The 115,343-nt window shown below is 52.3% G+C and carries 106 protein-coding genes, 1 tRNA gene, 2 pseudogenes and 1 CRISPR repeat array (1 of these 110 running past the window's edge); of the genes and pseudogenes, 60 read left to right on the top strand and 49 right to left on the bottom strand.

Annotated features, from left to right (window positions below):
* The 3 genes from ACIPUG_RS15415 to ACIPUG_RS15405 all read left to right on the top strand — a co-directional run.
* A protein-coding gene (locus ACIPUG_RS15415; RefSeq protein WP_039504954.1) for a hypothetical protein crosses the window boundary here: on the top strand, positions 1 to 146 show its end. It extends 541 nt beyond the left edge of the window; the window shows 146 of its 687 coding nt (coding positions 542–687); its start codon lies beyond the left edge, outside the window; its stop codon occupies positions 144 to 146.
* On the top strand, positions 124 to 555 hold the full coding sequence (locus ACIPUG_RS15410) for a hypothetical protein (protein ID WP_400339092.1): 432 nt from the start codon (positions 124 to 126) through the stop codon (positions 553 to 555). The genes ACIPUG_RS15415 and ACIPUG_RS15410 overlap by 23 nt, the downstream gene beginning before the upstream one ends.
* Before the next feature lie 157 nt (positions 556 to 712).
* Entirely contained in the window at positions 713 to 1,009 is a 297-nt protein-coding gene (locus ACIPUG_RS15405; protein WP_400339090.1) for a DUF2645 family protein, read from the top strand.
* 31 nt (positions 1,010 to 1,040) lie between these two features.
* Here the strand turns inward: ACIPUG_RS15405 and ACIPUG_RS15400 are convergent, their stop codons facing one another.
* Positions 1,041 to 2,078: an NADP-dependent oxidoreductase gene (locus tag ACIPUG_RS15400; protein WP_400339087.1), complete on the bottom strand. Its 1,038-nt coding sequence runs from the start codon at positions 2,076 to 2,078 to the stop codon at positions 1,041 to 1,043.
* 94 nt (positions 2,079 to 2,172) lie between these two features.
* Positions 2,173 to 2,679: a TIGR00645 family protein gene (locus ACIPUG_RS15395; protein ID WP_010285299.1), complete on the bottom strand. Its 507-nt coding sequence runs from the start codon at positions 2,677 to 2,679 to the stop codon at positions 2,173 to 2,175.
* A gap of 325 nt (positions 2,680 to 3,004) precedes the next feature.
* On the opposite strand from ACIPUG_RS15395, the gene rhaT reads away from it, so the two are divergent.
* The 4 genes from rhaT (at position 3,005) to ACIPUG_RS15375 (ending at position 5,200) form a co-directional block, all read left to right on the top strand.
* Complete coding sequence (rhaT, locus tag ACIPUG_RS15390; RefSeq protein WP_039279392.1) at positions 3,005 to 4,039, top strand: L-rhamnose/proton symporter RhaT; 1,035 nt, start codon at positions 3,005 to 3,007, stop codon at positions 4,037 to 4,039.
* A gap of 334 nt (positions 4,040 to 4,373) precedes the next feature.
* Positions 4,374 to 4,577, top strand: a complete 204-nt coding sequence (locus tag ACIPUG_RS15385) for a DUF4265 domain-containing protein (RefSeq protein ID WP_400339084.1) — start codon at positions 4,374 to 4,376, stop codon at positions 4,575 to 4,577.
* Positions 4,574 to 4,771: a hypothetical protein gene (locus tag ACIPUG_RS15380; protein WP_400339081.1), complete on the top strand. Its 198-nt coding sequence runs from the start codon at positions 4,574 to 4,576 to the stop codon at positions 4,769 to 4,771. The genes ACIPUG_RS15385 and ACIPUG_RS15380 overlap by 4 nt, the downstream gene beginning before the upstream one ends.
* Before the next feature lie 81 nt (positions 4,772 to 4,852).
* The gene (locus tag ACIPUG_RS15375; RefSeq protein ID WP_180773901.1) at positions 4,853 to 5,200 is read left to right on the top strand and encodes a hypothetical protein; all 348 of its coding nucleotides are present in this window, start codon (positions 4,853 to 4,855) and stop codon (positions 5,198 to 5,200) included.
* A 210-nt stretch (positions 5,201 to 5,410) separates the two neighbouring features.
* Here the strand turns inward: ACIPUG_RS15375 and ACIPUG_RS15370 are convergent, their stop codons facing one another.
* Positions 5,411 to 6,025 carry a YagU family protein gene (locus ACIPUG_RS15370; RefSeq protein ID WP_010285296.1) on the bottom strand — a complete coding sequence of 205 codons (615 nt, stop codon included), beginning with the start codon at positions 6,023 to 6,025 and terminating at the stop codon, positions 5,411 to 5,413.
* A gap of 652 nt (positions 6,026 to 6,677) precedes the next feature.
* Between ACIPUG_RS15370 and ACIPUG_RS15365 the strand changes: the two genes are divergently transcribed.
* The 4 genes from ACIPUG_RS15365 to ACIPUG_RS15350 are packed head-to-tail and all read left to right on the top strand — an operon-like array spanning position 6,678 to position 11,793.
* Positions 6,678 to 8,291 (top strand): ABC transporter substrate-binding protein, encoded by a 1,614-nt coding sequence (locus tag ACIPUG_RS15365; RefSeq protein WP_400339076.1) that lies wholly within the window; start codon positions 6,678 to 6,680, stop codon positions 8,289 to 8,291.
* Positions 8,269 to 9,228: an ABC transporter permease gene (locus ACIPUG_RS15360; protein ID WP_400339073.1), complete on the top strand. Its 960-nt coding sequence runs from the start codon at positions 8,269 to 8,271 to the stop codon at positions 9,226 to 9,228. The genes ACIPUG_RS15365 and ACIPUG_RS15360 overlap by 23 nt, the downstream gene beginning before the upstream one ends.
* Positions 9,221 to 10,087, top strand: coding sequence for an ABC transporter permease (locus ACIPUG_RS15355; RefSeq protein WP_180789597.1), 867 nt, complete (start codon positions 9,221 to 9,223; stop codon positions 10,085 to 10,087). Before ACIPUG_RS15360 ends, ACIPUG_RS15355 begins: the two co-directional genes overlap by 8 nt.
* Positions 10,084 to 11,793 carry an ABC transporter ATP-binding protein gene (locus ACIPUG_RS15350; protein ID WP_039499280.1) on the top strand — a complete coding sequence of 570 codons (1,710 nt, stop codon included), beginning with the start codon at positions 10,084 to 10,086 and terminating at the stop codon, positions 11,791 to 11,793. The genes ACIPUG_RS15355 and ACIPUG_RS15350 overlap by 4 nt, the downstream gene beginning before the upstream one ends.
* 59 nt (positions 11,794 to 11,852) lie before the next feature.
* Here ACIPUG_RS15350 and ACIPUG_RS15345 read toward each other — a convergent pair whose 3' ends face one another.
* The 4 genes from ACIPUG_RS15345 to rhaS form a co-directional block, all read right to left on the bottom strand.
* Positions 11,853 to 12,158 carry a type II toxin-antitoxin system RelE/ParE family toxin gene (locus ACIPUG_RS15345; RefSeq protein ID WP_039499278.1) on the bottom strand — a complete coding sequence of 102 codons (306 nt, stop codon included), beginning with the start codon at positions 12,156 to 12,158 and terminating at the stop codon, positions 11,853 to 11,855.
* Positions 12,146 to 12,436: a CopG family ribbon-helix-helix protein gene (locus tag ACIPUG_RS15340; protein WP_039499276.1), complete on the bottom strand. Its 291-nt coding sequence runs from the start codon at positions 12,434 to 12,436 to the stop codon at positions 12,146 to 12,148. Before ACIPUG_RS15340 ends, ACIPUG_RS15345 begins: the two co-directional genes overlap by 13 nt.
* Before the next feature lie 61 nt (positions 12,437 to 12,497).
* Complete coding sequence (locus ACIPUG_RS15335) at positions 12,498 to 13,352, bottom strand: helix-turn-helix domain-containing protein (RefSeq protein WP_039279287.1); 855 nt, start codon at positions 13,350 to 13,352, stop codon at positions 12,498 to 12,500.
* A gap of 24 nt (positions 13,353 to 13,376) precedes the next feature.
* Positions 13,377 to 14,216 (bottom strand): HTH-type transcriptional activator RhaS, encoded by an 840-nt coding sequence (rhaS, locus tag ACIPUG_RS15330; protein ID WP_014913998.1) that lies wholly within the window; start codon positions 14,214 to 14,216, stop codon positions 13,377 to 13,379.
* Positions 14,217 to 14,552: 336 nt separating this feature from the next.
* Between rhaS and rhaB the strand changes: the two genes are divergently transcribed.
* The 9 genes from rhaB (at position 14,553) to ACIPUG_RS15285 (ending at position 28,948) form a co-directional block, all read left to right on the top strand.
* Entirely contained in the window at positions 14,553 to 16,043 is a 1,491-nt protein-coding gene (gene rhaB / locus ACIPUG_RS15325; RefSeq protein ID WP_400339070.1) for a rhamnulokinase, read from the top strand.
* On the top strand, positions 16,040 to 17,302 hold the full coding sequence (locus tag ACIPUG_RS15320) for an L-rhamnose isomerase (protein ID WP_014913996.1): 1,263 nt from the start codon (positions 16,040 to 16,042) through the stop codon (positions 17,300 to 17,302). The genes rhaB and ACIPUG_RS15320 overlap by 4 nt, the downstream gene beginning before the upstream one ends.
* A 4-nt stretch (positions 17,303 to 17,306) precedes the next feature.
* A complete protein-coding gene (rhaD, locus tag ACIPUG_RS15315) occupies positions 17,307 to 18,131 on the top strand; it encodes a rhamnulose-1-phosphate aldolase (protein ID WP_010285281.1) in 825 nt (274 codons plus the stop codon).
* 105 nt (positions 18,132 to 18,236) lie between these two features.
* Complete coding sequence (rhaM, locus tag ACIPUG_RS15310; protein ID WP_010285280.1) at positions 18,237 to 18,551, top strand: L-rhamnose mutarotase; 315 nt, start codon at positions 18,237 to 18,239, stop codon at positions 18,549 to 18,551.
* Between the two features lie 555 nt (positions 18,552 to 19,106).
* The gene (locus ACIPUG_RS15305; protein WP_014913995.1) at positions 19,107 to 20,684 is read left to right on the top strand and encodes a methyl-accepting chemotaxis protein; all 1,578 of its coding nucleotides are present in this window, start codon (positions 19,107 to 19,109) and stop codon (positions 20,682 to 20,684) included.
* A 468-nt stretch (positions 20,685 to 21,152) separates the two neighbouring features.
* Positions 21,153 to 23,864, top strand: a complete 2,712-nt coding sequence (mgtA, locus tag ACIPUG_RS15300) for a magnesium-translocating P-type ATPase (protein WP_400339067.1) — start codon at positions 21,153 to 21,155, stop codon at positions 23,862 to 23,864.
* A 437-nt stretch (positions 23,865 to 24,301) separates the two neighbouring features.
* On the top strand, positions 24,302 to 26,251 hold the full coding sequence (locus tag ACIPUG_RS15295) for a nitrate- and nitrite sensing domain-containing protein (protein WP_400339065.1): 1,950 nt from the start codon (positions 24,302 to 24,304) through the stop codon (positions 26,249 to 26,251).
* A 595-nt stretch (positions 26,252 to 26,846) separates the two neighbouring features.
* The gene (locus ACIPUG_RS15290; protein ID WP_039482049.1) at positions 26,847 to 27,482 is read left to right on the top strand and encodes a carbonic anhydrase; all 636 of its coding nucleotides are present in this window, start codon (positions 26,847 to 26,849) and stop codon (positions 27,480 to 27,482) included.
* On the top strand, positions 27,479 to 28,948 hold the full coding sequence (locus tag ACIPUG_RS15285) for a SulP family inorganic anion transporter (protein WP_400339062.1): 1,470 nt from the start codon (positions 27,479 to 27,481) through the stop codon (positions 28,946 to 28,948). Before ACIPUG_RS15290 ends, ACIPUG_RS15285 begins: the two co-directional genes overlap by 4 nt.
* Positions 28,949 to 28,996: 48 nt before the next feature.
* Here ACIPUG_RS15285 and ACIPUG_RS15280 read toward each other — a convergent pair whose 3' ends face one another.
* Positions 28,997 to 30,094: a DUF1615 domain-containing protein gene (locus tag ACIPUG_RS15280; protein WP_039504931.1), complete on the bottom strand. Its 1,098-nt coding sequence runs from the start codon at positions 30,092 to 30,094 to the stop codon at positions 28,997 to 28,999.
* A 152-nt stretch (positions 30,095 to 30,246) separates the two neighbouring features.
* Here ACIPUG_RS15280 and ACIPUG_RS15275 point away from each other — a divergent pair, with 152 nt between their 5' ends.
* Positions 30,247 to 31,038, top strand: a complete 792-nt coding sequence (locus ACIPUG_RS15275) for an HNH endonuclease (RefSeq protein ID WP_400339059.1) — start codon at positions 30,247 to 30,249, stop codon at positions 31,036 to 31,038.
* 5 nt (positions 31,039 to 31,043) lie between these two features.
* On the opposite strand, the gene ACIPUG_RS15270 is transcribed toward ACIPUG_RS15275, so the two are convergent.
* The 4 genes from ACIPUG_RS15270 to ACIPUG_RS15255 form a co-directional block, all read right to left on the bottom strand.
* A complete protein-coding gene (locus tag ACIPUG_RS15270; protein WP_039282619.1) occupies positions 31,044 to 31,349 on the bottom strand; it encodes a type II toxin-antitoxin system RelE/ParE family toxin in 306 nt (101 codons plus the stop codon).
* Positions 31,346 to 31,630: a damage-inducible protein J gene (locus ACIPUG_RS15265; protein ID WP_039522416.1), complete on the bottom strand. Its 285-nt coding sequence runs from the start codon at positions 31,628 to 31,630 to the stop codon at positions 31,346 to 31,348. Before ACIPUG_RS15265 ends, ACIPUG_RS15270 begins: the two co-directional genes overlap by 4 nt.
* A gap of 79 nt (positions 31,631 to 31,709) precedes the next feature.
* Complete coding sequence (locus ACIPUG_RS15260; RefSeq protein ID WP_400339057.1) at positions 31,710 to 33,053, bottom strand: HEAT repeat domain-containing protein; 1,344 nt, start codon at positions 33,051 to 33,053, stop codon at positions 31,710 to 31,712.
* 16 nt (positions 33,054 to 33,069) lie between these two features.
* The gene (locus ACIPUG_RS15255; RefSeq protein ID WP_164671828.1) at positions 33,070 to 34,305 is read right to left on the bottom strand and encodes an RtcB family protein; all 1,236 of its coding nucleotides are present in this window, start codon (positions 34,303 to 34,305) and stop codon (positions 33,070 to 33,072) included.
* A gap of 190 nt (positions 34,306 to 34,495) precedes the next feature.
* On the opposite strand from ACIPUG_RS15255, the gene rtcR reads away from it, so the two are divergent.
* The 10 genes from rtcR (at position 34,496) to ACIPUG_RS15205 (ending at position 46,288) form a co-directional block, all read left to right on the top strand.
* Entirely contained in the window at positions 34,496 to 36,082 is a 1,587-nt protein-coding gene (rtcR, locus tag ACIPUG_RS15250; RefSeq protein WP_400339053.1) for an RNA repair transcriptional activator RtcR, read from the top strand.
* A gap of 162 nt (positions 36,083 to 36,244) precedes the next feature.
* The gene (locus ACIPUG_RS15245) at positions 36,245 to 36,514 is read left to right on the top strand and encodes a hypothetical protein (protein WP_039462890.1); all 270 of its coding nucleotides are present in this window, start codon (positions 36,245 to 36,247) and stop codon (positions 36,512 to 36,514) included.
* A gap of 13 nt (positions 36,515 to 36,527) precedes the next feature.
* Positions 36,528 to 36,872 carry a hypothetical protein gene (locus tag ACIPUG_RS15240; RefSeq protein WP_039462886.1) on the top strand — a complete coding sequence of 115 codons (345 nt, stop codon included), beginning with the start codon at positions 36,528 to 36,530 and terminating at the stop codon, positions 36,870 to 36,872.
* A gap of 483 nt (positions 36,873 to 37,355) precedes the next feature.
* Positions 37,356 to 37,691: a hypothetical protein gene (locus ACIPUG_RS15235; RefSeq protein ID WP_400339050.1), complete on the top strand. Its 336-nt coding sequence runs from the start codon at positions 37,356 to 37,358 to the stop codon at positions 37,689 to 37,691.
* Positions 37,692 to 38,353: 662 nt separating this feature from the next.
* A complete protein-coding gene (locus ACIPUG_RS15230) occupies positions 38,354 to 39,349 on the top strand; it encodes a LysR family transcriptional regulator (protein WP_014913980.1) in 996 nt (331 codons plus the stop codon).
* 373 nt (positions 39,350 to 39,722) lie between these two features.
* Positions 39,723 to 41,162 carry an aspartate ammonia-lyase gene (aspA, locus tag ACIPUG_RS15225; protein ID WP_014913979.1) on the top strand — a complete coding sequence of 480 codons (1,440 nt, stop codon included), beginning with the start codon at positions 39,723 to 39,725 and terminating at the stop codon, positions 41,160 to 41,162.
* Positions 41,163 to 41,569: 407 nt separating this feature from the next.
* Positions 41,570 to 42,991: a TolC family protein gene (locus tag ACIPUG_RS15220; RefSeq protein ID WP_400339049.1), complete on the top strand. Its 1,422-nt coding sequence runs from the start codon at positions 41,570 to 41,572 to the stop codon at positions 42,989 to 42,991.
* Positions 42,988 to 43,986 (top strand): HlyD family secretion protein, encoded by a 999-nt coding sequence (locus ACIPUG_RS15215; RefSeq protein ID WP_039517517.1) that lies wholly within the window; start codon positions 42,988 to 42,990, stop codon positions 43,984 to 43,986. The genes ACIPUG_RS15220 and ACIPUG_RS15215 overlap by 4 nt, the downstream gene beginning before the upstream one ends.
* Positions 43,986 to 45,101: an ABC transporter permease gene (locus ACIPUG_RS15210; RefSeq protein WP_400339046.1), complete on the top strand. Its 1,116-nt coding sequence runs from the start codon at positions 43,986 to 43,988 to the stop codon at positions 45,099 to 45,101. The genes ACIPUG_RS15215 and ACIPUG_RS15210 overlap by 1 nt, the downstream gene beginning before the upstream one ends.
* Entirely contained in the window at positions 45,095 to 46,288 is a 1,194-nt protein-coding gene (locus ACIPUG_RS15205; RefSeq protein ID WP_400339043.1) for an ABC transporter permease, read from the top strand. Before ACIPUG_RS15210 ends, ACIPUG_RS15205 begins: the two co-directional genes overlap by 7 nt.
* A 76-nt stretch (positions 46,289 to 46,364) precedes the next feature.
* Here ACIPUG_RS15205 and ACIPUG_RS15200 read toward each other — a convergent pair whose 3' ends face one another.
* Entirely contained in the window at positions 46,365 to 47,525 is a 1,161-nt protein-coding gene (locus ACIPUG_RS15200) for a lipase family protein (RefSeq protein WP_400339041.1), read from the bottom strand.
* Positions 47,526 to 47,701: 176 nt separating this feature from the next.
* Positions 47,702 to 48,823, bottom strand: coding sequence for a JmjC domain-containing protein (locus ACIPUG_RS15195; protein WP_400339038.1), 1,122 nt, complete (start codon positions 48,821 to 48,823; stop codon positions 47,702 to 47,704).
* 228 nt (positions 48,824 to 49,051) lie between these two features.
* Between ACIPUG_RS15195 and ACIPUG_RS15190 the strand changes: the two genes are divergently transcribed.
* From ACIPUG_RS15190 to ACIPUG_RS15140, 11 genes are all read left to right on the top strand, one after another.
* Positions 49,052 to 50,524: a VWA domain-containing protein gene (locus tag ACIPUG_RS15190; RefSeq protein ID WP_235208417.1), complete on the top strand. Its 1,473-nt coding sequence runs from the start codon at positions 49,052 to 49,054 to the stop codon at positions 50,522 to 50,524.
* A gap of 250 nt (positions 50,525 to 50,774) precedes the next feature.
* A complete protein-coding gene (locus tag ACIPUG_RS15185) occupies positions 50,775 to 52,169 on the top strand; it encodes an SrfA family protein (protein ID WP_400339134.1) in 1,395 nt (464 codons plus the stop codon).
* Positions 52,170 to 55,172 carry a virulence factor SrfB gene (locus tag ACIPUG_RS15180; protein WP_400339037.1) on the top strand — a complete coding sequence of 1,001 codons (3,003 nt, stop codon included), beginning with the start codon at positions 52,170 to 52,172 and terminating at the stop codon, positions 55,170 to 55,172.
* Positions 55,172 to 57,838 (top strand): putative virulence factor, encoded by a 2,667-nt coding sequence (locus ACIPUG_RS15175; protein WP_400339036.1) that lies wholly within the window; start codon positions 55,172 to 55,174, stop codon positions 57,836 to 57,838. Before ACIPUG_RS15180 ends, ACIPUG_RS15175 begins: the two co-directional genes overlap by 1 nt.
* Positions 57,839 to 57,844: 6 nt before the next feature.
* Complete coding sequence (locus ACIPUG_RS15170; protein ID WP_400339034.1) at positions 57,845 to 58,825, top strand: hypothetical protein; 981 nt, start codon at positions 57,845 to 57,847, stop codon at positions 58,823 to 58,825.
* A 9-nt stretch (positions 58,826 to 58,834) separates the two neighbouring features.
* Positions 58,835 to 60,814, top strand: coding sequence for a vWA domain-containing protein (locus tag ACIPUG_RS15165; protein WP_248721240.1), 1,980 nt, complete (start codon positions 58,835 to 58,837; stop codon positions 60,812 to 60,814).
* 17 nt (positions 60,815 to 60,831) lie between these two features.
* The gene (locus ACIPUG_RS15160) at positions 60,832 to 61,500 is read left to right on the top strand and encodes an ABC transporter ATP-binding protein (RefSeq protein ID WP_400339031.1); all 669 of its coding nucleotides are present in this window, start codon (positions 60,832 to 60,834) and stop codon (positions 61,498 to 61,500) included.
* Complete coding sequence (locus tag ACIPUG_RS15155; protein WP_400339029.1) at positions 61,481 to 62,713, top strand: ABC transporter permease; 1,233 nt, start codon at positions 61,481 to 61,483, stop codon at positions 62,711 to 62,713. The genes ACIPUG_RS15160 and ACIPUG_RS15155 overlap by 20 nt, the downstream gene beginning before the upstream one ends.
* Entirely contained in the window at positions 62,703 to 64,238 is a 1,536-nt protein-coding gene (locus ACIPUG_RS15150; protein ID WP_400339026.1) for an SUMF1/EgtB/PvdO family nonheme iron enzyme, read from the top strand. Before ACIPUG_RS15155 ends, ACIPUG_RS15150 begins: the two co-directional genes overlap by 11 nt.
* Before the next feature lie 22 nt (positions 64,239 to 64,260).
* Entirely contained in the window at positions 64,261 to 64,965 is a 705-nt protein-coding gene (locus tag ACIPUG_RS15145) for a hypothetical protein (protein ID WP_014913963.1), read from the top strand.
* 10 nt (positions 64,966 to 64,975) lie between these two features.
* Positions 64,976 to 65,458, top strand: a complete 483-nt coding sequence (locus tag ACIPUG_RS15140) for a hypothetical protein (RefSeq protein WP_014913962.1) — start codon at positions 64,976 to 64,978, stop codon at positions 65,456 to 65,458.
* A gap of 317 nt (positions 65,459 to 65,775) precedes the next feature.
* Here ACIPUG_RS15140 and ACIPUG_RS15135 read toward each other — a convergent pair whose 3' ends face one another.
* The 6 genes and pseudogenes from ACIPUG_RS15135 to ACIPUG_RS15110 all read right to left on the bottom strand — a co-directional run bounded on the left by ACIPUG_RS15135 (position 65,776) and on the right by ACIPUG_RS15110 (position 68,161).
* Positions 65,776 to 66,288 (bottom strand): AAA family ATPase, encoded by a 513-nt coding sequence (locus ACIPUG_RS15135; RefSeq protein ID WP_400339024.1) that lies wholly within the window; start codon positions 66,286 to 66,288, stop codon positions 65,776 to 65,778.
* 47 nt (positions 66,289 to 66,335) lie between these two features.
* Positions 66,336 to 66,611: a type II toxin-antitoxin system RelE/ParE family toxin gene (locus ACIPUG_RS15130; RefSeq protein ID WP_014913960.1), complete on the bottom strand. Its 276-nt coding sequence runs from the start codon at positions 66,609 to 66,611 to the stop codon at positions 66,336 to 66,338.
* Between the two features lie 3 nt (positions 66,612 to 66,614).
* Complete coding sequence (locus tag ACIPUG_RS15125; protein ID WP_400339021.1) at positions 66,615 to 66,863, bottom strand: CopG family ribbon-helix-helix protein; 249 nt, start codon at positions 66,861 to 66,863, stop codon at positions 66,615 to 66,617.
* A 207-nt stretch (positions 66,864 to 67,070) separates the two neighbouring features.
* Positions 67,071 to 67,133: pseudogene (locus ACIPUG_RS15120) on the bottom strand (hypothetical protein); the annotation flags it as partial.
* A gap of 505 nt (positions 67,134 to 67,638) precedes the next feature.
* Positions 67,639 to 67,860 carry a type II toxin-antitoxin system RelE/ParE family toxin gene (locus ACIPUG_RS15115; protein ID WP_205530567.1) on the bottom strand — a complete coding sequence of 74 codons (222 nt, stop codon included), beginning with the start codon at positions 67,858 to 67,860 and terminating at the stop codon, positions 67,639 to 67,641.
* Between the two features lie 49 nt (positions 67,861 to 67,909).
* A complete protein-coding gene (locus ACIPUG_RS15110; RefSeq protein ID WP_400339018.1) occupies positions 67,910 to 68,161 on the bottom strand; it encodes a type II toxin-antitoxin system Phd/YefM family antitoxin in 252 nt (83 codons plus the stop codon).
* Between the two features lie 129 nt (positions 68,162 to 68,290).
* Between ACIPUG_RS15110 and ACIPUG_RS15105 the strand changes: the two genes are divergently transcribed.
* On the top strand, positions 68,291 to 68,761 hold the full coding sequence (locus tag ACIPUG_RS15105) for an STM2901 family protein (protein ID WP_039282012.1): 471 nt from the start codon (positions 68,291 to 68,293) through the stop codon (positions 68,759 to 68,761).
* Positions 68,746 to 69,090 (top strand): DUF1493 family protein, encoded by a 345-nt coding sequence (locus tag ACIPUG_RS15100; RefSeq protein WP_205530568.1) that lies wholly within the window; start codon positions 68,746 to 68,748, stop codon positions 69,088 to 69,090. The genes ACIPUG_RS15105 and ACIPUG_RS15100 overlap by 16 nt, the downstream gene beginning before the upstream one ends.
* Positions 69,091 to 69,158: 68 nt before the next feature.
* Here the strand turns inward: ACIPUG_RS15100 and ACIPUG_RS15095 are convergent, their stop codons facing one another.
* The 8 genes and pseudogenes from ACIPUG_RS15095 to ACIPUG_RS15060 form a co-directional block, all read right to left on the bottom strand.
* Positions 69,159 to 71,486: a phage/plasmid primase, P4 family gene (locus ACIPUG_RS15095; RefSeq protein WP_400339016.1), complete on the bottom strand. Its 2,328-nt coding sequence runs from the start codon at positions 71,484 to 71,486 to the stop codon at positions 69,159 to 69,161.
* A 10-nt stretch (positions 71,487 to 71,496) separates the two neighbouring features.
* A complete protein-coding gene (locus ACIPUG_RS15090) occupies positions 71,497 to 71,838 on the bottom strand; it encodes a DUF5375 family protein (protein WP_400339013.1) in 342 nt (113 codons plus the stop codon).
* The gene (locus ACIPUG_RS15085) at positions 71,835 to 72,101 is read right to left on the bottom strand and encodes a hypothetical protein (protein WP_012773411.1); all 267 of its coding nucleotides are present in this window, start codon (positions 72,099 to 72,101) and stop codon (positions 71,835 to 71,837) included. Before ACIPUG_RS15085 ends, ACIPUG_RS15090 begins: the two co-directional genes overlap by 4 nt.
* Positions 72,098 to 72,292, bottom strand: a complete 195-nt coding sequence (locus ACIPUG_RS15080) for a hypothetical protein (RefSeq protein ID WP_400339131.1) — start codon at positions 72,290 to 72,292, stop codon at positions 72,098 to 72,100. Before ACIPUG_RS15080 ends, ACIPUG_RS15085 begins: the two co-directional genes overlap by 4 nt.
* The gene (locus ACIPUG_RS15075; protein WP_400339128.1) at positions 72,285 to 72,482 is read right to left on the bottom strand and encodes a host cell division inhibitor Icd-like protein; all 198 of its coding nucleotides are present in this window, start codon (positions 72,480 to 72,482) and stop codon (positions 72,285 to 72,287) included. Before ACIPUG_RS15075 ends, ACIPUG_RS15080 begins: the two co-directional genes overlap by 8 nt.
* 29 nt (positions 72,483 to 72,511) lie before the next feature.
* Positions 72,512 to 72,721 (bottom strand): annotated as a pseudogene (locus ACIPUG_RS15070) (ash family protein); the annotation flags it as partial.
* A 119-nt stretch (positions 72,722 to 72,840) separates the two neighbouring features.
* A complete protein-coding gene (locus ACIPUG_RS15065; RefSeq protein ID WP_039281995.1) occupies positions 72,841 to 73,065 on the bottom strand; it encodes a hypothetical protein in 225 nt (74 codons plus the stop codon).
* Positions 73,062 to 73,322 carry a helix-turn-helix transcriptional regulator gene (locus tag ACIPUG_RS15060; RefSeq protein ID WP_400339010.1) on the bottom strand — a complete coding sequence of 87 codons (261 nt, stop codon included), beginning with the start codon at positions 73,320 to 73,322 and terminating at the stop codon, positions 73,062 to 73,064. The genes ACIPUG_RS15065 and ACIPUG_RS15060 overlap by 4 nt, the downstream gene beginning before the upstream one ends.
* 546 nt (positions 73,323 to 73,868) lie before the next feature.
* On the opposite strand from ACIPUG_RS15060, the gene ACIPUG_RS15055 reads away from it, so the two are divergent.
* From ACIPUG_RS15055 to ACIPUG_RS15045, 3 genes are all read left to right on the top strand, one after another.
* Entirely contained in the window at positions 73,869 to 74,630 is a 762-nt protein-coding gene (locus ACIPUG_RS15055; RefSeq protein ID WP_320697495.1) for a capsid size determination protein, read from the top strand.
* Positions 74,627 to 74,875, top strand: a complete 249-nt coding sequence (locus ACIPUG_RS15050; protein ID WP_072037053.1) for an ogr/Delta-like zinc finger family protein — start codon at positions 74,627 to 74,629, stop codon at positions 74,873 to 74,875. Before ACIPUG_RS15055 ends, ACIPUG_RS15050 begins: the two co-directional genes overlap by 4 nt.
* Before the next feature lie 403 nt (positions 74,876 to 75,278).
* A complete protein-coding gene (locus ACIPUG_RS15045) occupies positions 75,279 to 77,753 on the top strand; it encodes a TIR domain-containing protein (RefSeq protein WP_400339006.1) in 2,475 nt (824 codons plus the stop codon).
* Positions 77,754 to 78,247: 494 nt separating this feature from the next.
* Here ACIPUG_RS15045 and ACIPUG_RS15040 read toward each other — a convergent pair whose 3' ends face one another.
* The 4 genes from ACIPUG_RS15040 to lptF all read right to left on the bottom strand — a co-directional run bounded on the left by ACIPUG_RS15040 (position 78,248) and on the right by lptF (position 82,182).
* Complete coding sequence (locus ACIPUG_RS15040) at positions 78,248 to 79,513, bottom strand: tyrosine-type recombinase/integrase (RefSeq protein WP_400339004.1); 1,266 nt, start codon at positions 79,511 to 79,513, stop codon at positions 78,248 to 78,250.
* 163 nt (positions 79,514 to 79,676) lie between these two features.
* Positions 79,677 to 79,761 (bottom strand) — tRNA-Leu (locus ACIPUG_RS15035).
* Positions 79,762 to 79,990: 229 nt separating this feature from the next.
* Positions 79,991 to 81,067, bottom strand: coding sequence for an LPS export ABC transporter permease LptG (gene lptG / locus ACIPUG_RS15030; RefSeq protein WP_010284634.1), 1,077 nt, complete (start codon positions 81,065 to 81,067; stop codon positions 79,991 to 79,993).
* Positions 81,067 to 82,182, bottom strand: coding sequence for an LPS export ABC transporter permease LptF (lptF, locus tag ACIPUG_RS15025; protein WP_039510108.1), 1,116 nt, complete (start codon positions 82,180 to 82,182; stop codon positions 81,067 to 81,069). The genes lptG and lptF overlap by 1 nt, the downstream gene beginning before the upstream one ends.
* Before the next feature lie 282 nt (positions 82,183 to 82,464).
* Here lptF and pepA point away from each other — a divergent pair, with 282 nt between their 5' ends.
* The 4 genes from pepA to ACIPUG_RS15005 all read left to right on the top strand — a co-directional run bounded on the left by pepA (position 82,465) and on the right by ACIPUG_RS15005 (position 88,096).
* Positions 82,465 to 83,976 (top strand): leucyl aminopeptidase, encoded by a 1,512-nt coding sequence (pepA, locus tag ACIPUG_RS15020; protein WP_320696319.1) that lies wholly within the window; start codon positions 82,465 to 82,467, stop codon positions 83,974 to 83,976.
* Positions 83,977 to 84,080: 104 nt separating this feature from the next.
* The gene (locus ACIPUG_RS15015; RefSeq protein ID WP_005973664.1) at positions 84,081 to 84,530 is read left to right on the top strand and encodes a DNA polymerase III subunit chi; all 450 of its coding nucleotides are present in this window, start codon (positions 84,081 to 84,083) and stop codon (positions 84,528 to 84,530) included.
* Positions 84,531 to 84,542: 12 nt separating this feature from the next.
* Entirely contained in the window at positions 84,543 to 87,398 is a 2,856-nt protein-coding gene (locus ACIPUG_RS15010; protein ID WP_400339001.1) for a valine--tRNA ligase, read from the top strand.
* 137 nt (positions 87,399 to 87,535) lie between these two features.
* Positions 87,536 to 88,096 carry an RNA 2'-phosphotransferase gene (locus ACIPUG_RS15005; RefSeq protein ID WP_400338998.1) on the top strand — a complete coding sequence of 187 codons (561 nt, stop codon included), beginning with the start codon at positions 87,536 to 87,538 and terminating at the stop codon, positions 88,094 to 88,096.
* Positions 88,097 to 88,172: 76 nt separating this feature from the next.
* Here ACIPUG_RS15005 and ACIPUG_RS15000 read toward each other — a convergent pair whose 3' ends face one another.
* The 4 genes from ACIPUG_RS15000 to ACIPUG_RS14985 form a co-directional block, all read right to left on the bottom strand.
* On the bottom strand, positions 88,173 to 89,792 hold the full coding sequence (locus ACIPUG_RS15000; protein WP_039282680.1) for a methyl-accepting chemotaxis protein: 1,620 nt from the start codon (positions 89,790 to 89,792) through the stop codon (positions 88,173 to 88,175).
* Between the two features lie 210 nt (positions 89,793 to 90,002).
* Entirely contained in the window at positions 90,003 to 91,082 is a 1,080-nt protein-coding gene (locus ACIPUG_RS14995) for an alpha/beta fold hydrolase (RefSeq protein ID WP_014913947.1), read from the bottom strand.
* Between the two features lie 544 nt (positions 91,083 to 91,626).
* Positions 91,627 to 92,664 carry a M48 family metallopeptidase gene (locus tag ACIPUG_RS14990; RefSeq protein ID WP_039524300.1) on the bottom strand — a complete coding sequence of 346 codons (1,038 nt, stop codon included), beginning with the start codon at positions 92,662 to 92,664 and terminating at the stop codon, positions 91,627 to 91,629.
* Between the two features lie 9 nt (positions 92,665 to 92,673).
* Positions 92,674 to 93,852, bottom strand: a complete 1,179-nt coding sequence (locus ACIPUG_RS14985; RefSeq protein WP_400338995.1) for a YjgN family protein — start codon at positions 93,850 to 93,852, stop codon at positions 92,674 to 92,676.
* A 423-nt stretch (positions 93,853 to 94,275) separates the two neighbouring features.
* Here ACIPUG_RS14985 and ACIPUG_RS14980 point away from each other — a divergent pair, with 423 nt between their 5' ends.
* Complete coding sequence (locus ACIPUG_RS14980; protein ID WP_039282688.1) at positions 94,276 to 94,779, top strand: GNAT family N-acetyltransferase; 504 nt, start codon at positions 94,276 to 94,278, stop codon at positions 94,777 to 94,779.
* A gap of 109 nt (positions 94,780 to 94,888) precedes the next feature.
* Here the strand turns inward: ACIPUG_RS14980 and rraB are convergent, their stop codons facing one another.
* A complete protein-coding gene (gene rraB, locus ACIPUG_RS14975) occupies positions 94,889 to 95,314 on the bottom strand; it encodes a ribonuclease E inhibitor RraB (protein ID WP_010284584.1) in 426 nt (141 codons plus the stop codon).
* Positions 95,315 to 95,475: 161 nt separating this feature from the next.
* On the opposite strand from rraB, the gene argF reads away from it, so the two are divergent.
* Positions 95,476 to 96,483, top strand: coding sequence for an ornithine carbamoyltransferase (argF, locus tag ACIPUG_RS14970; RefSeq protein WP_014913943.1), 1,008 nt, complete (start codon positions 95,476 to 95,478; stop codon positions 96,481 to 96,483).
* Positions 96,484 to 96,530: 47 nt separating this feature from the next.
* Here argF and ACIPUG_RS14965 read toward each other — a convergent pair whose 3' ends face one another.
* Complete coding sequence (locus tag ACIPUG_RS14965) at positions 96,531 to 96,998, bottom strand: YhcH/YjgK/YiaL family protein (protein WP_010298260.1); 468 nt, start codon at positions 96,996 to 96,998, stop codon at positions 96,531 to 96,533.
* A gap of 449 nt (positions 96,999 to 97,447) precedes the next feature.
* Between ACIPUG_RS14965 and pyrB the strand changes: the two genes are divergently transcribed.
* The 5 genes from pyrB (at position 97,448) to nrdG (ending at position 102,433) form a co-directional block, all read left to right on the top strand.
* On the top strand, positions 97,448 to 98,383 hold the full coding sequence (gene pyrB, locus ACIPUG_RS14960; RefSeq protein ID WP_039282696.1) for an aspartate carbamoyltransferase: 936 nt from the start codon (positions 97,448 to 97,450) through the stop codon (positions 98,381 to 98,383).
* 15 nt (positions 98,384 to 98,398) lie between these two features.
* On the top strand, positions 98,399 to 98,863 hold the full coding sequence (pyrI, locus tag ACIPUG_RS14955) for an aspartate carbamoyltransferase regulatory subunit (RefSeq protein WP_010284552.1): 465 nt from the start codon (positions 98,399 to 98,401) through the stop codon (positions 98,861 to 98,863).
* Between the two features lie 98 nt (positions 98,864 to 98,961).
* Positions 98,962 to 99,348: a 2-iminobutanoate/2-iminopropanoate deaminase gene (ridA, locus tag ACIPUG_RS14950; RefSeq protein WP_014913940.1), complete on the top strand. Its 387-nt coding sequence runs from the start codon at positions 98,962 to 98,964 to the stop codon at positions 99,346 to 99,348.
* Between the two features lie 400 nt (positions 99,349 to 99,748).
* Positions 99,749 to 101,887 (top strand): anaerobic ribonucleoside-triphosphate reductase, encoded by a 2,139-nt coding sequence (gene nrdD, locus ACIPUG_RS14945; RefSeq protein ID WP_400338992.1) that lies wholly within the window; start codon positions 99,749 to 99,751, stop codon positions 101,885 to 101,887.
* Positions 101,888 to 101,968: 81 nt separating this feature from the next.
* Positions 101,969 to 102,433 carry an anaerobic ribonucleoside-triphosphate reductase-activating protein gene (nrdG, locus tag ACIPUG_RS14940; protein WP_039462768.1) on the top strand — a complete coding sequence of 155 codons (465 nt, stop codon included), beginning with the start codon at positions 101,969 to 101,971 and terminating at the stop codon, positions 102,431 to 102,433.
* A gap of 11 nt (positions 102,434 to 102,444) precedes the next feature.
* Here the strand turns inward: nrdG and ACIPUG_RS14935 are convergent, their stop codons facing one another.
* The 3 genes from ACIPUG_RS14935 to ACIPUG_RS14925 form a co-directional block, all read right to left on the bottom strand.
* The gene (locus tag ACIPUG_RS14935) at positions 102,445 to 103,098 is read right to left on the bottom strand and encodes a hypothetical protein (RefSeq protein WP_014913937.1); all 654 of its coding nucleotides are present in this window, start codon (positions 103,096 to 103,098) and stop codon (positions 102,445 to 102,447) included.
* A gap of 105 nt (positions 103,099 to 103,203) precedes the next feature.
* Positions 103,204 to 103,650 carry a YhbP family protein gene (locus ACIPUG_RS14930; RefSeq protein ID WP_400338989.1) on the bottom strand — a complete coding sequence of 149 codons (447 nt, stop codon included), beginning with the start codon at positions 103,648 to 103,650 and terminating at the stop codon, positions 103,204 to 103,206.
* 9 nt (positions 103,651 to 103,659) lie between these two features.
* The gene (locus tag ACIPUG_RS14925) at positions 103,660 to 104,106 is read right to left on the bottom strand and encodes a helix-turn-helix domain-containing protein (RefSeq protein ID WP_014913935.1); all 447 of its coding nucleotides are present in this window, start codon (positions 104,104 to 104,106) and stop codon (positions 103,660 to 103,662) included.
* Positions 104,107 to 104,256: 150 nt separating this feature from the next.
* Between ACIPUG_RS14925 and ACIPUG_RS14920 the strand changes: the two genes are divergently transcribed.
* On the top strand, positions 104,257 to 105,513 hold the full coding sequence (locus ACIPUG_RS14920) for an MFS transporter (protein ID WP_400338987.1): 1,257 nt from the start codon (positions 104,257 to 104,259) through the stop codon (positions 105,511 to 105,513).
* Positions 105,514 to 105,566: 53 nt separating this feature from the next.
* Entirely contained in the window at positions 105,567 to 106,919 is a 1,353-nt protein-coding gene (locus ACIPUG_RS14915) for a pyridoxal phosphate-dependent decarboxylase family protein (protein ID WP_400338985.1), read from the top strand.
* Between the two features lie 94 nt (positions 106,920 to 107,013).
* Here ACIPUG_RS14915 and ACIPUG_RS14910 read toward each other — a convergent pair whose 3' ends face one another.
* The 8 genes from ACIPUG_RS14910 to casA form a co-directional block, all read right to left on the bottom strand.
* Entirely contained in the window at positions 107,014 to 107,472 is a 459-nt protein-coding gene (locus ACIPUG_RS14910; protein ID WP_400338982.1) for a hypothetical protein, read from the bottom strand.
* A 182-nt stretch (positions 107,473 to 107,654) separates the two neighbouring features.
* Positions 107,655 to 109,273: direct repeats of the CRISPR family, unit length 29 nt; unit sequence CGGTTTATCCCCGCTGGCGCGGGGAACAC.
* Between the two features lie 84 nt (positions 109,274 to 109,357).
* Positions 109,358 to 109,651: a type I-E CRISPR-associated endoribonuclease Cas2e gene (cas2e, locus tag ACIPUG_RS14905; protein ID WP_400338979.1), complete on the bottom strand. Its 294-nt coding sequence runs from the start codon at positions 109,649 to 109,651 to the stop codon at positions 109,358 to 109,360.
* The gene (gene cas1e / locus ACIPUG_RS14900) at positions 109,652 to 110,569 is read right to left on the bottom strand and encodes a type I-E CRISPR-associated endonuclease Cas1e (protein WP_400338977.1); all 918 of its coding nucleotides are present in this window, start codon (positions 110,567 to 110,569) and stop codon (positions 109,652 to 109,654) included. It lies immediately after the preceding gene.
* 27 nt (positions 110,570 to 110,596) lie between these two features.
* On the bottom strand, positions 110,597 to 111,244 hold the full coding sequence (gene cas6e, locus ACIPUG_RS14895; protein WP_400339125.1) for a type I-E CRISPR-associated protein Cas6/Cse3/CasE: 648 nt from the start codon (positions 111,242 to 111,244) through the stop codon (positions 110,597 to 110,599).
* Positions 111,244 to 111,978: a type I-E CRISPR-associated protein Cas5/CasD gene (cas5e, locus tag ACIPUG_RS14890; protein WP_400338975.1), complete on the bottom strand. Its 735-nt coding sequence runs from the start codon at positions 111,976 to 111,978 to the stop codon at positions 111,244 to 111,246. Before cas5e ends, cas6e begins: the two co-directional genes overlap by 1 nt.
* Before the next feature lie 9 nt (positions 111,979 to 111,987).
* Entirely contained in the window at positions 111,988 to 113,055 is a 1,068-nt protein-coding gene (gene cas7e / locus ACIPUG_RS14885) for a type I-E CRISPR-associated protein Cas7/Cse4/CasC (RefSeq protein ID WP_400338973.1), read from the bottom strand.
* A 3-nt stretch (positions 113,056 to 113,058) separates the two neighbouring features.
* Positions 113,059 to 113,706: a type I-E CRISPR-associated protein Cse2/CasB gene (casB, locus tag ACIPUG_RS14880; RefSeq protein WP_400338970.1), complete on the bottom strand. Its 648-nt coding sequence runs from the start codon at positions 113,704 to 113,706 to the stop codon at positions 113,059 to 113,061.
* Complete coding sequence (casA, locus tag ACIPUG_RS14875) at positions 113,690 to 115,258, bottom strand: type I-E CRISPR-associated protein Cse1/CasA (RefSeq protein ID WP_400338968.1); 1,569 nt, start codon at positions 115,256 to 115,258, stop codon at positions 113,690 to 113,692. The genes casB and casA overlap by 17 nt, the downstream gene beginning before the upstream one ends.
* Positions 115,259 to 115,343 lie beyond the last annotated feature (85 nt).

Genomic DNA, 115,343 nt, shown 5'->3' with positions numbered 1-115,343 from the left:
GACCTTATTACTCTGTTCTTCCTGAATTTATGAAATCTGTATCACCTATAAATAATATTGAAAAGAGTGATATGTTAACACATCTTAACGATAAGACCGGATATAATATCGGAGTAGAAAGCCGTGTCACTATTCAAATCGAGTAACATTATTAAAATTATTGCTTTCTTTATTACATGCATGGGGTTGATTTTAGTATTAGCGTATCTTTTCGTTAATACCAGCTACTCTTATACGAAAGATAACTATATAAAGTATCACTTACTCACTTTGAAAGAAATAAAAGGAATGCCATTTATCTCAACAAACTACTCTATTGAATATGATTCCCCTGACGGAACATCTGGATTAATTAATAGCGTATTATTTTCAAATGTTGATCTTAAAAAAAAATCAGAACTAGTCAATTATCTTAATAAATTGGGATTCAAAAAGCATGAGGATATCTTTTGGATTAAAGGAGGGGAAATTTGGAAAAAAGGAGATGATAGAGTTAGATTAATACAAGATAATGAAAGAAAATTAATTATTATTTCATTTGAGAAAAACGATTAGTTTTTACTTATCGCCACTACCAAGAAAAATAAAAATCAGGCACTGGATAAAATGTTAATAAAAAAATTACTACATTTATGACGTCAATTTTCATTTCTATTCTGTCTTATGTCTTTTCTATACACGGGCTAACCTCTGTCCGTACAGATAATGCACTATGAAAAACATAAATACATTACTCTTTGCTCTCTGTTTTTATCTCTATTCAATTCTCTGTGCCATGATCATCTTGGTCACATCAATAAGAGACTATGAAGGGATGGTTGATGGGGTAGAAATAAGAGATCTCTGTGAGATACCTGAAGGCGACTCCGATGGTTTCTTTGCGTTTATTATTATTCCCTTATCCATTCCTTTCTTTTTTGTAAAAAAGAGCATCGCCAGAATAGTCACTTATCTTATTGTTTTAATTTATTATTTATGGAGTTTTTATCTCCGTTTTACTCTATGTTAAAACTCGCCGCCGCAGCGGCGAGTCCGGTGTATTAGGCGTCGGGTCCGACTCTGACCACTAATTTACCGAAGTTGCGGCCGTGTAGCAGGCCGATAAAGGCTTCGGGGGCGTTTTCCAACCCGTCGACGATCTCTTCGCGGTATTTGATCTTACCTTCTTCCACCCACGGCGACACATCCTTCCAGAACTCACCAAAACGATGACCATAATCATCAAAGATAATGAATCCCTGCATCCGAATACGTTTCTTCAGGATCGTCCCCATCAGCAGCGGTAAACGATCCGGTCCATCCGGCAGCCCTGTGGCATTGTAGCCAGAGACTAATCCGCACACCGGAATACGTGCCGAGGTATTCAGCAGCGGCAGCACGGCATCAAAGACTTTCCCGCCGACGTTTTCAAAGTAGATATCGATTCCCTTCGGGCAGGCTTGTTTCAGCTGTTCGGCAAAATCATCCGCCCGGTGGTCGAGGCAAGCATCAAATCCCAGTACTTCAACCGCATAGCGACATTTTTCCGCGCCCCCCGCCACGCCAACGACCCGACAGCCTTTCAATTTTCCGAGTTGCCCAACCGTCGCACCAACTGGGCCGGTCGCGGCGGCCACCACCAGCGTTTCACCTGATTTGGGCTGGCCGATATCCGTTAACCCCATATACGCAGTGAAGCCCGGCATACCCAGCACACCCAACGCATAGGAAGGATTTGTCGGTGACTGACCCAGATTGGTTAATCCTTTGCCGTCGGAAATCGCATAATCCTGCCAGCCGCTGAAGGACAGCACCCAATCGCCAGTCTGATAATCCGGGTGTTTTGATTCCACCACGCGGCTGATTGTCCCGCCGACCATCACGTCATTCAGTTCGACGGGTTTAGCATAAGAAGGGGCGTCGCTCATGCGACCACGCATATAAGGGTCAAGGGAGAGAAACACCGTACGCAGCAGGATATGTCCTGAATCGACCTGTGGGACAGGCTGCTGTTCCAGACGGAAAGTCTCTGGTGTTGGCGCGCCGTGCGGGCGCAGAGCCAGAACCACACGGCGGTTAATTTGATCGGTTTGCGGCATAATATCCTCCGTTAAACAAAGTGTGTTGATAAAATCACTTCGTTAACAATAGGATCTGTTCTTTCATCTGGCTACGCAAACCGTGCGGCGTTTATTATGCCGTTTTGCTTTTTTCGTAACGCGACATGCGATCCAGATACCCCATGACCAGTGCAGACAGCACAAACGTCAAATGGATAATCACGTACCACATCAGCTTGTTATCCGGGATATTACGGGCATCCATGAACACGCGCAGCAGATGGATCGACGAGATAGCGACAATCGAGGCGGCAACTTTATTTTTCAGCGAGCCGGAGTCCATCTTACCGAGCCAGTTCAGCTTTTCTCTGCCTTTGGAGATATCCAGCGCCGAGACAAAGTTCTCGTAACCGGACAGCATCACCATCACCAGCAATCCGCCGACCAGCGTCATATCGATGAGTGACAGCAGCACCAGCACCAAATCTGCTTCAGCGATATCCAAGATATTAGGCAGGACGTGGAACACCTCCTGGAAAAACTTGATCGCCAACGCCAGCAACCCCAGCGATAGCCCGAGATAAACAGGGGCAAGCAGCCAGCGCGATGAGTACATCAGATTCTCAATAAAACGTTCCATAACTCACTATATGCAGGTGGAAAAGAGGGAAATAATAGCGAAAAGTCCTGCGGTGGTGTTAATCAATTCTTGAGCAGAATGCACCATTTACAGAATGCTCTGCCCTGTCTTGCCCTCAGCGATGATTTCCGCGTTTTGTGATCGGACCAGCCCCCACCTTCAAACCGATGCCGTCCTCCTGCCGCTCGTGGCACGCATCTGAAGGTTCACCCTTTTTCACCTTCCTACACTGTCTAGCGCCAGCAGGTCTGGCAGCAATCATACACTGCACTCTACATTCAGAGCCGAATACAGGCTTACCACAAAATAAAACAAGGGGTTACGCATGAGCGATCCTATTTTCCTTGGTATTTTCTGGCACTTCATCGGAGCGGCCAGCGCGGCCTGCTTCTATGCACCGTTTAAGCAGGTCAAAAACTGGTCGTGGGAAACCATGTGGTCGCTGGGCGGATTTTTCTCGTGGATTATCCTGCCCTGGTGCATCAGTTGGTGGTTACTGCCTGATTTTTGGCGTTATTACGGTTCGTTCGATATGGCGACGCTACTCCCCGTCTTTCTCTTCGGCGCGATGTGGGGGATCGGCAATATCAACTACGGCCTGACGATGCGCTACCTTGGCATGTCGATGGGCATCGGTATCGCTATCGGCGTGACGCTGATTATCGGCACGCTGATGACGCCCGTCCTGCAAGGCAAGTTCTCCATTTTGTTTGGCTCAGCAGGCGGACGCATGACGCTACTGGGCGTGCTGGTCGCGGTCATTGGCGTCGCGATTGTCAGCTATGCCGGTTTACTGAAAGAGCGTGCGCTCGGTATTCGTGCCGAGGAATTCAACCTGAAAAAAGGGCTGATTCTGGCCGTGATGTGCGGCATCTTCTCCGCAGGTATGTCCTTTGCGATGGATGCCGCGAAACCCATGCACACCGCAGCACAAGAGCTGGGGATCAATGCACTGTATGTCGCACTTCCCAGCTACGTGGTGATTATGGGCGGCGGTGCCATCGTCAACCTAGGCTTCTGCTTCATCCGTTTGGCGACCTGCAAGGGCATTTCATTAAAAGCCGATCTGGCACAGGCCAAACCGTTGCTGATTGCCAATGCGCTCTTTGCCATTCTGGGCGGCGTCATGTGGTATTTGCAGTTCTTCTTTTATGCCTGGGGGCACGCCAATATCCCAGCCGATTACACCTACATCAGTTGGATGCTGCACATGAGTTTCTACGTATTGTGCGGCGGCATCGTCGGGTTACTGTTTAAGGAGTGGAAGGCCGTGGGTCAAAAACCAGTGCGTATGCTGGTTCTCGGCTGCGTGGTCATTATTCTGGCAGCGAATATCGTCGGGTTAGGCATGGCCGCGTAAGCGCCCTATCATCGCGTTCGGTATCATCAAAGCGAGTACCGAACGCGATGACAATAGCGTCAATCAACTGGCGGAAAAATACGTTGAGCCGTTGATGTGTATTCCTCTCTATATCCTGCCCTTGTAAAAACGCCATTTCTGCTGCTGTATTTGCCCTCGTAGAGTGAAATACCGGTGAGGAATGAGAATAACGCGCTTCTTAAACGTACGGAAAATAAGATACGACAGCGTATTGTGGGCTAACATCAGGACATCGTTTACTTCACTGACTCAAGTATTGGTAATCACTGAACCTATGTTAGTTAATGTCTATGTCACACATGACGATAAGCCCGTGTTTGAAGAGTTACCTGTCCGGGAAATCGAGAAAGACACTTACGAACTGCTGTCTTCTCCCGGCCTTGCATTAAACCTGGCGCGTGGAGATATTTTCCGAATTAAAGACAAACATGCGCACCCGGAAGTCTTAAAAAGAGGCGGCAATTTTTGCATTCATATTTATGCCGATGAGCTTCCCTCTGAAGACATCGCCAGTTGAATGGAACATTAGACGGCGTATTTCAGGGAAATCTGACATTGGCCGTTCCGGCAAGAAATGGGATGGATAAGATTGCCGACGTTTTCGACGCCTTTCGCGAAAAAACAGGCATCGAATGGTACTTTGCGAATATTTATAAGAACATTGACGACGATGAAGACGAAACGCTTTTAAATTGGTGGCTGGATAGCTAGGTGCCCACGGCTAGCCCCTCAGGTGAAATAACGTATTTTCGAACATCCCGGCATGCACGAAAAGCGACAGCGGACTTAACCATGCACAATGCAGATCGAACCCTACCCAATGCGCGACAGAAACAGACCTGCGATAAGTACCAATTACCGCAGCATCCTCCCGAAGACATGGTCGCGATTGCTTTAGATACCTTACAACGCTCGCCCATTTACGGAACCCGGATCGCATTGCCAGAAAACGGAACGATAAGCTGGTTTATCCACTGTGGCGAGCATTCATCCGAGAACGGTTTTTATCAGGTTCTTCACACCTGTCATTTAGCGGACACGCTGCCTGAAGTCGTACCGTATCTCTTTTTACCCGAAGGGACGAAATTCATTATCGATCGAGCAGGATATGAAGACGTTTGGACGGACGAAACAGAATAGATGACGTTTTCTACCCCTGTCTAAATCCATCGTTTCCCCCTCGAATGCCTTTCTCGTCGTCATACAGTGCGAGAGGCTATTTTTCGTGGAGAGAATTGCTCTTGGTGAGAATTGTTCGTGGGTAAGATCGAAGCCGTTGATTTATTAATAGTGCGATACTTAAATAATAAGCATCGCACTATTTCACATTATCTAAAATAAAATCACAGCCTATCGTGAAGCACTCAAAGGAATCTCAGGATCAGGTTCGTGAGTCATTCGATTACGTAAATCACGGCGAATAATCTCAATAGACCAGAACCAAATGAGATGGCCTACGATTTCTGATACATGCTCATACCAAGGGAGAACAAACAGAGATGGCGTAAGCCCCATCAATGGGAAAGAAATCATATGGACAAATAATTGAGCCAGCGCACCAGCCAACAGACCTTGCCATAATTTTATTTTAGGAAATACTTCTGCAACAACGCAGTAACCTACAGCGAAAACAATAGAGAAAATAATATGCGTCACACCCACCCAATTGAATACGTGGCCGGCAAAGGTATAAACCGCCGCATTAGGGTCAACAACCCCAAGCCAATCGCGTAAAAAGATGTAGGGAGGGTTAAGAAAATTACGAGAGCAATCAATTTGCTCGGCCGCTCTAATCAGTGATTCTGGTGCACAAGCACCGGTAAACATATCAGTAGGACTACGTGGAGGAAGCGGGTTTTCTGCGCCCCACTTAACGAAAGATGAAACAATACCTGCAATCAAACCAATAAAAGCAGCTAATCCATAGCGTCTCCGAGAGGGAGATGTTTGTTCAAAGAAGTTCATTTTTTTACCAATCTAACCATTAAAGGTTATAGTCTTACATAGACATCATGTACTTATAAAGAGGTTAATTGATATATCGAACAATCTCTCTAGGTTATTTTGTTATTAGGAACGCAGTTTTAAATTTTATAAAAATAAAAAGAAGAAATCACACGTTTATTTTTTGTGAAACTTTTATTCAATCATTGAAAAACCAGATTCTCTAACATGTCTAAAATGTATATCCCAAATGATGCGAAAGAATAATAATTCACCAATAATATTATCAATAAGAAATAACCTGGTTATTTTTTTGTGAAAGAATAACAGTTCAGTCACTCATCCTCTCGCTCTGCATCCCTCTCACTCAGAATATTTCCTCACCTCAAAAAAAGCTGATATTCATTTTCGGCAGTTCGAGGGGATGAAAAATCCAGCACGCTTCATTCTCGCTTATTTCTTAATCAACGCCGAACCAATCCGGGCGCTGATGTTCCTCACGCCCGTGTAGCGATAGGCAATCCCCTGTCGCAGAGGCGTAACAACCTTTCGCATATATATTTTTATGGAATTGAAAATCAATTTTTATTCTTTTACATGCATAAGGCCACCCTTTAGAGTAGCGAAAAGACCGCCGTGTATGGCCTCATGTCATTGGTAAGGGACACAGGGAATGGAAAAAAATCATCCGCAAGTTACGACTCTCGCCGCAGGGTTACTCTCGTTACTGTTTGCATTCAACCCCGGCGCGTACGCGGCGGAAACCGGTGAAAAACCGGTGTCTGGCGGTATTCTGAATGTTGGATTGGGCAGCGATACGCCGATTATCGACCCACACATTACGGCCTACGGCGTTACCGCGCTGATTGCGCGTAACGTGGTGGATTCACTGGTAGGACAGGCGGAAGATAACCGCTTTACGCCCTGGCTGGCGGAAAGCTGGAAAATTAACGACAACAACACCGAGTACACCTTCCACCTGCGCAAGGACGTGACGTTCAGCGACGGCACCAAGCTGGATGCGGAAGCGGTGAAATACAACATCGAACGTATTCTCGATCCGAAAACCACCTCCAGCTACGCGAAATCGCTGTTAGGTCCTATCGATAAGATCTCAACGCCGGATGATTATACGATTGTGCTCCACTACAGCTCACCGTTTGCGGCGCTGTTACAAGGCCTGAGCCTGCCGTATCTGGGCATTCAATCACCGACGTATCTGAAGAAAACACCAAACACTAGCACCACCGTGGTGGGTTCCGGTCCGTTTATTCTCGATTCCTTTGTGAAAGGCAGCGGCAGCAAGCTGACGAAGCGTCCTGATTACAACTGGGGACCGGGTTATGCCAAGCACACTGGTCCAGCCTATCTGGACGGTCTGGTGTTCAAATATCTGCCGGAAGCATCGGTTCGCCTCGGCGCACTGAGCAGCGGTCAGATTCAGGCGATTGATGCCGTACCACCAGCTAATTTCCCGACGGTGAAACGCAATCCGAAGCTGGAAGTGATCACCTATGAGAACCCGGGCGTTAACCGTGTACTCTATCTCAACACCACCAAAGGCCCTTTCCAGGATGTCGCGGTGCGTAAGGCATTCCAGAGTGCGGTGGATACCAACGCGGCGGTGAAAGTCGCCTTCTTCGGTACGCTGAAAGCCGCCGATAACGTGCTCGGCCCGGCCACGCTGTACTACGATCCGAGCGTTGCATCCCGCTGGGGCTTTGATGTGAAAAAAGCCAACGAACTGCTGGATAACGCAGGCTGGAAACAGAAAGACGGCGAAGGCTTCCGAACCAAAGATGGCCAACGCCTGAGTGTCAGCTTCGTTTACGCCTCAACCAACGTTGAAGCTGCGGATGTCGCGCTGTTCCAGGCGGTACAATATCAGGTGAAGCAGGCAGGCTTCGAAGTCAAACTGACGCCGGTTGATGCGGGTGAATTCACCACGCGCACCAATGCCAACGAGTACGATATCGCTTCTAACTTCTTCGTACGTGCAGAGCCGGATATTCTGCGTACCGTCTTCGATTCAGCCTATACACCACCGAACGGCAACAACTTTACGCGTATCAGCGTGCTGAATGACAAGCTGAGAAAAGCCATCGGCGCGGGCGAAGCAGAACGTAAACAGCTCTATAGCGAAATACAGCGTGAGGTCATCGATCAGGCGTATGTTGTTCCGCTGTATATTCCTGCCTACCAACTCGGCCTGTCCAAACAGGTACAGGGCATAAGCTGGGCCACCAACGCAAAACCGAACTTCTATGATGTCTGGATTAAACATTAATCTATACGCGATAGGTAAACGTCTTTTCACCATTCTGGCTGTGCTCTGGGGCGCAGCCACATTGACGTTTATTGCTGTCAAACTGATCCCCGGCGATCCGGTCGCCATTCTTAGCGGCGGCGATAACGTGGTAGACGAAGCCTATCGCGCCGTACTCATCAAGCAATTTGGGCTCGACCAGCCGCTGTGGGTGCAATATCTGCGCTACTGCGGACAGGCGCTACAGGGCGATTTTGGCGTCAGCTATCTTTACCGCCTGCCAGTCGGTAGCGTGATTAGCGATGCGATGCATGAAACGCTACCGCTGGCGCTTGGCGGCCTGATTCTGGCGCTGCTCCTTGCCATCACCAGCGCACTGCTGACCGCAGGCCGCTATGGTGTAATGCGGACCACCGTGTCCTGGCTGGAACTCACGCTACTTAGCACGCCGGTCTACTGGATTGGTATCGTTCTGCTAAGCCTGTTCAGCTTTCGTCTGCAATGGTTTCCGGTTACTGGCAACGATGGCGTCATGTCGCTAGTACTGCCAGTCATCACGCTGAGCCTACCGATTGCCGCTATTTTGAGTCAGGTACTGCGCGACGGTCTGGAAGATGCGCTCTCCCAGCCGTTCTCGCTCACCGTGCGCACGCGCGGCGTCAGTGAAATCCGGCTACGCTTCCGCCACGGTTTACGCCACGCGGCGCTGGCCGCCTCAACGCTGACCGGCACGCTGCTGGCAAGCGTACTCGGTGGCTCCGTGCTGACCGAAACCGTCTTTGGCCGCGCGGGTATCGGGCAGGTCACGCTGAGCGCGATTGAAAACCGCGACATGCCGCTGGTGCTGGGCGTCGTCATGCTGTCCGCATTCCTGTTTGTCGTTATCAACCTGCTGGTGGATGCGCTGTACCTCATTATCGATCCCCGCTTACGCAAGAAGGCGAGCGCCCATGAGTAGTGAACCGATGCCCTTCACGCAGACATCCTCAAGAAAAACCTATCGCAGCCCGTGGCTGAGCACGGCGACGCTGCTGCCTGCCGCTATCGTTTTCCTGCTGGCGCTGGCGGTCTTTTTCCCCTCGCTATTTACCAGCCGCACCGCCGACGAAATGGATATGGGCGCGGTATTTCAGTCGCCGAATAGCACTTACTGGTTCGGCACCGATCAGCTAGGACGTGACATTTTTTCCCGCATCGTTCACGGCACTTCGCTGTCGCTGGGGATTGGCGTCGGCGCGATGCTGATCGCCTGCTTCGGCGGCGTGCTGTTTGGCACGCTATCGGTGCTCGCGCCGCTGCGCATCCGTCAGGTTCTGGTGCGCCTGCTGGACATCATGCTGGCATTTCCCGATCTGCTACTGGCATTGCTGGTGATCGCCGTCCTGGGACGCGGACCGGAAAACACCATGCTGGCCGTCGGTCTGGCGGGAATTGCTGGCTATGCGCGTTTGATTCGTTCTCAGGTGCTGCAAGTCAGGCTATCCGGCTATGTCGAGCACGCGATTGCGCTGGGTGAACACCCGCTGTATATCGTTTTCCGCCACATCATTCCCAATACGCTGCGCCCGTTGCTGATTGTCGCCACCATTGGCGTCGGCCACGCGGTACTGTCCGCCTCGGCGCTGAGCTTTTTGGGATTGGGCGTCGTCCCTCCGACCGCCGAATGGGGCGCGCTGCTGGCTGACGGACGTAACTTCCTTGATATCGCCCCCTGGGTCAGCCTGCTGCCCGCCAGCGTCGTTGCGCTGTCGGTGATTTCCATCACGCTGCTGGGACGTCGTTTACAGGCCATTTTGGCAAAAGGAGAGGCACGATGAGCCTGAACACACATTCTCACCCCTCTCATTCATCTTCAGAAACGTCCGCAAAAACGCCGCTGCTGCGCGTAGACGGCCTGAGCGTGACCTTTCCCAGCCCTTTCGGCCCCGTTCGTTCGGTTAAAAACCTTTCATTTCAGGTGAATGCTGGAGAAATCCTGGCGCTGGTCGGCGAATCGGGATCAGGGAAATCCGTCACAGCCCGCACGCTGGTGGGTCTGGCCGGTGAAAACGTTGACGTACAGGCAAACGCGATTGAGCTCACGCGCCATGACGGCAGCCTGTGTGATTTACGCTATCTGACCGACCGCGACTGGCGGGCGATTCGCGGCCGTGAAATCGGTTTTGTTTTGCAGGATGCGCTGGTGTCTCTCGACCCGCTGCGCAAGATCGGGCAGGAAGTCGCCGAACCCATTCTGACTCATCGCCTGTTGCCTCGCCAGCAGGTTCCCGCACGCGTCGCTGAACTCCTGACGAAGGCGGGCATTCCCGATCCAGAAAATCGCGCGGCGCAGTATCCGCATGAACTGTCCGGCGGGCTGCGTCAGCGTGCGCTTATCGCTTCCGCGTTGGCAGCGGGCCCACAGCTGCTGATTGCCGATGAACCCACCACCGCGCTGGACGCCACGGTGCAAAAGCAGGTGCTGAAAGTCTTCACCGCATTGGCTCAGGCAGGGCACGGCGTTTTACTGATCACCCACGATCTTGCCGTCGTCGCAGAGGTGGCAGATCGCGTCATCGTGATGCAGCAAGGATCGCTGGTAGAAGGCGGTGAGGCGAAGCAGATCCTGTCCGCGCCGACGCATCCCTACACCCGCAAGCTGCTGGCGGCGATCCCGACCGCGTCTACCCGTGGAAAGTGGCTGGCTGGTGCGGACCCGTTACAGAGCGGCATTGCACCGTCACCCGCTTCTTTGGCGGCCAATCACACTAACACCGACGACGCCATTGCACTCACGGCGGATCGGATTGCGGTGTCGTTCAAGCGCCCTGACGGTAGCCGGATGCAGGCCGTCAATCAGGTTTCTCTCCAGATCAAACGCGGCGAAACGCTGGGCATCGTTGGGGAATCCGGTTCCGGTAAAACCACGCTGGGCAAAGTCATTCTGGCGCTGCAAAAGCCGGACAGCGGTGAAGTCCGACTCGCGGACAATGCCTGGAGCACGTTAACGGAACGCGAGCGCCGGCCGCTGCGCGCACGCATTCAGACGATCACACAGGATCCGCTCAGTTCGTTCGATCCACAATTTACCGTCGCCCAGATCCTGAACCAGCCGCTGCGCTTGCGCCGCGATTTGAGCGATGATGAGAAACAGCGGCGCATTCTGACGCTACTCGAGTATGTCGGCTTGACGCCCGACCTGCTGAGCCGTCGTCCCAGAGCGCTGTCCGGCGGGCAACGCCAGCGCGTTTCCATCGCGCAGGCGCTGGCTTCGGAACCTGAGATTCTGATCTGCGACGAACCGGTCTCGGCGCTGGACGTCACCACACAGGCGCAGGTGCTGGATTTGCTAGTGGCGTTGCAACGCCAACTGGGGCTGACGATGCTGTTCATCTCCCACGATCTGGGCGTGGTGCAGCACATGAGCCACCGCATCGCGGTCATGAAAGATGGGGATATCGTAGAAACGGGGCCAGTCGAGCAGATCTTCAATCAGCCGCAGCACCCTTACACGCGCCTGCTGCTTTCAACGGTGGCGGAGTAGCGCTGTTGGCGTGTAGTGGCACGCTGAATTTGGCGAATGGGTAATCTCAGAGGACAGGATTAAGGGTTTTGGTAACCGGCTTCTTTTTGATGCTTGACGGTCAGTATCACCACTCTGTCAGTCAGTTCATCATGACGGTAAAGCATCACGTACCCGCTGCTGCCGAATTCGATCACCAGCTCCTGATATTCAAGGGGGAGGTGTTCAACGGGTCGCCCGATATTCGGCAGCGCTGCTAACTGACGAATGCCGCGAATCAAAACTTCAGCGGCCTTTTTCGCAGCCAGCGCATTTTTGTTTTTTAGAAAATCCTGCAGACGCTGCAAATCACGTCTTGCGCGTTCTGAAACAATCACTTGTGGCATGCAGGCGCATCCTGTTCATGCCCAGAACCCCAGGATTCTAACCAGGTGACCATCTCATCGGCGGTGATGTGTTCGCCGGTGCTCTGGTATTCCTCCCACGCGGCCAGCGCCTCTTTACGGTGCTGACTGCGTTTTTCTTCACGCTCCACGTATTCGGCGATGGCTTCCAGCATTAGCGCATGGGCTGAGCTATGGCGGTCATCGGCCAACGTTTTCAGTCGTTCTTTAATGTCCTGATCGATGCGCAGCGTCGTGGTTTGGCGTGGCGTGTCAGCCATGATGTGCTCCGATTAATATCACTGGTGTCACCAATGATATTAACCCTGAATGATGCGGGTGTCACTCCACATTCAGGAAGCGCTGGCGGTAGGCGCTGGGTGAAACACCGAACGCCTGATGGAACACTACGGAGAAGTAGTTGCTGTCTTCAAAGCCACACAGCGCGGCAACGTCGCCGATGGTTTGCAGGTCATAACGCAGCAGTTCCATCGCCTTGCATAGCCGTAGCTGACGCAGGTAGTGTGGCACGCTCATGCCGGTTTGTTCTTTAAAGCGCGAACGCAAACTGCGGGCGCTAAAGTGGTGCTGTTCACAGAAAGCTTCAAAGCGGAACGGTGCTGCGATACTGGCACGCAGCGCATTCATCAACATATCCAACTGATGCGCATCGGCCAGTTGCGGACTATCCGGCGTGTGGCGATAGCGCGCCGCCAGCAGCGCAATCTGCAGCAGCAGCGCTTCACTCAGTTGCAGCGACAGCGCATCCGACTTCATACACTCCTGCCTCAACGCATCCACCTTCTCGCGGAGGGTATCCATACCTTCCGAGCCTAGGCACCAGTGGCGCTGGCTTTGTGGCAGCTCCCCGCCCGGCAGTAACGCTTGCCAGTCGGCAGATAGCGTCAGGCGATTGCGGATATAGAGAATGTTGTCCAGTTCGAGCCCGTGGACGGATTCATAGCTGTGGCGATCGTTCGCGGAGACATAGAACATATCGCCGCGAGTGATGCGGTAAGGCACATCATTCCAGAGGTGCAGGCCATTGCCACGCCAGACAATCACCAGTTCGTCGAAATCATGATGATGTAGCGGAAACACGGGCTGTGGATGCCGTTCGGCAACCATCACGGCATTCTTGTCGGTGAGGAAATAGTCTTCAGTCTGTAATTTCAAACCCCGTATTACTGTCGTCATTCCCTCACCCGCAGTTGCCGTTACCTACTCTTCACGAGAAAACGCCTGATGGCGCAGTGACTTAGGTGCCTGCGAGAATGCCTTGCGGAATTGCGTCGAGAAGTGATTGCTGTCGCTAAATCCACAGGCGTGCGCAATAGTGGTAATGGAATCATCACTCTGCTGCAACCGCCGACGAGCCTCCAGTAATCTTAACCGATTCAGATAGCGTTGTGGCGTCATACCGGTGTGTTGTTTGAGCTGACGGTGCAGCGTACGCAGCGGCAATGAGAACTGATCGGCCAGACTGCCCCAGTTCACCTCTTCGCTGTAGTTATTTTGCAGCCAGCCCAGCAGCGCTTGTACCCCCTGACGCTCGGAGCCGTTGGCCTGCGTCTGGAAACAGTGTTGACGCAGTTGCACCAGAATGTGCAGAAACAGGCTCTCGCTGGCAGCAATCGCTTCCGGTGCATCACTCTGCGCCAGCTCCGCCAGACTGTTCATCGACTGTTTCAACTGCTGCATCCCCGCCGCATTCACCTGCCATTGCCCTTGCCACTCGCCGTTCGGGCCATACGGTAAAAAGGCAGCGATATCGGAAAGGAAGCGGAATCCGCGCGGCGAGCGGTACAGCATGTTGGTCAGGCACAATCCTTCCACGTCTTCAAACAGATGCCGATCGTTATCGCGAACGAAGAATACCGAACCGCTGCACAGAGCGTAGGGCTGATCGTTAAACACATGGACGCCAGCACCCTGCTCCACCAGCACGATTTCCCAGAAATCATGATAATGCTCAGGAAACGCCGCTTGTGGGGTACGCGGCTCCACCGCAACCGTTACGGCACGCGAAGTAAAAAAATCATCACCACGAAGTAACGTCATTTCAGTTCTCCATTCAGCCTCTGGCAAAAGTGCAGCCTTTGAAAAAGGGTAGTCAGAAGCCACAAAACCGGCCTTCAAATACCGTCGCCCACACGCCATCTGACTGCTCTTTTTTTAAGATCGCACCGCCTAATTGATTGAAGTGTGGCAAGGATCACACCGCTTTTTCCCTGATTTTTTCATGGTTATTCCCTGAATAATTTCCCAGATTGTGAGCCCTTTCACGGTCAGCTTTGTCATTTTGCCAGCCGCCTGTTGTAGATGGCACTCATAGGAAGGTGGCTTCTGTTACCGCTCCTTACACTGCAACACATCCAACAAGTAAGGAGTGCGGCTATGGCGGTGAAGAATATCGTGGCGGTGGATTTAGGTGCATCCAGTGGTCGGGTCATGCTGGCAACCTTGCACACCGCAACGCAGCATCTGACGCTGAAAGAAATTCACCGTTTCAGCAATACGCTGGTGTTTCAGGACAACCATCACCAGTGGGATCTGGCCGCGCTGGAAGGCGACATCCTCACCGGATTACACCAAATCGATGCCATGGGTATCACCCCCGATAGCATCGGGATAGACAGCTGGGGCGTGGACTATGTGCTGCTGGATAAGGACGGGCAGCGTGTTGGCCTACCCTATTCCTATCGCGACCACCACACCGACGGCGTGATGGCTACCGTCACCGCCGAGCTGGGGCGTGAGGCGATCTATCAGCGCACCGGTATTCAATTTCTGCCGTTTAATACGCTGTACCAGCTTAAAGCGCTGTGTAACACATCATCTGACGATCTGAATCAGGTGGCACACCTACTGATGATTCCCGACTATTTTCACTATCGCCTCACCGGAAGTCTGGTCTGCGAATACACCAATGCCAGCACGACCCAACTGCTTAATCTGGAAAAGAAAACCTGGGACAGCGAACTGCTGGACTATCTGGGCATCCCGCGCCGCTGGTTGAGCGATCCGGTGCAGCCGGGGCACGCTGTAGGGAACTGGACAGCGCCAAGCGGACAGCAGATTCCCGTCACCGCTGTCGCCACGCACGACACCGCCAGCGCGGTGGTCGGCGCACCGTTGCTGAGCCGCGACAGCGCCTACCTCAGTTCCGGCACCTGGTCACTAATGGGCATCGAGAGCGACACGCCGTTTAACAGCCCGCAGGCGCTGGCCGCCAATATCACCAATGAAGGTGGCGTGGATGGCACCTATCGGGTCCTGAAAAACATCATGGGGCTGTGGCTGCTACAGCGCGTTTGTCAGGAGCGTGACATCAAGGATTTAGGCGCGCTGATTCAGTCCGCCGCCGCTCTGCCCGCTTTTGTCAGTCTGATTAACCCGAATGACGATCGCTTTATCAATCCGCCGTCTATGCATCAGGCGATCCGCGACTATTGCCGTGAGCACGGCCAGCCCGTGCCCCAAAGCGATGCCGAACTGGCACGCTGCATCTTCGACAGCCTCGCGCTGCTCTACCGACAGGTGGTACTGGAACTGGGCGAACTGCGCCACGCGCCAATCCGCCAGCTGCATATTGTCGGCGGCGGTAGCCAGAACGCCTTCCTGAACCAGCTGTGCGCCGATGTGTGCCAGATTCCGGTTCTGGCCGGGCCGGTCGAGGCCTCGACGCTTGGCAATATCGGCTGCCAGCTGATGGCGCTGGACGCCGTCGCCGACCTTGCCGCATTCCGGCACATGCTGACTCATAACTTCCCTCTGCATCGCTATACCCCGCATGCGGAGAGTGATTTTGCCGGGCACTGGCGTCGTTTTCAGGCGCTCAGCCAGCCAGAAACCGCCCCACAGGGCAAAAAGGAGACTACGCAATGAGCACACCAATTGAAACCGCCTGGCAACTGGCAAAAGCACGTTACGCCAGCATGAATATTGACGTAGAGGCCGTGCTGGAACAGCTCGACCAGATTCCGGTGTCAATGCACTGCTGGCAGGGCGACGATGTGGCCGGATTCGAGAACACCGGTGGGCCACTCACCGGCGGCATTCAGGCCACCGGCAACTACCCCGGCAAAGCGAGCACGCCGGATGAACTGCGTGCCGATCTGGAACAGGCCTTTGCGCTGATCCCCGGCCCCAAACGGCTGAACCTGCACGCCATTTATCTGGAATCTGCCCAGCCCGTCGCCCGCAACGAGATTGCCCCCGAGCATTTCAGCACCTGGGTTGAATGGGCCAAGCGCCACCAGCTCGGACTGGATTTTAACCCGACCTGCTTTTCTCATCCGTTGAGCGCAGACGGATTTACCCTGTCGCACCCGGACGAAAAAGTACGTCGTTTCTGGATTGAACACTGTCAGGCCAGCCGCCGGATTTCCGCCTACTTCGGCCGCGAACTCGGCACGCCGTCTGTAATGAACATCTGGGTGCCGGACGGTATGAAAGATTTGACCATCGATCGTCTGGCGTTCCGCCAGCGGCTGCTCAGCGCGCTGGATGAAGTCATCGCCGAGCCGCTCGATCAGGCACACCATATCGACGCGGTGGAAAGTAAGCTGTTCGGGATCGGCGCGGAAAGTTTCACCGTCGGCTCCAGTGAATTCTGCCTCGGCTACGCGGCCAGCCGCGGCACCGCGCTCTGTCTGGATGCCGGACACTTCCACCCAACCGAAGTGATTTCCGACAAGATCTCCAGTGCGATTCTGTACGTTCCGCGCCTGCTGCTGCACGTCAGCCGCCCAGTACGCTGGGACAGCGACCATGTAGTGCTGCTGGATGACGAAACGCAGGCCATCGCACACGAAATCGTGCGCCATAAACTGCTTAACCGCGTGCATATCGGGCTCGATTTCTTTGATGCCTCGATCAACCGCATCGCCGCCTGGGTCATCGGTACCCGCAATATGAAGAAAGCCCTGTTGCGCGCGCTGCTGGAACCCACGGAAACGCTGCGCACACTGGAACAAAACGGCGATTACACCGCGCGTCTGGCCCTGCTGGAAGAGCAAAAATCGCTGCCGTGGCAGGCCGTGTGGGAACACTACTGCCAGCGTCATGACGTCATCCCGGGCAGCGAATGGCTGCAACAGGTGCGTCAGTATGAAGAAACCATCCTCACTCAACGTCAAGGGTAAGATTATGCAAGCAATTCTCTCTTCCTGGTTTGTACAGGGAATGATTAAAGCCACCAGCGACATGTGGCTCAAAGGCTGGGACGAACGTAACGGCGGTAACGTCAGCCTGCGCCTGACGGCTGAGGATGTGACGCCTTATGAAAGCGATTTCTACCCGCAGCCGCGTCATGAAGCCCTTTCACAGCCGATGCCTGCGCTGGCTGACTGCTGGTTTATCGTCACCGGCTCCGGCAAATTTTTCCGCAACGTGCAGTTGGATCCGGCCGATTCACTGGTGGTGTTGCAGGTCGATAGCGACGGTAAAGGCTACCGCATTTTCTGGGGGCTCACCAACGGCGGCCTGCCGACTTCTGAACTGGCTTCGCATTTCCAGTCGCACATTGTCCGTATGGGCGTCACTCACGGACGCGACCGCGTCATCATGCACTGCCACGCGACCAATCTAATTGCCTTGAGCTATGTGCTAGAGCTGGATACCGCTAAGTTCACCCGTGAACTGTGGGAAGGCAGTACGGAGTGTCTGGTCGTCTTCCCGGACGGCGTGGGGATTGTGCCGTGGATGGTGCCGGGCACCGATGCCATTGGCGATGCCACCTCCGAACAAATGAAGCGTCATTCGCTGGTGCTGTGGCCTTTCCACGGTATCTTCGGCACTGGCCCGACGCTGGATGAAGCCTTCGGCCTGATCGATACCGCAGAGAAATCCGCCGAAGTGATGGTGAAAGTGATATCGATGGGCGGTAAGAAACAGACGATCTCGACCGAAGAGCTGATCGCGTTGGGTAAACGTTTCGGCGTCACGCCAATGGAAGCCGCGCTGCGCGTGTAGCAGATTTTAAGCATAAACTACTTTCAGCATAACATTACCTTCAGCCTCAACTCGCCACGGCCTCACCGCCGTGGCGTTCTGCCAACGACTACGGGGGATTCATCCATGTTGCGTAAGGCTTTTGTGATGTCAGTTTTTCCTGACAGCCACGATGAATATCAGCGTCGCCACAATCCTATCTGGCCGGAACTGGCCGAGGTGCTCAAGAATCACGGTGCACACCACTACAGCATTTTTCTGGATAAGCAGCGCAATCTGCTGTTCGGCTATGTCGAGGTCGAATCCGAAGCACGCTGGGAAGCGATTGCACAAACGGACGTCTGCCAGCGCTGGTGGAAACACATGAGCGACGTCATGCCCGCCAACCCTGATAACAGCCCGGTTAGCGATGCGCTGGAACCGGTGTTCTATCTGGACTAACGCATTCTCTGAACCACGCATCATCGTGTAGCGGTAATAACATTACCGCTGTGTCATTATTGTTGAAGCTATAAAAAAGAAATAATGTGTCATTTAATTAATGAATCCCGTTACCTATTATTTTTAAGTTACATACCCTAAATAATTCAAGTTTCAGGAAGGCGGCAAGCGAAGGAATCCCGATGAGCTTACTTGAGTAAGTGATTCGGGTGACTGAACGCAGCCAACGCACATGCAACTTGAAGTATGACGGGTATAAATAATTATCGATTATTGATGGCAGTCACATTTTATTTTTCCTATTTGTGAAATATCCATCTTTCACATTAAAAATAAAAACATTTATTAAAACAATCCTTAACAACCACCCTTCATTTAAAAATAATCCATTGCCAGTTTAAAAATAAACAGAATTTAGTGTCGCCATAATGAATATGATTATTATTAAGCTCCGTTTATTCACCAACCTCTCTTTATCGAATTACGTATTATAAAGATCTTATTTTCTTTGCCGTTATCACTACTACCTTCTCTCTATAATCAATAAGAATAACGATGAAATTTTCCCAACTCACAGTGTTCTCTAAGTTATTACTCGGTTTTTCCGTCCTGATAGCCATGATGTTGTTATTAGGTGTGGTTTCACTACTTCAGCTTAGCGTTAATAATAATCGTATTGATGAATTAAGCAGCAGCAGCCTGCCCGGCGTACGATATAGCCTGGAAATGCGCGGCGCGTTGTCTGAAACACGTTTGCAGCAAATACAATATATCGACTCCAAAACGCCTGAAGAGCGCGAAGGTCATCGCAAAGAATTACTGCAAAATGCCGATGCCTTTCTTGCTGCATTTAAGAACTACCAAACCGTAGCTAACAGCGAGGATAAAAAAGCGCTGATTAAGGTCATTGGCGAAAATTTCTCCGGCTTTAACGCGGTCAACGCCACGCTGGTTGATACCGTCAATCGGGGCGATCTGGCTGAAGCGAGTAAAATCAGCGGGGCAAGCTCTTCCAAGTACCGTAGTCAGCTAATGAAAGATCTGGCTCGACTGGTGGATATGGAAGTGGCGACGGCAAAAGATATCGTTGCCAGTGCCGATTCGACTTATCGGACGTCACAGTACTATGTCTGGGGATTGCTGCTGCTCGCCCTGTTGACGACGGCCATTATCGCGACCGTTATCTCACGTAATATTTCGCGCCAGCTCGGCGGAGACCCGCATTACGCTCAGGAAATCATGACGGAGATTGCCTCCGGTAATTTGACGGCGCAAATCCAGCTGCGCCAAGGGGACAACAGCAGCCTGCTGGCCTCCATCAACTACATGAACCAGCAGTTGATGAGCATCGTGCATACCATCATGAGCGGCAGTGAATCCATCTCGCTGGCGTCCAATGAGATTGCTCAGGGCAACAGCGACCTGTCGCAGCGTACCGAAGAGCAGGCAGCTTCGCTGATTCAGGCATCGGCTAATATGCAGCAGCTGACGCACACCGTACGCCAGAATGCGGATAACGCCAAAGAAGCCAGCCAACTGGCACAACAAACCTCCGAAACGGCTTCTCAGGGCGGGCTTATCGTGGATGACATGCTCAAGCGTATGCATGAGATCTCCGACAGTTCACAGAAGATTGTCGATATTATCGCCGTGATCGAAGGGATTGCCTTCCAGACCAATATCCTTGCACTGAACGCCGCAGTAGAAGCGGCAAGAGCGGGTAGCGAAGGGAAAGGCTTTGCCGTCGTAGCAGGCGAAGTCCGGACGCTGGCACAGAAGAGCGCCAACGCTGCCAAAGAGATCAAAACGCTGATCGAAGGCACCGTTGAGAAGATTACCGACGGCTCCGCGCGGGCAGACAAAGCCAGCCAGGCGATGTCGGAGATTGTGCTGTCGGTGAAAAAGGTCACAGATATCGTGGCGGAGATTTCTCAGGCTTCCAACGAGCAGCATATCGGCATCAAAGAAATTAGCGTGGCGGTAGAACAAATGGATCGGGTCACTCAGCAGAACGCCGCGCTGGTTGAACAATCCGCCACGGCAGCACATGCCATGACGGAACAGGGTGCACAGCTGCGTGATGCGGTTCGTTTCTTCAAAGTTAATCAGGATCACATGCTGAGAATTCATTAATTCTCCTCTGCCCCGCCAGCAACCCGGCGGGGCAGCCACCTATTTCTGAGCGCTATTATTTCTAATAACGGCTAACTCACCCTGTTTGCTTCATGAACAAACGTTGACGTCTGGTTTAGGCAAACGGGGTTATAGTTACACCACTACACTACGTGCTGTGTTTTTACGTACCCGTTTTCTACGTATCAGGTTTCTGCGCAATCTATTTCTACGTACTCGGTTTCGTCAGCTGACGACTATTTTTACACCTCGCCGCACGGCGATAAGGAGACAACATGGACGAGCACCCTCGATGGCCCGGTAAACCGCACCCGTTAGAATAAGGACCGTCTTCTTCCCCGACCTCTCTGTTCTCTCCGTCTGCGCCGTTTACCTCCCTTAATACCTTCATTTTTTTCCGCTTTACGTCCCTTTATCCGGGATGCGCGCCCGTGCGCGGCGGACAGGCAACATTAAGAGAGCAGCATCATGACCGATATGATCACGCAAACGGGGTATCGCCGCGCCCGTAAGACCCCCACGGCCACCTTTGCGATTGCCCGCGAGGCGCAAAACAGCCTCGATCAAACACTGGCTAACCTGAATACTCATCTGCACGGCTTAAGCCATGATGACGTAATTGAGCGCCAGCAAACCTATGGCGAAAACCGCGTCGCCCATGAAAAAGCGCCGCACGCGCTGGTGCAATTGGCCGCCGCGTTTAATAACCCGTTTATTTACGTACTGATGGCGCTGGCCGCGATCAGCTTTTTCACCGATTACTGGCTACCGCTGCGCCATAATGAAGAGACGTCGCTCACTGGTGTGATCATCATTCTGGTGATGGTAAGCCTGAGCGGCCTGCTGCGCTTTTGGCAGGAGTTTCGGACCAATAAAGCCGCCGAAGCACTGAAATCGATGGTGCGGACAACGGCCACCGTGCTGCGCCGCCCTCACGCCAGCGCCACCGCCGTCATGCAGGAAATTCCGCTTCAGCAACTGGTGCCCGGCGATATTCTGACGCTTTCCGCCGGCGATATGGTGCCAGCGGATGTTCGGCTGGTGGAATCACGCGATCTGTTCGTCAGTCAGGCCGTCCTGACCGGTGAATCGCTGCCGATCGAAAAATACGACGTCTTCAGCGATATCAGCGCCAAAGGCTGTCAGCCCGCAGGCTGCGGCGGCGAAAGCGATCTGCTGGCGCTCTCCAACATTTGTCTGATGGGAACCAACATTTCCAGCGGCACGGCAACGGCCATCGTCGTGGCGACGGGTAGCCACACCTATTTTGGATCGCTGGCAAAATCGATTGTCGGCACCCGTTCCCAAACCGCCTTCGATCGCGGCGTTAACAGCGTAAGCTGGCTGCTGATCCGCTTTATGATCGTGATGGTGCCTGTCGTGCTGCTGATTAACGGCTTCACCAAAGGCGACTGGATGGAGGCGAGCCTATTTGCGCTGGCGGTCGCTGTCGGCCTGACGCCGGAAATGCTGCCGATGATTGTCTCTTCCAATCTGGCAAAAGGCGCGATCGCCATGGCGCGGCGTAAAGTGGTGGTCAAACGGCTGAACGCGATTCAGAACTTTGGCGCGATGGACGTCCTGTGCACCGACAAAACCGGCACGCTGACGCAGGATCGCATCATCCTTGAACATCATCTGAATACGCAGGGTCAGGTCGACGCGAGCGTACTCCAGCTCGCCTGGCTCAACAGCGCGCACCAGAGCGGCATGAAAAACCTGATGGATCAGGCCATCATGCATTTTGGTCGTCATAATCCGGCCATCGCCGCACTGGGTCGCTATCGCAAAATCGATGAGCTACCGTTTGATTTCATTCGCCGCCGCCTGTCCATCATCGTTGCCGATGAACACAACCAGCAACGCCTGATTTGCAAAGGCGCGGTAGAAGAAATGCTGGCAGTCGCCACGCACGTGAGTGAAAACGGGCAGCGGTATGAACTGGACGACGAGCGCCGCAGTACGCTGAAAACGCTGGCGGAGAACTACAACCAGCAAGGATTCCGCGTGCTGATGATCGGCACCCGTGAACTGAGTCCGGTGGGCAGCACGCTGCCGCTGAGCGCTGAGGATGAACGCGACCTGACAATTTGCGGCCTGCTGACGTTCCTCGATCCGCCGAAAGAAAGCGCCTCTGCCGCCATTCGCGCCCTGCATGAAAACGGTGTGACGGTTAAAGTTCTGACGGGCGATAACGCGATTATTACCAGCAAGATCTGCCGCGATGTCGGGCTGGAACCGGGCGAGGTGCTGGAAGGCAACGCTATCGATGCGCTCAGCGATGAACAGCTCGGCGTGCTGGTAGAACAGCGCACCATTTTTGCCCGACTGACGCCGCTACAAAAATCTCGCGTGCTGAAAGCGCTGCAAGGGAATAACCATACGGTCGGCTTTTTGGGCGACGGTATCAACGATGCCCCCGCCCTGCGCGATGCGGATATCGGGATTTCTGTCGATACGGGTACAGATATCGCCAAAGAATCGGCCGATATCATTCTGCTGGAAAAGAACCTGATGGTGCTGGAAGAAGGCGTCATCAAAGGGCGCGAGACGTTCGGGAATATCATCAAATACCTGAACATGACCGCCAGTTCCAACTTCGGCAACGTGTTTTCAGTGCTGGTCGCCAGCGCCTTTATTCCGTTCCTGCCGATGCTGGCGATCCATCTGCTGATTCAGAACCTGATGTACGACATCTCTCAGCTGTCGCTGCCGTGGGACAAAATGGATAAGGAATTCCTGCGTAAACCACGCAAATGGGATGCCAAAAATATCGGTCGCTTCATGCTGTGTATCGGGCCGACGTCATCGATTTTTGACATCACCACCTACGCGCTGATGTGGTTCGTATTTGCCGCCAACAGCGTAGAGCATCAGGCCCTATTTCAGTCAGGCTGGTTCGTTGAGGGGTTGCTGTCACAAACGCTGGTAGTGCACATGCTGCGTACCCAGAAGATCCCGTTCATTCAGAGTACGGCGGCGCTGCCGGTGATGCTGATGACCGGGCTGGTGATGGCGCTGGGTATCTATCTGCCGTTCTCCCCGCTGGGGCCGCTGGTCGGTTTACAGACGCTGCCGTGGGAATATTTCCCGTGGCTGGCCGCTACGCTGATTGGCTACTGCACCGTCGCTCAACTGGTCAAACGCGCTTATATTCGTCGCTTCGGCCAGTGGTTCTGATCCCTTCTTTACCTCTTCCGGCGGGTGCATTGTCGCCCGCCAAATCAGGAGCCGCTATGAAACCTTCTCGCCATGCATTCAGGATCGTTGTCTTCTTTCTTACCCTGATTTCACTGATTAACGTCACGATGCTGCTTACCGTCATCTAGACTGTAAAAATACCGATACAGTGGCAAAAATACATACCACCTTAGATGTATCATAAGTTAACGATCTTGTTGCAAAAAAACAGAGAAAAAAGATATAAGCAATTAAATAATAAGCAATATATTCTTGTTAATGGGGTGGTAAGCAAAATAGGCATGGTTTTTTTAAGGGAATCATGGGGTCAGCGCTAAACCATTCCCCTATTAGGCCGAAACTAAAATAAACCCCTGTCTACTTTTGCAAACTGCACATGTCAGGAACGGACGACTTGCAGGCTATGGAGCACACCTATGAAATCCCTTCATCACATCTCGATCCGTAGTAAGTTCATTCTTGCCCTTCTCCCCCCCATCCTTGCCCTCCTCTGGTTCAGTTTTTCGGGTGTGGTGGAACGCCGCAGTACAGAAAATGAAATGATCCGTATGGAGAAGCTCATCACGCTGGCGCGCGATGCAGGCGAGTACGCTCACCAGTTACAGCGTGAGCGCGGCTTGAGCGCAGGCTATTTTGGCAGTCAGGGGAAAAATTTTGGCCCGGAGCTTACCACGCAGCGGCAAGCCACCGATCGGGCACAGCAGGTGCTTGAGCAAACCGCCGCAAACCTGAGCCGCGCCGAGCTTGGGGATGCCGTCAGCGAAGAACTCGGGCGCGTCTCGCAGAAAATGCAACAGCTCGGAGAGCATCGCCGCAGTGTCGATAGCATATCGATACCCGTTGCCCAAGCCATCGGCTACTATTCTGATTCCGTCAGCTATCTGCTGAATATCGTCGGGGATATGACTCATCTGGTCAGCGATGGCGGTATCGCCCAGCGGCTGGCTGCCTACTACAACCTGCTGAACGTCAAAGAGCAGGCCGGGCTTGAACGCGCCGTGCTCTCCAACACATTCTCTGCCAATAGCTTTGCTGCCGGTATGTTCGAACGTCTGAACCAGATGGTTGGCCGAGGAGAGGCCTATACCACGGCCTATAATATGTTCGCCAATCCCGAGCTGCGTAAGGCTTTTGAGCAGGCCCTCAACAATCCTTCTGCACAAAGCGCACTTCAGATGCGTAATAAGGCCATCGCTTCTCCTGGCGGCAATTTTGGTATCGATGCCAGCCAGTGGTTTAACCAACAAACGGCAAAAATCGATGAGTTGAAAAAGATTGAACAACTCGCCACCAACGACCTGACAGCACAGGTGAATACCTTAGCCGCCAATGCCCGCCAGTCCTGGATTAGCTATCTGGTCGGTGCGCTGGTTTCTCTGCTCATGGCACTCGGTCTGGCTTCCATGGTCATGCGCAGCATCAACGAGCAGCTTCAACAAACGCTGACGACCATTCGCGAGATGGGCGGGGATCTTACGCGCCGCCTGCGCGTGCCGGGAACCGACGAACTGTCGCAGCTGAATCAGGCGTACAACGCCTCACTGGAAAACATCGCCGATATGGTGGTGAGTATTAAGCGCAGCTCGCAAACGATCGGACAAGCCAGCAGCGAGATCGCCAACGGCAATCAGGATCTGGCGCAGCGTACCGAAGAGCAATCCGCTTCGCTGGTGCAAACCGCCAGCAGCATGGAAGAGATTACCGTTACGGTAAAACAAACTGCCGACTTTGCCGGACAGGCGCGCCAGTTGACGACCGAGGTGGACGATCAGGCTCATCGTGTCGGCACCATTACCGAATCGGCCAGCGGTGCGATGGAAAGAATTCAGGACGCCAGCCAGCGTGTGAACGCGGTGGTTTCCGCCATTGATGCGATTGCCTTTCAGACCAACCTGCTGGCGCTGAACGCGGCGGTTGAGGCCGCACGAGCGGGGCAGCATGGCCGAGGGTTCTCTGTCGTCGCGGCGGAAGTACGTCAGCTATCGCAACGTAGTGCCGACGAAGCAGGCAAAATCCGCGCGCTCATCGCCGACAGCATTGCCAGCGTCAGCGAAGGAACAAAGCTGGTGAATCAATCGAACCGAGGGATTAACGATATTGTCGCAGGTACCCGTAAAGTGCGCGATCTGGTGAATGAAATCGCGGTCGCCGCCGATGAGCAATCGTTGGGCATCGCACAAATTAACGAAGCGCTCAGCCAGCTAGAGATGGTCACGCAGCAGAATGCGACGCTGGTTTCTCAGGCTTCCGTTGCCAGCCAGTTACTGGATGAACAGGCGATTAAAATGGAATCGCTGGTCAGCCGCTTCAAGGTTGACGACAACGCACCGCAGCAGCCTTTGCGGCAAGCGCTGTTAGCAAGGTAGCGCATAGACCGACAGTAATGCTTTCTGCCCTTTTAGCCGGGCGATGTAGCCCGGCTCCACTTCATTATTTAGACGATATATCCCTCATCATTTCCCCCTCTATCTCTCCTTTATATTTCCTCTCTATCTCTTCCATTTATTTCCACACTTTATATTGGGTTAATAGAGGTAAAATATATTTTATATTTCCAAACATAATTATAATTGGTACCCTCGTCACTTTAATTAACTAATTAAAGTGGATGTCGATAACGCATTACTTTATATAAAAAGGCCTGGCAATAAGGATGTAAATTGCAATATCAATGCAACATTGAATACCTAACCTCAAAGGAGGTTAAGTAAAATAGCTTTTTCTTATTATAAGGAAATAAATCACAAAATATTGTTTTTAAAGGAATTAAATAATCATTCATTTATATAAATAAAAAATGAAAATATAAGAAAATTCTCAATAAGCGTCACGATTTAGAAAACACCAGAACTAAATTTAATTATGCCCACCTTAATTAAGTGAAGGCTAATAATTAATGATTCCGTTTTCCTTCCCAACTGGGCGGGAATATTCCTGTGTTTTCTAAAGAGAGAGTTTACTTTGACGACATTAAAACCCCTATTAGCCAAAAACCGTAGTTGGGCTACGTTGCGTCGCCAACGCCATCCCCACTATTTCAGAAAGCACACGCAGGGCCAGACGCCCCACTCACTCTGGATCGGCTGTTCAGACAGTCGTGTTCCTGCCGAAGTGCTGACGGGTTCTGCCCCCGGCGAGCTTTTTGTTCACCGCAACATCGCGAATATGGTGGTGGCAGACGACGATAATTTCATGAGCGTGCTGCAATATGCCCTCGAATACCTGCATGTTTCCCGCATCGTGCTCTGTGGCCACTATGGCTGTGGCGGTGTTCAGGCGGCGGTGAACCTACCCGACATGGGGCTCGCTCAGGAGGATTCCGCCCTTTCCCGCCGCATCACGGATCTGCGTCAGGCACTTTCGCCGCATATTGCTGCCTCGCAAGATAGCGATGCCGATGAAAGCACGCGCCAGAATCAACTGGTGGAAGCCAACGTGTTGGCACAGTTCGCCCACCTGATCGCCTGTGAACCGGTGCAAAAAGCCTGGCGCAATGGCGTCGAGCTTGATGTTTTCGGCTGCGTCTACGACCTGCATAGCGGTCACCTAAAAGAACTCATCCACCGTCACGCCCAGAAACAGGAGGCATCCCCATGAATCTGAGCACACTCCGACATGATATCCCTGCGGGGCTCGTCGTCTTCCTTGTTGCCCTGCCGCTGAGCCTCGGTATCGCGCAGGCCAGTGGTCTTCCCCCTTTTGTCGGTCTGTTGACCGGCGTCGTCGGCGGTATCGTCGTCACCCTGTTCAGTCCATCTCGCTACGCCGTCAGCGGCCCTGCCGCCGGTCTGGTTACTATCGTCTCCGGCTCTATCGCCAGCCTGGGATCGTTTTCGGCATTGCTATTGGCGATCATGCTCGCAGGCGTGCTGCAATGCATTATGGGCCTGCTGCGCGCCGGGCGTTTCATTACGCTCATCCCCGGCACCGTGATTAAAGGCATGCTGTCTGCTATCGGCATCCTACTGATTATTCAGCAAATCCCGCTCGCCTTCGGTTCGGATGGAGAGGACAGCCTGAAATCGCTCTTCGACGCCTCCGAACCGGGATTCTCCGCCAGCGCGCTGACCGTCTGTCTGGTCGGGCTGGCAATTCTTTGGCTCTGGACCACCAAGCCCGTGCAGAAAATCAGCGCATTTAGCTGGCTTCCCGGCCCGCTGGTCGCCGTGCTCTTTGGCGGACTCTTTACCGTCTACGGTGAGCGCTTGTCCTCCGAAATGGTTGATAACCTGCCGCGTATTGTCCTGCCGGAATTTGGCAGTCTGGAACAGTTGATAGGGGAGATGACGCGTCCTGACTGGCAGGCATGGAAGAACCCAGCGGTTTATGTCGTAGCGGTAACGCTGGCGCTGGTGGCTAGCCTGGAAACCTTGTTAAGTCAGGAAGCGCTGAAGAAAATTCGTCCGCAGCACCCTGCGCCTTCGCCGGATAAAGAGATGCGTGCGCAAGGTATCGGGAACCTGCTCAGTGGTTTTCTGGGCGGATTGCCGATTACTGCCGTGATCGTACGCAGCTCCGTCAACGTCAATGCCGGCGCGCGTACCAAATTTTCCATCCTGCTACACGGTGTGCTGCTACTGCTTTGCGGCCTGTTTATGACCGACTTGCTCAACGTCATCCCGCTTGCCAGCCTGGCAGCCGTGCTGCTGTATACCGGCTATAAGCTAGCTTCTCCGCAACAGTTCCTGCTGCTGTGGCGTCAGGGTTTACAACAGTTCGTGCCTTTCGCCGCGACTGTTGTCGGGATCATTGTGTTTGGGATGCTGGCAGGCATCGGGATTGGTATCGTGACCCAGTTGGCTTTCAGCATTTACAAAAGCCACCGCAACGCAATGCAGCTCACACGTTACGGCGATCACTTTGTCCTGAGCTTTCAGCAGAACCTGACGTTTGTACACAACCCACGTCTGCAAGGCTTGCTCAACAAGATCCCCGCCAACAGCGTCGTGATTGTGGAACACGACAACGCCGACTACATCGACCCCGATGTCCGCACGATGCTGGAAGATTTCCGCGAGAATGCGCAAGAACGCGGCATCAAACTCAGCCAGTGGCCGGTTTGACGCACGACTCACCATAATAACGGCAACGCCCTCGGTGGGGGCGTTTGCCTATTTAGCTCTTACCAAACACCGCTGGCGACGATCATCGACCCGCTGGGCAAACCACGCTGTGGTGAGTTTGCGCGTGATTTTCGGGCTTTCCAGCGTGATTCCCGGCAGGATGGCGCGCGGCGCCTTCGTACCCGATTTATCCGCCAGCGCAAAGACGCGCTCATACAGGCTGGTGTCTTCAAAATCGAGGCTATTACCCTTCTCCAGCGCGCGACGAATGGCACTGTCACTCATGTCCAACCGCTTCCCCAACGCGCGAACCGCCAGCTCCGTAGCACTGGCTTTATCCGAACCGTAGTTGATTAAATCACCGTCCAGCGCCAGCTTGATCCCCGTCAGACGGCTAACAGCACGCTGGAACGCTGCATTTCGGCTGGCATACCATCCCGCGTTAAAATCCGCGAATCGGTATAGCGACTGCGGATAATTCGCCGGATAGCCCAGCAGGTGTTTGATGCCAAAGTACATCCCACCACGGCGGCTAAACACCTCCTGACGAATCGTGCCATCCACGGAATACGGATAGCCTTTCGCGTTAGCTTCCGCAAACGCGATGCTCACCTGCATCGGCCCACCGGTATGCACCGGATTCAGCCGACCGAACAACGTCTGCCCCATCGGCACCATGTCGATGAAATCATCAAAGATCGCGCTGAGCTCTTTTTCTGTACGCACTTTATCGAGCCGCTCGCTGTAGCTTTTTCCGTTCGGAGATTTGATGAGCAGTGCGGTACGCACCAGAAACGCCGGTACATGAACTTTCTCCGCACGGCGGTCAATCTCCTGCCAGGCTATTTTCGACAAATTCGGCACCTGCGGATCGGCATTAAACGTCGATTCCTGCTCGGTTACAGCCAGTACCGAACACAGATTTTCATTGCTGGGATCGAGTCCCTGCGTGGTGAACGCCGTGGCGATGTCGGTCGCCCAGCCCTGACGATCTTTCACGTTGTCCGGCAGCAGCTTGAGTAGCTGAGCACGGACATCCGCAGGCCGCGATTCCGGTGTCGTCGCAGTCTTGCTGGCACAGCCCGCGAGCACCAGCAGAGCCAACGCGCACAGGGGACGAAACAAGGGAATAGAAGAACGGGACATAGTCTCTCGCATCATGATGGGAAGGCTGTCAGAACGTTAGCGCAGCCCGCACCAATTATCCAGCCGAAGGCAAGCACATGCATTTTACGGGCTGACCTGGCATAGTTAGCGTTATCACTAACCGAATGCGCTAACGAACGGACGACACACGCATGGCTGCCACCAACCATTGGACGCGAGATCAGCTCCTGATCGCCTTCACCCTGTACAGTCAGATACCATTTAGCAAATTCGATAAGCAGAATAAAATCATCATTCGCTACGCCGAGTTGATTAATCGCACACCTTCCGCACTGGCAATGAAACTGTCTAATTTTGCCAGTCTCGATCCGGTTATTATCGATTCTGGCCGAAAAGGCCTGAGTGGAGCCTCCAACGCTGACCGCGCGCTATGGCAGGAGATGGACAGCAACCCCGAGCTATTTGAACAGCAGTGCCAACAGGCGATGGTATCGCTCGAAGCAGGAGCGGCGAAAGCGACAACAGCACCATCACCGTTCCATGCCAACGACAGCGAAATCCCGGATTACCACGGCGGAGAACGCCTTACACAGGTAAAAACGCGCATTGGCCAACAGCTATTCCGCAAACGCGTACTCAGTAACTACGGCGAACGCTGCTGCGTTACCGGATTGGAAGAGCCCGCGCTACTGGTCGCCAGCCATATTCAACCGTGGAAAACAGCGGCAGAATATCGCCTCGCTCCCAGCAACGGTCTCTGCCTGTCCAACCTGCACGACAAAGCCTTTGATATGGGACTCATCAGCTTCAATGATTCGCTGGAAATGCTGCTTTCTCCACGCATCAAAAAGCTGAAAAGCGCTATCAGCGACGTCAATTTCGCCCAGTACGAAGGCAAACAAATCCACGTGCCAGACACCTACCCGCCCAACCTGTCACAGATGGCATTCCATCGTGAGCATATTTTTTTGGCGCAGGGGTAAAGAGGTTATCGGTAAGATGCCGATAGCTTGCGGGAGGTATGTAATATACGCAGGATATGCACTTCGTTTATCTTTCGCTTGAGTGCATAAATAATAATGAAGGGGAATCGCGTCAGGACCAATTTCCGCCGTTCCCCCGACATTCCGATATCAAGACCGGCTTCTGGGGTGGCTTCGAGCAACGATACCGATGAGATAAACTTTTCATCCGCCGCATTCGCAACATCCAACCCCGCCTCTTTATACAGATAGCGGTATATTCCTTCGCGATCTGCCAGTGCCTGCTTCTCCCACCGGACCTTAAATATCACAGTTCACCCCGCGCCGCCCGCGCTTTCAATGCATCCATTCTCTGGCTAACATCTTCATTACTGACGAACTCACCTTCACCCGCATCATAACGAGAAAACGCATCCTGAATCTGCGCTTCCAGCCATTCATCACCCGCGTTGCGCTGATACTGACGCTCTTCTTCTGCCAATTCCTCTGCTCGTTGTCGCATCAACTCCGTCAGGCTCACTTGATGACGATCCGCAGCCTGCATCGCCAGTTGCTTGGTTTCTTCATCGATTCTGAAATGGATGGTACTCATTTCCGCCTCCGTGGTGTCAGTTGTGTTGTCACTCTACGCGATCCTCTCCACTTTTTCCTGTTCTTTTTTCATACGAAAATCAACTATACAAAAACAGGGCGATATAGGGGCTGTCGCGCGAAATGACGTGCGGGTTTTCATCAAGCAGCGTCCGCAGACGCGCCTGCTGTCGGGTATTTGGTAACATGCCCGAATGGTTGAACCGCTGTACCCAGTACGCCACGCCAGTCTGCGTGAGTGCCGTATTCTCTGACTTAGCGTTATCCAGCAGGAACACCAGCCAATCCCATTTATTCAGCTTGTGCGCTAGAAAGTAGTACACCTCAACGTGCTCTCTGGAAGACGCGCTGTCCAGACAACATTGAAGCTCAGACAGCGACAGATAAACTTTCTGCTGGTAAAACAGCTTCCGAGCCACCTTCGTAATAGCAATCGAAGGATTGCGCAGAGAATCCAGCAGCCGCTCACGTGCATCGTCACCCGTACGCAGAATAAGAATGCGCAACGCACTGTAGTAAAGGCTGGGATAACGTTCGTCCAGATTGCGCTCCGCCAGCGCCACAATGCCGTCATAGCGATGCTCATCCAGCCCCCAGAGCGTGGTTTTGCACACAGTAACGGTACTCGCCCGATCCAGTGCCGCAAGATAATGCGCAACCGGATCGTCGTTTCGTTCGCGCAGTAGCGCTGAGGCACGCTGGCGCACCAATGCATTCTGATCAAACAGTAAGGCAATCAGTTGAGACTCAGACACAGGGAATGCATTGTCTATCACGTACTGCAACGCCACCTGCTTGATGGGGGCGAACGAGTCTTTCAACAGAATGGTCAACACGTCGTGATCGACGTCCTTGTCCGCACTTAGCAGATACCGCGCCGCGTTCGCTCTGACTAACGGATCGTGATGCAACATTGCCTGCTCAAAGATCTGCTTCAACGGGAACCGCTCACGCTCAGCCAGAATATCCAATGATAGTCGGGCAACAGTTTTGTCTTCCGAACACAACCCCGCGAATAGCGACGGCGCGTGCGCCTCCTCAGAAAGAAAGCTCACGATTTCATCCACCAGCGGCTGATGATCTTCCCGCTGGCACTGCAACAACCAGAAAATGGCAGGCAAGTTGGCGACAAAATACGCGGTGTTATTCGGCGTTAACAGCAGCCGCACGCTCTGTTTAGCCGCGCGGCGCACCGGTTCAGCCCAATCGTTCACCCGTTCAATCAGCGCTGGTAATGCCGAGATCTCGTCCATGAAGCCCAGACACAGCACCGCACGCTGCCGAATATGCCCGTTATAGTGACGCGTGAGCGTTATCAGGTGTGACGCTGACCCCAGTGCATCACCCTGCGCGGGCCGATAATAGTTATCTGGTGAGGCCACCAACTTTTCTAACTGGTACAGTAGTAAATCGTACGATGCCATATTCCCTGCCCTCTTCTTATCCTTTCACACACACCACCTGACGCAGCGTGTGCACAATTTCCACCAGCGATGACTGTGCCGCCATCACCTTATCGATATCTTTGTACGCCATCGGGATTTCATCGATAACGTCGCTGTCTTTTCTGCACTCGACGTGTGCGGTCGCGCGAATCTGGTCTTGCACGGTAAAACGTTTTTTCGCGGCGGTACGGCTCATCGTTCTCCCCGCGCCGTGGCTACAGGAACAGAAGCTCTCTTCGTTCCCCAATCCGCGCACGATAAAGCTCTTCGCGCCCATCGACCCCGGAATGATCCCCATCTGACCTTTCTGCGCCGACACCGCCCCTTTACGAGTGATCAGCACCGATTCACCAAAGTGCGTTTCGCGCTGCACGTAGTTATGGTGGCAGTTCACGCCTTCCTGCTGGGTGGTAAACGGCTTCGTCACAATTCGAGACAGCGCCGCCAGCGTATGCGACATCATCACTTCACGGTTATGACGAGCAAAATCCTGTGCCCATTCAACCGCTTCGATATAATCGTCAAAGTGCAGGCTACCTTCCTCGAAATACGCCAGATTACGGTCCGGCAGATTCGCAATATGCTGCTGCATATCTTCCTGCGCCAATTTGATGAACAGCGACCCAATCGCGTTCCCTACACCACGTGACCCGCTGTGCAACATCACCCACACGCGATCCACTTCATCCAGACAGATTTCAATAAAGTGGTTACCCGTTCCTAACGTCCCCAGATGCTGATAGTTGTTGGTTTTCAGCAACTGCGGATATTTATCCGTCAAACGTTTAAAACGCGGTTCCAGCAGTGACCAGTGCGCATCCACCGTCTGCGGCGGGTTCTGCCAGGAACCAACATCGCGCTTGGAACGCGTTACGCTACGTCCGTGCGGCACCGCTTGTTCAATCGCGCTACGTAGCCCCAGCAGATTATCCGGCAAGTCGCTGGCAACCAGTGACGTACGCACCGCAATCATTCCGCAACCGATATCCACGCCGACCGCCGCCGGGATAATCGCGCCACGCGTGGGGATCACGCTACCAATCGTCGATCCTTTTCCCAGATGTACATCCGGCATCACCGCCAGATGTTTAAAAATGAACGGCATTTTGGCTGTATTCAGCAGTTGATCACGGGCTTCTGGCTCCACAGGCACGCCCTGCGTCCACATTTTTACCGGTGCGCTATTCACGGGCGACATCATGTCGTAATCCTGCGTTTTCATTTCTTCCATTTTCATTCTCTTTGTTTGTCATTGTTCGCTATAGGTATTGCCAAAGGCGTGCCAGTTTTCTGAAACAGACAAAATAAAAATATAACCAATTGATAGTTAATAGATAAAAAACAAAAAACGCAAACTGGCAACGAAACAAAAGAACAGGTAAATTTATCCTATAGGATAATAATTTATAACAAGGTATAGCATGAAGCGTCGCGTCGTCATTGGTGTGCTGGGCACCACGTTGGACAAACGAGGTAAACGGGAGAATCGCTGGACAAAATGGCGGCCTACCGTCGGCCTATGCCAGCAGCCGGATTTTCCGGTCGATCGACTGGAGCTGCTGCATCAGTCACGCAACGAGGGGATGGCACAGCAGGTGGCGGAGGATATCTCCGTGGTGTCACCCGCTACGCAGGTCACGCTTCAGACCGTTGAGTTACGCGATCCGTGGAATCTGGAAGAGGTCTACAGCGCCTTTCTGGACTTTGCGAGCCGCTACCCGTTCGATACTGAGAACGAAGAGTATTTCGTTCATATCACCACGGGTACTCACGTCGTGCAGATTTGCTGGTTCCTGCTGACCGAAGCCCGCTATCTGCCCGCCAAGCTGCTGCAAACCGCCCCGGGGGAGAAAGCGGATCGCCCTGCACCGCAGGGCATCTATGCCGTTATCGATCTGGATCTTAGCCGCTACGCGACCCTCACCAGCCGCTTTCAGCACGAGCAGGAGCGCTCCGTCTCGTTCCTGAAATCAGGCATCGAAACACGCAACAGCACGTTCAACGCACTGATTGACCAGATTGAACGCGTCGCGCTGCGCTCCACCGCGCCGATGCTCCTGACCGGCCCGACCGGTGCGGGGAAATCCTTTCTGGCCCAACGCATCTATCAGTTACGCCAGTCCCGCCATCTGGTCAACGGTCGGTTCGTCGCAGTTAACTGCGCCACGCTGCGTGGCGATAACGCGATGTCGACACTGTTCGGCCACGTAAAAGGGGCGTTTACCGGTGCGTTGCAGGCGAGAACCGGACTGCTACGTGAAGCGGACGGCGGGATGCTGTTTCTGGATGAGATCGCCGAACTTGGGCTGGATGAACAGGCGATGCTACTCAAAGCCATTGAAGAAAAAAGCTTTTTACCGTTTGGCTCGGATAAAGAAGTCAGCAGCGATTTCCAACTCATCGCTGGCACACACCGCAACCTGCACGAGTGGATCGCACAGGGCAAATTCCGTGAAGATCTCTACGCCCGTATCAACATGTGGACCTTCCCCTTGCCGGGGCTGGCGGAACGTCGAGAAGATATCGAACCGAATATTGACTACGAACTCCAGCGCTTCACACGCGATCACCAAACGCAGATCCGCTTCGATAAAGACGCACGGCAGCGCTATCTCACGTTTGCCTGCTCATCGCAGGCCGCGTGGCGCGGCAACTTCCGCGAACTCGGCTCTTCCATCGCCCGCATGGCGACGCTGGCAGAACAAGGACGCATCACCGTGGCACTGGTAGAGGAAGAAATCACGCGCCTGCGGGCCAATTGGCAAAGCGATGCCCCGACAACCGCGCTATCCGAGCTACCGCCCGAGCTCGCCAACATCGATCTGTTTGAACAGCGCCAACTTGAAACCGTGCTCGACGTCTGCCGCACGGCAAACTCACTTTCCGAAGCCGGCCGACGACTGTTCGCCGTCTCACGCCAGCAAAAACAAAAGCCTAACGATGCTGACCGACTGCGTAAATATCTGGCGCGTTTTGGGCTGAGTTGGGAGGAGTTGAAACGGGTATAAATTCATCATAAATTTATACCTTACGTGTAGGCTACGATATCATTACTCTGTTATTCTCAAGGCAACAGCAAGATGAAAATTACTCGCTATCGTCACATAGCAGAAGTCTACCGCTTATAGCCATATTCAACATAAGCAATTGTTTTAATTAAGGCAGATGATATGAAAACCACAATGTCTCAGAAGTCGGCCCGTGAAGGCCTTGGCAACCCTGAACTATTTCAGGGGGGCGTTTATGTAACGAAAAATGGTTCCGCAGAACTCTTTGTGCAAACAGCGGCAGAACGGGAAGCAGAACTGCTTGAAAGAGAAAGAGAAAGGCAATCTAACGCACTCTTGAAACTGGTGATGACTGCCAAAAAAGAAATTAAAAACGGTCAGGGAATGTCCGCCGAGGAAGCCCTACAGAAATTACGTGAAGCGCGAACGTAAATAAGGAGCCAATTTGGCCAGTTCGTACACCATTAAAGTCGCCCCCACGGCTGTCTGGTCTTTGCAGGATGCTGAGTCTTATAAATCTCACTATATCGGTATTGAACAAGCCGCTACATGGTCTGAATCGTTGTTCTTATCATCCATACAGGCCATTTCTCAAGATCCTATCCGCTACAGACACAACGCAATATTATCCGATAAGGGCATCGCGCTCCGTGAGCGTCTCTCAGTAGAAGATGACTTTCGCTGTTTGTATGATGTTGATGAAGAAAGCAGAATCATAGAGATCCTGCTTTTCGTCAGCATGAAACAGGACCTTGAGAAAATGCTTTATCGCTATCATGTGTTGAGCTGATGGGTTCCATAAGATACCGCTCGATAAACAGAACGCTTTTCCGCCCCACAGGCAGCGTAGTCGCCTCATTTTAGGGGAAACACAGGGGGAGGTTCCCGCAGGGAGGCCTCACCCCTGTGGTCGCCCCGTGTATCGCGGTTTGCCAGCGGAGGCTTTCAAGCCTGTTTCTGCGACCTTCATTCCAAAACGCGCTGTAATTCCACTGTAAATCCATCCACCCTATTTCACGTTTTTCATCGTTGGAATACAGTCTCTGTGCTGCGGCAACATCCGTAGCCGGGCTTGGAACCCCGAACTCTCAAGACTGAAAAACGCTTTGTTTTTTCAGGGGCTGCGTGCACACTCTTTACGGTGACGCAGGCAGGGCAACCGCAAGGTTGGCCGGTCTTCTTGAGAGCCGGAGTTCCAATCCTGTCTGTGTCACCCCCCAAGTTTGGAACCTTGTGTGGTGGCGGACTTAATTATCTCAAGGAAAAAATGACCATGACGGACACTCACGCCACACCCGCTGACAGCACCATTACGATTTTCCGCGACCTGATCGCCAGCCTGCCTTTCGCGCAGTTAGATGATATTCAGCTCTGCGACCTCGGCGCAATTGCCGCCGAATCGGTCGAAGGCCTGTGCCACGGCCTGCATTACCTCGGCGACACGCTACAAAACGACGTGGAACTGCCACAAGAAAGCCTCAGCCAGCTCGGCGCGTGCCTCAACGCCACCGCGCACCTGATTCCGGCACTGCTGGAAATGTGTGAACAGGCGGAACGCCACATGCGCACGGTAACGGCAGTGAGTGACGCGTCTTTTACCACACAGTAAAAACAATGAGTTATGAATAATCAGGTTGGTCTTAGCCACATTTTTATGCTGCCGTTGAGGTAGTTTCGTGCGCGATAATGACGTCATTTTCATGCGGCTTCGTAGCCGCGCCCGACACGGGACGGCTCACACGCCGCTCGCCCCGTGACCCCAGGCTTTCGGCGGAAATTATGCCGCTGACGCGGTACCTTCGTCGGTATCTGACTTAGCGGACCGCTTGCGACACGTTTACTCGCCCCATAAATGGGGCTCGCCCTTCGGGCCAGCACGAGTGCTGTTCAAAAACGTCTCTGACGTTTTTGTCCGACGTGGCGCAAGCTTTCGCCGCGTCCTGCGGCTCATCCGAAGCCAGCTATCTCCTCAGCATAATTTTTACGCCGGATAACAGCAAAATCCGCAATCCCCTGTATTTATGTATAAAAACAACACTAACAAGGGGAAGAATACAATCGGTGCTCTAGCAGTCACACCGTGTCATTCATTTTATCTTCAGATCCGCTAAAGCTAGAAATAAGAAAAAATTAATCAGTGATGCAACCTGTATTTTTTCTGAAGTTAGCCGACTATTCTGGCATCAGTTAGCGAGGTCGTAGTCAACGAGATGAGATAGACTAACGCTTCATATTTCGACGACATTCACCTTGCAGCGTAGGCAAACTCACATGGTTAAACGCACAGTGTCCGCCAATAAATCGATCGATATGTACGCCGTCTATGTTTTTGTAACGATGGCGGAAGCGGGAAGCATGACGGCAGCCGCCACGCGGTTAGGCCTGACGCCCTCTGCCATTTCGCAAACGATCCGGTTATTGGAAGAAGATTTCGGCGTCAAATTGGTAAACCGGGCTCGTCGCCCCTTTGTCCTGACGCCTTACGGCATTGCGTTGAAAAACCGGGGAGAAATCCTGACGGAGGAGATTGCGAACCTGAAGGCGCAGGTGCTGGAAGCAGGAAAAGGGATTAAACCCGACTTGCGTATCGGCCTGGTGGATTCGTTTGCTATCACCTGCGGTTCGGTGTTTACCAAGAGTTTGATGAAGAGTTCATCGCAGTTGCTGATTCGTACCGGGCTCAGCCCGCAGCAGGGTGAAGCGTTAATGCGACGCGAGCTGGATTTGATCGTCACCAGCGACCCACTGATCGACAGCGATAGCGTGGTGCGTCATCAGCTGTTTTCCGAAGGCTATTTCATTATCACGCCGCCGGATTACCGCAAACGTATCAAAACGGTTGAGGACATCCGTGAGCTTTCCGCCGCACTACCGCTGGTGCGCTTTAACCGGAACTCGCAGATTGGCATGCAGATTGAGCGTTACTTGCGACGCATCGATGTCCGCGTACCAAACATGCTCGAATTTGATAATGCGGATACCTTAACGTCGATGGTGGCGGCAGGTATCGGTTGGGCGGTAACCACTCCGCTCAGTTTCCTGCAATCCGTTGCACACTCCCGTGAGGTGCTAACGCATATGCCGGAACAGCTGAATATCAAGCGCTCGCTGTATATTGTCGGCCACCGAGATGAATACAGCGCGTTCTTTGAAGAAGCGTGTGATGTCACACATGACATTATTAAAACCGTATTTATTCCGAAATTGAAAACGCTGAACCGCGGAATAGAAAAGCTGGTTGAGATCAACCCAGATAATACGGAATAACCCATTAGGGATATACCCTAAATAATTCGAGTTGCAGGAAGGCGGCAAGAGAGAGAATCCCGATGAGCTTACTCAGGTAAGTGATTCGGGTGAATGAACGTAGCCAACGCACATGCGGCTTGAAGTATGACGGGTATAACTATTAACGATTGGGAGACAGAAAATGGAGGAAAATATCCACCACTAGCCATTTAACGATGCTAATTCAATGTTCGTCTCCCCGAGAACGCTTTTTAGTCATGATTTTATACAAATCGTGATGGGTTCGTGTTACCTGAAAATCAAAAAACAGGAAAGACAAACCCTAAAAAATCATAGTCTTAATATTGAAAACGATGCTATGTACATCGAACAAGAAAAAGGAAGAAGAACCATGTCAACGAATATCCGTATTGAAGAAGACCTGTTAGGTACACGTGAAGTCCCTGCCGATGCCTATTATGGTATCCATACGCTGCGTGCGATTGAGAACTTTTATATCAGCAATAGCACCATCAGTGATATTCCAGAATTTGTCCGCGCGATGGTGATGGTAAAAAAAGCGGCCGCGCTGGCGAATAAAGAACTGCAAACCATCCCACGTAAAATTGCCGATACCATTCTGCAAGCCTGTGATGAAGTGCTAAATAACGGTAAATGCCTGGACCAATTCCCTGTCGATGTCTATCAGGGCGGCGCGGGTACGTCAGTCAACATGAACACCAACGAAGTGCTGGCGAATATCGGTCTGGAATTGATGGGTCACCAGAAAGGTGAATACCAATACCTGAACCCGAACGACCACCTGAACAAATGCCAGTCCACCAACGATGCTTACCCAACCGGCTTCCGTATCGCGGTGTACACCTCTATCCTGAAACTGGTCGAAGCGATTACCCAGTTGAGCGATGGCTTTGAGCGCAAAGCGAAAGAGTTCGAAAACATCCTGAAAATGGGCCGCACCCAGTTGCAGGACGCCGTACCGATGACCCTCGGTCAGGAATTCCACGCGTTCAACGTGCTACTGAAAGAAGAAAATCGCAACCTGCTGCGCACCGCCGAGCTGCTGCTGGAAGTGAACCTGGGCGCAACCGCCATCGGTACACGACTGAACACGCCGGATGAATACCAGAAGCTGGCCGTTCAACATCTGGCAAAAGTCAGCGGCCTGCCTTGCGTACCGGCTGAAGACCTGATCGAAGCGACCTCCGACTGCGGCGCTTACGTGATGATGCACAGCGCCCTGAAACGCGTCGCGGTTAAAATGTCGAAGATCTGTAACGACCTGCGCCTGCTGTCTTCCGGTCCGCGCACTGGCCTGAACGAAATCAACCTGCCGGAACTGCAGGCAGGCTCGTCCATCATGCCAGCCAAAGTTAACCCAGTCGTACCAGAAGTGGTCAATCAGGTCTGCTTCAAAGTCATCGGCAACGATACCTGCGTCACCATGGCGGCAGAAGCGGGTCAGCTGCAGTTGAACGTGATGGAACCGGTTATCGGCCAAGCGATGTTCGAATCCATCCAGATTCTGTCCAGCGCCTGCTACAACCTGCTGGAAAAATGCGTTGACGGCATCACCGCTAACAAAGAAGTGTGTGAAGCTTACGTCTTCAACTCTATCGGTATCGTGACCTACCTGAACCCGTTCATCGGCCATCACAACGGCGATATCGTTGGGAAAATCTGTGCCGAAACCGGTAAAAGCGTGCGTGAAGTGGTACTGGAACGCGGCCTGCTGACCGAAGAACAGCTGGACGATATTTTCTCCATCCAGAACCTGATGCACCCGGCCTACAAAGCCAAACGCTACACCGACGAAAACGAAGCCGTTTAATTTTCATTTTCCGTCATTATTGTTGCTAGTTGTCACACAGGCCCGAGGGAAACGTCGGGCCTTTTCTTTGCTTATTATTTACAGTATGGCGATATTATTTTTCCCGCTTACATACTGGCATCACCGATATACCGTGACTTATTTCCCGCTGCACCGCTTCCCTAAAAATAAATTTCCAATTTAACCCCTTCTATTATTTGAATAATTGGGAATTTAGACCAACACTAAATCATCCCCGAAAAATAATACGGAACATATCAGACGCCATACGCGGTTTGTTTACCTGCCGCCAGACGCGTTTTTACAGCCATTATCACCATCTGCACACGGACAAGCCTTGTGCTTTTTCAGCGGGCTTATTTTTATTAATTTGACGGTATTTGGGTAAAAGGATGATTTCACCTGGCATGCCTCGAATAACACACGGCAAAATCCGGCTTCTGACTTATTTCCCCGTCGCACTGCTGCTGTTGCAGTGCTGGTCGTCCACGGCATTGGGGCAAACCATCTCGTTTAATCAGGCCTGGGCCCGCCTGTTGCAGAGCGATGACAGCATTGCCGCTGAACACGCTGGGGTCGATCGCGCGCAGTTCCTGAAGGAATCCGCCAAAGGGCTCTATTGGCCGCAGGTCAACGTGGGCGCAAGCTATACGCGCCTCGACAAACCTGTCGAGCTGGACGCTCGCGACTTAAACCCGCTGTCGAACCACCGGGACATCTTCGCCGCGCTTAATCAGCTGATTAATACCAGTGGCAATCCCTTCGTCACCCGCTTCACAGAACAAAATGTGGTCACCAGCTCCGTTCAGGTCGTCTGGCCGTTATTCACCGGAGGCCGGATTGATGCGGCTCAGTCGATTCGTGCCGCGCAGGTCAATGAGGCAGAGCAAAGGCTGATCGTCCGCACGCTGGCGCAGTTTGAGGCGCTAGCACAGACTTACTACGGCGTGGTGATGGCGCATCAGGTAATGAAGACGCGTCAGGATATCGAGAAAGGCATGGCACAACACTACGAACACGCCCGCAAGCTGGAAGCACAGGGCCAAATCGCCCGAGTCGAAGTGCTGTCTGCCCAATCGGCTTATGACATGGCGCGTATCGAAACGCAAAAGGCACGGCGGAGCCTGGAGACCACCGAAATGGTCTTCGCCAAGCTCATCAAAACCGAAGGCGCAACGCCTTCCTCTCCGCTGTTCGTCAACAAAGCGCTTCCCGAACTGCCTGCGCTGGTGAAGCAAACGCTCAATACCCATCCCGGCCTAAAAGTGCTCTCTGCCAAGCGCGATCAGGCCAAGGATCTTATCCGTATTGAACGCGCCAAATACGCTCCTGACGTATTCCTATTCGGCAACTATCAGCTCTATGAGCAGGACACGCTGGCCGCCAGAACGACGCCAGACTGGATGGTGGGCGTCGGCGTTTCCGTCCCGCTCATCAGCCGCGAAGGCCGTTCCGACAACATCGCCGCCGCGAAAAGCGCAGAAATGCAGGTTAACTATCTGGAAGCCGATATGCGCCAGAACCTTGAAATAGTCGTCGAGAGTACGTGGCGAGAGGCTCGACTGGCGCTGGAAGAGTTCAATTCTCTGTCCTCAACGGAAAAACTGGCCGAAGAGAACGTCCAGCTACGTAATAAGGCGTTTACGCAGGGCATGTCTACCTCACTGGACGTCGTGGATGCGCTAAACCAACTCGCTGGAGCCAAAACACAGCGCGCCTCTGCGGCCTATCGTTACGTGGTGTCCATCGCCAGATTGATGGCGATTTCCGGCCAGATAAACCGCTTCTCTGATTACCAGACCCAATACGCTATACAGGTGACGCCATGACACAGCCCCAGCGCCCTTCACGTGCAAAACGCAAATGGCTCCTTCAGGCCGTTCTGTTGATTGTGATTGTCTGGATAGCCTATCGCTTCTGGCTCGCCTATCAGCCCGAACCGATACGGCTTCAAGGGCAAATCGAAGCACAGCAGTATTCGGTGTCATCAAAAGTAGCTGGCCGTATCGCAGAGGTGCAGGTACAAAAAGGCCAGCAGCTTGACGTCGGCGATCTCGTCTTCACGCTCCTGACGCCAGAACTGGACGCGAAGCTGGAACAGGCAAAAGCGGGTGAAGCCGCAGCAGGAGCGGTGGCGCTGGAAGCCAAAAAAGGCGCACGTGAACAGCAGATCGCCGCCGCCAAAGATCAGTGGCAAAAAGCCAAAGCCGGTTCCGAACTCAGTCATAAGACCTATCTGCGCGTGCAGAATCTCTATCAGGAAGGCGTGCTGCCGCTGCAAAAACGGGATGAAGCTAAAGCCTCATGGGATGCCGCGCGCTATACCGAAGGAATGGCGTGGCAGGAATATCAAATGGCGCTGGAAGGCACGCGGAAAGAAACCCAGGCAGCGGCAGAGGAAAAAGTCCGTATGGCCGCCGGTTCCGTCGCCGAGGTGGAAGCCTATCTGGCAGAGGCGCGCGTCGTCAGTCCGCACACTGGTGAGGTTAGCAATGTGCTGCTGCGCAGCGGCGAAATTGCGCCACAGGGTTTTCCCGTGGTCACGCTGTTGGACATGAGCGACATCTGGATCCAACTGGCGGTACGCGAGGATCTGCTTGAACGCTTTGCGATGGGCACCGAATTTGAAGCGCGTATCCCAGCGCTGAACAACCAGATATTCCGGTTTAAGGTGTCTTACGTTTCCGTCATGGGTGACTTCGCCACGTGGCGGGCAACGGACACCCGACAAGGATTCGATATGCGGACGTTCGAAGTGGAGGCGCGTCCGATTCAACCGATTAGCGGGCTGCGTGTCGGCATGAGCGCACTGGTAGAAATGTGATGATGCGCGAATGGAGAGCGCTGTGGCGCGACCGCTGGGGAATGGCTTTAGCGCTCTGGCTGCCGCTTGTCACCATGCTGATTACCTGGTGGACGCTATCAGGGGCGATTGTGCGCGAACTCCCCATTGGTCTGGTCGATCTGGATAACAGCACGATGTCGCGCCAGTTTGCCAGAGAGCTGCATGCTTCGCCGTCTTTCAACCTGAACCATCAATTCTCGACAGTGACGGAAGGCTCAGCCTCGTTACGCGGCGGCGAGATCTACGCACTGGTGGTCATCCCACGCCACTTTGAGCGCGACATCCGACTGGGAACCTTACCCACCATCACAGCCTGGAATAACGGGCAGTTTGTGCTGATTGCAAAGGTCATCAACAGCTCGCTGGCGCAGGTCGCGGGGACGTTCAACGGGCAGATCGCCGTGGTGCAGGCGCTGGCTCAAGGTGCGGCCGTTCCCGAAGCTAAAGGGCTAGCGATGCCGATTGGTGGACAGATTACTGCGCTGTTTAACCAAAATTCCAACTACGCCCAGTTTTTGCTGAACGCGATTATCCCCTCGATCTGGTCGATTCTGCTCGCGCTATACGGCCTGAATACGCTGGCTCGGGAGGATCGGCACGGGGCACATTGGGTGCCGGAAAACCGCGCCGCCATCGGCGCTAAATTCCTGACGCACTGGCTGATCGGCTGGGCATGGGGTGGCGTCTGGAGCTATGCGCTGTATAGCTTGCTTGATTACCCGCTTAACGGCTCAGCGCTGTTGCTATTTGTCTCGATTGGCGTGACCGCTGGTGCCTGCGTCGCACTGGGTATGGCTTTCTATGCGCTGATCCGCGATCCGGCACGCGCCGTTTCCATTGTCGGGGCGCTAATGGCTCCCGGGCTGGCATTTATGGGCATCACCTTTCCGGCGGCAGCGATGGAGACATTCGCCACGTTCTGGCGACAATTGCTGCCCGTCGCGCACTATGGCGATATCGCGATTGCCATCACCAGCTACGGTGCAGGACTCATTCAGATCGCGCCCGCATTGGCAGCGCTCGCCCTATTCTGGCTGCTGCTACCGCTTACACTGTGGCGCTACCGTCCCCGTGGCAAGGAGGTAGCATGCTGACCCTCACCACCCTCATCCGGTTTGAGCTGCGCAGCTTACTGCGCGATCCGACAATCTTGCTCACCCTGTTCGGCGGGATTCTGCTCTATTCCTTTCTCTATCCGCGCCCTTACCTCGCCCAGACGCCGCGCGAACTGCCAGTGGTGCTGGTTGATGAAGATGGCACTCAGCTCTCACGGCGTCTGGCGTTTATGGCCGATTCCACGCCGGAGGTACGGCTGGTGGCGCAGCGCAACACGCTGGATGAAGCCAAAGCGCTGCTTCTGCACGGCGAAGCAAAAGGGATCCTCTACATTCCACGCCACTTCTATCGCGATATCATGCAGGGAAAAAGCGTCACGGTCAGTTACTCGGCGGATGCCAGCTACTTCCTGATCTACGGCGCAATCGCGCAGTCTCTGGCAACCGTCGGCGGTACCGCGGGCGCACAGGTAAAAGTCACCCGGCTGCTGGCTCAGGGGGAAGGCATACCCGCCGCCAGCTCACAGTGGCAGGCAACCTCTTTGAATGTCGTGCCGGTATTTAACCCCACCATGGGCTACGTCGATTACGTGGTTCCCGGTGTCTTCATGTTGATCCTGCACCAGATTTTGCTGATGGGATGCGGGCTGCTCGGTGCCGGACAAAATCAGCGCACGCGGTCTGGCGAGGTTCGCTACTGGCAATCCGCGACACCGTGGCGTTTGCTGCTGGCCCGTACACTGGTCATTGGCGGAGCCTATCTGCTCTCGCTACTCTACATGCTCGGTTTTTGTCTCGATGCCTACGGCATTGCACGCGAAGCCAGCATGAGCCAACTGCTGCTGTTTGCGCTGCCCTTTCTGCTCTCGACGCTATGGCTCGGTGTGGTGTTGGGGGCGGCTTTTACGCGCAAAGATCTCCCCAGTCAGGCGGTGCTGCTGTCTTCCATTCCGATAGTGTTTCTTTCTGGCTTCATCTGGCCCGTTGAAATGATTCCCGCGCCTCTGAACTGGCTGGCGCAGTGGGTACCCGCGGTCTTCACGATTCAGGGAATATTGCGTCTTAATCAGATGGGGGCTGACTTTGCCCAAATCGGCGCATTGTGGTGGCATTTGTGGATGCTGGCCGCGTTGTACGGCCTGTTGGCGTGGGGCATGCTAGGGTATCGGCAACAGCAGTACCGCCGGGAAAATCAGGCCACACGTCGATGGCTGGCACGCGATTGATAAACAGAACAAGTAACCGATAGCGAGAGAATAACGTCCCGGCAGCCGCACCGGGACGTTGAGGTAAAAGCACCGCTTAGTGTTTTTTCGCGTCAGCGTGCAAATTTCTCAGTACGAAAGGAACCGAGTCACGCAGTGAAACATTCATGGTTCCAGTGTGATCTAGCCCTTTATATTCATGCATCTCAACCGACGTTCCTGCTTTAGCCACGTCACGCGCGAATACGCGCTGCATAATGGTGGGCACATCAATATCCTGCGTGCCGGTTCCAATGAATACCGGATGGGCGATTTTTAGGGTGCTATAGCGCAAACTTGGCGTCTGACTTTCCAGTAATCCCTGTGTTGCAGGCTTCAGGCTATTGCCCGCATTCAGGCCATCATCCATCACTTTTTTCGTTAATTCGTCGATACACATTTCACGCGCGGCGGACACATCAGCAGCGGCTTTCGGCGTAAAATAATCATCAACATTCAGCCCTTTTGTCGTGTCGGCAGCGGACAGATAGATGTACATCGCATAGGGAATCTTAGGATCGCCACCCTCTTTCACCCCTGCATCCCCGGCAAAAATTGCCGCAGCAGAGGTCTTATCGTCAAAATAAGGTACGCCGGTCAGCACCGTTGAGACAATATGCAGATCCGGCGCATAGTCAGGCTGGTAGCCTGCGCTCGCAAAGGCCGCATGTGCCCCTTGCGACTGCCCCACAAGGGTCAACTGATTGCGTAGCGGGAATGCATTAAGCGCAGCTTTCACGCTGTCCAACACACTCCACGCTTCTCCACGCGCATTGAGGTAGTGATGCAAACCGGCAGACCCGAGCCCCGCATAGTCCGGCGCCACGATGGCAAACCCCAGAGACAGCCACGTATTCAGATACTGCCCATCACGCCCTGAATGCGGATTAAGAGAAGGGGCACAGGTTGTTTGCACGCCCACCGTCCCATGCGTCCATACCACGACAGGCCAGCCCCCTTTTGGCGTTTCGCCTTTCGGGATGAAAACGGCAGCGGTATCTTCCCGTGGGCTTTTTCCATCCACACCACTCAACGAACGGTATCGAATCAGATACTGTTCTGCCGCCTCCTGTAAGCCATTTTTCGCATCCAGCGTCGTTTTTTCTACTAACGAGCCAGGAGACGTTGTTTCTGCCGAGGAAAGCAGAGGGATCATACCAACGGATATAATGAGAAATAACGTCAGGAGTTTTCGCAGCATCTGAGGAAAATAGAACATGACATCTCTCCAGGGTGATTGAATTCACATTCCCCTAGAAGATAGCTCAGTTATTCATTACCAATTAATTCAATAAATCACTAATTGCTAGCAATAGAAGACCCTTCATACGATAGGAGGCGGCCTCAAGCCACACCATGCAATAATGCTCTCGGAGGCCGCAACTAAGAAGCGTGTTATTCGTCAAAGAACCAATATCCTTGATTAACCAACCCGGTTAATTCAACCACAAATGCCGGATTTTTCAGCGCCGCACCCAGCTCTTTTTTACCGAGAACGGTGTAACGACACAGCGCATCCGCCGCTTTCGGATCGACCGTGTCCAGCCGTTCGCTGTTGATGAAGTAGCTACCGCCGACTTCAAGAACGCGCAGTCCACTCAGACGCGTCAACACACCGCCGTCCATCAACGCCCACACAACCTCATCCGGCTTGTAGGGCGGTTCTGCCGGCGCGATATCCAGCTCGTGGCGCGGTGTCGTCACAAAGCGACCGAACCACGCTTTCAGCGCTTCTGGCTGATTAATCACGTCGATCATCATCTCGCGCAGACGGTCAAACTCATAGTCCTCAACCCGCCCCGGATGTTCCCGACAGGTCAAATCAGGATCGCTGTAGTGCTCACCGCCGAGATCGTTCTCCAGCACGTAGTCAGCAAAGCTGCTGATTAAGTCTCTGCCGTTCGGTCCACGGAACCCCACGGAGTAGTTAAGTGCGGTTTCATGCGTGAAGCCATCGTGCGGGAAGCCTGGTGGAATATAGAGAATATCGCCCGGCTCAAGATCCTCATCAATGATCGGTGGGAAAGGATCGACATGCAGCAACGCAGGATGCGAGCAAAACTGACGCATCGGCAGCTTGTCACCAACACGCCAACGGCGGCTGCCCATCCCCTGAATGATGAAGACATCGTACTGATCGATATGCGGACCCACGCCGCCGCCCGGTACGGAAAAGGAGATCATCAGGTCATCTAAACGCCAGTCCGGCAACACGCGGAACGGGCTCACGAGTTCAGCAGACGGCGCATGCCAGTGGTTCACCGCCTGAGCCAGCAGCGACCAGCCGGTTTCACCCAGATTATCAAAATGCTCAAACGGCCCGTTGCTGGCCTGCCACTGACCATTTTTATGGCTGACCAAACGGCTATCGACCTCCGGCTCCATCGCCAGACCCGCCAGCTCATCCGGCGTAATCGGATCGATGAAATTCGGGAAAGCATTCTTCAATACAACAGGTTGTTTTTGCCAGTATTTTTCTAAGAATTCGGGCCAATTAAGGTTAAGTTGGTAAGCCATGCGTCCACACCAGTGAGAAGAGAAACGGGCCTGATTATAAAGAAGGGGCTACCAGCGCTACCTTGTCATTGGTCAATGGGCGGATGTTCAGCGGGGTAAAAAGTAGAGTAGTGGCGAATCTTGCGTCACTCGCCAGCCAGAAAATGCAGCAAATAACCCGATGCAACAGCGTTTGTAAGCTTAAGCAAACAATGGTGTATTGGATTGACTTATCTCAAATTTTAGAGGTTGCCAAGTAAGATTAATCTTATTAACATCCTTTATATAAGCTATATTGGCTTTCATTTTCAATCAGATCAATCTACTTACATCGATAGCGTTGCTGCCCAAATGATAAGAATAACAAGGACTGTTGAACAATCATCGAACTTACAATGGCAGATGACATGCTATTCCGCGATGCTTTCCGCCGTTGAACCACATTTATCGCTGGCCCACAGAAATATATTTGCACGCCCAGTACAAGCCGATGATGGTGCTATCGAATGGTATAGCGAGATGAATGGTCAGCCGATACGGTTGACGGATCTGCCCGCACCAGAAAGGGGGCGAGCAGAAGCGCTGTTAAAACAAAAACAGCAAATAATCAGTGAGTTAAAGGATAAATTAGCTCAAGACAGTCGTGTACCTGAAGATGTGCTGCGGCTGCTGACTTTTGCCAGCCAGCAGCCTGCTGATTCAAGCATTTGGGTGATTGGTGGTCAGCCTGTCATGACGGAGCTGTCGCCCCCTCCAGTGACGATAGCTCCCCCAGTAGTCACACCTCGCCGTATCTGGTGGCCGTGGCTACTGCTGTTATTATTGCTGGTCGTATTGGCTCTGTTCTTATTGCGTGGCTGCCTGCCAGTGACGCCGACGGAACCGTTACAACAAGCAGAACCCGTCACACCAACGGAACCTGTTAAGCAGGCAGAACCTGTCACGCCAACAGAGCCTGTTAAGCAAGCAGAACCCGTACAACCACCCGAACCGTTAACACCGGCGGAACCTGTACAACCCCAAAAACCCGTGCCACCCAAAAAAGTCATACCGCCAACACCTCCGCTATCCACTAAGGCACTTTGTCCGGCACAGCGTACCGTTCAGCAGGCTCCAGAAGTGGTGGTTGTTCTTGATGCATCCGGTTCAATGGCAGTCAGTATGGATGCCACGCAGGATGAGATAGATCTTTGGGTGGCAAGCTTGACACTCCTCGGGAACGTTGAACGTGAACCGCGCCGGATCAGCCTCGCACGCCGTTCAACAAGTAATATTATTGATAAATTACCCAACGATATGAATATCAGCCTGGTGGCCGCAGCCGATTGCCGTCAGGTCAGCGTCTCTGGGCCATTCCCGCCATCGCGGCGTACAGAATTGAAAAACCGGATCAATCGCATTGAACCGCTAGGCAAAACGGCTCTGGCAGAAGCATTGGTACATGCTGGTAAACTGGTCGATGGTGTCAATCGTGATGCGATCATCCTGCTCGTCACCGATGGAGAGGAAACCTGTGGCGGCGATCCGTGTGCAGTCGCTAAACAACTGAAAAAAAGCAAACCTCGGCTACAAATCAATGTTGTTGATATCCTCAGTACAGGCGCAGGAAATTGCATTGCCGCCAATACTGGCGGTAGTGTTTTTGCCGTGAACAATACTCAGGAGTTCAGCAATATCATGAATAAGGCCATGAAAGAGTATATTCCTGAAGGGTGTGAATAGCAGGGCTGAGTCCTCATAGCAACGGAAGCGTCGTCGCAAAGAAAACAATTCAGTGCCAAAGAACACATCTATTCCAATCAGTGGGATAGATGTGTTCTACCTGAACGATACCAATGAAACATCGATAGTTTTTTAGCATAGAGGCTAATCAACTTACTCGTACGCGGCATTTTTAACGATCTCGAACAGATTATATCGCGTCTTTTTACTTTTTTATTAACACAAGCAAAGGCCTGCAAACGTGAAAGAGATGTTTCTGTGTAGTGATAAGCTCGATAAATATCAGTCCATGGGCGAAAACGGACAAGCGGTGCATATTTCAGCATTGCAGCTTCGTGAAACACTGCGTTTGCGAAAACAGCACGTTATAGCGGATACCCTCGCTATCCCCCAAATCAATGAGCATGGCAATCGCATCGATTGGTATGCGCCATTTTCGGGTGACATCATTCCATGGTCTGCCGCTACCGACAGTGAACGTCAGGCCGCGCTAAGCCAGCTAGAAGTCAGTCAGGCAGCATTGCGCCAGCTAAGCGAAGAGCAGCGTCGAAATACTCAACCAGAACAGCGGTTATTCGGCCAATTATTGGAAAAAGCGTTACAGTTTCCCGATCAGCAGCACGTCTGGCTCGTGGCTGGAAAACCTGTGATCAGTTTCTGGGGATTCGTGAACGCTCAGCAGCAATCCAGACTCGACCCGCTGGACTGCTTACGTACTGCGGCACCATTAATTCCGGCTACAACAATTCCGGCTACAACCACAGCCGCTACGGTAAGCATGCCCTCTGCTACGACGGATGCTGGCATTAACGCTTCGGCTCCCCCTGCTCGGCACAATGCACGGCGGCGACTACCTGTCTGGCTGTCCTGGTTACTACCATTGCTGCTGCTTCTATTACTGGCACTGCTTCTGCTGCGCGGTTGTGTTCCGGGCATCACGATTCCCCTCCCCAGCTTCAGCATGAAGGGACCCGAGTTACCGGCAATAAACCTGAATAAACCAGAACTGCCAACGGCTTCCACGACGATGGAAGGTACAAGCCTGACTATGACAGCATCCAGTATCAGTTCAGTCAGTGGCGAAATATCTACAGCGATATCTGCCAATACTGACTCAGGGAAGCTAAATATCCCTCAGTTAGGAACACCATTAGCGGAAGGTACACTATCGGAAGGTACACCACCGACACAGGCTCCAACTGCCGCACTTGATCCCTCTCTTTCGGCCGCTTCCGGAACCGTAAATACGACGACAGGAACTCAAACGCCGCTGAGCCTGCCACAGGAGGCACTTGCACAAGGCAATACGGCTTTTCTGAACGGACGCTGGCATGCCGGCGCGGGTATTCAGGATGGGCGCACGGGTAAGCCTCTGAGCCTAAGCTACCAGATCAAAGGTGGCAAAGGTGAAGTACGGATGGTGCGTGGTGATGGCGTCTCTTGCAAAGGGGTAATTAATGCACTGACGCGTTCAGGTCAGCTCACCATTAATAACCAAGGTGAAGCCCAGTGCACCGATGGATCGGTTTATCAGATGCCAGAAATCCTCTGCACGCCTGGCGCGAAAAATATCGCGGATTGTAAAGGCCGTTACGATGCCAATACTCTTTTCCCTATCTCGATGAAGCAGGAGGCAAGTAACTAAATGCTGGCTGAAATCACTGATTTTAAAAAACAGGTCAAACTCATTCGTGACAGCGGGATCCAATTTCTTGATTTTGCTTTTACGCTACCTCCACGCAAAGAGTACGGTGAATTTCTACGCCAACAAGGTGACGGCCCTATTCTGCGACTGGCCTATAACGAGCGCGAAGATAGATACCACATTCCGACGCAGGATAACGAAGCGCCACGTTCCGTCGAGTCCGAGTATTCTCTGGCAATTGAAGACTCATTACGGCTGTATCAGGGAATTTGGTTCCCTCTCCCCTTTTTCCGTTTCAACCCGCCACGCGCCTTTTCACAAGGGCCAGCAAACTGGGCCCGCGTTCAATTTCATGAACTGGCCGAGCCGGACGATAAAGGCAACACCTGGCGTGCCATCCTGACTTTTGATACCAAAATTTTCCCCGATCGCACCAATACCCAGTATCTGGCTCCCAGTGAAGATGACGTGCGTTCTGGTGCGGGTTTTGCGTTGGCCAAACACGTGCACGAAATGGGCGACTTTCTTTCCCAGCAATGGGTAGAGGAGTGGTTGAAGGATGTCTACACCACTCAGGCTCAGGAGCGGTTACGCCAACACTATGAAGACAATGAAGAAAAACTGGCGCTTAAAGAACATCAGGCGCATTACCTGAATCTTCTCAGTGTACTGGCCGACACCATTCACATCCCGGAAGTACAGGTTAACGACGTCAAAATTCGCGATACGGCAATCCCGGTCGATTTGGTGCTAGATATTGGTAACTCACGAAGTTGCGGCATCCTTATTGAAGAGCATCGTGATGATAACAAGGGATTATCACAACTCTATCAGTTGCAGTTGCGCGATCTCAGTCAACCCCAGTATGTCTATAATGAACCGTTTGACAGCCGTCTGGAGTTTGCTCAGGCGGAATTTGGTAAGCAGGATTTCTCTCTAAAGAGTGGGCGTAGCGATGCCTTTACCTGGCCGACAATCGGTCGAGTTGGCGGTGAAGCATTTCGCATGGCGGCCCAACGTCTTGGTACCGAAGGCTCAACGGGCATTTCCAGTCCGAAGCGATACCTCTGGGACGATCAATCCTATTCGCCAGGCTGGCGATTCAGTCAGGCCTTCGTGAAATCAGATCGTGAACCGCTGGCGACTGCCGCTCCCTTGCTCTACATGCTTAACGATCAGGGCAAATTATTGATCCGTGTTCCCGAAGATGAACGGATGCCCGTATTTTCACCGATCTACAGCCGCAGTTCGCTAATGACCATGATGCTGTCAGAAGTGCTGAGTCAGGCGCTAATGCAAATTAACAGCCCAGCACAACGGTTGAAAATGAACCATGCCAGCACGCCACGTCGGTTGCGTAATGTCATTATGACCGTACCACCAGCCATGCCAAAACCCGAGCGCGCCATTTTCGAACAAAGCATGCACGATGCGATTCGTCTGGTGTGGAAATCTCTCGGCTGGGAAGCGATGGAATATGAAGGCAACGATCCGCAGCAATTGAAGCATCCCCACCCGGGCGTACATGTCAAATGGGATGAGGCGACCTGTGGGCAACTTGTCTACCTGTATAACGAGACACAAAATTATTTTGGTGGGCGCACCGACGAATTTTTTGCCGCCACCCGTCGCCCAGATAACCAGATATCAGGAACGGAAAAACGCAGCCTGAAAGTTGCCTCGATCGATATTGGTGGAGGAACAACAGACCTGGTGATTTCCCGCTATACCCTGGATGAAGGCCAGGGTATTAACGTACGCATCATCCCCAAACAGCTATTCCGTGAAGGGTTTAAAGTCGCGGGAGACGATATTCTGCTCGATGTCATCCGCCTTTATCTGCAGCCAGCGGTAAAAGCCGCGATGATGAAAGTAGGACACAGCGATATTGCGTCCGAATCAATCATGTCACAACTGTTTGGCAGCGAATCGATTGAGGCAGGCAAGCAGGTATTGCGCCAGCAATTGACGTTGCAAATTTTCGCGCCGTTGGCATTGGCGATTTTACACCGCTACGAAGAATATCAGCCGGATGAAGGACGTGAACTTCTGAGTTACACGTTCCGTGAACTGCTGGAGATAAACGTACCGACGCAAAAAGTGCAGGGCTATGTGAACGATGCTGTTCGCTCTGGACAGTCTGATAACAGTCTCCCGTTCTCGATCCTTGATGTTCCGTTAGAAGTCGATTTATCCCAACTGCACAACGAATTTATCAATCCGCGTAGTGGTCGGATGAACATTTGTCACAGCCTACGTGCGCTATGTGAAGTCCTGTGGCATTACAACTGCGATATCTTGTTGCTGACCGGTCGTCCATCACGCTTGCCCGGTATTCAAGCACTGATCCGCCAGCTACAACCCGTGCCACCGTCACGCGTTCTTCCACTACATGGGTATGAAACTGGCGGCTGGTATCCGTTTAACAAAAAGGGATGCATTGATGATCCCAAATCTACCGCCGTCGTGGGAGCCATGCTCTGTCTGCTGGCAGAAAACTCCAGGCTGAATAATTTTTACTTCCGTACAGCAAATTTTGTGCCCTATTCCACCATTCGCTATCTGGGCATGTTAGACGGTAACAATGTCATTAAAGACAGTAACGTCTTTTACCGCGATATCGATCTGGATGCCGATAACTTCCAGCTTAATCAAACTCAAGGGTTTGAGTCTCGTGGTGAAGTCCGTATTGGTTTCCGACAGCTTGATAATGAGCGCTGGCCTGCATCGGCACTGTACACCTTGAAGATAACCAACCCCAATCTTGCCAGTGAACTCGCAGGCGATGCGGTTATGCGTCTGCAGTTGCTGGCCGAGCAAGGACGCCCCCGCAATGGTGAAGAGGCCGTCAGCCCAGAACGATTCCGCATTGAATCGTTGGAGATGGAGAATGCACGCCGTAACTACAGCCGAAAAGATGTGGCATTCCAATTGAACACTATGGTCGGTAACGGTATGGGAGAAACCCATTACTGGCTGGATAGCGGGAGCGTTAAAAGCTAATGAATACCATCAATTCCAAGCAAATTATTCAGGGCTGGCACAATGTTGAAGCTGGCGCAGAGCAGGCGATTGACTGGATCGCGGCCGTACGTGAAGACGCTCAGAATCTGGATAAGGAAGCCGATCACCTAACGCTTAGCCTACGTCGCAGCCGTAACAAAGCCCGCAGGCTGGCGCAGGCGGCGGCGAAACCGATGACGGTGGGTTTCTTTGGTTTATCACAAGCAGGTAAATCCTATTTGATCTCCGCACTGGCGGCAGGCGAAAACGGTAACTTGGAGACAGAACTTGCCGGTAAACAGCTTGATTTCCTGAAGCACATCAATCCACCAGGTGGAGGGAAAGAAGCCACGGGATTAGTCACGCGTTTCAGCAGACGCACCGCTAACACGCCTGAACATAAACACGTTTCCCTTCTCCTCTTCAGTGAAGTAGAGATGGGGAAAATCCTGGCTAATGCGTTTATCTATGATTTTAATCAGGAAAAATTTAACTGGCAGTATGATGAAAAGCGAACCCACAACCTGCTGATCGCACTGTCAAAGCGCCGCTGTTCCTCTCGGGTTCCTGGCGTAACAGAAGATGATGTTGTATCGCTGTGGGACTACCTCAGTCGTCATGCAGGAAAGAGCCAAAGCCGTTTGGCATTGCATTATTGGCCTCAGGCGATTGTGCTGGCCCCCTGGCTGACGCCGAACGATCGCGGGCTGCTTTTTTCTGTTCTATGGGGCGAAATACCGGAGCTAACCGAAGCCTACACCCAGTTTGCGCAGACGTTGCAACGCGTGGGCGGCGCGCATGAAGTTTGGGCTCCGCTACACGCGCTAGTACAGGAAAAAGATGGCTTACTCGTTCAGCACGACAGCATTATGAACGTTGATATGCTGGAACGTCTGAATAAAGAACCTGATGTCCGTATTGAAGTCACGCCTGTGAAGGATGGCCAAGCGGGTACGTCCGTTGACATCTCTCTGGCAGAGTTGGCCGTTCTGACGGTTGAGCTGCATATTCCGTTGCTCGCGCCTCCTCGTGAATCTCTCTTTGAATCGGTGGATCTACTCGATTTCCCTGGTTATCGCGGTCGTCTGGGCGTTGAGTCGATGGATGACATACGTCGGGAAGTGAAAAGTGAAGACAGTAACCCGCTTGCGCAGTTAATCCTTCGCGGGAAAGTCGCCTATCTCTTTGAGCGATATACTGAAAATCAGGACATGAACGTATTAGTTGTTTGCACCGCGTCTACCAAACAGTCTGATGTAAAAGAAGTTGGTGATATACTGAATGAGTGGATCAACTATACGCAGGGCGCAGACCCAGAGGCACGCGGACGCCGATTGCCCGGTTTAATATGGGCGCTCACCATGTTTGATTTGCGCATCAGCCAAGGGCTATCCCATGACGAAGCCATTCTTCGTCAGTCCTGGGGACTTGGAGGGATGATCAAAATGGCGATAACGGAGCGCTTTGGTAAATATCAATGGCTGCAGGAGTGGCAGCCGGGACAGGCATTCAACAACACGTTTCTAGTACGTAAACCTGGCCAGATAACCCCGTTCATCCACATAGAGAACGAGAAAGAAAACGCCATTCGCGAAGAAAGCAAAGCGCAGCTGGCGCTGATGCGAAAAACCTTCCTGGAGGATGGTGCCGTTACGCGCTATATCGCCAACCCGGAAGCCGCCTGGGACGCCATGCTCAACCTGAATGACGGGGGGATGCGCCGGATGGCCGATTACCTCTCTCAAGTCGCTCGCCCAGAAGTGAAGATGGAGCGCATTGCAGAGCAGTTACAGGATATGCGCGATGAACTGGTAGAAAGGGGATTAGGGAAATGGTATCAGCCCGAAGGTGAAGAAGAAGTTGCGAAAAAAAATCTCATCGCTCAAGAGATTCTCGCCGCACTGAAAAAACGTAATGGCATGCACGGTGAGCTATTAGCACGCCTTGTCCCCACACGGCGATCCCTACAGGAGCTTTACCTACAGCAAATTTCGGTGGAAACGGAGGACGTTGCTGAGGAAGAGGCCGACTTTTTTGATATCGGCGTTGACGATGCCTTTGGTCTCGATACCCCCGTAGCGGCAGTGCATAGTCATGAAACCACCTTTGCTCGCCAGGCATTGCAGCTTTGGATTAACCATCTACGCGACCTGCCAGATACGCCAGCAATGTCGAACTACATCAATCTGCCAAGGCCAATCATCGTGCAACTGGTAGATGAACTGATCACGGGTTTATTACGGCTGAAGCTAGAAGATGCGCTGGTTGGCGTAATGGCCAACACCGAGCAGGCAGGCGTTCGCCGCGAACGTATGGTCGAACGTCAGGTATCACGCGTACTGCACGTGATGAGCAATTTTGTCACCTGGCTTGGTTATTTGACTGTCCCTGAGGCAAAACGCCCCGTTCGCCCCAACATGCCGGATCAAGCCATTTTCACCCGCCCGACGCAATGCGACAGCGTACAGTGGATGGATGACGAGCGTCTCACATGCCTGACACCGCAACAGCTTAACTACAGTGCCATTTTTATTATCGATTGGCTGATCGGTCTGGAGGCGTTGATCGCTGAGAACGCAGGCCATTCAGTGGGTCGGGAGATCAGCGTGGCACAAAATGAAAAACTCGGCGCAATCATTCACCGTATTAAAACTGCACAGGAGTAACCTGACGTGATCAAACCAGAACTAAAACCCTTAACACCTGTCCAGCCTGGCTATGCACTGCTGCTGTTACGGGCATGGAAAGGGGCTGAGGAAGGTGTCACGATCTCGGTGTTACGTAATCAGGACCATCTTTATCTCGGTAACAACGGGCAGTGGAGTAGCGGTGAAGTTTTTTTAACCCTGTCGCCTCTGGCGCAGTACGACGATGTACCTGGCGTGCAGGTTGGCCCCACGTTTCTCGACCCGCTGCTGGCAAACCGCCAAGCTGCTTACAGGATTACGGTTAAAGATATCGCCACAAGTGATATTGGCGTACTCACCATCACCGATGGTCTGCTGAGTTCTCAGGCAAGCGGTGAAAATAATCCATTAGCGGCTGTCCAGCCAGTGGAAGAAGCGCCCGTTCAGGAAATGTCCATCCCTGAACCACAGCCAGAACCTACTCCGGAGCCTCCTGCGCCAGTACCGCAACCTCAGGTACGAACCGATGCATCCAGCGATAAGCCCAAGTCCGGTAAAACGGGTGTACTGATCGCCATCGTGATCCCCATCCTGATATTGCTTGCCGCCGCAGCGTGGTGGTTTACTCGCAGCCCAACGCCTGCGGTGGCAACCACTACCGCCCCCTCCGTCGCCAAAGTTAGTGGGCCTTGTGGTGATGATCAGATGAAAAACAGCGATGAACTGGAATTTGTCAAAGGTTGCCTGCGCAGCCAACCGAGCAGTGCCCAACTGATTGACGTTATTAGCAAAGCCAAAGCAGATAAGCGTTGCGACATTGCCCAACGTTTATACGCTTACAAAGCGCAGTCGGGAGATACGCAAATGGCAATGCGCTACGCCCAGGAATACGATCCGCAAACGGCGAAAGCCGGCGGTTGTTTCAGCCCTGATGCACAGACAGCAGCCTACTGGTATGAAACCATCGTCAATAAAGATCCGCAAAACAACGATGCTAAAGCCCGCTTAGCCGCGCTGAAAAAATAGGATAAAAGAATGAATTATGTTCACTGGTTCAGTGGCCTATTTTGTGCCGCCGCCTTTAGCTTCCCAGCACTCTCTGCCGATCAAAAGCCACTGCTGCAGGAAGGAAAACGCACGCTGTACCAACGCGTGCTGACTTATCCAGGCTGTGAGTTAGCGGATAAAATGGGCGATTCAGGCAAAGAGCAACCTGCGTTTAGCCGTTTCTACGTTTATCAACGCAGCCAGAATGGGCAGGATGAATGGTTACAGGTAGGGCCGGATAGCTTAGGGCGCGTTTCCGGTTGGATGAAATCATCTTGTACCGTGGATTGGAAGATGCAGCTGACGCTGGCCTTTACCAACCCATCAGGCCGCCATCCGATGCTGTTCTTCCGCGATAAGAGTGACGTTGAAGCCATTCTTAATAGCAAGAAGCCCTCTGCCATGTTGGATCCGCTTCTGACACGTTTGAAGCATAATCAGCCCGTACCGCAAGTTCTGGCCAGAGAGCCAGATTACATGGTTGATCAACTTAAAAATTTCTATCTTCTGCCAGTACTCGGTTCGGATGATATTTTCACCGACACCGGCTTCCAGGTTCGTGTCCTGAATGTTGCATCGGTTAGCGAAAAAGCCAATGCAACAACGGGGGCGGGTGGTTCCCCGTCGGACGAAAAAAATGGGCAGAACGAAAAGAATATGATGAAAGGCTTCTCTGCGTCAGTGGTGTTCGTGATCGATTCCACCATTTCCATGGGGCCTTATATTGAACGCACTAAAGAGGCTATCGATAAGATTTATCAGCGCATTGAGAAAGAACAGCTACAGGATAAGGTGAAGTTTGGCTTGGTCGCATACCGCTCCAGCGTCAAAGTCGTGCCGGGTCTGGAGTACGACAGCAAAATGTATGTTGACCCCAACACGGTGAAAAGCGGTAAAGACTTTCTCGCCAAAGTGCATGACCTTAAGCAGGCAACGGTATCAAGCAGCAAAATGGATGAAGATGCTTACGGTGGCGTAATGATGGCGCTGGACCAAGTGGACTGGACCCAGTTTGGTGCCCGTTATGTCGTACTGATTACCGATGCCGGGGCACTTGAGGGGTCAGATAGCCTATCCTCAACGTCACTCGATGCTGCTCAGGTACGTCAGGAAGCCGCTTACCGTGGCGTGGCACTTTACGCCATGCATCTGAAAGCCCCGAATGGAAAGAAAAACCATGCCTCGGCAGAAGCTCAATATCAGGATCTGACGCTGAACCCCTTTCTGCATAAGCCTCTGTATTACCCTATCGATTCTGGTGACGTGAACAACTTTGGCAAAATGGTCGATGGGTTGGCTAACGCCATTACCGGGCAGATAAAAACAGCCTGGAGTGGCGAAAATACCGTGGGCAGTGCACTCGGTGCCAGCCCAGAATACGCGGGCAAGCAAACGAATCCACTGTTAAGCGATGCCGAAAAATTGAGCAATGCGATGCGTCTGGCCTACCTTGGCGAAAAACAGGGGACGCAAGTGCCACCCGTATTTAAGTCGTGGATTAGCGACCGCGACCTGGTGAAACAAAATATTCCAGCCACAGAAGTCCGGGTGCTGCTCACTAAGAGCGAGCTGAGCGATTTAAGCGATGTGATGAAAAAAATCATCAACGCGGCGAATGAAGGGATGATTTCGCCAGATGATATGTTTGCCAGTCTGCGTTCGCTGGCAGCAACCATGGGAAATGATCCGAACCAGGCAAAAAGCAAGAGTGCCACTCGCCTTGGTGAGATGGGGCTTCTGGGCGAATACATCGACAGCCTCCCCTATCTGAGTGAGGTGTTGAGCCTGGATGAAGAAACCTGGAAAAGCTGGGATGGCCTCGAACAGGAACGGTTTATTCGCCGCCTGAACACCAAACTCAGCTACTACCAACGCTACAATCAGGACGTTGACCGCTGGATCGCACTGGCACCTGGCAGCGACCCTCGGGATAACGTCTACCCGGTTCCTCTAGAAAATCTGCCCTAATGATACGGATCTGCGATATGGACATCCGCCGAGGCGGAGCAAATGGCTACCAGGTATCATTACCTGAATTCGTGCTGTCTCGTGGCGATATCGCCGCCCTTGTCGGGCCCAGTGGATGTGGAAAAAGCACGCTGTTGGAAATGATGGGGACACTCCTGCGTCCAGCACGTCTCAAGGAGTATCGGCTGGGCGAACTGGATATCGCTACGCCGCTATTGGCGGAAAATGAAGTCCAGTTATCCACTATCCGAGCGCGTACGTTGGGATTTATGCTTCAACATGGCGGATTGTTACCGTGGCTTTCCGTTGCGGAAAACATCCACCTGACTCGACAATTGGTAGGGATGACCACTCACGCAGAGTGGTTGGATACCGCCATCTATCGATTAGGCATCCGTGCATTACTCGGCAAGATGCCTTCCCAACTCTCGATTGGCGAGCGCCAACGCGTGGCGTTTATTCGGGCGATTGCCCATCGGCCACGTTTACTTCTGGCCGATGAACCAACAGCGGCGCTGGATCCCGACAATGCAGAACAACTCTTTGCACTGATGATTGAGATGGTTCGAACGCTAGACATGGCCGTCATTATTGTCAGCCATGACTGGCAGCGAGTGGCGGATTTGGGCCTGCGCTGTTACAAAGCATCGGTCACGGAGGGGCAAAGTGTCTTCCTCCCTGCCTGAATTTCAACCCGCTCGCATGCTTTTGCTGCGTATGGCGCTGCGCGATTTATTGCACGATCGCAAAGTGACGCTATGTATTGTTTTTTCGCTGATTGCAGTCATCGCACCATTATTATTACTCTTTGGCCTGAAGAACGGTATCGTCAACCAGCTACGCCATGACCTGCTGGACGATCCTCGCACGCGGGAAGTGCGTATGACTGGGAATGGCAACTACGACCTCGCCTGGCTGGAACAATTAGCACAGCGCCCAGAAGTCGGTTTTACTGTTCCTCTCACTCGCTCTTTGAACACGCAGGCAGATTTGGTGCGCGACAGTCAGCATTTTGCCGCGAATGCTGAGGTGATCCCCACCGGAGAAGGCGACCCGTTACTACAGGGCATTCCTCCGCTACAGCAAGATACGCAAGTGGTATTAAGCGCCAGTGCGGCACGCCGCCTTGCGGTTCAGGTTGGGGATCGCTTCCACCTACGGGTCAACCGCAATCTTGAAGGGCAGAACCAGCGTGCGAGCATTGAGCTATTTGTCAGTGGGGTACTTGATGAGGCCAAATTCACTCGTCCTGCCGCGTTTATCTCCCTGCCGCTTCTGGTCGCGTTGGAAGATTACCGTGATGGTTTTCAGGTTTCTTTACTTGAAGTAAGCGATGGAGAGCCACCACGGCAGCGCCTACGCTTTGCCCGAGCGCGACTCTATGCCAGCACGCTAGATGATGTGGCACCACTGGCTCGTTGGCTGGAAGCGCAGCATATCGAATCGGTCACTCAGGCAGCACAGATCGAATCTGTGCGCGCCATCGATCGCGTACTGGGTCTCATTTTCGCGGTCATCGCATGGATCTCGGCTTCCGGCTGTATCGCCTCACTGATCGGCGCTTTTATCGCCAATATCGACCGTAAACGCACCGACATGGCCGTACTGCGCCTTCTCGGTTTTCGCCGTCAGGCAATCACCCTATTTATCGTGATCCAGGCGCTTTGCCTTACGGGTGTGGCATTCAGTATCGCGTTGGCGATTTATCTATTGGGAAGCGAATTGTTTAATCGTCTGCTTGGCACATCCCTTCCCGATCATATGTTCGTTTGCCACCTCGATCCCATTCATTTTATTACTGCACTGTTGTGCGTACTGGCGGTGGCGTTAAGCGTTGCCGCCATCGGTGCGCTGCGTGCGCTGAAAATCGAACCTGCGGAGAGTCTACGTGAAATTTAAACTGGTGCTGGGCCTGGTTATGATGGGTATGGGATATACCTGCGCCGCGCAGGCAACCTGGGATGAGAAATTCTGGAACCCGAAACCGCTGGCAGATGATGTCATCCTCCCTCTACCTTGCGATGGCGCGATGGCGTTTAGGAAAGTGATTATTCCGCAAAATAACCTGCTGGATGACTACGGCATTGTTGTCGGACAGGAAGGTGATGAATGGGGATATGTCGAGCAAGCCCGTCAGGAGCATATCGCAGGCAGTTTCCCTGAAAAAAAAGGACAGAGCCGCTACTACTTGATGGCGAAGTATGAGCTGAGCGATTTACAGTATTTGGCGCTCTCTGGCGAGTGCCCGATGCCAGATATAAAGGGCCGTCTGCCAAAAGTGAATATTGGCTGGATGGATGCGATGTCCCTTGCTAACCGTTACAACCTCTGGTTACGGAAAGAGAAGCTAGCGAGTTTGCCTAAAGACGACGGACAACCTGGCTTTCTCCGCTTACCTACCGAAACCGAGTGGGAATTTGCCGCCCGAGGCGGGCAATCAGTGTCATCATCAGAATTCCGCGATCAGCATTTCCCAATGCCGGAAGGCATGAATGGCTATGCCTGGTTCGCTGGCGCGCAATCAGCAAATGGAAAACTCCAGCCAACAGGCTTGCTACAGCCTAACCCACTCGGATTGCACGATATGCTTGGCAACGCTGCCGAGATAATGTTCGAACCCTTTCGCCTTAACAAGCTCGACCGCTTACATGGTAAAGCCGGTGGCTATATCGTGCGCGGAGGAAGCATTTTAACGGTACAGAGCGATATTCGTAGCTCGCTGCGCGGTGAAGAGCCTTATTACGACGCCAAGGGAGAGAACGGCAGTAAAACGACGGGCATGAGGCTGGTTTTGGTATCAACAACGCTCACATCCCGCGATCGTGTCAAAGAAATTGAAAAAGAGTGGCAGGCCCTCGGCACGGAAAAAAGCACCGCAAGTGATGGAGGCGCAACAGGATCGTTGCAAAATCTCAATGAAATTTCCGCCAAAGTGCAAGATGAGGTGCTAAAGAAACAGCTAGAACAACTACGTGGTGAACTGCGCGCCAACAGCCAGTTGCGAGATGAACAGCGCGATCAAGCTATAAGAACATCACTGCAGTTGGGCGCATTTTTGTGCACAAAGATGAAAGATGACGGCGAATTTCTTGATCGCCTTAATCAGCTCAATGCAAAAACCTGCGCAGCGGGTAATCAGCTAGATGCTAACTGCTCTCTTCGTCAGGAACAGTTAGGGCAGCATCAGAAAGCCCTCGATTTTATCACCAGCTATTACGCCGACACGCTAGTGGACATCGGTTCGACCTATAACAAATCTCTTATCGAACCACAGATCGCCATCGTACAGCAGCTAATGGCGGCACGTGGCAAAACTAACCTAAACGGATATCTGGATACCTATTGGAAAAACCTTCAGGGGTACTGGAAGGATGGCAAAGTGGCACGGGATGCGTGGCTTAACGCATGCAAAAACAATAACTAATAAATATGAAGGAGAGTAGGTGATGGTAACGTTTAAAGCATTACGCACAGCAACAATCGCGGGATTAATTGTACTTCTGGCTGGCTGTCAAAATTCATCAAGCCTGGGGGGTAGCGGCGTCGATCCACGTCTGTCGAAGAGCGAGGATATGGAGTTCTTTAACAAATCAGGGTTGCAGGCTTGTGCCGCTGGTGCGGCGATAGGAATGCTGGCTTGTGCAGTAAGCGACACCGAGCATAAAACATTGTGTATGGCGGCGGCGGCCGTGGCTGGCTGCGGTATCGGTGTTGGCACCAATGCTTACCTGGATAACCAGCGTAAAAAATACGCCACTCAGGAAGAGCAGTTAAATGCATCGATTAAAGATATCCAGGCTGAAAACACCCGAATTCAAGGCGCATCTGATGTGGCGAAGTCGGTTATCGCCAGTGATAAGCAAACCATTGCCAAAATAGAGAAGGAAATTGCGACAAAATCGGTGAAAAAAGAGGAAATGCAAAAACAGATCAAAGGGATAGATGCAAACATCGCCTATTTGCGTAACACGATTACCGATATGAAAAAACATGAGAAGCAGTGGCAGGACGTCTCAACAGATATGCAAAAGTCCGGCGATAACACCAAGAAATTAGATACAGAAATTGCCCAGATGCGTGACAAAATCGGTTCATTACAGAGCGAGCTGGATAGCCTTTATAACCAGCGTACCGCCCTGAAAGTTAGCTAAGGAAATTCCCATGCGCGTTTTATTGCCCGTATTCACCACACTCCTGCTAGCTGGATGCGTTACCAACCCGCAGAGCTGTGACCCGACAACCGGTGACGTCAGTATCGTCACTAAATTTAACTGCAACTATTCTGGAACGTGGGATCAACGGGTTACAGAGAAACAGCAGACGCTGCAACATGAACAGGAATTGAATAAAGAGTTCAATGCCGTGTATGCCGCTATTGAGCAGGAAAAGGCGCAAAGTAATGCCAGTGTTGCCACTAAACGTAAGTCGCAACAAGAGTTACAGCGTTCGATGAATAATCTGGTGGCACAGCTGAAGAAAAAGAATGCAGGGCGCGCAACGGCACAAAAAGAGATCGCCGCACTGGAAAAAAGCATGAAAGAGGCACAAAACCGCCCTTCCGAATCAGAAATGCAAAAACAGATGGAACTGCAGAAATTACAAGGGCAGCTTACTGCGCTTCAAAACATGTTAGCATCGCAGTAAATCAAACGCCCGTAGACCTGACGGTCTGCGGGCCGATTTTTCCCCTGATATCATTCCCCAAGGATTCGACACACCGCGCCCGGTTTCATACCGGAATGGATGTTATCTGGCACACTCGTCCAGTTGACTTCTGGAATGTCTGGCAGTCGTCGTCCCATAGAAGGGGAAAATTAGCATCTGACGATATCATTGCAGCAGAGCTGCATGCGTTCAATTTACTGTCGCCTACTATAACCCACCTTCAGCAGTAGCCTTGCATTGTCCCGGTGATGCAACACGTTGCCAACCTAGGCATAAAGTACATCATAGCCTGAGAGTCAGGGCCTGCATGATTCAATATGCTGGAGAATAACCTCTACGGCTTGTTCTGGCGTTAACACTGAAGTATCTAGGGTGATATCAGTGGATGACCAAGCTTCATATTGGCGAGTGATGACTTTCTGCCAGTCGGGCAGTACATGCCCAGCAATATCTGCGCTGCGATGTTCCACCCTCTCCTTATGCTGCACTTTATCGGAACAGATAATTTCAATTTCCAACGCAGGTGCTGCATTTTCTGAAGCCACATTTCGCCAAGCCTGCCGAGTAATGGCGAGAGGATTTACCGAATCGGCAATGACGTTGTTTCCTAGCTTAAGATTGTCCGCAGCGATAGCATACGCGACCAGATATCCGGCAGGCCCCATATCAGACATTGTGAATTTTTCTGACCGAATCAGTGACTGTTCGATAGAGTCGATACACAACCAGACCGCGTTCAGTCTGGTTGCCAATAAACGGGCAATAGTTGATTTCCCAGTTCCCGGTAACCCACCAAAAATGATTAACATGAGCGCCCTTGTATGACTATAAGCAGGCCTAGATATAGCAACGAAATTTAGCGGTCTTCTCGTGTATGCCACAGATCGACGATATAAATCGTATCATGCTGAATTTCATAGTGAACTTCATAATCATCAAACAAAATCTTTCTCACCTCGCGTGGTTCATATCTTGTCTGAGATACGCCGATTCTCGGGTAGTCAGCAAGCCCCGTGGTTCCGATGATCAAACGATCTAACACCTCGTCAGCATGTTGCCGACTGTACTGGCTGGCAAACCCATAAATACGTTCAAGGTCATCCTGTGCCTTTTGCGTCCAACGTATTTCCATTGATTATGACTTTTTCAGTTTGTTGGCGAGGTCGATCACATCTGCATGGCTTACTACTCTTCCCGCATCGACATCAGCAAGACCTTTCAAAACCTGCTGATGCCGCCGTTCTCTCTCTTCAATCATTGCGGTCAGCGCTTCTTTAATCACCCAGCTTTTGGATCTATCCAATTCAATAGCCAGGCTTTCAACCGCAGCCGCAAGTTCGGCGGGTATCTGAGCACTGATCGTCTGTTTCGCAGGTTGTCCCATGAGCATCACCGTTTAATAAAAGTTAATAACACTTATTAAAGTAGCATGATTTTGTTAGCGTCACTACCTGTGACAAGTACCACATCAGCACCCCTGCTACATTATTCGCTATGCCACCTGTTATCTATGCACGACAAAAACTGGCCGGAGCCCTCATTGGCGGTGGTACTAAAACCGGAGGGATTACAGTTATCTCAAGATACAGGCCGCCATCTTATAGGTTTTATCTTTTGGTTTGGCAGTCTCGACTTGGCGGGCGTTGAGCTTCATTTTGGGGGCTCATTTCTAATTGAAGGGGGGATGCCCCCTGAGGAGTCTGGATTGCAACGGATGTGCTCGGACGATTTTGGACATAAAAAAAAGCCACCCTGAGGTGACTTAATTTTCATACTAATGGTGCGAAGGCCGGACTCATGTATAAAAATAAGATATTGAATATTAATAATAAAATTAAAAAATAAATAATTTATGCCCCTTTTTGTGCCCCCAAGTGATTTTTAGCAATATATCAATGAGATAGATAAAAATACCGTAAATGATATCTATTATCATCCGTCCGGATTCGATTCCGTGCTACGGATCCTAACCGAGAAAGTCTAATTACAGCGGCTTAGCCAGAATAAAAAGATTTTGCACAAAACTGTTCACTCTCTTCACTATGGTTTTTTATTTTTATTAATCAATGCATTAAAGGGTGATGAGTTGGTGAACAGGTGACGAGTTACTCATCACCTTGACGATAGGTATGTCGCACAACAAGATAGTCGAGCCGATCTTATAATCGGTCTTTGGCTGCTTTATAAACCGCTGAGCGTTCCCGTTTGCCCACAGCTAAAACCAGTACCACGATCTCATGCTCAAGCACTTGATACACTAACCGATAGCCAGCGGAACGAAGTTTGATTTTGTAGCAGTCAGCCATTCCCTGAAGCCGGTTGGCGGGAACGTGGGGATTTTGTAAAACCTCTTTCAACTTTTTGGCGAACGGCGGATTCAAATCCGAAGTGCAACGCTAAGCCGCCTTTCTTAGCTCTTCAAACTCCAGCTTATAACTCATCCAGATCAACCTTCACACGTTTCCCCTTCATCTGGGAACGGGCAATTTTGGCAAGCTCGATATCTTCCTGATAGTCGGCCAGAGCTTCCCATGTTTCTGGGGAAACATAATAGCCAGAGATACGCCCGTTGGTTAACACGGCTACAGGTTCGCCGTTAGCTTCTTTCAGCGCGGCATTGGGCGATTTTTTAAAGTCGCTGATACTCACAGCAACATTGGCAAGGATAGATTGTACGGACATAACCAGCCCCTTTTAAGTATGATATTTGATACTGAATTTAGCACTCAATCAAGAAAGCAGCAAAATCACGGTATAAATGTGACACCAAATAAAATAATATTGAAAATACATTAAAAACAGGGAGGTTTAATGGATACTACTGAGGAACTCAATAACACATATTATTATCATGGGCATGGAAATTTAACTGCTGGTGAGTTATTTAACCTGATCTTTCTTGAAAATTTTTCTTCTCGCACCGGTTTAGAGATTACAGCAGCGGCGCTGATCCTCTCAGGGCAACCTTATCTAAAGGTATCAGGGAAACTATCCGCCGCCACTGCGACGCCCGGAACCAGTGTGGCTTCCAGAGTATCACGAGCATTGCTCAGAGATTTACGTTTCCCTTATGGGCTAAGGCCGCTCACGCCTATGGGAAAGAATCTTGCGACATTGAAGATGGTTCCTACGAATAAGATTGCCTCTTTTGTTGGGCGTTATATTCCATGGATAGGTTATGTCCAATTAATAGCTATAATGCAATTGGTAGCAAGAGATACCCGTCGACAATATAACCTAATCGCTAGGCCAGAAGACCGCATTGAATGGACGTATTTCTGATGAACCAAAGAGATATCGAAAATGAGGTTATTCAATATCTCATGGAACGTTACCCGATTAGGAAGCATTGGTTTAAATCCGGGATTAGACAAGTCACTAAAGACTGGACATTACAGGATGATTACCAGTTTCTGCCGGAGGATGCTCATGATTTCCTTCTTGATATATTCGGACATTTTAATATTGAGCACTCAAACTTTGATGGAAGAAATTATTTTGAATATGAGTATCCAATCTGGCAAAAGAAACCACTATCAAAAGCGTTAAAACCGCTCACAGTCGGGATGATTATTGAGTCAGCTAAAGCAGGGAAATGGTTATACGATTAGAGGCATCTAATATTGAAGTGTCTGGACGTAAAAAAACCGGCCGGAGCCGGTTTTATCGTTTCTGGTGTCTACCTCGCTATCTCGCATTTGGGCAGCCAGTCGGCGTCGGATTCGTCTTTCAGTTCAAGATTGGTCTGTATGCCCTGATTGGTTCTGCCTTTGAGGTACGTCTGCCCGTATTCTGACATCATGTTCGGCAGCACCTTACCAAAGGCCGTCAGGCTGATGGGCTTCTGGTGGCCGTGCGACTCCATAAAGGACAGGTAGGCGTGATACAGGTATTTACGCGGGTTACGCGGCGTAATGTTGGCGTTGCCCATATACAGCCCGGTGGTGTCACCGTGTGCCAGCAGGTAGCCGCAAAAATCAACCAGCGGGTCAGCCTGCCGTTTGATTTCCAGCGCCTCAGCAGAGTGTTGCTGTGCCTGTAACAGCGTCCGGGCGTCGTTCGGGTCGGCAAAACGTTTCATCAGGTGTCGTACAATCACCGCCAGCTCTGCGCGTATTTTCTCTTTCAGCTTGGGGTCGCGTTCGCTGGCCGGGATGGTTTCACCGAAGTGGATTATCACCCGGCGACGGGACACGCCGCCGCTGCGGTCGCTAAAACGCATCGGTGAATTGTTGACAGCCAGAATCACCGCCGGGATCCGGGTCGAGTAGGCGTCACGGTATTTCGGATCAACCATCACTGCATCGCCGCCGGTAATGGCTTTAATGCCTGCACCGTCACCGCTCCATTTTTCTTGGTCAGGCAGGACGATTAACGAGAAGCCAATAATCGACGAGCGTTCACGGGATGATTCAATGGTGTTGATGGTGGCCGCCGTGGTGTTGTCCTCCCCGGCCAGCATGGTGGCAATTTCGGCCAGAATACTTTTTCCGCTGCCGCCGGGGCCGGTGACTTCAAGGAACAACTGCCAGTCGTAGCAGTTCGCCAGCACCATAAACAACGCGGCCAGAATACGCTCCTGTTTATCCGCGTGGTTCCCGGCGGCACGGGTCAGCCAGCGCCAGAAGTGCGGGGCGTTATCAGCAAGGTTTTCCCCGGCCTTAAACGGCGTGTAATCCACATCATTGACGGTATTCAGCCAGTGCTCCCGGCGGTGCGGTTTAAATTCACCGCTGGCAGTATCAAACACCCCGTTACGAAAACCGATTAACCGGCGCTGAGGTTTTTCCTGCATCGGGATAATCAGTTTCAGGGTGTCCAACACGCTGCCAATCCCGGACGCGGTAAAGGGTGCCTGTATCTTCTGAAACAGTGCCGCGATATCCCGGCTTAACAGGCGATAGGGCAACACTTTCCATGCGCCGTTCTGATACTGGAAGAAGGTTTCCCCAAACGCATCAATTGCCAGCGTATCAAGGTAGTGGTCGCGTATCTTCTCCGCTTTCTCGCTGGCGCTCATGGCCTTGAACTCGGCCTCGCCCAGCGACGCAAACGGGCTGACTGGCTCTGGTTGAGTAAACGCATTCAGGTGCTGGCGGGTGGCGTCGGCACCCTCGGCACGATACACATCATTCCAGTCACCAAACACCGGCGGCAGTGCGACACGGCCATTGACGGCAGCGGCGGCCTGTTCCGCTTTGGTCTGGCCGGTGCCGTTTTCGTCCCGGTCAGCGGCTATCAGCAGCGTGACCGCCGGGTAGCGGGTTTTCAGCTCACGGGCAAGGGACGGCAGGTTGTTCGCACTGAGCGCGACATACACCGCATCACAGGTTAACTGATGCAGCGTTAAGCCGGTGGCGTAGCCCTCGGCCAGCCAGATAACGCTGGTTTGCTTGCCGCTGAACGCGTGAAAAGCGCCTTTGACCTGCCCGCCTTTTAACGTGCGCTTGTCGCCCTGTGCATTGATAAGCTGGAGATTCACCACCTCACCCTCCGGTGTGGTCAGCGGCACCAGTGCGTCACCGGGCTGATAGGTGATGCCGCCTACGCGCAGCGGCTTGCCCTTTAGTGTTGGCACGGCGATATCCGGCCAGCCTTTGGCGCTGAGATACGCATTGCCGGGTTGTGTCACCGCCTCTTTCAGTTTCGCCTGTGCCTGAACCGCCGCCCGTTGCCGGGCGGCCTCGCTGTCGTCTTCATCGGGCGTTGACGCTACCGGGCTATCCGGCAGGTCACCCAGCCACGCGCCTACTTTCAGGGCGGCTTCTGCTGGCGTCAGGTTCAGCGCTTTCTCAACCAGATTCAGGCCATCCCCCGCGCCGCACTGGTTACAAATCCATGTGCCGCGCCCTTCCTTGTTATCGAAGCGAAAACGGTCTTTGCCCTCGCACATCGGGCAGGCGGTATGCTGCCCGGTGGCATCAATGGGGATACCCACAGCGGGGAGCAGTTGCGGCCAGTGACCGCTGGCGCGTTTCACAGTCTGTGTCACGGTAAGGTGTGCCATGCGTTGCCCCTTAATGCAGTGTGGTGGACGGGGTCGCCGCTGTCGCGCACTGGCACAGCTCCCCCATGATGATATGCCCCAGCGCGGTTAACCGGGGTTTATCGGTCAGTAAGGTGGGGTGCACCATATCGCCCAGCATGGCGCAGGCGATTTCCATCCCGGTGGCGGTGCCGTGCTCACGCACGTGTGCGCCCTCCAGCTCCAGCGCAATGGCAATTTCCAGCTCGGTTAAATTGCAATTCAGGGCAATGCCGGTTTCCCGGCAGTTATCCAGATAGGCCTGTGCCACAGCGCGACGGTACACGGCGGTGCGTACTTCCAGCGGAATACAGGACTGATTATTGCTGTTCATTGTGCTGTCTCCCGCGCAGTGAAAAGGTGGGCTTCACAGTGGGTCATGACGTGGCCTATCTGGTCAGTCAGCAGCGCCACCAGTGCGGCCATATCATCGGCTGGTAAGGTATTAGGTTTGGCGGCGGTCATGCCGCATTGCTGGGCGTCCAGCATATCGAGAAACATCACACCAACGCGGTGCGCATGAGACAGGCGCAGGTAGTCAGCGTGGGGAATGGGATAGGTATCATGGTTATTGAGACGGGCGGCTAAGCTATTCATGCGCTCACCCCGTTGTCAGTTTCCGGCGCTTCCGGGCTTTGCAGCGTCGTCGCCAATAATTCCAGCCGTTCAGCCAGTACAAACGTCAGCACCTCTTTGGCTACCGAGTTATCCAGCTCGATGACGGCATGCGTCAGGGCGCGGCACTGGTCGGCGATTTCATCAAGGGTCAGCGGCGTAGAATCAAACATGGCTAGCCCCCTGAACAGGCAGACGGCCAGCAAAAGCCAGTACATAGTCACGTGCCAGTAAACGGCGGGCACTGATTTCATCGGGGGCGATAACGGCTTCACGGTGCGGTAAGGCGCGTAATTCGGCGCGACGCACGGCCAGAAACAGAAAGGTAAATTGCGGGTGTGACGGGGTGAGGATCGTAGCCATAAGGCATTCTCCATTGAGTAACGGTTAACGCTACCACCGGAGCTGCAAACCTCATTGGTGGTAGCCCAGACAGGGTTTGCAGTACCGGCCTCAATGGATACCGGCCAGCCCGAAGGCTGCCCTGCCTGAGCCACCATTGTTCGAATGCTACAGCGGGCAATAGCTAACCGCTGTACAACGTACTGATGTACTAAGGCTACGACGTAAAAAAAGACGCATGGCGCGTCTGGTGTCGCCATTGAGTTACTCGGGCTGCAAATCCCGGCTACCGATTTTGCGGCAGCGGCAGAACTATAACGCCAAAAAGCCCTGGCAGGCAAGCCGGGGAAACGGATAAATTGCACAGTCATGAACAGCCTCAGCAGTTGGTCAGCGCATCACCGGCACGGGATGCGCAGTAACGCCGGGGTGAATCAGAAGCGGCGGGCGTCGGTGCAACGCTCAGCAGCAACGCGCCGAAACGCTGTTCACGGGCGGCAACGGTGGCGGGGTTACGGATGGCGGGAAACAGTTGATCGCACAGGCTGAGGGCTTCCCTTTCATCAAGTGTGACTGACTGCCCGGCGATAGTTAAGGTGATCATGCGTGGCTCTCCTGTTGACGGGCGGCGATACGCTCGGCCACCCAGTGATGAATTTCGGACTCAACCCACGCGACACTTTTCCCACCCAGCGAAACGTTGGCGGGAAAGGCTTTGCGGCTGCTCAGTTCATACAGCGTCGAGCGGGAAATGCCAGTGACATGCAGCACTTCCGGCAGGCGCATTAAGCGTTCTCTGGGCGGATGCTGTGGCATCGGGGGCATAGCAGGAATGGGAGTTGGGGGTGTGGCTGACAACATGTGACGCTACCTCGTTAATGTCCACTCGGCTCTGGCCGGATGGCGCTGGATTGCTCTGGTAGCTCGCTATTATGTGAATATTTTCAGGGCTGGCAACAAGGGGCTGTTGTGTCATCGATGAGCAAAAAACGGTCTATTTATCCACCAACTGTCAATAAAGGGCAATAAAAGGTAATGAAGGGCAACGTGATTTATTCAATAAAAATATAAGTGTTTGTAACTATCAATAACCTCTTATCTATAGGAAATAACATCGTAAAACAGGCTCGCCAGAAAAAAGGCTCAAAAAAACCGGGTGAACAGTGTGAACACTCGGTGAAGAGTCTTTTATCAACTGTTCACCTATTTATTTATTGATTTATCTATTCTTTTTCCTAATGTGAAGAGTAGTGAATAGTTTTATAAAAGAGTGGGTTTTAAATCGGGTAAACCGCCTAAGGGTGAGATTGTTTTGTGTGGTCGATGGCAGGACAGGCTCAGATAGCGGGGGTTGTGTGGTGAATAGCACAATAGCCACCAGACACTAACCCTAGCGGAGAAATGACCATGAGCCAGATAACCACACCCGACACTAAACCCGTTAATCCCCTGCCGGATACGCTGAAAAGAGCGACTGACTATTACCTGAGAATGCGAGAAGCACATACCGTTAATGCGGGTGAGCTGGATAACATCGATACCGCCATTGCGCGTGCCAAAGAGCAGAAAGCCAACACGGAAGCAGAAAATCAGCTTTCCGATACCGACTGGCGTGCGCGTTTTCTTGCCGCCCGTGGCGAAATGACGGAAGAACTGAAAAATCAGCAGTTACAACGGCTGGCACAGCGTGAACTGGCGCAGGAGTATGACGGCTTGCTGGCACAGTTGGAAATAGAGCAGCTCAGACAGAAAGCAAAGTGCTACGCCTCAGCAAAAGATTGCTGTGATGCTCACGCAGGCTCCCTGCGCGACTACGCTGAATGGGAATTTAATCAGGCGTTAAATAACATCAGTACAAATCTGATCCGGGCGATTAAGTTAAAGCGGCATATGCTGGATATCACCACCTCGGAATATAAACAAGGGATCGCCTATCAGAAGCCTGAAAAAGTGGTAATGGATTTGATTGTTGAAAAGCTGAAGGTGAAAGCGAATGACTACCGCTTTGATATGAGCAACGAGCCAGTGCTGTCATCGCTGGGGCTGAATACCCCTTCACTGCCGCATGCTGATTTTGCACCGGTATCCAGCCCGGCAAAACGAACGATATTTTTCCGTGAATTAAAGGAAAAAGAAGACGCATTAAAAACACGGAGCCAGAAAGTATGATGCACTGCCCGTTCTGCGGCCACGCTGCCCACGCCCGCACCAGTCGCCCGTTATCGGAGAACGTCAAACAGCGTTATCATCAGTGCCGGAATATTGAATGCTCAGCAACCTTTCGGACACTGGAATCGATAGAGGAAATTATTCAGCCATCGAATAGACGCGATCTGCCGGTGCCGGATATTCCATTATCACCGGCTATGCAGAAAAAATATAAGGATTACCCAGCCTCAGCCCTACGGAATTAATTAGCCAGATTATAATTTCATTTCCGTTAATATCAGGAAGTCGCCCGCCATTGCGCGGGCTTTTTTGCGAGCTTTTTTCTCTGGCTAGCGATTTTTTGACCGTGCATGCATACGGTGCATGGATTTGCATGCAATACTTACCCCTGTATCTACCCTATAGCGCCAGTATTGGCGCGGCCTGAGCGCCTCCATGCAACTGCATGAAATGCGCTACATAAAGCGGGCAGGCGTGGCGGGGATAGCATTGCGCGCTATGCTATCCCCGCTATACTGAAAAAAGTGGTTAGTGCGCCCCTCTTCTCCAAGATTGATGGTTGTGAATTTTTTTATTTTGTTATAGATCTTATTCATAATTTTTTTGATACATAGAAGCCATAACTCAAATCTCAATTAGGGACATAAAATGATAAAAGCATTTCTTTCACACTCAAGCAAAGATAAGGATAAATATGTACGAAATGTTGCCAATTGGCTGGGAAAAGAAAATATCATCTATGATGAGTTTACTTTTGAAGAAGGAGAAAAAAACCTTGACCAAATCCTTGATGGACTCAAAGAAACAGAATTATTTGTCCTTTTCATCTCAAATGATGCTTTAAATTCTCCATGGGTCCAAAGAGAAATAACAGAGTCTAAAAAATTACTTGATGAAGGGAAATTATTAAAGATATTCCCTATAATAATCGAATCAACAATAAACTACGAGGATAAAAGAATCCCCGACTGGTTACGTAAAGATTATAATCTTCAACCAATCACTCGAGCGCGGATAGCTGCTTCAAGAATCAAAAATCATTTATATAAAATATCTTGGAAGAAACATCCTAAATTAGAAAAAATAAATTCTTTATTCATTGGTAGAAATGATAAACTAGAAGAGTTCGAAGAGCGAATTAACGACTATGGTAAAAAAAAACCAACCGCAATTTTTGCTTCGGGGTTAATTGGTGTTGGTAGAAGAACATTCTTATCAAAAGCCCTTATAAAATCAAATATACAAAAAATTCAGATAACCCCTTATTCTATCTATTTAGATAGGAATGAATCAATTGAAGACTTCATCCTTAAACTTAATGACCTTGGTATAATAGATCTTGATAATGATATTTTATCACTATCAGAAAAAAACATCTCAGAAAAACAAAAAATAATACTGAGGATATTAGAGGAAACATACAAAGCAAAGGAAACCATTTTTTTCTTAGATGACGGGTGTATCATAAACTATAAAAGAGAGCTTAGTCCATGGTTTAAAAATATCATTAAGCAATGTAATAATTTCAATTACCCAGTATTATGCATTGCGTCAAGATATAGAGTTAATTTTCAGAATAGGCCACAAGATAATAGATTTTACTTCATTGAGCTTCCTGAGCTAAATACAAAGGAAAGAAAAAGACTTCTTTCTCAGTTATTAGAGATAGAAGAAATAGAAAACCTTAATATTTACAATTTTAATAACATTTGTGATCTATTAACAGGTTTACCAGAACAAGTTAAGTTTGCTGTCGAATTAATAAAAGACAGAAGCATAATTCCCTTTGAAAATAAACTAACAATTCTAACAGAATTTAATAATGACAAAGCATCAATACAATTACATAGATACTCTAAAAATGATGTTGTATTAGACTTCATAAGATTACTCTCTCAATTTGAAGTAATTACTCTAGACTTCGTTTTCTCCATCGTTGAAAAAGAAGAATACCTTCCTATACTCGAAGCACTGATAGCCGAAAGCATTTGTGAATTAGTCGGTACAGATGGAGAGATGGTAAGATTAAATGATATTGTTAGGGATTACATAAAAAGAAACAGACTAAAAATAAATGAAGATCATACAAAAAAACTAAATTCATTAGTAAGAGACGTTGTAAATAATGAAGAACTAACAGAAACACACTCATCTGTTTATATATTTACAATAAAGGAAATGCTTAAATCAGATGAATATATAGACCCAAAATTCCTTATACCTTCACATTATTTAAGATGCATGAAGGATTTATACAACGCTAAAGGATTTTTAGATAAGGTAATATCTCTTGCTGATACAATTCTGCAAAAAGAAAATAATATGGAGGCTGGCGTTTTACAGGACATAAGATATTATCTCTGTCTTGCATTGGCCAAAAAATCCGACCAAAGGCTCTTGACTGAAGTACAGAAAATACAAGGTGATGAACATAATTTTCTTTTAGGGTTTTACTATAGAAAAAGTGGTAGATTCTCAGACGCGCTAACTAAGTTCAATATGATTATTGATGCTCCATATGTAGAATCACGGGCAAAGCGTGAGATTGTTCAAGTATATACTCAATTGGAAGAGTATGATAAAGCCCTTAATTATGCAAGAAAGAACTATGAAGAGAATAAAGGCAATCAATTTCATTGTCAGGCTTATTTCAACTGTCTTATAAATTCACAAAACAAGACCAATGAAGACAATAAAAAACTTAATGAAATAATACAAACACTTATCACAATAGACTCAGAGCAATCTAAAGAAATGGCTAAAAGTGCATCTGCAATGTATGCCGCAAAAATAGAAGGAAATGAAATTAAAGCTATAGATTTAATTAATGACTGCATAGCAATATATCCTGAAAGCCCATATCCATATCTTACTAAGTGCGATATAGGTTTAAAATTCAAATCAATACCAAATCTTGAAGATGCTCTAAATTCATTAGGGAGAATGAAGAAGAGGAAAATAATTTCCGAAAGGACTTTAACAAAATACCAGTCATATTTACTTGCTCTAAATGGAGATGAAAAAGGTGCAATACAACTGATCACTAATGAAATTTCAAGATATCCTCAAGAAAATAAAGATAGGATATTGAAACGCATAAAGGAATTTTCGACACAAATGTAAAAATAAAAAAATGATGGAGGATGCATTTTTCACCCTCCATCTTTATATAAAAAACTTACCAACACCACTACTTAATGGTAATCTTAGAAAAAATGGGTATATAGCCATTGCAGTTATAAAAAACATAATCAGTACATGATTGCTTTATCAAACGACGGATGCTCGTCAAGATACTAATTATATCTTCCTGACATCTTATTTATCCTGACACTAACATAGGGAGGGTACTAAAATTCTTATTTTCGACATATTTTATCGTTACTAATCAAGACCTATTAATTTATATTAATTAGAATTATTTTCATATATTCTTATCGTACCTTACCTACTGAAAAAGTTCCTAAACCTTATAATATGACAAGAAAAAGACACCAATACTTGCAGCTAATACAGGTAAAAAATGAAATTATGATTCGTACTGGAATATAAATGAAAATATAGCATCCCTATCCTTTTAGCTCGCTGTTAAATAATTTATTTAATTTCATCATCATTCAAATCAAAAGAGATTTCTTAGCGAAATCATACGGCTTAACATACCGTTCCCGGTTCGCATCCAAATAATCAGCCCACCATTGCACCATCAACCGGCGCTCGTCAAGATACTCAGACGTGTGGATATATGCCGCACGCACATTATTGCGTTCAGAGTGGCTTAGCTGGCGTTCTATCGCGTCATCACTCCACAAGCCAGACTCACCCAGCGCACCACGCGCCATCGTTCTGAAACCGTGGCCGCACACTTCCGTCTTGGTGTCATAACCCATGGTACGCAACGCACTATTGACCGTGTTTTCGCTCATCACCTTTTCAGGGTTGTGATCGCTGGGGAAAAGCCGGGGATTATCACCGCTCAAGACTCGTAATTTTTCCAGTACAGAAAGCGCCTGATTGCTCAGTGGCACAACATGCTCTTCTTTCATTTTCATGCCACGATAGGAATATCTCACACCTTCAATTTCCTCTCGTTGTGCGGGAATACGCCATTCAGCGCTATCAAAATCAAACTCACACCACCGAGCGAAACGCAGTTCACTGGAACGCACGAACGTCAGCAGCATTAACTCCACCGCACAACGGGTCAGTAACCGGCCACGGTAGGCCACCAGACGAGAAAGAAACTCAGGAAATCGGATAGAAGGTAAAGCCGGATAGTGACGAGCTTTGGTCGTGGTCAGCGCCCCGGCCATATCGCCAGCCGGATTAGACTCAATGTAATCATTCTGGACTGCATAGCGCATAATCGCCGTAATACGCTGTTGGAGCCGTTGAGCGACGTCATGCTTGCCCGATGCATCCACGGCTTTGATCGGTGCCAGAAGGTGGCTGGTTTTCAGCTTACGAATATCAGATGCGCCGATTTCGGGGAAAATATACATTTCCAAATACCGGATAACCCGCGAGCGATGGTAATCCCCCCAGCGCTTGTTACTAGCGTGCCACTGACGGGCGACCGTTTCAAAGGTATATGCCCCCGCTGATTCTGCCTGTACTTCTTTTTGCTCGGCTTTAGGATCAATGCCCTGAACCAGCAACTTTTTGGCCTCATCACGTTTAGCGCGAGCATCGGCAAGGGTAACCGTCGGCCAGACGCCAAAAGCTAACCTGTCTTCTTTCTTATCGATTGGGCGGCGGTACTTCATGCGCCAGTATTTCGATCCCCGCGTAGTGATCTCAAGATATAGACCACCGCCATCTGCCATCTTATACGTTTTCTCTTTTGGCTTGGCAGTCTCGACTTGGCGGGCATTGAGCTTCATTTTGGGGGCACATTTCTAATCGAAGTGGGGATGCCCCCAATTATGCCCCCTGTGGGGTCTGGATTGCAACGGATGTGCTCGGACTCTTGAGGACAAAAAAAAAGCCTTTCGGCTTTCTTTTTAGTAACTTACGGACTGTTACGGACGTTCTCGAACTATCAAATGGTGCCGAAGGCCGGACTCGAACCGGCACACCTTGCGGCGGTTGATTTTGAATCAACTGCGTCTACCGATTTCGCCACTTCGGCACAGAAGTAGTATGCGGAAAACGGGTGCATTATACCGTTTGACGGCCCACGCGCAACGTTAATCCACTCTGCGTTCGGTTAAGTGCTGAAAAAATCATCTTTAGCAACGTGTTATGCCCGCTTCACCTCAATATAAAGTGGTAATGAGCGTTGCCGAGGGCATTTGTCACGACCAATAAAAAAGCGCCAAGGGGTTATCCGCTCGGCGCTTTTTTGGAATGACTGGATCCTATCGGCGTTTTAGCAACAGCGCTACGCTGATGAACAGAAACACCGAACTCGGCAAGATAGCGCCTAGGATTGGCGGGATGCCATAGACCAGACTGAGTGGGCGGAAAATCTCATTCAGCAGGTAAAAGAGGAAGCCGAAGCTGATACCGATCACGATGCGTGAACCCGCCGACACGCTGCGCAGCGGGCCGAAGATGAAAGAGACCGCCATGAGCATCATCACCGCCACTGAGACCGGGGCAAAGATTTTGCTCCACATGTTCAGCTGGTAGCGGTTCGACTCTTGCCCGCTTTGTTTCAGGTACTTGGCATAATTGTGTAGCCCACGGATCGACAGCGCATCCGGCTCCAGCGCCACCACGCCGAGCTTATCCGGCGTTAGGTTGGTTTTCCATTCTCCGCTGAACGTCTGGCTGCCGCCAATCTGTTTACCGTCGCTCAAATCAGATTCATCAACCTGCGAGAGCTTCCAGACATTCCTGTCATCTTCAAACTCGGCGGAGGCCGCATAGCGCACAGATAGCAGCTTGTTCTTATCGTCGAAGTGGTAGATGTTGACGCCAGACAGTTCTTTATCGCCCGTCACTCGTTCGATATAGATAAAGTCATTGCCGTCTTTTGCCCACAGTCCGCCCTGCGTAGAGATCATCGACCCACCGGAAATCATCTGAGAGCGGTAGTTGCGCGCCATCTGTTCCCCTTGCGGAGACACCCATTCGCCAATCGCCATCGTCAGCAGCACCAGCGGGATCGCAGTTTTCATCACGGCCGTCGCAATTTGCAAGCGGGTAAAGCCAGAAGCCTGCATCACCACCAGTTCGCTGCGGGTCGCAAGCTGGCCCAGTCCGAGCAACGCACCCAACAGCGCCGCCATCGGGAAGAAGATCTCAATATCTTTGGGTACGCTGAGCAGCGTATACAGCCCTGCGCCCAGCGCCGAATACTCGCCCTGCCCGACTTTACGCAACTGGTCGACAAACTTGATGATGCCGGAGAGCGACACCAGCATGAACAGCGTCGTCATGATGGTGGTAAAAATCGTTTTGCCAATATAGCGGTCTAATACACCAAACATCAGGCCGCTCCTTGTGTTTTAAGGGTACGAGGCTTAAAGCGGGCGCGCACTTTGCGCATCGGCACGGTATCCCAGAGGTTAAGCATGACCGCGATACCGAAGTACATCAGGTTGGTCAGCCAGACCCATATCATCGGATCGATTTTTCCTTTGCTGGCGTTAGAACGCAGCGAGCTTTGCAGCAGGAAGAAAATCAGGTACAGCAGCATCGCAGGCAGCATACTCAGTACCCTGCCCTGACGTGGATTCACCACACTCAGCGGCACCACCATCAGCGCCATAATCAGTACCGAAATAATCAACGTCAGCCGCCAGTGGAACTCCGCACGCGCATCGTGTGCATCCGAATGCCACAGGGTCTTCATATCCATTTGTTGCACGTCGCTATTATTTAGCGTCACGCTCTGGTGACCAATCACGGCCTGATAGTTGGTGAAATCGGTGATACGAAAATCACGCAGCAGCGCCGTGCCTTCGTAACGCGAACCGTTATCCAACGTCACAACCTGCGCACCATCTTCGTTTTGCTTGATATGGCCGCGATCGGCGACGACGACAGAAGGCCGTGCGTTACCGCTGGGGCGCAGCTGTGCCAGAAAGACGTGCTCAAACTCTGACCCTTTGACATTGCCGACAAACAGCACCGCGTTGCCACCCTGTGCGGACTGGAACTGCCCTTCTACCAGCGTTGCCATACCGGGGTTGGCCTTCGCTTCCGCCAGCACTTCTTCCTGATGCCGCGACGACCATGGGCTGAGCCACATGACGTTAATCGTGGCGACGATGGCAGTGAACACCGCAAGGGCCAGCGCGGCTTTCAGCAACACGCGTTTGCCCAACCCGCAGGCGTGCATGACGGTGATCTCGCTTTCCGCATAGAGGCGGCCAAACGTCATCAATACGCCAAGAAATAGACTTAATGGCAGGATGAGCTGCACCATTTCTGGCACACCCAATCCCAACAGGGAGATAACCAAATTTGTCGGGATTTCACCATCAACAGCGGCGCCCAGTATCCGTACTAATTTCTGGCAAAAGAAAATCAGTAACAGAATGAAAAGGATGGCCAGTTGACTCTTAAAGGTTTCCCGTACCAGATATCGAATGATGATCACGCTTAATTACGCCTGTGAAAACTTGTCTTTTTGCAGGAAAATCGATAGTTTCTTCGCTAACGCGCCATTTATACTCATTTTTGGCTGCCCTCTTAGCTAAAACTGTATTACAACACACTGCGTTTGAGCTGTTGTATCAGAACCTGCTTATTAGTCACTAAAACAGGTTCGTTACGTCGTTAAGATTAACACAGGTTATGTTAACGCAACGGCGGGAAGTATTACGGAGTGTCACATTCTAGCCGTTGCCCCCGCTGTTGTCTTTAAGATTCAGGAGAGTACATGGAGTTCAGCGTAAAAAGCGGTAGCCCGGAAAAACAACGCAGTGCCTGCATTGTCGTCGGCGTGTTTGAACCGCGTCGTCTGTCCCCTATTGCCGAACAACTCGATAAAATCAGCGACGGCTACATCAGCGCGTTGCTTCGCCGTGGTGAATTAGAAGGCAAAGTGGGGCAATCACTGCTTTTGCACCATGTACCTAACATTCTTTCCGAGCGCATTCTGCTGATTGGTTGCGGTAAAGAGCGCGAACTTGATGAACGCCAGTACAAACAGGTGATTCAGAAAACGATCAACGCTCTGAACGAAACCGGTTCAATGGAAGCGGTCTGCTTCCTGACCGAGCTGCACGTGAAAGGCCGTAACACGTACTGGAAAGTGCGTCAGGCGGTCGAAACCGCAAAAGAGACGCTGTACACCTTCGATCAGCTTAAGAGCAACAAGGTCGAGCTGCGCCGTCCGCTACGCAAAATGGTCTTCAACGTGCCGACGCGCCGTGAGCTGACCAGCGGCGAACGTGCCATTCAGCACGGTCTGGCGATTGCTGCGGGTATCAAAGCCGCGAAAGATCTCGGCAACATGCCGCCGAATATCTGTAATGCCGCGTATCTGGCTTCGCAAGCGCGTCAACTGGCCGATACCTATAGCCAGAACATCATCACGCGCGTGATTGGCGAGCAGCAGATGAAAGAGCTGGGCATGAATGCCTATCTGGCCGTGGGTCAGGGCTCGCAGAATGAATCGCTGATGTCCGTGATCGAATATAAAGGCGATCCAAACTCGGAAACCCGCCCGATTGTGCTCGTCGGTAAAGGCCTGACGTTTGATTCCGGCGGCATCTCCATCAAACCTGCCGACAGCATGGACGAAATGAAGTACGACATGTGCGGCGCGGCCACGGTTTACGGCGTGATGCGCATGGCGGCCGAACTGGCGCTGCCGTTGAATATCATCGGCGTGCTGGCGGGCTGTGAAAACATGGTCGATGGGCGCGCATACCGTCCGGGCGACGTGCTGACCACGATGTCCGGCCAAACGGTAGAAGTACTGAACACCGATGCGGAAGGCCGTCTGGTCCTGTGTGATACGCTGACCTACGTTGAGCGCTATGAGCCGGACGTGGTGATTGACGTCGCAACGCTGACCGGCGCGTGCGTGATTGCGCTGGGGCACCACATCACCGGGCTGATGGCGAACCACAATCCGCTGGCGCACGAGCTGTTGAGCGCGTCCGAGCAGTCTGGCGACCGCGCATGGCGTCTGCCGCTGACCGACGAATTCCAGGAACAGCTGGAATCCAATTTTGCCGATATGGCGAATATTGGCGGTCGTCCAGGCGGTGCGATTACCGCAGGCTGCTTCCTGTCGCGCTTTACGCGTAAGTACAGCTGGGCGCATTTGGATATCGCAGGTACCGCCTGGCGCTCTGGTAAAGCCAAAGGCGCAACGGGTCGCCCGGTCGCGCTGTTATCACAGTTCCTGCTTAACCGCGCCGGACAGAACGACGTAGAATAAGACTTTCACGTCAGAGCGATGGCCTTATCATGTCATTGTCGTCTTATGGGTCGGACTTCCGGCCCTTATCACTTTCTGGCTCTTAGCAATCAATAGTGTAAACAATGAAAAACGCAACGTTCTATCTTCTCGAACACGACAGCAAAAGCGGTGAGCTCAGCGCCCATGAGGCACTGGCATGCGATCTGGCGGCAGAACGTTGGCGAGCAGGAAAGCGCGTGCTGATTGCCTGTGAAGACGAGCAGCAGGCCATCAGACTGGACGAAGCATTGTGGCAGCGCGATCCCAACGCATTCGTGCCGCACAATCTGGCAGGCGAAGGGCCGCGTCACGGTGCGCCGGTCGAACTGGCCTGGCCGCAACGGCGTGGCAACGCGCCACGGGATCTGCTAATCAGCCTATTGCCGCAGTTCGCAGATTTTGCCACCGCTTTCCATGAAGTGATAGACTTTGTCCCTTACGAAGAATCCTTGAAACAGTTGGCGCGCGACCGCTATAAAACCTATCGCAGCGTCGGCTTCCAATTGACCACGGCTACGCCGCCAACTCACTGAATTTTGAGCATAATGGAAACGAAATATAACCCGCAAGATATCGAGCAGCCGCTCTACGAACACTGGGAAAAGCAAGGCTACTTCAAGCCGCACGGCGACACGAGTAAAGAAAGCTTCAGCATCATGATCCCGCCGCCCAACGTCACCGGCAGCTTGCATATGGGTCACGCTTTCCAGCAAACCATTATGGATACGTTGATTCGCTATCAGCGTATGCAGGGTAAAAATACCCTGTGGCAGGCAGGTACCGACCACGCCGGTATCGCCACGCAGATGGTTGTTGAGCGCAAGATCGCCGCAGAAGAAGGCAAAACTCGCCACGATTACGGCCGCGAAGCGTTCATCGACAAAATCTGGCAGTGGAAAGGCGAATCCGGTGGCAACATCACCAATCAGATGCGCCGTCTGGGCAACTCCGTTGACTGGGAGCGCGAGCGTTTCACCATGGATGAAGGCCTGTCCAACGCGGTGAAAGAAGTTTTCGTCCGTCTATATAAAGAAGACCTGATTTACCGTGGCAAGCGTCTGGTGAACTGGGATCCAAAACTGCGCACCGCAATTTCCGATCTGGAAGTCGAAAACCGCGAAGTGAAAGGGTCGATGTGGCACCTGCGCTATCCGCTGGCCGATGGCGTGAAAACCGCTGACGGGAAAGACTATCTGGTCGTCGCGACTACCCGCCCGGAAACCGTGCTGGGTGATACTGGCGTCGCCGTTAACCCGGAAGATCCGCGTTATAAAGATCTGATCGGCAAAGAGGTGATCCTGCCGCTGATTGGCCGTCGTATTCCGATCGTTGGCGACGAACATGCCGATATGGAAAAAGGCACCGGCTGCGTGAAGATCACGCCAGCGCACGACTTCAACGACTACGAAGTCGGTAAACGTCACCAGTTGCCGATGGTCAATATTCTGACGTTCGACGGCGATATCCGTCAGAGCGCTGAAGTTTTTGATACCAATGGCGAAGCCAGCACCGCTTGCAGCAGCGAGATTCCAGAAGCCTTCCAGGGTCTGGAGCGTTTTGCCGCGCGTAAAGCGCTCGTCGCCGCATTCGATGAACTCGGCCTGCTGGAAGAGATCAAAGCGCACGACCTGACCGTTCCTTACGGCGACCGTGGCGGCGTTGTCATTGAGCCGATGCTGACCGACCAGTGGTACGTGCGTGCTGCCGTGTTGGCTAAACCGGCGGTGGAAGCGGTAGAAGATGGCCGTATCCAGTTCGTACCAAAACAGTACGAAAACATGTACTTCAGCTGGATGCGCGACATTCAGGACTGGTGTATCTCCCGTCAGCTGTGGTGGGGTCACCGCATTCCGGCCTGGTACGATGCCAATGGCAACGTCTATGTAGGTCGCACCGAAGCGGAAGTACGCAGTGAAAACAACCTCGCTGATGATGTCGTTCTGAATCAGGACGAAGACGTGCTGGATACCTGGTTCTCATCTGGGCTGTGGACGTTCTCTACGCTGGGTTGGCCAGAACAAACGCCAGATCTGAAAGCGTTCCACCCAAGCAGCGTGATGGTCAGCGGCTTCGACATTATTTTCTTCTGGATTGCCCGCATGATCATGCTGACCATGCACTTCATCAAAGATGAAGACGGCAAGCCACAGGTGCCATTCCATACCGTCTACATGACCGGCCTGATCCGTGATGATGAAGGTCAGAAGATGTCCAAATCCAAAGGGAACGTGATCGACCCGCTGGATATGGTGGACGGCATTTCACTGGAAGCGCTGCTGGAAAAACGTACCGGCAATATGATGCAGCCGCAGCTGGCGGAAAAAATCCGCAAGCGCACCGAGAAACAGTTCCCGAACGGTATCGAGCCGCACGGTACGGACGCTCTGCGCTTCACGCTGGCGGCGCTGGCCTCTACCGGCCGCGACATCAACTGGGACATGAAGCGTCTGGAAGGTTACCGCAACTTCTGTAACAAGCTGTGGAACGCTAGCCGTTTTGTGCTGATGAACACCGAAGATCAGGACTGTGGTTTTGGCGCAGGCGAGAAAGTGCTGTCGCTGGCTGACCGCTGGATTCTGGCGGAATTCAACCGCACGGTGAAAGCCTACCGTGAGGCGTTGGATGGTTACCGCTTTGATATTGCGGCCAACATTCTGTACGAGTTCACCTGGAACCAGTTCTGTGACTGGTATCTGGAGCTGACGAAACCTGTGATGAATGGCGGTTCAGAAGCGGAACTGCGCGGTACGCGTCACACGTTAGTTACCGTACTGGAAGCGCTGCTGCGTCTGGCACATCCAATTATTCCGTTCATTACCGAAACCATCTGGCTACGCGTTAAAGCGCTGAAAGGCATTAGCGCCGACACCATCATGTTGCAGCCGTTCCCTGAGTTTGATGCCGCGCAGGAAGATACGCTGGCGCTGAACGATCTGGAATGGATTAAGCAGGCGATTATCACTGTACGTAACATTCGTGCGGAAATGAACATCGCGCCGGGCAAACCGCTGGAAGTCTTACTGCGTGATGTCACTGGTGAAGCACAGCGTCGCGTGGAAGAGAACCGCAGCTTTATCCAAACGCTGGCGCGTCTGGAAAGCATTACGCTGCTGCCTGCGGGCGATAAAGGTCCGGTTTCCGTCACTAAACTCATTGATGGTGCCGAGCTGTTAATTCCGATGGCAGGCCTGATCGATAAAGCGGCAGAGCTGGATCGTCTGACGAAAGAAGTAGCGAAAATCGAAGCAGAGATTGAGCGCATCGAAAGCAAGCTGTCCAACGAAGGCTTTGTGGCACGCGCACCGGAAGCGGTCGTAGCCAAAGAGCGTGAGAAGCTGGACGGTTACGCCGTAGCGAAAGCCAAACTGCTGGAGCAGCACGCGGTCATCGCTGCGCTGTAACGCTCACCGATTTTCTAGCGGTAGTACGGTAAGTACGAAAGCCTCGTTGAAAAACGAGGCTTTTTACTTTTTATTCGCGTAAAAAGTATTTCAATTACAATCTATTCGCTTAGCAAAATGCATGGATGGAGAACACAATGAGCAACACGAATCATGCTGAAGTCAGCAAATTTCTGAGCTACGTTTTACGGCACAAGCCCGAAGCCATTGGGCTCACGCTGAACAGCGAAGGATGGGCAAACATAGCGGAACTGATTAGCGGTGCGGCAAAAGACGGACGCCTTCTTACCAGAGAAGTGATTCAAGATGTCGTCGATAGCAGTGATAAAAAGCGCTTTTCTATTTCACCGGATGGGTTATCAATCCGCGCAGCACAAGGACACTCGTCATCACAGGTCGATCTGCGTTACGAGTCTAAAACACCGCCCGACTTTCTTTACCATGGAACAGCAACCCGATTTGTCGACTCAATAAATCAGCAGGGTTTGCTTCCTGGTTCACGTCAGTATGTGCACTTGTCTGCCGATGAAGCCACAGCGATAAACGTCGGCCAACGGCACGGCAAGCCCGTGGTATTAACAATAAAGGCGCGGGAAATGCATCAGCAGGGGTTCGTTTTTTATCAGGCGGACAACGGTGTCTGGTTAACGCTAACGGTTCCCGTGCCGTTTATCGCTTCAACACCATTTATGGATTGATGAATACGTGCATGAGTCACCTGTCTTCGCTCTCCACATAACATTAGCGAAAACAGGTGATAAGGTCATTTAACGATTAGCGGGCATCGGCCAGCGCAATGTTCCGGCGCAAGCCGGGCAGCACGTTGTCCAACTCCATGTTTTCCCTTGCGATCTGGAAACGGGAAACAGACTGTTGCAGATTAACAACCTGCTCCTGAAGTGAATTCGCAGAGGTCGCCACTTCTGATACCAAGGACGCATTCTGCTGGGTCACACCATCCATCTGATTGATGGCGATATTGATCTGCGAAATGCCGCGGCTCTGCTCGCTGGAAGCCAGCGTGATCTCATCCATGATATCGACCACTTTTTTCACATCCATCAGCACTTCGTCCATGGTGTTACCGGCGACTTCAACCAGACCCGCGCCTTTTTCAATACGGCTGAGAGAATCATCGATCATGGTGCCGATCTCTTTCGCTGCCGTCGCACTGCGCGCAGCCAGCATCCGCACTTCGGAAGCCACCACCGCAAAGCCTTTACCGTATTGACCCGCACGCGCAGATTCTACCGCAGCGTTCAACGCCAGCAGGTTAGTCTGGAAGGCAATACCGTCGATTACACCAACAATGTCGGAGATCTTGGCAGAACTCTGCTTGATGGAACGCATGGTATCCACCACTTCGGAGACAACATTCCCACCGCGAGACGCGGAATTAGAGGCTTTCAGCGCCAGATCGTTAGCCTTACGCGTGTTGTCTTCGTTGTTTTTCACCGTCGACATGATCTGTTCCATGCTTGAAGCGGTTTCATCCAGCGAGGCCGCCTGCTGTTCAGTACGGCTGGAGAGATCGATGTTGCCGGAGGCAATTTCCTCAACACCGACGCTGATCGCATCGGTTCCGTTACGCACCACGCGCACCATGTTTTCCAGCCCATCGCGCATACGTTGAACCGCAGCAAACAGGTGCGCGATTTCATTTTTTCCGCTGCTATCAATCTGCGCCCGCAGGTCGCCTTCAGCAATGCGGTCAAAGACGGAAATCGCCTGATTCAGCGGTTTCACGATCATATTGGTCATCACAGACCAGGCCAGTGCCGCCAGCAGCAGCGCACAGGCGATCGCGCCGTACAGGATAGTTTCCATCAGTTGCACACGCCCATTTGAGTCCGCGTAGGCTTCATCAATGCTCTTCAGCTTGAAGGCAACCAGCGCTTTAGAGGATTTATCAAACGCGGCATACAGCACTGTCGATTTCCCGGCGCGCTGGCGATATTCATCCAGATTCCCTGCGTTAAGCGCCGCAAATGCCGGATCGATAAACTCCTGCATCAGCGTATTGCGTTTCTCGGCCATGTCCGAAGAAATGGCTTTTTCCGCTTCGGATTGCGGGTATTTCAGGTATTCCTGCCACTTTTCACTGGCACCGTCGACCTTGCCTCTGGCGCGCCCCAGCGCGACTTTAGCTGCTTCGACATCCCCTTTCCCCATTAATGATTCGTACAGACGCAAATCCAACCGACCACGCAACAGCAATTCTGAGCTGTCATTCAGCGCAACCAGCCCTGGCAGCACTTCCATATCGACGCGAGCAAATGATTTATTCCCTGACTGAACGGCAACCAACCCTAACACGCCGACGAAAAGCAGTAACGCCGCTAACGAAAACACCATCATGCTGAGTGCAGTACGGATCTTTATCTTACGAAACATAAATTATCCCTGTGGCCTAAAATAAGAAAGGATGAGCGCCAGCTCCAGAGCAGAGCCGTTCCGTTATTTACGTAATAGTCGTTATTCATTTTCCAGACGTGTGAATTCCCACGAACTGAAATAAATTCGTTATAAAACCGTAATAAAATAAAGAAAGGTAACAAGCAAACGATGACCGACAGAAATAAATTTTCTGCCGGTCATGAGTATTTATTTTTTATTATTTTTCTGAGACGGATTCTTTTCTAAGAAACGTTGTAGCTCATCTTTATAAAACTTAGCCGACATCATGGTGCCATGCCCACTGGTATCTTTGCTGGCGGGAATAAGGAACAACGTCGCCTGCTTAATTTTCTTAAGCTCATTATCCAGGATGCCTGTTTCAATAGGATTACGCTCATCATCCGCAGAGTTAATCACTAGCACAGGTGCCTTAATTTTATTCAGTTCCGGTGCAGCGTTATAATTTGCAGACGAGCCCCAGATATAAATAAAGTCATTCGCATCACTGGTCGACGGAGCCGCAAGGCGATCTTCTACCAGTTTGTCCGCCTGCGCGCGCGTCGGTGCTTTGCTCTGATACGCGAGCGTGCCGCCAGTGGTGGCGATACTGAACATAATGCTGGCCGTTTTCAGCGTTGGCGGCTGCTGCGTGTAATCGCCGTTATTCCACGTTGGATCGTTCTTGATGGATTCGATCAAAATGCGGCGCATCATCCAGTTACGACCCGACAGCTCGTTTGGCAGCGATGCCATTGGCACCAGCGCATCCATCATGTCTGGGTATTTTTCACCCCAGAGCCAGGTTTGCATGCCGCCCATGGAATATCCCATCACCAGACGCAGGTGGTTAATGCCCAGCCCTTCTTTGATTAAGCGATATTGTGCCTGCACCATATCGTTATAATCGTACTGTGGGAATTTCATCCGTAAGCCGTCTGACGGTTTGGACGATTTTCCAGAACCGATGCTCTCCGGCATGATAATAAAGTATTTGCTGCTATCCAGCGCCTGACCCGGCCCGAACAGCTCCCCGCCAAAGCCATTGGCTAGCAGTGATTTAATCGGCTGGTTTGTTCCATGTAGCAGTAAGACAGCGGGCTTGGTTTTATCACCGATCGTGTAGTAGTGAATACGCAGATCTTTTAATTTTTCGCCGCTGTTGAAGGTAAATTCTGGCGCAATCCAGTCGCCTTCTTTGGGCTCTGGGAAATTGGCCTGTGCATGCGTTAATGGTGACAGCATTAACAGAAATGCGCCCACCACCCCTGATAGAATTCGATTAATCATAAATAACTCTTCGGTAATCATGAAGTCGTGAAGCCGCGATTTTAATGTCTATTAGGAAAAATCCCAATAAACATAAGCGAACTAATAATAAAAAGAGATTATTGTCTGGTTTTTTTATTTATCGCGAGAGATTCTACAGATAGTTTTTAATAGGATGATATTTAACGTATTCCTGTTAATCGTCCGGCTACGCAGTTCATGCTTTTCACTCGGCATTCACGTTTATAAAAACAACAAAGCGCGCTTTTTTTGCTCAACTATCTCGTCATACTCTAAATAATTCGAGTTTCAGGACAAAACGTTAACGTTTTGAACAACGCGAAGCGTTAGCCCTTTAGGGCGATGCTCAGCCATGAGCATCGTAACGCGGCAAGCGAAGGAATCCCGATGAGCTTACTCAGGTAAGTGATTCGGGTGACTGAACGTAGCCAACGCACATGTAACTTGAAGTATAACGAGTATAGAAGGAGATCGTGTGCGGTGACACCGCACACGATTGACACAAGGCAGGGTTAGATCGGAGGTGAGAATCGAGACCTGAGGATTAGTGCTTATTCATCTCGTTTTCAATGGCTTTCAGCCGCTCATCCATATCCGGGTGCGTACTCAGCCAGTCCGGTAAATCCAGCGAATCAATTTCATCCTGACTACGGTCGTTCGCGACCAAGGCCCGATACATTGCCTGCATCGACTGAAGCGAACGCCCTTGCTGCTGCATTTCGGCTATTGCCCATGCGTCGGCTTCCCGTTCCATATCGCGGGAAAACTGCATCTCGTTGATAAAAGCGGCAGACTGCAACAAGGTATCCCCGACGCCGCTGACATCTCCCGTCATCCACATGAACGTCAGCGATACCAGCGATGAACGCACCACCATGCGCATTGGGTGGCGGTAAGCGTGATGCCCCATTTCATGTAGCATCACCGCGGCCAGCTCGTTGTCATTTTTCGCCAGCTTCACCAGATCGTCACTGATAATCAGCGTGCCATCTGCCAGCATAAAAGCATTCGGCCCGATAGGCGCAGACATGATCTCCAGACGCAGTGGTGTTTTGTCTTCCCGCATGTCAGCGGGCATAACCTGTTGAAACAGCGTTTGCATCGCCTGCTGGCGCTCAACAGGCAGTTCAGAAGGCTTAAAATCACTGTGCCGTAACAGCTTTAGCGTATTTTGCCCCAGTTGCTGTTCGATAGCGCTAGGCATCCGTAGCGCCAGCGCGGAACTTGCCCACGGCAGTACCACGTAAACGTAGTTTATGACGAGCAAGATTGTGGCGAGTAGCGTGAGAATGACGCCACGCTTATGGCGTTCCAGACGATGGACAAGTCCCGGGCGACGTCGTGCGGAATACCACGTGCGAAAAGTGGGATCGTCGGCAGGAACAAAGCGACCACCGTCAGGAAAGGTGAGCGTTAGAGGAATCGAGCCCAGCGCATCGGAAACCGTGACCTGCTCTAATGCAAATGTCGTATTCGATGACCCGGTGTTCAACACCATCATCGAACCGTTGTCCGTTAAATGAAGAGAAGCGGCCACGCGGGCCGCCAATCCGGGGTATTGATAATGCCCCTCAATATTCATATTCCTGCCTTAGAGACCGACACCCAAATCGAGCGCCTGCACGGCTTCTTCGGCCAGTGCGCTGTTTGCTGTGTCCTGATGAGCCTGAACATGCAGCAGTGCCAGATCGCCTTCAACCACTGTCGCATTCGCAATATAGCGTGCGTGACGAATCTCTGCCACCGGTGCAGCCCAACCCAAAGAGAAAATAGTGATCAGGCTATTGGTTATCAGCAGCCCCATGTAAGACATGGTTTGCATGGAAGAGTGCAATTTCACACCGCCATTCAGCGACGTCTGATTAAACAGATAATTACGCTGTGCGACCACCAGATAACTGCTGGAAACCAGCACACCCAGCAGCGCCACAACGAACATCATGACCATATTGAAGACGTTGCTCAGCAGCATCATGGCAATGGTGTCCGCATCTGCGCCCATCATAATAATCTGATACAGCGTAAAAATGAACGACCCCATGAATGACAGCGCGGCGATCAAGAAAGGAATAAAAATCAGCAGGCTAATCAGGGCGAATTTAATAAATGCCGCTTTCGTCAACTCCGCTTTAAACGCCGTTTTGCCGAAGAACATGTTATTAACATAGAAATCAAGCTGCATCATTTTCATGATGCCATTGACCGCAGCAAACCCAGGAACCACCAGCGCCAGCACGATAAGTGTAATGATAATCGGGCTATCGCTCCGCATACCAATGAACATCGCAACCGCTAAAACAGCATAAAACGCCAGCAGCAGCAGGATAGGACAAAGCAACAACACCCAATACGCACGTCCCGTCTGGCAATGATAATTAAAGCGAATACCACGATAGCTGGACATAATAGCGTCATAACGCCAGTTGCGGATCACGATAATCGGAATCAATGCCGCAAATGCCAATGCGAGAATAGTTCCTAACGTCGGTGACATCGCTAATACGATATAAAACAGAACAATACCGGCTATAACCAGCAAACGTCCTTTGAGGATCTGAATGGGTTGTGCGTGGTAATCAAAACGGTCACCGTTAATTTCCGTGTTGCCGTAAAAATAACGGCGGCGGCGCACTGTCGCCCAGGCAGAATAAATACCTAAGGTGATTATTGTTAATAATCCATTCACCAGCCAAATTGCAAAATATTCCCCAGCCTTACCATGAAACTGCACGCGATGCTGCGTGCTATTTTCTGAAGTATTGATAGTCATAGACCTTTCATCCTAAAAGAAATAAGCCTCATAAACGTTTCATTAGACACGTTATTGGCATACAAAAAGCGGCTTATTTAAGCATGTCTTGTTAACGACAACAATAAAAGTTAACAGTAATTAAACAACTGAGTAGTCTTATAAATTGTAAGGAATAGCGCGACCTAAATATTTATATCTTAAGAGATTGCAGGAAATTTTACTTATATCTTAGATAATTCAATCTCCAGAGTGTCATATTATAGCTTTAACAGTAGAAAATGCTGGCGCATTAGTGTGGATATGGCATAAAAATCACCGCAGATACCACGCGAAGAACACCAGGAAGAACGGGTATAGACGTTGCATCAATGTGGTCTGAAATGGTATTACAATCGGCCAGGATCATTCCCCTCGTAAACCGTAAGAGCAAGAGTACGTATTATGACAACCGCGACCTCCGCCAATCTTCAGGTACGCCCAATCACTGCGCGAGACGATGCCGCTATCGCTCAGGTCATCCGTCAGGTTTCTGCTGAATTTGGTTTGACGGCTGATAAAGGCTACACCGTTTCCGATCCTAATTTGGACGCGCTGTTTGCCCTCTACAGCCAGCCAAAAAGCGCCTACTGGGTGGTTGAATATGAAGGCCGCGTGGTTGGCGGTGGCGGCATTGCTCCGCTGGTCGCAGGTGAAGAAGATGTGTGTGAATTACAGAAAATGTATTTCCTACCCGTCGTGCGGGGAAAAGGGCTGGCACGTCAGTTGGCGATACAGGCGCTTGATTTTGCGCGTCAGCACGGCTTTCGCCGCTGCTATCTGGAAACAACCGGCCACCTGACCAGCGCGATCCGACTGTATGAGTCACTGGGCTTCGAGCTGATTCCCCACTCAATGGGGAACACGGGCCACACCGACTGTGAAGTGACGATGTTGAAGGTACTGTAATAGGCTGAAAGTACGACAATCACGCGCTGTCATACCGAATAAAAAACGCCGCAGGGGTTCCGGCGGCGTTTTCAGTGAGGCGTATTCTTTCGAGTTAATGACTCAATAATTAGTGGCGCTTGCCGTCATCATCTTCATCATAAAAATCTTCATCATCCCCGTCTTCTTCGCCTTCACCATCTGGATCTTCGAAGTAGGTGCCCCAACCGTCGTAATTCACGCCGTGGCGTTCTGCCAGCGCCAGCAGTTGTTCTACCTGCGCGTCGATTATCTCCGCCTTCAGCGCAACTTCACTGATAGCATCGCAGCACATCAGCAACACGCCATCTTCCACTTCCAGTTCTTCCGCATCCGTCACTTCATAACCCAACTTGAAGGCTTCTACAGCAACTTTTTCCAACACTTCAAACTTCTCAGCAGAGAAATGGTGTTCAATGGTATAGAGCGCGTCAGGATCGCTGCCATCATCCAGCAGTTCTTCAATGATCAGGCGTGTCTCTTCCCGTTGCTCTTCCAGTAATTCGCGGTTTGCCATGCCTCAGTCCTCATTAAACGACGTAATATGACTTATTGTCCCACAGCCCTGCGGCTTGCTCCACCACAAAGTTTGATATCACCACTTGAATTTGAATAATTACACATATAAAGTGAATTTTAATTCAACCAATGGTGTTGAGCCACATGGAGAGGTACATCATGCAACCGTTCTATAAGCGTCACTTTTTAAGGTTAATGGATTTTACACCCGCAGAAATTGCCAATCTTTTAGCCCTGTCAACGAAACTGAAAGCCGACAAAAAAAACGGGACAGAAGCCCGCCGCCTGCAAGGTAAAAACATCGCACTCATCTTCGAAAAAGATTCGACTCGTACTCGCTGCTCTTTCGAAGTTGCTGCATACGATCAGGGCGCGCAAGTGACCTACCTCGGCCCAAGCGGCAGCCAAATCGGCCATAAAGAATCCATCAAGGATACTGCACGCGTACTGGGAAGAATGTACGACGGCATTCAATATCGCGGCTACGGCCAGCAAATTGTCGAAACTCTGGCGCAATACGCGGGCGTTCCGGTCTGGAACGGGCTGACGAATGAATTCCACCCTACGCAGCTGCTGGCAGATCTGCTGACGATGCAGGAACATTTGCCGGGAAAACCGCTGTCAGAGATGACGCTCGTCTATGTTGGCGACGCGCGCAACAACATGGGCAACACCATGCTGGAAGCAGCGGCGCTGACCGGGCTGGATTTACGCCTCGTTGCGCCAAAAGCCTGCTGGCCGGATGACGGTCTGGTGGCTGAGTGTCAGGCGGCGGCAGAACAAACCGGTGGCAGCATTACGCTGACGGAAGATATCGCTGCGGGCGTCGCGGGCGCAGATTTCATTTATACCGACGTCTGGGTTTCTATGGGGGAACCGAAAGAGACCTGGAAAGAGCGTATCGCGCTGCTGAAACCCTATCAGGTGAACATGGCAATGATCGCCGCGACGGGTAATCCGCAGGTGAAGTTCCTGCACTGTCTGCCTGCGTTCCACGACGATCAGACGACGATGGGCCAACAAATGGCGGAGCAATATGGTCTGCACGGTGGAATGGAAGTCACGGATGAGGTCTTTGAATCCGCGCACAGCATCGTGTTCGATCAGGCAGAAAACCGCATGCACACCATCAAAGCGGTGATGGTCGCCACGCTGGTACAGGAATAAGGTTTACTTCCCTCCCCAGCGCGGGGAGGGATAGGCTTTCCAGCGGTTTACACCACCAGTGACGCGTCGATTTTCACTACGGCTTTGCGTACGTGTGCCGGTTCACCAACGGCACACAGCGGTTTATGCACTTCGCCTGGGAAGAAGACGACAAAATCCCCTTCCTGCATCACAAACTGTTTTTCCTGCTCGCCCGCAGGCAGGAAAGCAATGTCTTTATCTGCCAGCCAGTCGGTATCCGGCTTGCCCGCAGGCAGGTTACTGAACGTCATCCCTTCCACACCAGACAGCACGATCTGAATGTCCAGATATTTGGCGTGATACTCAGCGCGGCGTTTTTCCAGCAGATCGGTGCTGTCGTTGGAGATCAGCACAAACACACTGTTGCCTTCGATATCATGCTTGCCCAGCGGCGTGTCTGCCGTAATGTTTTGCTTCACGTATTCAATCGCTTCGCGCAGTTTGGCAGGCAGATAAGGAACCAGTTCAAGGTGGTGGACGTTGCCAGTAATCATAAAAACCCTCGTTGATATAAAAATGAAACTCTGTTTTACAATCCTTATACTCTCCAAATGTGACGCCCGCCAGCGTGTTAATACGAAAAAGTGAACTGCCCACCACTCTTCCCCATTGACCTTCTCCCACTCACGCACGTTATGCATACAGCACGCGACCCGCAACCGATTGCGATGCGTAAAAAACCACGTTTTCTGCTTGAAATAGCCTAGTCGGCGCGTATAATTCCCGACAGTTTGCCGGGAGGGGTCATGCACCGTTACACCAAAAAATCCGCTGCTTATGTTGGTTCTCAACCACAACTGCCATCCGGCAGCAAGCTAGCGTTTTCCTTTCCGTTGCTCAATTATTCAATGAAGAAAGCCCCTCAATGAGGGGCTTTTTTTTGGCCCACAATCCGGGCAACCCGATACGACATTTCCTGTGTACACGTTAGGAGAAAGACAACATGGTCAATCCGCTCTATCAAAAACATATTATTTCGATTAACGACCTCAGTCGGGAAGATTTGGAACTGACGCTGCGTGTCGCTGCCAGTCTGAAAGCCAATCCTCAGCCGGAGTTGTTGAAACATAAAGTGATTGCCAGTTGCTTCTTCGAGGCCTCCACCCGGACGCGTTTATCCTTTGAAACCGCGATGCATCGCCTCGGTGCCTCTGTCGTCGGTTTCGCTGACAGCAACAACACATCGCTGGGGAAAAAGGGCGAAACGCTGGCCGACACCATTTCCGTCATCAGCCAATACGTGGATGCCATCGTAATGCGTCACCCGCAGGAAGGCGCTTCCCGCCTAGCGACCGAGTTCTCCGGCGGTATTCCGATTCTGAACGCTGGCGACGGCGCGAACCAACACCCGACGCAGACGCTGCTCGATTTGTTCACCATTCAGGAAACGCAGGGCCGACTGAATAACATCAATATCGCGATGGTCGGTGATTTGAAATATGGCCGCACCGTGCATTCACTCACGCAGGCGCTGGCGAAGTTTGAAGGCAACCGCTTCTACTTCATCGCCCCAGACGCGCTGGCGATGCCGGACTACATTCTGAGCATGCTGAAAGAGAAGAATATTGCTTACAGCCTGCACAACAGCATCGACGACGTCGTCGGCGAGCTGGATATTCTGTACATGACGCGCGTGCAGAAAGAGCGTCTGGATCCGTCCGAATACATCAACATCAAATCCCAATTTATCCTGCGCGCCGACGATCTGCACAGCGCCCGCCCGAATTTGAAAGTACTACACCCGCTGCCGCGCGTTGATGAGATCACCATTGATGTGGATGCCACGCCTTACGCCTATTATTTCCAGCAGGCGGGCAACGGCATTTACGCCCGTCAGGCGCTGCTGGCGCTGGTCCTGAATCGCGAACTGGTTCTGTAAGAGGAAGAAACCATCATGACACACGATAATAAATTACAGGTTGAAGCGATCAAACGTGGCACGGTGATCGACCACATTCCCGCACAGGTGGGTTTTAAACTGCTGACGCTGTTTAAACTGACCGCGACAGACCAGCGCATCACCATCGGCCTGAACTTGCCGTCCAACCATCTTGGACGCAAAGATCTGATCAAGATCGAAAACGTCTTCCTGACCGAGCAACAGGCGAATCAGCTGGCAATCTACGCACCGCAGGCGACCGTCAATCAGATCGATGATTATGACGTCGTACGCAAGCTGGTGCCGACGCTGCCAGACCACATTACTGGCGTACTCACTTGCCCGAACAGCAACTGTATCAGCCGCAGCGAACCGGTTTCATCGTCATTCAGCGTGAAGCAGCGCGACGGCGACGTTCACCTCAAATGTAAGTACTGCGAGAAAGAATTTGAGCGTCAGGCGGTACTGCAAGATCGCTAGTTTTCTGCGTTGCCCCGCGATGGACATTGCCTGTCGCGAGGCTTTTTTGAATAATGGCGGCGTCCGCGTTCCTTTTACGCCCCCATCAAGGAGATACCATGTCACGCATTATCAGCACTGAGCACGCCCCAGCCGCCATCGGCCCTTATGTTCAGGGCGTCGACCTTGGCAGCATGATCTTCACCTCCGGCCAGATCCCCGTGCACCCGAAAAGCGGCCTGGTGGCAGATAACATCACTGCCCAGACGCGTCAGTCACTGGAAAACGTTCAGGCGATCGTAGAAGCCGCTGGCCTGAAAGTTTCCGATATCGTGAAAATGACCGTGTTCGTGAAAGACCTGCACGATTTCGCGCTGGTCAACACCGCGTATGAAGCCTTCTTCAACGAACATAGCGCACCATTCCCGGCTCGCTCTTGCGTTGAAGTCGCACGCCTGCCAAAAGACGTGAAGATCGAGATCGAAGCGATCGCCGTTCGTCGCTAAATATCACCGCAATATTCCCAAAAAGCGCACGGTAACCAGTGCGCTTTTTTTCTGTTCTTTCTTTCACCACAACAACATTATTGATACTCCCGACACACATCGCGGTCAAAAAACAAACAAATTTCCGCCAAGCCGCGCGTAGCAAGCCTTTCCATTCTCATCGCCTTTTTTGCCTATTTTTTGTTCAGGCTCAAATTCCCCGCGACATGAGGATTTCTTTGCTCTACATCAATTTTACAGCGATAAAAGCGCAAACACCCCTACGCAATTTCAATATATAGTGCCTATCCTGTAAACATGAACTACATATAGTGTTTATCCACAGTGTCATCCACAGCCCTCTGTAACCCTTGTCAGTTACGGTTTTCGCCTGTGGATAACCTTTCCAGAGGAAGAAAACGTGAAACCAGTAGTGATTAAACGGGACGGTTGCCAGGTGCCTTTTGATGAAGTGCGAATCAAAGAGGCGGTCGAACGCGCGGCACATGCAGCCGGTGTCAATGATGCAGACTACTGTGCAACTGTGGCCTGTGCGGTCGCTCAACAAATGCAGGATAAATCGCGCGTAGATATCCGCGAGATTCAGGACGCGGTCGAAAACCTGCTGATGTCCGGCAATTACAAAAAACTGGCGCGTACCTACATCGAATACCGCCATGACCGCGATATTGCGCGTGAACGCCACGGTCGCCTGAATCAGGAAATTCGCGGTCTGGTCGAGCAGAGCAACATGGCGCTGCTGAACGAGAACGCCAACAAAGACAGTAAAGTGATTCCCACCCAGCGCGACCTGCTGGCCGGTATTGTCGCCAAGCATTACGCCAAACAGTACATCCTGCCGCGTGATGTGGTGCTGGCACACGAGCGCGGTGAGATTCACTATCACGACCTCGACTACTCGCCGTTTTTCCCGATGTTCAACTGCATGCTGATCGACCTGAACGGCATGCTGACCAACGGCTTCAAAATGGGCAACGCGGAGATTGAGCCACCGAAGTCGATCTCCACGGCTACCGCCGTCACCGCGCAGATTATCGCGCAGGTCGCCAGCCACATTTATGGCGGCACCACGATTAACCGTATTGATGAGATTCTGGCGCCGTTCGTCACCGCCAGCCATGCGAAACATAAAGCCGTGGCGGAAGAGTGGCAGATTCCAGATGCGGAAAACTATGCCTTAACCCGCACGCAAAAAGAGTGCTACGACGCCTTCCAGTCACTGGAATATGAAGTCAACACGCTACACACCGCTAACGGTCAGACGCCGTTCGTGACCTTTGGCTTCGGGCTCGGCATCAGCTGGGAATCGCGTCTGATTCAGGAATCGATCCTGCGCAACCGTATTGCCGGACTGGGTAAAAACCACAAAACAGCGGTCTTCCCAAAACTAGTCTTTGCGATTCGCGACGGTCTGAACCACAAAGCGGGCGATCCGAATTACGATATCAAACAGCTCGCGCTGGAGTGCGCCAGCAAGCGCATGTATCCGGATATCCTGAACTACGATCAGGTCGTGAATGTCACCGGTTCGTTCAAAACGCCAATGGGCTGCCGCAGCTTCCTCGGTGTTTATGAAGAAGACGGCCAGCAGATTCACGACGGCCGCAATAACTTAGGTGTGATCAGCCTGAACCTGCCGCGTATTGCGCTGGAAGCCGAAGGCAATGAAGACCGCTTCTGGACGCTGCTCGATCAGCGTCTGGCACTGGCGAAGAAAGCGCTGATGACGCGCATTGCGCGGCTGGAAAGCGTGAAAGCTCGCGTCGCGCCAATCCTGTATATGGAAGGCGCGTGCGGCGTGCGCTTAAAAGCAGACGACAGCATTGCGGATATCTTCAAGAACGGACGCGCCTCGATTTCACTGGGTTACATCGGCCTGCATGAAACGATTAATGCCCTCTTCGGTAGCCAAACGCACGTGTTTGATGACGAGGCGCTGCGTGCTAAAGCCGTGGCCGTTATCACTCGCCTGAAAGCCGCTACCGAGCAGTGGAAAGATGAAACGGGTTACGGCTTCAGCCTGTACAGCACGCCGAGCGAAAACCTGTGTGACCGCTTCTGCCGTCTGGATACCGCTGAGTTTGGCGTCGTGCAGGGCGTGACGGACAAAGGGTATTACACCAACAGCTTCCACCTCGATGTGGAGAAGAAGGTGAACCCTTACCAGAAAATCGACTTCGAGCTGCCCTATCCGCCGCTGGCTAACGGGGGATTCATTTGCTACGGCGAATACCCGAACCTGCAACACAACCTCAAAGCGCTGGAAGACGTGTGGGATTACAGCTACAGCCGCGTGCCTTACTACGGCACCAACACGCCGATCGACGAATGCTATGAGTGCGGTTTCACCGGTGAATTCGAGTGCACCAGCAAAGGCTTCACCTGCCCGAAATGCGGCAACCACGATTCGGCCCGCGTTTCCGTCACGCGCCGCGTGTGCGGCTACCTCGGCAGCCCGGATGCACGCCCGTTCAACGCCGGTAAGCAGGAAGAAGTGAAGCGTCGAATCAAGCACTTAGGTAACGGCCAACTGGGATAATCCCTTCCGGGCCGCAGCGATGCGGCCCACCTTTCGCGGCACCGTCAACACGCGCCCGCTTTACAACATGGGCTCTACCGTATGAATTACCACCAGTATTATCCCGTTGATGTCGTCAACGGCCCCGGCACCCGCTGCACGCTGTTTGTCGCTGGCTGCGTGCATGAGTGTGTGGGGTGCTACAACAAGAGCACCTGGCGACTCAACTCAGGTCAGCCGTTTACGCAGGAACAGGAAGATCGGATCATCGCCGATCTCCAGGATACGGCGATCCCACGGCAGGGCATTTCGCTGTCTGGTGGCGATCCGCTTCACCCACAGAACGTGCCTGACATCTTGCGGCTGGTCGAACGGATACGCTCGGAATGCTCCGGCAAAGATATCTGGGTCTGGACGGGCTACGTGCTGGCGGAGCTGACGCCGGAGCAACAGCGGGTGGTCGATCTCATCAACGTGTTAGTCGATGGAAAGTTTGTGCAAGATCTGAAAGATCCCGCACTGATCTGGCGCGGCAGCAGCAATCAGGTTGTCCACCGTCTGCGTTGATCGATAAGAGGTTACTGAAGCGCCTGCTGCTTACCCAGTGAACGTAATTGATCGGATTCGAGCACGGTGACCCGCGCTTTGGGCTCGGGCGAGAACGCCTGATTCAGCAACGCCTGCGCGACCGTTTTCCCTTCAATGGCTCGCCATTTTGCCGGGAACAAGCGAAACAGCGGCGCGGCCAGACTTTCTAGCGGACGACTATCTTCTCTTTCCCCCAGCAGCATCGACGGCTGTGCCAGTGTCAGATGCTGCCAGCCTTGCTGACGCAGCGATTTTTCCGCTTCTCCCTTCACGCGCGAATAGAAGAAAGGCGACGTCGCACTCGCGCTCAGCGAACTGACGACTAACAGGTGCGTCGCGCCTAGCGCCAGCGCTACCTTTGATCCTTCCACCACCAGCGTGTAATCCACATAGCGGAACGCCTGCTTACTGCCTGCCGTCTTAAGCGTCGATCCCAGACAGCAAAACGCGATATCGACAGGATCGGTCAATTGCGCCAGCGCGGCAGAGAGATCGGGATCGTGCGGATTGACCACTTTCTCTGACGGTGCCAGCGGCTTACGGGTCGGCGCATAGATCGTCTCTACCCGATTATTGGCTTTCAACAGCTCTAACAACTCGTGCCCCACTAACCCCGTTGCACCTAATAACAGTACTCGGCTCATCGGTTTTCCCCCTTGCTCAGCGTCTTTCACTATCCCATCTTTTTACGTTGCTGTTGTTATGTATGGAAAATTGTTATGTATGGAAAATGTTAGTTATGACAAACGTTAGCGCTGCCAGTGGCGCTTCTTACCAAAGCCCAACGTATTGTCCGTCATTTTGATTTCTGTCAGATCGAGCCGCCAAATCGGCGCTTGCGATGCCTGGGCAATAGGGAAACGCGCGTTGTATCGCGCTCTGGCCTGCTGCGCGTCATCCCCTTCCAACTGCACCGCCTGCGCCCGAAACTGCACGCCCTTAATCAGCATGACGCTCTTCGGCTGGCCGCTCACCGTACCGGCCACCTGCGGCAGCCTTGCCATTATTTCTCCGTGGCGCGTCTGCAACTCCGTCATTAGATAGAAGGCTATCTGTTGATCGTCATAAGTATAGAAGCAACTCGCACACCATAATTCCGAATTTTCACCTACGCATAACGTCAGTACGTGCAACTTCTTCAAATAGCGGGAGATTGCCTCAAGATCGCTACCTGCTTCTCTCAGTTTTTTCTGCATTACGCTGCCTCAATCCACTTTCTGAACGAACGTATCCTGCCCGACCACTAACTGCCCTTCCGCAGAGTGCGGCAGCATGGTTTGCAGAGGCTGGCCAGTGTGTTTATCCAATAGCAGGGAGTGCGGTTCTCCTTCTGCAAACAGCTGCTGTTCCCCCCACTGACGTAGCGCCACAACGAGCGGGAATAGCTGTTCGCCTTTTGGCGTCAGGATATATTCCTGATAGGCCGAGCTTTCGGAAACGGGCTGAACGGACAAAATGCCTTCCTCAACCAGGGCGCGCAGACGATCGGTAAGAATATTTTTGGCAACGCCCAAACTGCGCTGAAAATCGCCGAAACGGCGGCGATTGTCGAAGGCATCGCGGATAATCAGCAACGCCCAGCGATCGCCAACCACATCCAGCGCACGGGCGACGGGACACGCATCCTCTTTCAGACTTTTGCGCTTCACCATGAATACTTCCTCCCCTTTTTCCTGTTCATCCTGCCTTACCCACAGGCCGAAAAATCGATCGTGCGTTTTTTGGTTGCAGAATAAAACCAGAGTATTTATGCTTCAAGTGGTTTTATTTTGAAACCAAATTGAGCAATGAAAGCCAATACGATGAAAACAAACCCTATTCATACCACGTCATCCGTTACCGAAGGCGATCTTTACAGCACGCAGACGACATTGCCGCGCGCGTTAGTTTTGCTGTTTGCCTGTGCCAGCGCCCTCAGCGTCGCCAATGTGTATTACGCACAGCCGCTGTTGGATGCGCTATCGGTAGATTTTCACATCAGCATCGCTGCCGTTGGCGGCGTGATGACCGCAACACAGCTTGGCTGTGCGCTGGCGTTAATTCTGCTCGTGCCGCTGGGTGATATCCTCAATCGACGCTATTTGATGCTCGCCCAGTTGGGTGCGCTCATCGTGGCGCTGATCGCCGTTGGGCTATCCACCACGCCCCTGGCTCTATTGATCAGCATGCTGGCCGTGGGCATGCTCGGTACGGCAATGACTCAGGGTCTGATTGCTTATGCCGCAACAGCTGCCGCACCGCAGGAGCGCGGACGCGTGGTGGGTGCGGCACAGGGCGGCGTGGTAATTGGGCTGTTGCTGGCGCGCGTGCTATCCGGCTTTATCGCCGATGTCGCAGGCTGGCGCAGCGTATACTTTTTCTCCGCGCTGCTGATGCTTCTGCTTGCTGTGCTGTTATGGCGCACACTGCCGCATCAGCCGCTTGCCCGGCAGCGCCCACACTATTCCGCGTTGCTGCTCTCTATGCTGACCTTGCTGCGTCAAGAACGGGTGTTGCAAATACGCGGCACCATCGCTTTACTGATGTTTGCTGCCCTGAGCATTTTCTGGAGCGCACTGGTTTTGCCGCTGAGTCGCGAACCGTATTTCTTTTCTCATACGGTTATCGGTGCGTTTGGTCTGGTGGGGATTCTCGGCGCATTGGCGGCGGTAAAAGCGGGCTCATTGGCCGATAAAGGCCGCGAACAGTGGGTCAGCGGCATCGCCCTGTTATTGCTGCTGACATCGTGGCTGCCGCTGTGGTTAGCGCCCTATTCTCTCTTCGCGCTGGTGGTCGGCATCATCGTTCTCGATCTGGGCGGACAGGCCATTCACGTCACCAACCAAAGCATGATTTTCAAGACGCATCCCGATGCGCACAGCCGTCTGGTTGGCTGTTATATGCTGTTTTATAGCATCGGCAGCGGACTTGGCGCGATGGCAACGACAGCGGCGTATGACGCTGCGGGCTGGTCAGGCGTGTGCCTCCTTGGTGCAGCCGTCAGCCTGACGGCGCTGCTTTTCTGGAAAGTGACGCTGCATACCTCAGCGCCGTCACCGGCCGCTTCCACGCCATCGTGATAGCGGAACAACGCTTCTTCATAAAGACACCATCCTATTGATAAGGGAAAAACATGAGCGAACTGACATTACTGGCTGATGCCGACGAGCGCGGCCGACGTTATCTGGCTGAGACTGCACAGCGCCGGGTTTTCCCCGATGCCGATGCCCTCGCCGCGCTGGCACGTTTTGATGAAGTGCTGCCGCAACAGGGCTTCTCGCCCGAAAGCACGCTGACGCTGCTGGATGAAGTCGGTTCACCGGCTACTACCGCCTCCAATGGTCCAAACTATTTCGGCTTTGTTATCGGAGCCTCATTGCCGGTCGCCGCCGCCTCCGAGCGATTAATGATCGCCTGGGATCAGTGCGCCTCCACCTTTGATAACTCGCCGGTATCCGCCACGCTGGAACGCCTCGCCAGCCGCTGGGTACTCGATGCGCTGAACTTGCCCAAAGACAGCGCCGTGGGTTTCGGCACCAGCGCCACCGCCTGCACGCTTTCCTGCCTGGCCGCCGCACGTCGTGCTCTGCTGGCAAAACAGGGCTGGGATTTTGACAACGATGGACTGAACGGTGCACCTGAAATTAAGGTCGTGATTTCGGAACTGACGCACATCACCGTGAAGAAAGCGCTACGCGTACTCGGCTTTGGGCTACGCCATTTACGTATCGCGCCCGTGAATGCGTTTGGGCAGATCGACGTGGCACAGCTTCCTTCGCTGGACGACCGCACGATTCTTTGTTTGCAGGCGGGCGAAGTCAACACAGGCGAGTTCGATGACTTTGCGCAGATCATTCCCGTCGCGAAAGCAGCGGGTGCCTGGGTTCACGTTGATGGTGCCTTCGGACTGTGGGCCAGAGCTTCGTCCCACGCGGCTCTCACCGACGGCATCGAGCTGGCCGATAGCTGGACAACGGACGCGCATAAATGGCTGAACACCCCTTACGATTGTGCGATGGCGATTTGCCGCGATGCGGACGTGCTGGCGGAAGCGATGAACGCGGATGCCGTCTATTCCAGTGCGGCGCGAGATGCGCAGAAGAATCTGACGCTCGAATTCTCTCGTCGGCCGCGCGGCATTCCGGTGTGGGCAGCACTGCGTACGCTGGGGCGCGACGGCGTGGCAGAGATGGTCGAACGACACTGCCGACAGGCAACCTTCATCGCCGACGGCCTACGCCATGCGGGTTTTAAGATACTGAATCGGGTTGTGCTTAATCAGGTTCTGCTGCGGGGGGAAACCGACAGCCAAACCACGGCGATACGAGAAGCGCTACAGGCATCGGGCAAAGCATGGTTTGGCGGCACCGTCTGGCAGGGGCGTCCGGCACTGCGCATCAGCGTGTCATCCTGGCGCACGCAGGACGATAACGTGCAGGCGCTAATCACGCTGCTGACGGACATCAAAGCTCGAACCCCACGCTGAGTGAAACCTAAAGCGCTGAGCACGGTATAAAACAACTATCCCCGCAAACACGGGGATAGGGAGACGTCATCAGACTACGGCGCACTGAAATACGCTAGACGTAAACGCTAATGCTGGAGACCTGTCCCTGAAAGCGGTTCAGCGCCTCTGCGGCACGCTGCAGGCTTTCGGTATTCTGCACTTCGCTACGGGATGATGCGCCCGCGACGCCTTGCTGAATGGTGTCGAAAACATTAATCGGCTGGAATACATTGGAAGGCGGAATACTTCCCCCTTCGGCTCTCGGCGACGAGACAAAACCCAGCAGCGCGGAACCTTCTTCACGTCCCAACCGCCCACTGCTGACAAGGCCTTCAACCGTTTCATACAGCTCGGCAGGGCTAATGCGGGTGAAATCATACCGCGTCGTCTCACCGACAGGAACAGCACCGCTGCCCGCCTGATAAGACTGAAGCTTTTCGGACAGCGCCGCTTTCTCTGCATGCTCTGTCGAACGCTTCGCCATCACCTGCTGGCTGGCAAAAACGGACGACTCTGCGGCTTCAACTTTCATATCACCTCCTTACGGTAACGTATGGAAGACAAAAATCATTGGCATAGCGCCTCACCGTAACGGTGAGTGCAAAAATGGCGTGCTTTAATACTGACACGCAATCCCCCATCGCGCCAGCCAGCCGCGGGATTTGGTTCCGTGCGGGGGATATTTAGACCAACATGCAACAAGGGGTATAAGCCCAGTTTATCCCCGCTGGTGCGGGGAACTCACCCGTTAAGCTTCTCATTCTTAACCAGCATGCGGTTTATCCCCGCCGGCGCGGGGAACACAGCTACACTGGAAACCTGTATCTGGATGAATACGGTTTATCCCCGCTGGCACAGGGAACACTGTAGGTGCTGGATGATGTCTGATTCAGACCACGGTTTATCCCCGCTGACGCGGGGAACACGAGCACGAAAATCCGCTAACTAACTGCCTGGACGGTTTATCCCCGCTGGTGCGGGGAACTCAATGACGTATTCGGTGGCGTATCGGGAACGCTCGGTTTATCCCCGCTGACGCGGGGAACACGTATTCATGCCACGTTGACGTGACCGTGCCGTCGGTTTATCCCCGCTGGCGCGGGGAACACTAGAATATTTGGGAGAGCAAGGCCGATTAATCCGGTTTATCCCCGCTGGCGCGGGGAACACTTGCCTGCTTTGACGAACACATGATGACTGCCCGGTTTATCCCCGCTGGCGCGGGGAACACTGGGGTGAGCCAGATCCGCGAAAAATACTCGACGGTTTATCCCCGCTGGTGTGGGGAACACTCAGGCGTGTTACCGAAATACATTTCGCCCGTCGGTTTATCCCCGCTGGCGCGGGGAACACTGTCACAGACTGAATGCTGTAGCGCTTCTCCGCGGTTTATCCCCGCTGGCGCGGGGAACACGTTGACTAATTCCCGCGTGTTACGCTCCGCACCGGTTTATCCCCGCTGGCGCGGGGAACACGTTAACACGCTCCATGTTAACCATTTCAGACGCCGGTTTATCCCCGCTGGCGCGGGGAACACTGTGGCACCGGACAGATGCGCGATTTCACTGACGGTTTATCCCCGCTGGCGCGGGGAACACCAGCCGTAGCGCTGAACGATAGCCGCGAACTCCGGTTTATCCCCGCTGGCGCGGGGAACACTAGAATATTTGGGAGAGCAAGGCCGATTAATCCGGTTTATCCCCGCTGGCGCGGGGAACACACAGGAGCAGCCCCAAAAGAATCCGTTAGCCCCGGTTTATCCCCGCTGGCGCGGGGAACACGGTAATCTCGGCACAGGCGGTGGCGGCGGCCACGGTTTATCCCCGCTAGCACGGGGAACACTCACAAATATGATGAGGCGAATATGATTGGTAGTGGTTTATCCCCGCTGGCGCGGGGAACACTTCAATAGAGATCAGACCGGTGTTGGCCGCTAACGGTTTATCCCCGCTGGCGCAGGGAACACGAAAATGCCCTAAAAATCCCCCGTCCTATCGTCGGTTTATCCCCGCTGGCGCGGGGAACACATGTATAGCGAAACCGCGACGCTCGAACAGTTCGGTTTATCCCCGCTCGCGCGGGGAACTCTCATAAAATTTGCCATCGATATTGACGCCCATCGGTTTATCCCCGCTGACGCGGGGAACACCGAAAAGATGAGATTATCCCGATACAGAAGCGCGGTTTATCCCCGCTGGCGCGGGGAACACTTGAACCGATTAAATTCGATACGCACATTTCGGCGGTTTATCCCCGCTGGCGCGGGGAACACATTATCTAGGCGCGCATAGGTTGGTGGCGAGACGGTTTATCCCCGCTGGCGCGGGGAACACTCTAAAAGTAGAGAGTTGTTTTATAACACTTTTTTCGGCATAAAAAATTCTACCGATTTTTCCATGTTGTTAAAGATCGCTAACTTATTGATTTTCAATAGGTGAGAAAGAGACTAACCGTAGGCCATCCAGATCTACCGGCATTCGGCGATTTTCGCCCCAGGTTTGGAACTCAAAACCGGATTCCGTATTCGTCGCCCACGCCATCACCACATTGCCCTGTTCTGCCAGTTCGATAATCTGCTGCCAGACCATCTCTCTCACCCGCTGTGACGTATCACCGACATACACTCCCGCGCGGACTTCCAATAGCCACACCGCCAGCCTGCCGCGCAACCGCGGCGGGACATTTTCCGTCACAACCACCAGCATGTTCATTTAACCCTGCCCCCGGTGGCCGCTTTCACCAAACGGTTTCGGTTCTGGGATTGCAGGCGGCTGTGCATCGTCCGGCGGTAGAGGCGGCGTAATGCCACCCGCAGACAAGACTTCCTCAATCAAGGGAATTAGTTTGCTCAGCGTTTTCTGGCTGCGGAAAATATCACGACAGGCAAGCCGCACTTCACGATCCGGCTCGGCAGGGTTGCGGGCTACAATTTCAAAAGCTTTCGCCACCCCCCCCTCGAATTTGATGATGTCGGCAATGTCGTAGACAAAAGAAAGCGGTTTGCCGCTGTGGACAAACCCAATTGCTGGTGCATAACCTGCCGCCAGCACGGCCGCTTCCGTAATACCGTACAGGCAGGACGTTGCCGCGCTAATACACTGGTTGACCTTGTCACCTCGTTCCCAATCTTTCGGATCGTAACGTCGGCCATTCCATTTCACGCCATACTGCTGCGCCAACAGCGTATATGTTTGGCGCACGCGGGCACCTTCAATCCCCCTGAGTTGATCGACGGAACGACGGCTCGGCGCAGGTTCACCAAAGCGTAGCTCAAACATTTTGCGCACCACTTTAAGGCGCAGTTCCTCATCCAACGCCAGCTTGGCCTGATAGAGCAATTTGTCCGACCGCGCACCGCCGGGCTGACCAGACGCATACAGCCGTACACCGGCTTCGCCGACCCACACCAGCAGCGTCCCGACCGTTGCAGCCAGCCGCACGGCCGCATGAGAAACCCGCGTGCCCGGCTCCAGCATGATGCAGGCAACCGACCCCACGGGAATATGCGTGCGCACACCGGTTTTATCCACCAGCACAAACGCACCGTCAATGACATCAATCTGCCCGTATTGCAGAAAGATGAGTGAAACCCGATCCTTGAGCGGGATCGGATTGAGCGGAACATACATCGTCAACTCTCCCTGTAACGGGGCAGGCTACGCCCGTTTCAATAGCAGCAAGCCGCATCCCAGTGCTTTGCTTTTTCCTAACCCCTGCCGGACAGCTGTCGCAAAGCGTTCAGCATCTGTAATGTGGAGCACCCCGTCATAATCCACGCTACTGAACATAATCGCCGCCGACTGGCCTGGCTTGTTCAGGCGATGACGTTGATACCCATCGACCTGACACGACGACACCGCAAAACCCGCGTTTTCTCCCTGACGCACCAGCCAGTCATGAGCACGCTGCTGTTGATGCCGCCACAGTTCTACACCAGATAGCCCGGCAGCTTTCGCCTGATGACGCGCATCCATCAACACATCGCTACGCTTGCCGTCCCGCGTGACCACCGGATTAGCACGTAGCGAAAACGCCAGCGTCATGCCGTTATGCCACTGCGGTTGATACGGTTTGGTTTCCACCTGAAACAGGTTATGGCCTGCCTGCGGTGCCTGTTCAGAGAGCAGGTAAAATAGACTTTTTGTTTCATGTGCCTCTTCACGGAACAGGAACGATCTCTGAAGATGCTCGGGGAAGAGCTGCCAGAGCCACTGGTGGCTGGCATAGCCCCCCGCGTGCAGCCGCTTTTCCGCCATCACGCGCGGCAATGCATTGAGCTGCAGCGTTATTCTGGAAAAATACATCATTCCTCTCCCTTTTCACTGCCGGCATATTGCACGCGGGAAGTGAACTGCCAGCGCCGCCGATCGGCGGGCTGATCGTTCCGTGAGACGCGGTATTGCGCCGTTAGCCCCGTGTCGCTTTCCTGTTCCCAGTAGCACACGCCTTCGGCACGACCGATCGTCTCTAATGCGAGGTCGTTCAGTGCTGGCGTCTGCTTTGCTAACTGCCACACCTCGGCCAGCGTGCCAGCAAACAGGTGTGGTGCCAGCGGCAGCGCAGGCGGACAGCTTTTACGCCCGAAATAGAGCGTAAATACCGGTGATAGCAACGCCTCTCTCAGCGCACTTAACGCGTAAGGTGCATCCGGTGTGGCACTAATGGCGATGTGGTAATAGGCATCACAGCGGTATTCGCGTGAGGTCAGCATGGTTTCGAGCGATTGCCCTGCCTCCGGCCGCAATTCATCACGTCTTGTGTAGCGCGGCACTTTGCGGTTTTCTTTCGGCATCTGCACCGTGTGGTAGTCATTCAGCCAGGTTTCACGATCGGAAAGCGGCCGCACCGCCACGTGGTAATGCTGGTTGAAAACCGTCAGCGCGGCCCGATCGTCATGCCGGATCCCCAACGCCGCTGCCAGCAACCCCAGCAACGCCGAACGACTGGGCACTGTAGAGGTATGGCGCACTTCACCCACCGCCACTTCTCCCCACGACACCAGCGGGGCGTAGACCTGGAAGACCAGATAGTTATCCATATCGCGCTCCTACTGGCTGATGAAATCCAGTAACCCTTGCAGTGAACCGCCCTCACTCTCAGCTTCCACGTTCAGCTCATAGGAAGGAACGCTGCCCGCAGAGGCGTACACCCGATCAAACTTGGCTTTTTGTTTACACAGCAGCTCGATGGCATCATTGACCTGATCGTCATTGCGGATGGGTTTGAAAAACGCGACTGACAAGGTACGCGGCTGATCGCTTCCCTTCTCTGCCAGCACATAGGTTGCCAGCGCCCGACTGGCAAAGCTGTTCTGCTTGCCACCCGGCGATACGGTCAGCGCCGTTTCCGTCAGCGCACGCAGGGTACGCGCCACCAGCTCTTCATCGTTATTCAGATTTTCCAGCAGCAGATCGCGGTTAATGCAGACATAGTGATAGAACAGCGCCGAGGCAAAGCTCTGTTCGCCCATATGCGCCGATCCGCTGTCGGCTGACGTATTCAGGTCATCCACCGCCGTAAAGAAGTCGTCTTCGATGGTGACGGCACTCACGCCCAGCGCGTGTGCTACCTGACAGGCTGCTTCAACGTTGAATTCCGGCTCGGCGGCCAGCATCCGACCAAACAGCGCGATATCGACGCTGGCGGCGTCCTTACGCAGTAGCTTTAGCTCTTCGCTATTCGGCTTCCGTGACTCAGCGATCAGACGAGCAACCAGTTGATCGATCAACGCCCTTTCCTGCACGCTGAAGTGAGCAAGCTGTTCGATATCGTATTTTTCCAGCGGGTCTTTACTGCCTTTTTCTTCTTTTTTCGGTTTACCGAACTGCTCAGCAATGCTCTTCGTCGCCTCATCGGCCAGCTTTTCACTCATACCACCAGCAATCAGCGCAGTGTAGATATCACGCCCTATACGGCGACTGCGGGTGCCGATATGGCCATCCATTGCGGACTCAAAAACCTCAGAGGTACGCCATGCACGTTTCAGGCTTTGCGAGGACACCCGCAAACGCTCGACGCCGCCAACGATTGCGGTTTTCGGACGACCCGCATCATCACGGTTCAGGTTAGAAGACGGATAAGCGGTTAAAAAATGAAGCTGGATAAAAGTGGTCATCAGTTATTCCTTGTCTGAAGCTGTCGTTGACGTTTCTGTCGTTAACATTGCTGTCGTGCCTGGCTCATCGGCGGTGATATTTTGTGACGCCTGCGCATACTCGCACGCCCAGCGCACGGCGTTGCGTCGCAAAGGGTGAAGCGTCGGCGCGCGGTTTTCCTGCCGCGCCTGCCACTCGTCCACCCACAGGAAAATACCGTCCGCCAGTGAAGGGAGGTTGACACCTGCCTCACCGCGTATTTGCACCGCACGGAAAAGCTGGCGATACAGTTCTTCCGGCGTTTGCGCCCGCTGTAGCCGTTCAAAGCGCAAAGCGGAAAGAAAAGGACGGTCGCCGCCCTGTTTTTCACCTAGCTGGGCAGCGAAGCTGGTCTTCAACATGTTTTTCGCCGCGTGTGCCGCGACAGAAACAAAAATCGCCAGTGCCACGATGTGGTGTTCCTTTTCCAGCCGCGCCGCCAGCTTCCCGGCCAGATCGTGATATCCCTGACAGGTCAGCACGCCATAAGGCGGAGTGGCACGGCGCAGCTCTGCCCGTCGCGCACGGCCATTGCCCGCAGCACTATGGCGATTTTGTAGCGCCTCGTACCAGTCACTAATCTTTTTTGCGTCATCCTTGTTGATGACCAAAAAATCAGCCGTGTTTGCCATCCACTGCCTCCTGCATTTGTTTAATGGTTTCTGACGCTTTTTGCTTATAGAAAAACGCACTCAGCTTTTTCCGCGTTCCCGCCGCCTTAACCAGATCGCGATGTTCGTCTGGGTTGCTAAACACGCGGGCATCGTAGTTCTCCAACAGATAGCGATAGAGCGCCTTTTGCCACGTTTTCAGCGCCATAGCGGGGGAGCTCCCCTGAGCCAGCGACTGATACAGCCGCATAAAATCAGGCTGCGTCTCCTGCCAGAACGCGACATCAATGGCACTGAAATCCCCTTTTGCGTCCTTGGGGCGCGAAAACCAAGCTTCTTTAATCATCTGACGCAGCAGCGTGGCACTGTCCCGCGCCAGTTCCACCGCCAGTTGCAAATGGTCTTTATATTCACGTAGCGCAAGAGGATCATCACGAAAACGGGCAGAGGCAAACAACTGCGGAACATGGTGCTCATACCAGCAACGTGCCTTCATGTTGTCCATATCGTAGCCAAAACACCACAGCCCAGAGTCTCTACGCAGTTCATCTCGCTGGGCATTGTGGTGCACGACCATCGCGGGAAAGGTGCTATTGAGCTTATCTTCTCCCTGAATAAGCAGCCCCAGCCAGTCACGATACGCCAGCCCGCCCGGTTGCCCTTTCACCGACAGAAAAGGGGCATCGCCTTTCAGCGCATGACGATAGGGAGTGAGCGGGTGCCGCCAGCTGTCGTACTGAATGCCGTAGTTCTTGGTGCGATACTGCGTGAGCAGCGTGGTCGATTCCGTGCCGCACAGATCGCATTCACCCGTCTGTAGCGTGGTGAAATCCAGTTCAATACGGCGCGGCATGCCCCAATAGGCTTGCAGCCGATGCGCATTTTCCGGCGTCACGGGCGGGTGAGTACCATCGCTGGTGGGCGTATTCGCTAACCACGGGAACACCGTGGCATCGGGTTTGCCCTTGGGCATCACCTCTTGCGTCACCACGTTCATCCAGAGCTTTTTCCACAGCGGCAGACCGGATTTTTCCGGCATAAGCAGCGTAGTGATCGGCCCGCCACCGCGCATCCCGGTGCGGTGCCCTTGCCCGCCGGATGGCGCATTGGTTTGCAGTGTGAACAGCGCCATTGCCGCACAGTGCGGGCACACCGCGCTGACCGTGCCACGCTTGATGAAGTGATCTTTATTTAGCTTGAGCGTATTGCCGCCGGGGGCATCGATCAACAGTCCCGAAATCGGTGTCGGGTCGCTGTCGAGCGTGGCAAAATCCTGCATAAACGCGGGCTTCTGTGCGCCAAACTGCATCGCCGGTACCAGCGTGGCTAACGCTTGCGAAAAGTCGGAACCAAGTCCTTCTTCCCAGACCTCGGTCCAGCCATCGCCATCAACGGGGGCATAGGCAGTTTGCAGCAGGCCGATAAGAAGCTGATAGCCCGCCCCCTGCAAATCGGCACGCGGCCAGGCAAGATCGATAATATTGTCGTCGGGGAGCTGCTGCGGGGAAATGTTACCCATCCGACCATCCGCAAAGACGGCGGGCAACCAAGGTTCTTCAATCAATGAAAACATCGTACCTCCTGTGTACGCCGCGTATATGGACGCTCCCGGTTGAACAAGGCATTTTTCAGCAAGATGTAAAATCGGTAACTGCAGG

It is taken from the genome of Pectobacterium sp. CHL-2024 (assembly GCF_044751765.1).
GTDB classification, from domain to species: Bacteria; Pseudomonadota; Gammaproteobacteria; order Enterobacterales; family Enterobacteriaceae; genus Pectobacterium; species Pectobacterium brasiliense.
Note: the sequence above shows the minus strand (reverse complement) of the source record. Positions and strands in the feature narration are given on the sequence as shown.

What these genes read in the sequence shown, in the direction of transcription:
- aspA (WP_014913979.1), top strand. Translation starts at nt 39,723, where the DNA reads ATGTCAACGAATATCCGTATTGAAGAAGACCTGTTAGGTACACGTGAA.
- ACIPUG_RS15095 (WP_400339016.1), bottom strand. Translation starts at nt 71,486, where the DNA reads ATGGCACACCTTACCGTGACACAGACTGTGAAACGCGCCAGCGGTCAC.
- ACIPUG_RS14965 (WP_010298260.1), bottom strand. Translation starts at nt 96,998, where the DNA reads ATGATTACTGGCAACGTCCACCACCTTGAACTGGTTCCTTATCTGCCT.
- ACIPUG_RS15165 (WP_248721240.1), top strand. Translation starts at nt 58,835, where the DNA reads ATGAATTATGTTCACTGGTTCAGTGGCCTATTTTGTGCCGCCGCCTTT.
- cas1e (WP_400338977.1), bottom strand. Translation starts at nt 110,569, where the DNA reads ATGTATGTTCCGCTCAATCCGATCCCGCTCAAGGATCGGGTTTCACTC.
- ACIPUG_RS15275 (WP_400339059.1), top strand. Translation starts at nt 30,247, where the DNA reads ATGGCTGCCACCAACCATTGGACGCGAGATCAGCTCCTGATCGCCTTC.
- ACIPUG_RS14935 (WP_014913937.1), bottom strand. Translation starts at nt 103,098, where the DNA reads ATGAGCCGAGTACTGTTATTAGGTGCAACGGGGTTAGTGGGGCACGAG.
- rhaM (WP_010285280.1), top strand. Translation starts at nt 18,237, where the DNA reads ATGTTGCGTAAGGCTTTTGTGATGTCAGTTTTTCCTGACAGCCACGAT.
- ridA (WP_014913940.1), top strand. Translation starts at nt 98,962, where the DNA reads ATGTCACGCATTATCAGCACTGAGCACGCCCCAGCCGCCATCGGCCCT.
- ACIPUG_RS14925 (WP_014913935.1), bottom strand. Translation starts at nt 104,106, where the DNA reads ATGGTGAAGCGCAAAAGTCTGAAAGAGGATGCGTGTCCCGTCGCCCGT.
- ACIPUG_RS15055 (WP_320697495.1), top strand. Translation starts at nt 73,869, where the DNA reads ATGAGCCAGATAACCACACCCGACACTAAACCCGTTAATCCCCTGCCG.
- ACIPUG_RS15295 (WP_400339065.1), top strand. Translation starts at nt 24,302, where the DNA reads ATGAAATCCCTTCATCACATCTCGATCCGTAGTAAGTTCATTCTTGCC.
- ACIPUG_RS15000 (WP_039282680.1), bottom strand. Translation starts at nt 89,792, where the DNA reads ATGTTTCGTAAGATAAAGATCCGTACTGCACTCAGCATGATGGTGTTT.
- ACIPUG_RS14980 (WP_039282688.1), top strand. Translation starts at nt 94,276, where the DNA reads ATGACAACCGCGACCTCCGCCAATCTTCAGGTACGCCCAATCACTGCG.
- ACIPUG_RS15205 (WP_400339043.1), top strand. Translation starts at nt 45,095, where the DNA reads ATGCTGACCCTCACCACCCTCATCCGGTTTGAGCTGCGCAGCTTACTG.
- ACIPUG_RS15345 (WP_039499278.1), bottom strand. Translation starts at nt 12,158, where the DNA reads ATGCCACAAGTGATTGTTTCAGAACGCGCAAGACGTGATTTGCAGCGT.
- cas2e (WP_400338979.1), bottom strand. Translation starts at nt 109,651, where the DNA reads ATGAACATGCTGGTGGTTGTGACGGAAAATGTCCCGCCGCGGTTGCGC.
- ACIPUG_RS15040 (WP_400339004.1), bottom strand. Translation starts at nt 79,513, where the DNA reads ATGAAGCTCAATGCCCGCCAAGTCGAGACTGCCAAGCCAAAAGAGAAA.
- ACIPUG_RS14985 (WP_400338995.1), bottom strand. Translation starts at nt 93,852, where the DNA reads ATGACTATCAATACTTCAGAAAATAGCACGCAGCATCGCGTGCAGTTT.
- ACIPUG_RS15335 (WP_039279287.1), bottom strand. Translation starts at nt 13,352, where the DNA reads ATGACGACAGTAATACGGGGTTTGAAATTACAGACTGAAGACTATTTC.
- ACIPUG_RS15365 (WP_400339076.1), top strand. Translation starts at nt 6,678, where the DNA reads ATGGAAAAAAATCATCCGCAAGTTACGACTCTCGCCGCAGGGTTACTC.
- ACIPUG_RS15080 (WP_400339131.1), bottom strand. Translation starts at nt 72,292, where the DNA reads ATGTTTGATTCTACGCCGCTGACCCTTGATGAAATCGCCGACCAGTGC.
- ACIPUG_RS14910 (WP_400338982.1), bottom strand. Translation starts at nt 107,472, where the DNA reads ATGAAAGTTGAAGCCGCAGAGTCGTCCGTTTTTGCCAGCCAGCAGGTG.
- ACIPUG_RS15360 (WP_400339073.1), top strand. Translation starts at nt 8,269, where the DNA reads ATGATGTCTGGATTAAACATTAATCTATACGCGATAGGTAAACGTCTT.
- ACIPUG_RS15130 (WP_014913960.1), bottom strand. Translation starts at nt 66,611, where the DNA reads ATGGAAATACGTTGGACGCAAAAGGCACAGGATGACCTTGAACGTATT.
- rhaD (WP_010285281.1), top strand. Translation starts at nt 17,307, where the DNA reads ATGCAAGCAATTCTCTCTTCCTGGTTTGTACAGGGAATGATTAAAGCC.
- ACIPUG_RS15215 (WP_039517517.1), top strand. Translation starts at nt 42,988, where the DNA reads ATGACACAGCCCCAGCGCCCTTCACGTGCAAAACGCAAATGGCTCCTT.
- ACIPUG_RS15100 (WP_205530568.1), top strand. Translation starts at nt 68,746, where the DNA reads ATGGACGTATTTCTGATGAACCAAAGAGATATCGAAAATGAGGTTATT.
- ACIPUG_RS15265 (WP_039522416.1), bottom strand. Translation starts at nt 31,630, where the DNA reads ATGAGTACCATCCATTTCAGAATCGATGAAGAAACCAAGCAACTGGCG.
- casA (WP_400338968.1), bottom strand. Translation starts at nt 115,258, where the DNA reads ATGTTTTCATTGATTGAAGAACCTTGGTTGCCCGCCGTCTTTGCGGAT.
- ACIPUG_RS15245 (WP_039462890.1), top strand. Translation starts at nt 36,245, where the DNA reads ATGAAAACCACAATGTCTCAGAAGTCGGCCCGTGAAGGCCTTGGCAAC.
- ACIPUG_RS14915 (WP_400338985.1), top strand. Translation starts at nt 105,567, where the DNA reads ATGAGCGAACTGACATTACTGGCTGATGCCGACGAGCGCGGCCGACGT.
- rhaB (WP_400339070.1), top strand. Translation starts at nt 14,553, where the DNA reads ATGGCGGTGAAGAATATCGTGGCGGTGGATTTAGGTGCATCCAGTGGT.
- ACIPUG_RS15230 (WP_014913980.1), top strand. Translation starts at nt 38,354, where the DNA reads ATGGTTAAACGCACAGTGTCCGCCAATAAATCGATCGATATGTACGCC.
- rhaS (WP_014913998.1), bottom strand. Translation starts at nt 14,216, where the DNA reads ATGACGTTACTTCGTGGTGATGATTTTTTTACTTCGCGTGCCGTAACG.
- ACIPUG_RS15085 (WP_012773411.1), bottom strand. Translation starts at nt 72,101, where the DNA reads ATGAATAGCTTAGCCGCCCGTCTCAATAACCATGATACCTATCCCATT.
- ACIPUG_RS15135 (WP_400339024.1), bottom strand. Translation starts at nt 66,288, where the DNA reads ATGTTAATCATTTTTGGTGGGTTACCGGGAACTGGGAAATCAACTATT.
- ACIPUG_RS15045 (WP_400339006.1), top strand. Translation starts at nt 75,279, where the DNA reads ATGATAAAAGCATTTCTTTCACACTCAAGCAAAGATAAGGATAAATAT.
- ACIPUG_RS15060 (WP_400339010.1), bottom strand. Translation starts at nt 73,322, where the DNA reads ATGTTGTCAGCCACACCCCCAACTCCCATTCCTGCTATGCCCCCGATG.
- ACIPUG_RS14920 (WP_400338987.1), top strand. Translation starts at nt 104,257, where the DNA reads ATGAAAACAAACCCTATTCATACCACGTCATCCGTTACCGAAGGCGAT.
- ACIPUG_RS15110 (WP_400339018.1), bottom strand. Translation starts at nt 68,161, where the DNA reads ATGTCCGTACAATCTATCCTTGCCAATGTTGCTGTGAGTATCAGCGAC.
- nrdG (WP_039462768.1), top strand. Translation starts at nt 101,969, where the DNA reads ATGAATTACCACCAGTATTATCCCGTTGATGTCGTCAACGGCCCCGGC.
- ACIPUG_RS15200 (WP_400339041.1), bottom strand. Translation starts at nt 47,525, where the DNA reads ATGTTCTATTTTCCTCAGATGCTGCGAAAACTCCTGACGTTATTTCTC.
- ACIPUG_RS14930 (WP_400338989.1), bottom strand. Translation starts at nt 103,650, where the DNA reads ATGCAGAAAAAACTGAGAGAAGCAGGTAGCGATCTTGAGGCAATCTCC.
- ACIPUG_RS15285 (WP_400339062.1), top strand. Translation starts at nt 27,479, where the DNA reads ATGAATCTGAGCACACTCCGACATGATATCCCTGCGGGGCTCGTCGTC.
- ACIPUG_RS15090 (WP_400339013.1), bottom strand. Translation starts at nt 71,838, where the DNA reads ATGAACAGCAATAATCAGTCCTGTATTCCGCTGGAAGTACGCACCGCC.
- ACIPUG_RS15340 (WP_039499276.1), bottom strand. Translation starts at nt 12,436, where the DNA reads ATGGCTGACACGCCACGCCAAACCACGACGCTGCGCATCGATCAGGAC.
- cas7e (WP_400338973.1), bottom strand. Translation starts at nt 113,055, where the DNA reads ATGACCACTTTTATCCAGCTTCATTTTTTAACCGCTTATCCGTCTTCT.
- ACIPUG_RS15010 (WP_400339001.1), top strand. Translation starts at nt 84,543, where the DNA reads ATGGAAACGAAATATAACCCGCAAGATATCGAGCAGCCGCTCTACGAA.
- ACIPUG_RS15075 (WP_400339128.1), bottom strand. Translation starts at nt 72,482, where the DNA reads ATGGCTACGATCCTCACCCCGTCACACCCGCAATTTACCTTTCTGTTT.
- ACIPUG_RS15235 (WP_400339050.1), top strand. Translation starts at nt 37,356, where the DNA reads ATGACGGACACTCACGCCACACCCGCTGACAGCACCATTACGATTTTC.
- ACIPUG_RS15065 (WP_039281995.1), bottom strand. Translation starts at nt 73,065, where the DNA reads ATGATCACCTTAACTATCGCCGGGCAGTCAGTCACACTTGATGAAAGG.
- ACIPUG_RS15195 (WP_400339038.1), bottom strand. Translation starts at nt 48,823, where the DNA reads ATGGCTTACCAACTTAACCTTAATTGGCCCGAATTCTTAGAAAAATAC.
- pepA (WP_320696319.1), top strand. Translation starts at nt 82,465, where the DNA reads ATGGAGTTCAGCGTAAAAAGCGGTAGCCCGGAAAAACAACGCAGTGCC.
- mgtA (WP_400339067.1), top strand. Translation starts at nt 21,153, where the DNA reads ATGACCGATATGATCACGCAAACGGGGTATCGCCGCGCCCGTAAGACC.
- ACIPUG_RS15400 (WP_400339087.1), bottom strand. Translation starts at nt 2,078, where the DNA reads ATGCCGCAAACCGATCAAATTAACCGCCGTGTGGTTCTGGCTCTGCGC.
- ACIPUG_RS15375 (WP_180773901.1), top strand. Translation starts at nt 4,853, where the DNA reads ATGCACAATGCAGATCGAACCCTACCCAATGCGCGACAGAAACAGACC.
- ACIPUG_RS15175 (WP_400339036.1), top strand. Translation starts at nt 55,172, where the DNA reads ATGAATACCATCAATTCCAAGCAAATTATTCAGGGCTGGCACAATGTT.
- ACIPUG_RS15050 (WP_072037053.1), top strand. Translation starts at nt 74,627, where the DNA reads ATGATGCACTGCCCGTTCTGCGGCCACGCTGCCCACGCCCGCACCAGT.
- ACIPUG_RS15015 (WP_005973664.1), top strand. Translation starts at nt 84,081, where the DNA reads ATGAAAAACGCAACGTTCTATCTTCTCGAACACGACAGCAAAAGCGGT.
- ACIPUG_RS15355 (WP_180789597.1), top strand. Translation starts at nt 9,221, where the DNA reads ATGAGTAGTGAACCGATGCCCTTCACGCAGACATCCTCAAGAAAAACC.
- ACIPUG_RS15350 (WP_039499280.1), top strand. Translation starts at nt 10,084, where the DNA reads ATGAGCCTGAACACACATTCTCACCCCTCTCATTCATCTTCAGAAACG.
- ACIPUG_RS14990 (WP_039524300.1), bottom strand. Translation starts at nt 92,664, where the DNA reads ATGAATATTGAGGGGCATTATCAATACCCCGGATTGGCGGCCCGCGTG.
- ACIPUG_RS15005 (WP_400338998.1), top strand. Translation starts at nt 87,536, where the DNA reads ATGAGCAACACGAATCATGCTGAAGTCAGCAAATTTCTGAGCTACGTT.
- pyrB (WP_039282696.1), top strand. Translation starts at nt 97,448, where the DNA reads ATGGTCAATCCGCTCTATCAAAAACATATTATTTCGATTAACGACCTC.
- ACIPUG_RS15320 (WP_014913996.1), top strand. Translation starts at nt 16,040, where the DNA reads ATGAGCACACCAATTGAAACCGCCTGGCAACTGGCAAAAGCACGTTAC.
- ACIPUG_RS15395 (WP_010285299.1), bottom strand. Translation starts at nt 2,679, where the DNA reads ATGGAACGTTTTATTGAGAATCTGATGTACTCATCGCGCTGGCTGCTT.
- casB (WP_400338970.1), bottom strand. Translation starts at nt 113,706, where the DNA reads ATGGCAAACACGGCTGATTTTTTGGTCATCAACAAGGATGACGCAAAA.
- ACIPUG_RS15125 (WP_400339021.1), bottom strand. Translation starts at nt 66,863, where the DNA reads ATGGGACAACCTGCGAAACAGACGATCAGTGCTCAGATACCCGCCGAA.
- pyrI (WP_010284552.1), top strand. Translation starts at nt 98,399, where the DNA reads ATGACACACGATAATAAATTACAGGTTGAAGCGATCAAACGTGGCACG.
- ACIPUG_RS15210 (WP_400339046.1), top strand. Translation starts at nt 43,986, where the DNA reads ATGATGCGCGAATGGAGAGCGCTGTGGCGCGACCGCTGGGGAATGGCT.
- ACIPUG_RS15180 (WP_400339037.1), top strand. Translation starts at nt 52,170, where the DNA reads ATGCTGGCTGAAATCACTGATTTTAAAAAACAGGTCAAACTCATTCGT.
- cas6e (WP_400339125.1), bottom strand. Translation starts at nt 111,244, where the DNA reads ATGTATTTTTCCAGAATAACGCTGCAGCTCAATGCATTGCCGCGCGTG.
- rraB (WP_010284584.1), bottom strand. Translation starts at nt 95,314, where the DNA reads ATGGCAAACCGCGAATTACTGGAAGAGCAACGGGAAGAGACACGCCTG.
- ACIPUG_RS15220 (WP_400339049.1), top strand. Translation starts at nt 41,570, where the DNA reads ATGCCTCGAATAACACACGGCAAAATCCGGCTTCTGACTTATTTCCCC.
- ACIPUG_RS15255 (WP_164671828.1), bottom strand. Translation starts at nt 34,305, where the DNA reads ATGGAAGAAATGAAAACGCAGGATTACGACATGATGTCGCCCGTGAAT.
- ACIPUG_RS15280 (WP_039504931.1), bottom strand. Translation starts at nt 30,094, where the DNA reads ATGTCCCGTTCTTCTATTCCCTTGTTTCGTCCCCTGTGCGCGTTGGCT.
- ACIPUG_RS15305 (WP_014913995.1), top strand. Translation starts at nt 19,107, where the DNA reads ATGAAATTTTCCCAACTCACAGTGTTCTCTAAGTTATTACTCGGTTTT.
- rtcR (WP_400339053.1), top strand. Translation starts at nt 34,496, where the DNA reads ATGAAGCGTCGCGTCGTCATTGGTGTGCTGGGCACCACGTTGGACAAA.
- ACIPUG_RS15105 (WP_039282012.1), top strand. Translation starts at nt 68,291, where the DNA reads ATGGATACTACTGAGGAACTCAATAACACATATTATTATCATGGGCAT.
- ACIPUG_RS15145 (WP_014913963.1), top strand. Translation starts at nt 64,261, where the DNA reads ATGGTAACGTTTAAAGCATTACGCACAGCAACAATCGCGGGATTAATT.
- lptG (WP_010284634.1), bottom strand. Translation starts at nt 81,067, where the DNA reads ATGTTTGGTGTATTAGACCGCTATATTGGCAAAACGATTTTTACCACC.
- cas5e (WP_400338975.1), bottom strand. Translation starts at nt 111,978, where the DNA reads ATGGATAACTATCTGGTCTTCCAGGTCTACGCCCCGCTGGTGTCGTGG.
- rhaT (WP_039279392.1), top strand. Translation starts at nt 3,005, where the DNA reads ATGAGCGATCCTATTTTCCTTGGTATTTTCTGGCACTTCATCGGAGCG.
- ACIPUG_RS15260 (WP_400339057.1), bottom strand. Translation starts at nt 33,053, where the DNA reads ATGGCATCGTACGATTTACTACTGTACCAGTTAGAAAAGTTGGTGGCC.
- ACIPUG_RS15185 (WP_400339134.1), top strand. Translation starts at nt 50,775, where the DNA reads ATGTTTCTGTGTAGTGATAAGCTCGATAAATATCAGTCCATGGGCGAA.
- ACIPUG_RS15140 (WP_014913962.1), top strand. Translation starts at nt 64,976, where the DNA reads ATGCGCGTTTTATTGCCCGTATTCACCACACTCCTGCTAGCTGGATGC.
- argF (WP_014913943.1), top strand. Translation starts at nt 95,476, where the DNA reads ATGCAACCGTTCTATAAGCGTCACTTTTTAAGGTTAATGGATTTTACA.
- ACIPUG_RS15160 (WP_400339031.1), top strand. Translation starts at nt 60,832, where the DNA reads ATGGACATCCGCCGAGGCGGAGCAAATGGCTACCAGGTATCATTACCT.
- ACIPUG_RS15370 (WP_010285296.1), bottom strand. Translation starts at nt 6,025, where the DNA reads ATGAACTTCTTTGAACAAACATCTCCCTCTCGGAGACGCTATGGATTA.
- ACIPUG_RS14995 (WP_014913947.1), bottom strand. Translation starts at nt 91,082, where the DNA reads ATGATTAATCGAATTCTATCAGGGGTGGTGGGCGCATTTCTGTTAATG.
- ACIPUG_RS15405 (WP_400339090.1), top strand. Translation starts at nt 713, where the DNA reads ATGAAAAACATAAATACATTACTCTTTGCTCTCTGTTTTTATCTCTAT.